Source organism: Nostoc sp. MG11, from assembly GCF_014904695.1.
In the GTDB taxonomy this organism is placed as follows: Bacteria; Cyanobacteriota; Cyanobacteriia; order Cyanobacteriales; family Nostocaceae; genus Komarekiella.
Genome location: NZ_JACXXN010000006.1, coordinates 115,344 through 230,686, shown reverse-complemented (window position 1 = coordinate 230,686; position 115,343 = coordinate 115,344). Strand labels below are relative to the sequence as shown.

Sequence of the window (115,343 nt, the reverse complement as noted above, 5' to 3'; positions counted from 1 at the left end):
TCAGGCTAGTTGAACTTTAAGTTAACTTCACTAAAAATTCAAATTCAATCGATAACTTTACTCCGGAAAATTACACTTTTCTAGGAAAATAAGAGTGTCGGGGAACTTGAATAATTAAGTATAGTCAAAATAAAAATGTTTAGACAGTACTTTACCAATAGTAGTCTCAGAGTCTCAGGTAAATATGCTTAACACAGGTTTGTTGAAATTCCTCACCCAGCCAGCTGCGGGTGTGGCCTTGTTAGCGGCTGTCAATGTCGCTGTGCCATCTGCCAGCCTAGCTCAGGGACAACCAGTATTACCCACTACGCAAATAACACCACTTACGCAAATAACACCAATAACACCCACTAGACAAACATCACCTACTACACAAACATCACCTAGTGTACCAATAGATACCAATTACTCATTGGGAGGCGGCGATCGCATCCGTGTAAATGTATTTGAAGTCCCCGAATATACAGGTGAATATCAAATTCCTCCAGGTGGAGCGATTAACCTACCTTTAATTGGTAGTGTACCTGTTCTGGGGCTAACAACCGAACAAGCTTCCGATGAAATCGCCAGAAGATACTCTCGCTTTCTCAAACGTCCTCTGATTTCAATCAACTTACTATCGCCTCGTCCCATAAATGTTTTCGTTGCCGGAGAGGTAACACGCCCAGGGGCTTACACTCTAAGTTTAAGCGGCGGCGCAGGGGACAATCCAGGCGTACAATATCCAACTGTTTTAGCTGCACTCACCACAGCACAGGGGACACTTGGTAGTGCGGATATGACTCAGGTGCAGTTGCGGCGCAAAGTAGGACGTGGCCCAGAGCAAGTAGTCACACTTAATTTGGAAGAACTCGTCCAAACAGGTAGATTAACACAGGATATTACCTTGCGGGATGGAGACACTATAGTCGTGCCAACAGCAACCACATTTGACTTGGCAAGAGCACGCAATTTATCTGCCGCTAATTTTGCCGCTAGCCAAACCACACCGCGCACGGTCGCCATCGTAGGGGAAGTCAACCGTCCTGGCTCGTATCTTGTGACTACAGGTAGCACGGAAGGAGGGAACGCCACTACTACAGGCACTAGTCAGCCAACTGGTAGCGGACAGCCAACTATAACGCGAGCAATTCAACTAGCTGGAGGAATTACGCCACAAGCAAATGTTCGTAATATTATCCTCCGCCGACCCACCAGAAGCGGCTCAGAACAAACTTTAGATATCAATCTTTGGCAACTCTTGGAGAGTGGTGATATCAATCAAGATTTGATTGTGCAAGACGGAGATACGATTTTTATTCCTACGGCAACTGAGATTAACCCAGCAGAAGCCACCCAGTTAGCTACTACTACTTTATCTCCTGGACGCATTCAAGTTGGTGTGGTAGGTGAAGTTAAAAGGCCGGGAGCTGTAGATATTCAGCCTAATAGCTCTTTAAATCAAGCACTACTCGCTGCGGGTGGATTCAACGATGCTAGAGCTAGCAGGGCTGTTGTAGATTTGGTCAGGCTCAATCCCAATGGTTCTGTGACTAAACGTCAAGTAAAAGTGGATTTCTCCCAAGGAATTAATGAGGAAACTAATCCCATACTTCGCAATAATGACGTTGTGCTAGTTAGCCGCTCTGGCATAGCCAAGACCAGTGATACCTTAAGCACCATAGCAGGGCCTCTAGGCACGATCATAAATATTCTCAGGTTTGTTACTGGTATTTAGATAGAACTGCAAACTGGGGACGCTAATCTATCCTCCTCGTCCCCAGATTTCTCTAAAAGTGCATTTGACCAACAAAGTTACACTTTATTAATAACTAATACACTAATTGCTAATTACACAGTCTCAACTTCGAGGCTGACTTATAAAAATTTGCCAAAACAAACAGGAAAATCACAGAAACTCTACATATCTATGCTTCTTATTGAAGCTTCAAAGCCTAGAACTAAAACCGCCATAATCCCACAGCGAAAAGACAACCAATGGGTGAGATAGAGGTTTTTGTAGCATTTGTGCAGCACCGAAGTTTTAACTTTCAGCAAGTCACTATAGATAACAACTGGTTGTGTAAGTAAAATTTATGACAAAAGTACTCCTTGCCAGCCTGTGATCAAGGTGCTTTAATAGCGATCGCATTGCGCCATAATGTCCTGCATGTATAAGACGTACAAGATGCACAGCGACTTGTCATCAGACATCGCTACTAGTGTTCATAAAATCACAGACTCAAAACATTAGACTGAATCCCCAGTGAGTTATTCCTGGCTGTCCCTCTTGCGTAGTACTTCTGTATTAGCAATCCCATATGCAATTAAATAAGCTTTGATTTCTTGTAACACTCGGTCTTGGTCATTGAGTTGATGCTCAACTTCATCAAAACAGTAAGTAATGTTCTTGGAAATGTCTTGCTGGTTGCGAACAAGATGGTTGAAATCACGTTCTTCATTTACCGCTTTTTCAGCGACAGCTTTCGCCTGTTGGATAGCCTGTTGCCTTTCTAAAGCAGCTTGCTGTTTTTCAAACTTTACTTTATTAATCCACCAAGCGATCCAGCCTGATGTAGCACCCACGAAAGCTAGTAAAAAGCTGGCTATATCAACATCGAATTTCATTGTATTTCTAGCGCTATTTTTATCGCCGTCACATCATCTTCTAGCGTTGTTGTGTCTATTCCTTCATATTGATAAATAGCAATGTTGGCATTAATGAACCATTTTGGAACTTGAAGTGATACGAAATAATTAATATTTAAATCGCTAAAAAATATTAAATTAAACTTACCTAAAAACAAGCTTTCAGTCTCACCCACGAAACTTGCGCCCAAGCCAGTTGTTAAGCTACGACGCAAGTACCCTGCATACTTCCAAATCTTGCCTACAGGAACAGTAGTAACGACAGACACAGCAATGATGGGTTTATCAAATACTACGGGAATATTTATTTCAGTTATCCTTTCATAAATTGGATTCCCTGCCGAGTCATTTAAATAAGTTACAGCAGGGAAAGAATTACTATATTGCAAAGCCCAATTACTTTCTATCCCTAGCTGCAAATTCCTGCTCACTTACACCCCTCGGTACATCATTAACTCAACATGATCAAAAAATTCACCCACAATTTCCAAAGGGTCTTTTACCCCATGTAATTGCAGATTGTCGCAGTAGTCAGCTAACGAGATTCGATTCTCTAACCATTAGACCTCTTGCATAAATGCTTAAATTGTCATGTTGAGCGGAGCGAAACATCTCGGATATTCTTTCCTCCACATATGTTCTGGTCAAAATGACACTAATAATTTTCGGACTTTTGCAAGAGATCTATTCTCTAGCTGCTTTGTTGCACCCAATCATCCCAGCGAATTCTTCATCACTGGCATCAACATCAATTTCCACAGCAAGTAAATCAATGTCATCGCCAGGAACCCAAAGAAACCCTTCCCTCTGAGCTATCGGGCTATACATGGATTAAATCCCTTCTGGAGTGAATTTGTAGGATTTTTTGACTGTAGAAGTGCTGGCATTTTTCCAAGCATTTGCACCATTGGCTTTGGTTTTAATATCCGCAGCAGCTGTATCAAAATCCTCCGCCATCGTCTTGCCGCCAAAAGGCATTGATACCGTATCAGTTGTTGGCTTTTGGTAAGTAGACCCAGTAATCCGGGATACTCTTTTCACAAAAGAGTCTTTGTTGGTAAAGCTAAGTTTTGCAAACTTGTATCTAGGGTTTGTGAGAATTACAGGGGTAGTTCCTGTTGCAGTAGCGAAAAATTGCCCACCCAATGCAGTACGAAGTGCGTTAGCTACGTCAGCCCCAACCGCAGAACCTTGTGTTGCGTTTAAAATCTTAGACGTTTCTATGTATGTGACAATCGTGCCTGTGGAATTAAAGGGGATAATAAAACCCGTTGCTAGGACTGGCTTTGCCCTACCAGTAGAAATACCCGGAATTGCATCGTATAAAGCTTGCTTCTGTTCTGGGGTCTTTGCTCTCCAAGCTTTGTAAGCATCATATCTAGCTTTTTGGCTTTCATACCTTTCTAACGCTCTAAAGCCCATATTGAATACCCGATTACTGAGATGTTTTTTTACAATATAGGTTGGTTTTTACCGTTATTCTTTGTGGTGAAACCTAATAGGTTTCGGCCTAATTTCCCCAACAAGTTTTACAGCCACTTTACTAGCGACTGATTTCTAAGGGTGGTATCAATCAGAAATACTGGGGATATCAAATTTCCCAATGAGATATAAGCGTATCTAAACCGGAGTACCGCTACGGGTCTGTAGCGCCTGTTATTTCGTTGTGTTCCTAAGATGGTAGTCTTGCCAGCTGTTGCAGTGGTAGTACTGGCTTTATCCGGGTCGTTAAGGACAATATGACTATCACCCCGGTAAGGTACGTCGATTGCGTTACACATTTTTGAATATATATTCACCGCATCAGTTTTGGCATTGACTAACAGATAATTTCCTTTAGCAAATCCGTTGTCTGGGTCGGTGTAGCTTGCTGATTTATTCCCAGTGGTATACGTAATTCCTTTTTTATTATCCAAGAACAAAGTTTTTATTTCATTGGCAATTGCTGTCATATCTACTTTAGTAATAGCAGGTTTTGTTCCTTCACTTGAGCATGAAAATTTCATCAGCCTGCAACTTTTTTCATGTTCAAGCAATGGCTCATTTGTTGGTTGTGCCGCTCCGTCTTGTGAGAAATATAAAAATAGCTGAGGATGTCCGGCGACGGGGGGAGCAGTATCAAATTTACTCCCATAAACAACCGCGAGATTTTTACGGCTATACCCAATCACGTCAAAAAACAAACTACGACGCATATTCATCATTGCGTCATTATCGTTATCATCAATTCTGCACGCTAATTTCAGTGACGCTCTTGGTGATGTTAAATCACCATTACCTTCTACATCTCTAAAGTACCTATCCACCCGTCGATTAAATTCAATTTTATAAGTCTGCTGAAGGTGTTCAAATGGACTAAAATTGTCTGGCAGGGGCATTGTTAGTCTTCTCCATCGAACAAGTCTAAGAAGTCAAATGGATTTGGTTGCGAATTAGTTTTACTCTGAATTTCTTTGGCTTTTAATTCATCTGGTTCAGGTACAGTTGAAGCTTTATTTGCAGGCTTATCATCTTCTTTAACTGCCTTAACAAATTCTGTTGATGCTGTTGTTAATTCAGTTGTTGCATTAATGATATCCAATGGCGCTTGTGTCACCATCTGTATGGTGCTTGCTCCATTTTGCAAGCCTTCCAGAAATTGCGTGACGCGATTAAATTTCGGCTGTGGATTCATCCAGCCGTAAGCACTTTCTAAAATTACCCCGCCCTTCTTTAAGGCATTTCCTATCTTTCCTGTATAGGCTGCTATCAATTCAGAAGCTTGTAAAATAGTTTGGGACAGGTTCAAAAAGCTATTCAGAACATTAGTTGTTGCCTGATAAATTCGATTAGCTTTGGCCCAAGCTGCTGTTAATTCTTGATAATTTTCGGCTCCGATCGCTCCTTTGATTAAATTTTCAATGCCAGTAGATATCACACTACCTATATCAAAACTAGAGCCATCTTCTTTTTTCAAGCCGATAAGTGTCAGCACATTGTTAATAATGCCTAAGAAAGTTTGTCCAATATCATTACTAAGCATTAAACCATTATGTATTGTGGCTCCAAGAATCAAAATATTTAGTACTCTATCGAGATGCATCCAATCAGCAAATCGTGATAGCTTGCCCGCCAAGCCGCCGGGTAATTGATCACCAATTTTATTATCGATAGTGGTAAGTAATGCAAGTTGTGCGGCATTACTACCAAGGTTTAATGCATCAAGTTTGCTACCAAGTTCATCAATTTTTGTAGCGTTACCTTTAGCAGCGTCTTCAGCTTTTTTAATAGGAGCGCCTAAACATCCACCTGGCTGGGCAATTTCGCATACTGCGCCCTGTATATCGTCTTTATTGGCTGCACGTATATCAGGGGACTTTGCTATATCAGAGGGTATTTTGTTTATGAGTGTGGTGATCGCGGCGATCGCTGCACCTAGCCTAGTAACTTCATCATTTAGATCTTTTATCTTTTTGTCATCGTCTGCTGATTTTGCTTGTTCTGAAGTTTTTGGCTGGAATTGAGACTGTACTTTAGGTGTGGGGCTTTGTGCATCATTGAAGGGTACAGGTTTTACGGGTTCTGGAGACGGTGATGGTGTGCGTCCTAAGTCAGTGTATATCGTGGTTGAGCCACTGCTGCGCGTCCTAGGTACAGCCACATCTTCTGGTTCAGCAAAAGGTCGTGGGTCAGGCAATAATCGCCCGGTGTCTGGTAATCCCATCCCTAATCCTTGCGGTGTGGTATTCGGATTCGGGACACGGCGTGGTTCTGGGTAGGCATGTGGTATCCATCCTGGGGTATCGCCGCGCGGTGAAGGGTTGATTGTATTGCCGCCGCCAACACCAATTGCTGGTAACGGACGTACACTGCTGCCACCTGGTACACCGCTAGCTACCCCTGATTCTTGATTAGCTGGATGTTGTACCGATGCTGGTGTCCTAGTATCAACAATAGGAGCGGGCGCGGGGTTGAGATTATTGTCTATGCCACTCAAGAGGGTAACGTTAATATTGCGTAAATCACCCACTGTGTACCTAGGAGCCCAGCCACCACCAGTAAAGATAGTATTTGGATTACCTGAGATATCCCGTGCCTTGACAAAAAGCACGGGTACTCCAGTTTCGTTGTAATTATTTGTTACGTCTATTGCCTCAATTGGGCCGTATACATTTTGATCATTGATGGCATAAATCTGATATGGTTGACCATCTAAGTATTGAGTTGCGTTCGCTTTCACCCAATATCTAGCACCTACTGCCTGTCCTCCTAAAAATGGGTACTTACCGACAACAGGATCTATTGGTGGCACTGCTGATGATATGGGTACGCGCCCGAATATGAAATCATTAATTTTAGAGGCAATAAATCCACCCACAAGCGCCCCAACAGCACCACCAACAGGCCCACCATAAAAACTACCGACAGCCCAACCCGCCGTACCAAGTCCGCTGGTAATCAATGCAGAACCAGCAGCTTGTCCTACTGGCTGGCCTTGAATTACTCTGCTGCCAAAATCGGCAACGGCGAATACACCAGGAACAGCAAGCCTTCCCGCTGCTTGCGGTAAAGAACGCGGTAGCACCGCCGCGACTGCTGCTACTCCCCCTGCTGTTGCTGTAGCCGTGGGGATTGCTTCTTTGAGCGCGGCTGGTGCTGGTGTAGCAGTAGGCTCCACAAGACTGGATGCTCTAGCAGAGGTGTTATTGAGTGTTGGTGGAGGAGAAGCAGTAGAAGGCGTTGTTGGTGTGGTGGATTTGTTCGGCTTATACAAGTAATCGTACCCTAATGCATTTTCGCCCCCTGTTGGCTGAGGTTTGTACATAGATGGATACTTCTCTGCCATCTGGTTGCGCCATGCCTGTTGGCGTTGGGCAAGGTCAGCTTCTCTTTGTGCTTGGGCTTCTCGTTGCGGCCTGCCTAATTCGCGTTGTCTTGCCAGTTCTTCCCTTGCTGTCGCGAGTTGTGCTGCTGTGGTTTTTTCCGCTGAGCCTGCTATATTGGCAAGTTCTGGTAATGGCAGATTTAAGGGAACTGCTGGCGGCGGAGTGCGATTATTCAATCCCTGATACAAATCGGCATTAGCATAATCGAGTGAGATGAATTGCCTGGGATTGATATCACTCATGATTGCTAATTGGCTTTGAAATTCGCAGGGATAGCTGTGGTACTGAGTTCTTGGACAAACGTCCAAGGCTTGCCAGAGCCATTTGTCCAGTCCGCGCTGACCGCCAGCGACAAACGAATAATTTCTCGTGTTTTAACGTCAGCCGGAATCCAGAATCTACCCCACTGGGCGGCTCTCTCCGTATAAGAAACACCTTCAATAACCATCAGAGCAGGATTAACATTTGCCAGTAAGTTACCTGTCCAGCTATGCAGTTTCTCGACTGTATTAATTTGTGAAGGGATGTCAGTCGCTAGGTTTATTGCTGTCATATCTTTGGGGATTTTTAAATAGTTACTCTCCCGTTTTATTCACTGCATAAAAATATGTAAATGTACCAGTTTTATGTAAATTCGGAACAATCACTGAGGTGCTAAAAGCATTGATACGCCTAGGATTGAGCCAAGTTTTACTAATAACTAAAATTAAAAATGTTCCGATTTTACCACTGCAATTGGTTAAACCGGAACATCCAAACTTGAAAGAGAATGAAAAATAACCGCAATGGGAAGGCGGCTATTTTATCTGACATGGACTATTCTAAAATCCGCAAGCAGATAAAAAGCCAAAAATATAAACTGCTTTTAGACTTGGCTTGGTATACCGGGGAACGCTGGGGGGCATTGGTTCAGCTGCGAACTGAGGATGTCTACCAGAGCAATGGTTTACCGCATGACTGCATTACTTTCCGCGCACGCACTCGCAAGGCCGCGCCGGATGGTACGCGCCAAACTCGCCAAGTCCCAGTACATTCTGTTCTACTGGAGTCTTTGCGGGCATACAAACCCGATTCTTTATGGCTGTTTCCCTGCCGTGAGGGGAACGAGCCAATTACTGTACGTTGGGCGGATAAAATTTTACGTGCAGCTGTGGAACGAGCTGGTTTGGATGCCTTGGGCATAAGTACCCACAGCACCCGCCGGAGCTTTATCACTAAGCTCCATCGCAAGGGAATAGACCTTTACACGATTCAATCGATTACTGGACATCGTGACCTGAAGGCACTTGGCCACTATGTGGAAATTGACGGGGACAGAATCAAAGGCGCGATCGCAACCCTATAACCTATGCCTGACCTCTACTTACGAATCGAAATCTTCTACAGAAAACTCCAAGCTGGTGACTTCGATCACCCCGCAGATTTGGCTAAGGCGCTAGAGGCATTGGCTGATCAGGCTTGGGATGAAATAGACGAGCTGTACCAACCATCGCTACGTATTCCGTGACAACGCAGCTTCTTGAGAATATCCTGAATTGAGATTGCAAGATTTCATGATGCCGCGCGATCGCACGCTCACAGGCGATCGCCTTTTTAATTGCATTGACCGCAAAAACGCTGTATCCTGCCTTGACACAGGCCTTTCAAGGTACAAGCAATGCTAAGACCAGGACAGAACAGCACCAGCTTCACGCCAGCTTGGAACCACGGTAAAACTCAAACTATTCGAGTGCCAATAACACTGGCTGCAAAAATTCTGGAATATGCCAGGGCAATAGATTCTGGTCTGGAGCTAGACCAACAGCTGATCTTACGGGCGATTGATCAGTTTGTTGAAATGAGAATTGCAGAGTTTCACCCCAATCAGTACAGCCGTACTGGAAGCACTAATAGCCGCCGTTGGGATGAGTTGCGGAAATTTAGAGACGTAGTTGCTCACGGGCCCCTTGATCACGCTGCTGACGGATTAGTTTCTCAATCTCAACAGGCGATCGCCCATCGCTGATCGCAATTTCTACCATCTCCTTCCCGTGTTGCGCTTGGCGCGATCGCACGCTTCCAAGGTAGCAGCGGTGAATTTTCCTTCCCTGCATCCAACAGTAGCGATAATACCAGTACTTATTTGAGCATCTCTCAACCCAATACTTCTCTATCCAATGGGTATCGTGTTGGGGGGCAGATTTTAAGGTATCACTTCTAACTTGCTCCCCAACACTTTTGTACGCAGACTCGGAGTCTCTAGTTTGCCCCCCAACACTATGACTTTGTTGGGGGGCATCTAACTCATCCCAAAACGGATCATAAACGGGGATTGAAGACTTAGTGAAAGCTTCTAAATCAAATAATGTGGTTTGTTTCATAATCAAACTTGGTTATTAACGTTCGCTGCTTCCACAATCTGGAAGCAGTTTTTCTATGCAGATACTTGTTAGTAATCCCTAGGTAGCTTGGTCGGGAACCAAGAAGCTAAAGAAACAAGAAACTCAGATAGTCCAAAAGTCTCATCGTCCCAGTAGTAGTTTCGTAGGCAATCAATCAACCAGGCAGGAGCATCCCGAACTTTTTGATGGCCACCACGTTTAACAAAGTGTTTTAAGGCTGATTGGATTTCGCTCTGGTCGTATTCAAATAGTTGGCGAGTTGATGGTTTTTTCGGGTCAAAGTATATTTGGTACTCAGCACAAGCATTCAGTATGTCGTGTTGCCTTTCTAACTCCTCAAATTCGGCTGTGGTTGGAGTAGATGAATTGCTGCTGCTGTTAAACCCCTGTTCGACTGAAGTATTGTTTGAGGGGTCTAAATTGTAACTTGAGTTATTGTTTTGTAAGTTTTTTTCTCGGCGTTTTTTAAGTGGATTTAACCACGCCAAGGGTCTTACAAGTAACTTGGAGATTTTCCAGGAGTAGCGTTTTATTACTTGTAAAACACGGCTTGATACCAGTATTTCAAACATTTTTTTCAGGTAGTTGTGAGTATATGCTTTACCCCTCACTTTGGCTACCCAGGTGTTGAATTCTGATAAGTCTGGCTCAATTTCTGTACTTATTTCCCCTTGCCTCATTAGCCACTGCCAAAGAGATTTCGCGGCTGGGGGTATGTGATGTTGGTAACAGTATGCTTCGTGTTCTTCCGTCCAGGGAAGATTGTTTTTTAGTAAATTTTGTGGCATGATTACTAATAGTTTGAATTACAGAGAGCCACCAATGACTGCGAAATCTTTTGGTGGCTTTTTGGTTTTTTATCGCTCGACTAATTGCGGTTGAGCTTCATCTTCCTTGGTATCTCTTGGATCTGATTGAGTAGATCGGGGTTTTTTTGAAATAGTTCTGGCAAGTTATGCAATATAAATGCTGCTAGCACTATGGCTTCCGATGCTTCTAATTCGGGTTCGATAGTGTGGATGAAGTCGATAAATTGGTGTAATTCAAGCGTGACGGCTGTTATGGCTCTGTCCTCTGGACTGGGATATTTTTGTTTGGTCATTAGTCATTAGTCATTAGTCAGTGGCGATCGCGGTCTAGATCACGAATTACTTTTTCTAAGTACCAGTTATCGGACTTGCCCGGCTGTGAGCGGCGTTGCTGTAAAAGTAGGCGTTTGGCCGCGGGGACATCGCCTTGCATCATCGACAGAAGTTGGGCTTGTAGTTCGCGGTTTCTGGGGTCAGTGCGGTATGAATGGGATACTCTGCCGTGCGGTTTGGGAAAGGATTGCTCTTTTAGTTTCTCTTCCCATAGGTAACAGCAGATAGCGAAGAGTATCGATTTTAAAATCAAGTAAGTTAAGGTAGTTTCCATAGATTGAGTTGGTGATGCTACTCAATCCACTATCTGCGGGTTCACTGAATACAAGTATCGGGAGATACCCGCATTTATCTTTAAATTTTTTGTAATATTCTCTGGTTACTTTCATAGCTTGAGTTTCTAGGTATTTAAGTTTGGCGCGATCGCAGTGGTGTAGTGAATGCGATCGCCTTCACGAAAAAGCCGTCTACCCGGAGAGGTAAACGGCTTTATTCGTTATCTGGTATGTCGTCCAAAGTCTCAGCTAAGAGTGTCTCTAAATCGTGTATCTCTGCTGTTAGTTGTTTCTTTTCATGTAGGCTGGTTTCAAGCTGCTTTTGCTGAGAGTCAATGAGATTTAAGCAAGCTTCGTGTAATTCCCTCAGCCTACGGTGAATTCCCCCAATAGTTGCTTGTCCTCTAGGAGCAACCCGTGATCTAGCTTGATTTCTCCCCTCGCTATCTGGGTAAAAAACTGTGTTCGAGTCATTCCTAACTGGGATGCTTTGTTCTTCAGCGCTTCCCAATCTTGAAGCGACATTCTCACAGTCGCATTGATCGTCTTTTTCTCTGCTGTGGTTTCTTCTGTCATTCTTTATATTTTTGCACAATACCGCCGCTCCCCCACGCCGAAACCTTGCGTGGCCCATCAGGAGCAACTCACCCGCGCCACTGCTTTATGCCCCGGCGCGGAAACACCCTGTAATCACCAAAAACGGAGCGCGGACACGAGTTGACCGGGCGGTGATTTGTTTTGCTTAAATCTGCACACTTACCCAGTAACCAAAGTGACAACTAAAGAGTTAATTGAAAAGTTGCAAGCTCATCCAGAAAACGCCCTAGTAATTCTAGAAGAGTATGAAGGGGAAGAATTCTATATCAGAGCGATCGCCCCTGTTGACGGCAAAGTGCTAATTCAAATCGAAGCGGACGACGAGAGAGGGAGACGCGACGATGAAGATGAGGAGTAGTAATTTAAACTCCTGACTCCTGAACACATAACATTTCCCTGGCGCGATAGCTTCACCACAGAGCGTCACAACTCATGCTGTCTCGTTTTGGAGGTATAAAAGACGCCAATCACACAACAAATCTACGTACTAAACCATTGATTCGCCAGTTTATAAATACTGGCGATTTCCTCCGATGACGCCCGCGCGTGTGAACGCGCTGCGCTCGCTCCCTCTCCTAAATATGGATACACCAGCGTCAGTTGGTGGAACTCTGCGCTGGTGTTTTTTTTTGAAAAACGTTGGAATTTAAATTATGACTTACCGCGATGAAATCAGACCGTGGGCAATTTTTCAATATCTGCCTTCTGGTCACAATGTCTGTGTTGCCCGATTGCGTACCCGTTCAGACGCCTATGCTTACATGAGCCTTTTGCGCCAAGGGGGAGGAACATTCCAGGTACTTTTTGAGCAACACCAGGAAATTCAAAGATAGCTCAAAATTCATGCATCGATCACCCAAAGGAGCATCATGGAAATTTACGAAAAGCTTTTAAATGCGTTGGAATCTGCCATTAAACGGGAACCACCGGAGATAGCCAAGGAGTTGCGCCGGATTATGTGTGAAGTGACTAGTCAGGTATTGGAGGAACTAAAGCAGCAAGAGGACTAATTCAAAAGCGATCGTGTAAGAGGCAACGCGATCGCTTCTGAAATCGATTCAAACACTTGAAACCTGGACAAGTAAAAAATATCACAAACTTATGCAACTTAAAACCGTCAGCTACAAAAGAGTTTTAAACCTGGGGAATTACGAAAACAAGCACCTAGAACTGTTTGCTGAAGTTCTAGAAGGAGATGATGAAGACGCTGCAATCTTGAAGTTGATGGAATTGGTTGAGCGCAACATCCGTTCTCAGATTGGTAAGGAGTTCCAGAAACAGATTCTAGATTTAGAAGCACAAAAAAACAGATTGTCTGACGAGGTGTACTACCTCAAGCAAGACCTTATAAAACTTGGAAAAATCAAGGACGAGCCACCGAAGGAGGACAATCCCGATATCCCTTTTGAAGCTGGGGAAACGTCGTCAGAGGGCGGCGCTTCCCTTGGTGGTTTTTAACTGAAATTTTTAGGCGATCGCGCTTTGTGGAAGGAGGGCGATCGCCACTCAAATACTTGTTCCCAAGGATTTAAGTAAGTATGCAAATTATATCAGTTCCTACTGTGTTCACTTGCAAAACACCTACTGCCGGATGGCTGAACTTAGCTCAAGTTCGCCAAGTGCAATTTGAGGAATTTCCTAATCCCATAGCCATTGTGATTTGGGTCAATGGCGATAAGGAAAGTTTCTTTGGCGACAATGCGATCTCGATTATGGCTACTTGGCAGGAGGCAGCCGAGGGCTATTCCAATCACCGTTTGAAAAATCGGAGAAGTTTATGACCAAACACGACACCTGGGTGAAACTCAAGCCCGGCAATCCTTACGAGCCAATTTTAGAGATATTCCCAAACGGCACTCTCCCCATGCGTGACCCATTCCCCCTGGAAAGAGGCATCGATGCAGAAGGGAAAAATGTACCACTGTGGATTATTGATATAGACCGCCTCAGCATTACACAAGCGAGGGCCCTCGCTCAACTGATTGCCAGTGCCAAGGGTGCTGGTGTTGATGAAGTAGCAACTGATGCTGCAACCAAAGGGGGGTTTGCAATGGCTGATGGGTGGGTTGAATCAATGCATTGCGATGCTGAAGGGTTCCAGAGGTCAAAGGAGCTAGCGGACTTTTTTGAAACCGCGCCCCATCCACCATCAAAAAAAGCTTGGCGTAATTTTTACAACAGCCAACACGAGCGATGGATTGAAGGTAACGAGCAGCCTAAGTCAATTTATTCCATTGAGGACGTTGACCCAAGACTCAGAACTCCAGAATTAGAACAAGCTTTCTTTAAGAGGAAAATTGAGGGTGCTCTAGCAGCTGGTAATTACTCAGTTTTAGATGTCCTCACGGGTCGGGCAATGGTGGATGTCCTCAACCAAGTTGACCCAAAAAACTCATGGTCATTAGTTGGTGATTACGATGAGGACTGGTACGAATGACAGAAAATTTAGAAAAAAGGCTTGAAAAAATAGAAAGAACTGTTGATGCTTTGAATCTTCATCTACTTTCACTTTCTGTAGACATCGAAGAAATTTTGCAAGAGATGCAACAGCCAAAGCCCGATTTTAAAACGATAGAAACACGCATTATCAGCAATAGGAAAGTCTTGCAAACTTTGAAAAATTTACGAACTACCCGATTATGACTGACAACATTCCAGAACGCGATCCAGCTTGGGATTATTACATTACTTGGCACAACTGCCAATACGCAAAAGCTTTAATTGATAAAGCTTTGTCAATTGTGACTAGCAAAGAATTCCCAAGCGCAGAACTTTATCAAAAATCACAAGAACTTATTAGAGACGCTGAAGGCATACTGCATCAAGAGTTTAGATAATCCGCCTGATGAGGCTACCTAACACAGTAGCCGAAACGTGGGTACAACTCGCCCCACGTCGCGGATTGTGTCCAAAGCAGTTCGCCCCATTGCACAAATGGAATGCGGCGTTGAGACTGAATTGCGCCTCTGTTTTGAGGCGTTTTACCTTTCAAGCGCAGCTTCCTTGATGTAATGGTTGACCCGAATGCGTTTAGGAGTGAATCGCGCCCCTCAAGTGTGGGGCGTTAGGGTGATTCGTGCGCTGGTATTTCGGGTTTAGCCACTAAGGAAATTACACCTTTGCATTGTTGAACCATGACAACTGAATTGAAAATCTTGGGCATCGATGTCTCAAAATCGAGCGTCACAGTTCACCTTTTAACATCTTATCCAAAAGGTGGATTAAAAAGTTATTGGGAAAAAACTCGGAATAAAGCATCAAGTTTTTACCCAGCTTTTTATAGTAATCCCAATCCGAAAAAGAAGCAAAAAAATGCTTTTGACTTTGCTGATTTCGTGCGGGAAATCATGCCTGATATTGCCATACTTGAGCCGACAGGCAATCATTACAGTAGATTATGGGCATCAATTCTCAACAGTATATCGGTGAAAATTCTCTGGGTTGGTCATGTGGAGTTAAGGCGATATAGAGGAGGTAAAAATTTACCAAATAAGTCAGATGCAGCTGATGCACTGGCAATGGCCGCCTACCCACTTGATCCAGATCACCAAACAGAGTCAGGCGAGTTAAATCTCAAATACTTTCTCATGCACAGGGCGGAAGGAATCGACCGACTGCGGGAACTGTGCCAACAGCTTGAACACTTGAACCGCGTACAAAGCCCAATCATCAACTACTGTCGCCAACTATTGGCGTGGCAGTTCCCAGAAGTAGCTCATACCATCTCTAAATCAACCAAAGTGGGTAATGTTCCCCCATTATGGGGTTGGTTAGCCCAAAGATATGGTGAGATTTCGCCGCGAAGTCTTACCATGCTAAACAACAAGTACAAAAACTCGGTGGCCACTGCCTACGGAATTGAGATTGACCCCACAGTTAGAACTCATGCCGATTGGTTGTGTGACATTGAGTTGGAGGAACAGCGCATCGAGGGTGAAATTTCAGCACTGGTGGCTCTTGAATGTTTTGGGACTTACAACCGCATTTTTGCTCAATTTGGCTTTGGGCTGAGAGTTCGTGCTAGGTTTCTAAGTCGAATTTACCCGTTTGAGGCGTTTCTCAATGCCAATGGTAAACCGCTGATCGAATATGAGATCAGGGAAGTTAAACGTAGCGAAAGAGAACGCCGTGATGGTCAGACTGTTGTAAAACGAAATGCAGGCGACACCAAGCGAATTAAACGCAATCGGTCACGCGATACCTTCAAAATGCGATTGGGTATGGGTACCGTTCTAGAACAGTCAGGAGATGCTTTGGTTGAGAAAACCAGTGGGTCTGCACTGTGCAGAAAGAGCATCTGGCAGTATGTACTGTGCCAAGTTGAAACCGGAAAGCTACCCCCGAACACAATCACTACAGTACTTCTAGAATACCGGGATAATTTGAAGACAACTAACAATTCCGGATCACAGCTACTCAATGGTAAGCACTTGCAAGGTAAGTTAATGGCAAAGGTATGTAACTTACTGTTTCAAGAATTAGTTGCGGACTTGGGTCAAGGGAATGACCAACCATTGACTGATGATTTATAACTAATGACTAGTGACTAATGACTAACCCCCTAAAATGGGGGTATTGTTTTAAACTCATTTAAGTTACTAGAGTGAAAGGTAAGACAAGGTAGTACCATGTCCTTTACACTAAATTCTCCCAAAAGCTGAACAGGAGCATATATGGAGCCAATCATTGCTATAGTTTTAGCGCTTATAGGTTATGCCTTAGGTTCTGCAAAACTGATTAATCAAGGTAATGAAGCCTTAGTTGAACGCTTGGGGCGGTATCATCGCAAACTTAAGTCTGGACTCAACTTTATTGTTCCTTTGATCGATCAGATTGTGATGGAGGATACCACACGAGAACAAATTTTAGACATCAAGCCTCAGAATGTAATCACCAGAGACAATATCTATTTGGAAGTTGATGCTGTTCTCTTCTGGCGCATCAGAGATATTGAGAAAAGCTTTTATGCAATTGACGATCTTCAAGGAGCGCTGACACAACTGGCAGCGACCACGCTCCGGGAAATTATAGCCCAGAACACCGTAGAGGAAACCAACATCTCCAGGTCTGAGATGGACAGAGCCATTTTAGACCAGTTGAATCGAATAACGGCAGATTGGGGAGTTGAGATTATCCGCTTAGATATTCAAAGTATTACACCGCCTGAGAGTGTACGGAGGTCAATGGAAGAACAGCGAGCAGCTGAAATTAAAAGCCGCGCTGTCATACTAGAAGCGGAAGGCGAAAGACAAGCCGCCATTAAGAAAGCAGAAGGAACTATGACTTCGGTGCAAATAATTGCTCAAGCCTTACGTTCCAATCCTGAAAGCAAGGATATTCTGCGGTATCTTGTAGCTCAAGATTATGTAGACGCCAGCCAAAAACTGGGTGAGAGCAACAATGCCAAAATTGTCTTTGTAGACCCAGCTAACTCAACTGAAATGTTTCAGGAATTAATTGCCGAGTCGGTAAATCAAGAAGGTCATATCAAAAACTCCGAAAATGGTGCTATCTAACAGTCACATTGCGCTTCATAGCGGAACAGTGCATCAGCTACCAGCGATACATCGTGCATTTCTTGAACATCATGAACTCGCAGGATATCAGCGCCATTAAAGATAGCAGCACAACATGCTGCTGCCGTTCCCCAAACTCGTGCTTTTGGATCTGGTTGATTTAAAATGCGACCAATGAAGCTTTTACGGGATGCTCCTACCAAGATAGGGCAGTTAAGTGGTTTAAGCGATCGCAACCGCCGAAAAATTTCTAAATTTTGCTGATAATTCTTAGCAAAGCCAATACCAGGATCAATGATAATTTTCTCCTGGTCAATGCCCGCAGCAGTTGCAGCCGCAATTTGATTTGCCAAAAAACTATAAATTTCTCCCAATAAATCTTGATAATCAGTATGTTGTTGCATCGTTTGCGGGTTTCCCCGGATGTGCATCAAAATAATCGGCACACCTAAACTCGCTACTGTAGGCAACATTTCTGAGTCAAATGTGCCGCCAGAAATATCATTAACTATATCTGCTCCAGCTTCCACAGCCGCCTTTGCAACAGATGCCCTGGTTGTATCAACAGAAATCGGTATTGAAATCTCTGTTCGTAGCACTTGTAACACCAATAATACCCGGTCAAGTTCCTCTCCAAGAGTTATTTGCCTTGCTCCTGGTCGAGTTGATTGACCACCCACATCTACAATGTCAGCACCAGCAGCTACTAATGCTTGTGCCTGCGCTAAAGCAGTGGAGGTAGTATTAAACTCACCACCATCACTAAAACTATCAGGCGTCACATTCAAAATACTCATCAGATAAGTCCGCTGTCCCCAGTCGAAACAGCGTCCCCGAATTATCAACTTGTTTGACATAAACTCACACTACTCGTTACCAGGCTGAGCCTGGTAACACTCTTACAGGAGGCTCCGCCTCTTTTTGCTCAAAAGTGAGGCAGAGTCTCATTGTATGCCTTCCCTGACAGAGCCAGGGAACAAGAAAATCAGAAAATAGCATATAAGCTTACTGATAATTCACAATCCGGGCGAAACTTGCAGGTTCTAAACTTGCTCCTCCCACTAGGACACCATCAATTTCTGGTTGAGCCATGATCTCATCAATATTATTCGGCTTAACTGAGCCACCATATTGAATTGATACATTAGAATTATTTAACTGGCTCCGAATTAAGCCAATCACCCGATTTGCCTCCGTTGCTTCACAAGTGTCACCAGTGCCAATCGCCCAAATCGGTTCGTAGGCAATTATCAAATTCTCCTGATTAACATCTACTAAACCTTTGTCCAATTGAGCGATAATCAGCGATTCAGTTTCTCCCGCATCTCGTTGTTGTTTAGTTTCGCCAACACAGAGAATCGGAGTTAAACCATGCTTTTGAGCAGCTTTGAGACGCAGATTAACAGTAGCGTCCGTTTCACCAAAGTATTGTCGGCGTTCGCTATGACCAACAATTACAAAGCGCACACCAATTTCTGTCAGCATGGGTGCAGAAATTTCACCCGTGTAGGCTCCATATTCTTCCCAGTGAACGTTCTGCGCCCCCAACTGTATACGGCTACCATGCAAATACTTAGACAAACTATTTAAGTCAGTGAAAGGAGGGCACAATAACACTTCTCGCGTTTCGGGCGTTTCCTCCAAGTTGGGCAAAAATCCTCGTAAAAAGTCCTCGGATTCTGCCTGGGTTTTGAACATTTTCCAGTTACCGGCAATAACTATTTTCCGCACAGTTGATTTAGTCAAGATCCTAACGCTACTAGATGCATTTTTCAGTTTATGACTTTTTGGGAGTCAGGAGTTAGGAGTCAAGGGTCAAGGGTCAAAAGTCAAAAGTTATTTGTCTTTTATAGGACTTACGCACCGAAGCCTGAAACCTAGATCCCCCCTAGCCCACGCCAGTCGCTCCACTTGGGGAGACCCCAAGACCGCGCTTGCTCCCCTTTTTAAGGGGGGAACTTCTAAAGCACCCTTTTTAAGGGGGTTGGGGGATCTGAGTGCGTAAGTCCTGTTTTATTTATTCTTCCACTGGCCCCTCTGCTCCCCTGCTTTCTCACTCCATCGCTCTCCACAATACCTTGCTAAAAATAACTACCATAAAAGATGGGGCTAATATAAATACCTAATTTCAAATTGATATGACTTCTACATTGCCCTTACCCGATCCTCATCACAACGGTTCAGCTAACACTGACGCAAATCCTCACAACTGGGAGGAAGAACTGGATAGTGCCATTTTTAGTTTTGAAGACATTCAGACGGAACTCAACTATAAACAGGCACAAACGGCGCTGCGAAACTTAGTAACCACTCTCGACCTGACTACTCAGGAAAAAGAAGGATTGGAGGCGGAAATTGCTGATTTGGAAGCCATGTTGGGGAAGTTAGACCGCATGGTGGTGCAGATCGCTGCCTTTGGTATGGTAGGACGCGGTAAATCTTCCCTACTTAATGCCTTGGTTGGGCAAACGGTGTTTGAAACTGGCCCACTGCACGGTGTTACTCGTGCTGCACAACGAGTTAATTGGAGTATTAGTGAAGAGGCTGTTGGAGAAACCGAACATGCTTTGCGAGTCACTTTACCTGGAATAGGTCAATCGCAAGTGGAATTAATTGACACTCCTGGGTTAGACGAAGTAGATGGTGCAACTCGTGCTGCATTAGCTGAGCAGGTGGCAAAACAGGCGGATTTGATTCTGTTTGTCATTGCTGGCGATATGACGAAGATAGAACACGAGGCCCTTTGCCAGTTGCGAGAAGCTGGTAAACCGATCATCCTAGTGTTTAACAAAGTAGACCAGTATCCAGAAGTAGACCGGATGGTAATTTACCAAAAAATCCGGGATGAAAGGGTGCGGGAGTTGCTCACGCCTCTAGAAATCGTCATGGCTGCTGCATCGCCATTGGTGAAGACAGCGATTCTTCGCTCCGATGGTACTAGGGGCTTGCAACTACGTACAGGTAATGCTCAAGTCGAAGAACTGAAGCTAAAAATCTTGGAGATTCTGTACCGTGAGGGCAAAGCTCTAGTTGCCCTCAACACCATGCTTTATGCCGATAACGTGAATGAGCAGTTGGTAAAGCGAAAATTGATGATTCGAGAGCAGAATGCTAATCAGTTGATTTGGAAAGCTGTGATGACCAAGGCAGTAGCGATCGCACTTAATCCGATAACTGTAGTAGATATACTTAGTAGCGTAGTTATTGATATTGCTCTAATTTTGGGTTTATCTAAGCTCTATGGCATACCCATGAATGAAAGCGGTGCTGTACAATTGCTCCAAAAAATCGCTCTAAGTATGGGCGGTATCGGTGCTAGTGAACTGCTGGCAAACTTGGGCTTGAGTGGGCTGAAAACTTTACTTGGTATCTCTGCGCCAGTCACCGGGGGCGCTTCGTTAGGCCCCTACGTAACCGTGGCACTAACGCAAGCAAGTGTAGCTGGTGTTTCCTCTTATGGCATTGGACAAGTTACTAAAGCTTATTTAGCTAATGGTGCAACTTGGGGCCCTGATGGCCCCAAAGCAGTCATCCATCGAATTTTAGCGACTCTGGATGAGACTTCAATTCTCAACCGCATTAAAGATGAATTGCAACTGAAACTAAAAGTTAAAAAAGTGAAAAATGCGGATTAGGGATGAGGCAGAATTTTCGAAATATTTTTACATTCCTAATGTTTGCAGCTGCGTTGTCCGAAATTTAAAGATAAACTGTGTCCCAATCAGCTTCTACCTTTGAAAGAATTTAGCCATTCTTGAACTTGCTCTCGTGCAATATCGCGACCGCCCAAACCAAAAGCTAGTGCAGTAGCTACAGCGATCGCACCTAGTAGAAGTCCAAAAGCTAAATTCACAATATCACTAGCAATCCCAATTTGTTGCAGTGCCATTGCTGATACTAGGGCAATAATGGCAATCCGTGCTACCTGACCCAAAATTCGGGCTTGGGGATTACCGGAACTGGTAATGATGCTAAAAGCCAGATTTGCTAAGAACAAACCAATGCCAAACACCACCAATCCCGCTAAGATGCGCCCAAATATAATCAAAATGCCAGTTACTAATGCTGTCAGCGCTGGAATATTCAAGATATTCACCGCCGCTACGGTTGCAAACAGCATAATACCAACTAAAACGATGATGCCAGCAATTTCTGATGGCGTACGGGTTGGTAGCGTCGGAGGTACTTCTCCCTCTGTTGAGTATACGGTTCGTCTAGCAGGCGTCGGCAAACCTAGGACAGAGAAAATGTTGTTAAAGCCTAAACTTGTAAGGATACTAGTAACTAAATCAGCTACAAACCGCCCCAGGAAATAAGCAATAATCAAAATTGCCAAGGCTGTAAAGATTGCAGGCAGGGCATTGAGAATCTGTTGCAGCATTGTGATTGCCGGCACAGATATCGCATCAATTCTTAAAGCATTGAGGGCCGCGATCGCTACAGGAATCAAAATCAAAACATAGACAATTGTGCCGATAATAGTTGATAAAGATTGCACCCCCGCAGATGAAGAAAGTCCAAACCGACTCCCCAAATGGTCGATTCCCGTTGTTGCCAACAAGTTCGTCACAATTCGCCGCACCACATTAGCCAAAAACCAACCGACTGCGGCAATGAGTGCCGCAGCTAGAATGTTTGGCAAAATTGAGAGAATCTCTGTAATTAGAGTTTGTACTGGAAGTAGTGCCTGCTGTAGCCCCAGAGTATCCAGTATTGGGATGAGAAACAGTAAAAAGATGAACCAATACAAGGCATTGCCAATTGTCTGACTCAAAGACAACTGATCAAGGCTGAGTGTATCCTCTTGTGTTTGTTGATTCAAACGCTCATCTAGTCTCAATGCCCGTAGTCCGCTTACCGTCAGCAGCTTAACAACAGTAGCTAATACCCAGGCAACACCGAACCAGATTGCTGCACCTACCAACTTGGGTAAGAAGCCAACAATTACATCGAGAAAATTATTTAGAGGTCGAGAAGCTACCTCCAGTTGTAGTGTCTGTAAAACGGCTACAACCGTCAACAGAATCACGATCCAAAAAACTAAGCCGGAGATTAATTTCTCCACTTGGGGAAGTTGCCCACGATCCCCACGCCCCGTAATCCCTGCGGCAATGCGGTTATCTATATCAGTGCGATTGAGGATTCCCCGCGTTACCGCCGCAGCGATCGCGGCAATCAGCCAACCAACCAACAAAATCGCTACTGCTGCCAGTAAACGGGGTAAAAACGCAACTATCTGCTGGAAAGTTCCTTGTACATAATCGATTCCTTGAGTAACTCCTGGTTGATTTAGTTGCAGGTTTGGCGATTGTGCCAAAAAGTGCTGCACCCCTGTGGATAAACTAACTCCTATCACCTGGGTTATTCCTTGCCAAGTTGCATTCATAGTTTTCTGGAATTAAGGTTAATAATTCGCCGCAAACCCCTGAGATGCTTCTGGAGTGGATTGCTCTAAACAATCTCTCATCTCCGTAAGTTCACTAGTGTTTTGCCTATCAATTTACCTTACCAGTAAAAATAAACATATATGGCGTTGATATCAAGAGTAATTTTTGACTTTGTAACAAACAAGAGCAGCAGATTTGATAGCTATCCACCATCAATCCGGCTTAGGCTTGATTAGAGCTAAAGAAGTTTGTTAAAACATCCTTCAGCAGGTAGATGAAAAAATGATCCGAGCAACATCTGATAATTTTTGTTTTGCACCACAGCTTGCTGTTGCGTTTATGTAATGCACTGACAGCGCTCAATTTTGCGTTACTCTAATTGCAGCAAAATCATAAAAGATGTAAAATGTCCCAGGTTTTGGCACAGTCAATTGAAATTAATGCTACAGCTACGGTCGTGGAGCGCTGTATTACCGATCTAGCACTCATGCACCGCTGGCTCAACCCTGTTTTACGTTGCGAGCCTGTGGGCGTCTGGAGTACCGATATAGGTAGTCAAAGTCGTTTTGTAATTCAAATTCCTCTAGTTAAACCTACCCTGAATAGCGTCGTAGTAGAGCGGAAACCGGGTTTAGTAGTTTGGGAATTTCAGGGATTTTTTCAAGGACGCGATCGCTGGGAATGTCAACCTGTAGCCAAGAAAACGCGTCTACTTAACCGCTTTGAGTTTGAGATTCCCAACCCTCTAGTGAGTTGGGGTTTTAAAACCTTTGCTGCGTCTTGGACAAAACAAGACATGCAAGCCCAGCTGCGCCGCCTCAAACGAGTCGCAGAAGAGGTAGAAGTTGGTTATTAGTCATTGCTCATTTGTCCTTTGTCTAATGCCCAATGCCGTCTTTACCTAACTTAGCAAGTAACTGCCGAATCACAGATGCATCTTCCGCATCAGGAATTTTTGCTAGATAACTTTGTAAGTCATCTACAGCTTGGGGGTAATGACCGAGTTGATAGTAGAGAAGACCGCGATCGCGTATTTCCAAAGTCACGCCAGGAAACAGCAACAAAATTCGTTCAACTGCTGCTAACGTTTTTTCTAACTCTTGCTGTCGGAGGTAAATATATTTGAGATTTGTTAGCATCCGTGCCAAAAAGTGCCGATGACTGACTACGGCTAAAAATTCTGGTTGTAGCGTCACGGGTTGCTGATAAATTTGAGACAGCTTTTCTTGGCAATCTTGTGTAAATATTATTTCACCGCCATTGAAGGCATCAACGAAAATCTCTATATCTGGAATATCTGGGCGGATCAGGAAATGCCCTGGCATCCCTACACCCACCATCGAAAAGTCAATTCTGCGGGCGACTTCTAGATAAACCAACGCCAAAGTAATGGGAATCCCCAGTCGTCGGTCAATCACATCATTCAAAAAGCTGTTGCGCGGGTCAGAGTAGTATTTTTCATTACCAGTAAATCCCAAGTCATTGTATAGATACTGATTAATAGTTTGAATTATCCGTAGAGGATATCGTGAGGAAGGCAAGCGTTCTTTTAGTTCCACTGCCATTGTATCGAGAGCGTTGGTGTATTCCTCTGGATCTAGGTTGGGATATTCTTCCTGTGCAATATACAAAGCAGCTTTTGCCAGGTCAATATGCTCGTCAGGCTGCTGAATTTCCTGGTAAAAATATTGTCGTGCTGACGAGAAAATCATAAGTAATTACTCGGTGATATATACGGATGAAGCGGGTCAACTGACACCAGTTTCCTCTAACTATCTTTATTTTAGAGATATTCAGATGATTTGGAAATGTAATTTGTACAGAGGTTGCAAAAGTTTTTCTAATTACTAATTATCTATATTTGTCAAAGGTGTTGAAAATATATTTAAGCACAATTACGTAAGTATAACTAACTGATAAATCGCATTATTTTACAGAATTTTTCCAAATACTAAATTAATGTTTCGAGTATAAACCTTATTAAATCTGGTTCTGCGGTTACTTTTATGAATAATTAATAGTAAAATGCCAGTTTAATAAACTGTGTAATCTAAACTGAAACCTTACATTTTTATAATATAAATAAATTATATTCTTGGTATTTTTAAGTTATGTTTAATATCTCTTAAATACTTATCAAATCTATATTGTAGGCATTAATATTGCTACACTATAGTCATTATAATTCAGTAAATTCTAATAGTTACCGTAAAACTACCGGAAGAACCTTAAATCTGAATTTAAGCTATTATTTGATCTCAACTAAAATATAAAAATCATGTAAATTAGAGTATAAAATATAGCTAATAAAAATTTAACTATTAATATAAATGAATATAAGAGTTACGAAAAAGTTGATTGATAACTTAGCTAATAATTAGAAGGTTAAGACGAAATTAAAAACTTAGTTATTCTCAGATTTAATGATATCTGCGCTCATAGTAAAAGACTGAAGTATAGCTATAACAAAAAAGCTCTACTGACAATTTTGTATCTGATATCTTTAAGAGGATGTCTGAGAAGTTTTGTATAGGTGATTTTAATCACGCAAGTTGCTTCAACATTAAACGAATCATTGCGATATAAATAAAAGCTTCTGTTATTTGCGGCAAAATTTCATAATCCTTACTTAACCTACGACACCAATTGAACCAACCAAAAGTTCTCTCAACTTTTCCTAGTTTGGGCAATACAACAAAACCTTTCTGTTCCTGATGGCGGGTAACCACACTCCACAGCCAGCGATAAATATCAATCACCCAATGGGCAAAATCCTGACCGCGATATCCCCCATCAACCCAAACTTTATGACTGCTGTGTCTGCCATTGCTAGACACAGCAGCTTTTTATTTTAAGTTTTATGTAGTTTTTTAATTACGTAGTTACTGTATTTGCATCTTAATACACGGAAATTTTTACCGGTAAACACGTATATAAAATTGTTTTAAGGAAGCAGCATAATTTTACAAAGTTTTATCTGTTTATTTATCAAGGTCTTTAGGTATAAGCCTTACTAGTTTTACATTATGGTTAATTTTTAATCTAAAGCGGCGTATATTTTTTATGTAAATACACTTATAAAAACTAGTCGCAAAAAAGAATCGTTAGTAAGCTATGTAAATACACAGGTGAGGCAAACACTGATACAGCCCTCAATCCTGACTTAAAGACGAAAGTTCAGTTAAATGCTGTAGTCATTTTCACCATCTCTTAAATCTGCGATCGCAGCGGAAGGCTGCACTTCACCTGTCACAAGTGAGGTGTTATTTGCTATTTCGCTGAAATGTTTACGTCTGCAATTGGGATATTTCAACATTAATATTTTTTGTAGGAGTTAGTTCAATGACCAGATTTCAAATCAGTAAAAATTTCCAGAATGCTTATAAAAAGAGTCTAAAAACATTTGCAGTTTTAAGTATTAGCGCACCCTTAAGTTTAGGATTCATTACTAGTGCCAATGCGGCATCAATTATTAGTAACGGTACTATTCAGTTAGGGATAAATGATGAAGGTCATCTCAATGTATCTGGTGGTACACCATCCTTGGGAGGAGTTACTGATGTTGGTTTGAGATTCCTGCCAACCGGTGCGGAAGCAACTGCTCCAGGCTGTCTTTGTGAGGGTTGGGGTGTGGCAGATGCTATTACAGGACTGACAGGTTACGCCAACGTCTCCACAGATGGGGTTCAAAATCTCAGTCTGATCTCTTTCATTGCCGATGCTACTAAAGCTACTTCTATCGTTCAACTTGGCGATAGTCTTAAAATAACTCACGACTATGCACCAGTAGCCGTAACGCCCTATTTGTATAAAGCCGCAGTTACTATAGAAAACATTGGCACAGCCGCTATTGGAGATCTGCGCTATCGCCGCGTCATGGATTGGGATATCGAACCAACACCTTTTAGTGAGTTTGTGACGATTAAAACAAGCGGTGCTAGCAATGTGCTGTTTACCAGTGATAATGGTTTTGCCTCGGCAAATCCCTTGAGTCTACCAACCAGCATCGACTTTACAGGAGAAGCTGTTGACTCTGGTCCCAACGACCACGGTGCTTTATTCGATTTCGGCTTCGGTTCGCTGGCTATTGGAGCCACCCGCACGTTTAATATTTTTTACGGTGCGGCTCCGACCGAAACAGAAGCGTTGGCTGCACTGGTTGCTGCCGATGCTGACAGGGTATACTCTTTAGGGCAGGCAAGTGTGCCAGATGGGCCAAGTACTGGAATGCCCAATACCTTTATCTTTGCCTTTTCAGGAGTTGGTGAACCCCCTAGCAAGTCTGTTCCCGAATCTGGTTCTATGTTAGGTGTGTTAGCAATAGGTGCTTTCGGTATGGGTTCACTCTTGAAGCGTAAGCAGCAACAGAAAGCCCCAGCAAAAGTCTAAATCATTTCTAAACTACTGCTTGAACTGCTGTGTCTTGTATTCAAAGACACAGTATTTTTTTATTTTGGTTTTTTCTCAGATGTTATTTGGGTTCAAGGGGGCAAATCCTTCATCGTTAGTCTAAGACAAATCACCGAACCTAAGTTGAGTGATAGCCATGTTAGCGATCGCCTGACACGGCTATTTTCGGTTTTCAGTCTCCCCCAGCCATTTGAGAATTTAACCTAATATTTCAAATATCTACCCCAAAGCACCTGGTCAGCAGGCTAAGCTTTTCAGGATGAGGGTTACAGCCAAAGTAGACAAGCTCTTTTTTAAGGAATTACTAAGGGAGTTATGTCCCCCTCCGGTGCTAGAGTGAAAGATGACATTGCTTAATCATTATGTCTTCTTCGACCTTATCTGAAATATAGCTTCAATCATTAGGCGCAGCATGGTCACAACCGCAGAAAAAACAAACATTGGTTACATTACCCAAATCATTGGTCCAGTTGTAGACGTTAAATTTCCCGGCGGGAAATTGCCGCAAATCTACAACGCATTGACCATCAAAGGCACTAACGAAGCTGGACAAGAAATCAACCTGACCGTTGAAGTACAGCAATTGCTGGGCGACAACCAGGTGCGGGCTGTTGCTATGAGTTCCACCGATGGCTTAGTGCGTGGTCTGGAGGTCGTCGATACTGGTGCTCCCATCAGCGTACCAGTTGGGAAAGCGACCTTGGGTCGGATTTTTAACGTCCTTGGCGAACCCGTAGATAATCAGGGGCCTGTAAATGCTGAGGCAACCTTACCCATCCACCGTTCTGCTCCCAAATTCACTGAACTGGAAACTAAACCTTCCGTGTTCGAGACTGGGATTAAAGTTGTTGACCTCCTGACTCCCTATCGACGTGGCGGTAAGATTGGTCTATTCGGCGGTGCTGGTGTCGGTAAAACCGTGATCATGATGGAGTTAATTAACAACATCGCTACTCAGCACGGTGGAGTATCTGTATTTGCTGGCGTGGGTGAACGCACCCGTGAGGGCAATGACCTCTACAATGAAATGATGGAATCTGGGGTTATCAACAAAGACAACCTCAACGAGTCGAAGATTGCTCTAGTCTATGGTCAAATGAACGAGCCACCCGGAGCTAGAATGCGGGTTGGTCTTTCTGGATTGACAGTAGCAGAGTACTTCCGCGATGTTAACAAGCAAGATGTGCTGCTGTTTATTGACAACATCTTCCGGTTCGTACAAGCAGGTTCGGAAGTGTCTGCGTTGCTGGGACGGATGCCCTCAGCGGTAGGATATCAGCCTACTCTGGGAACTGACGTGGGTGAACTCCAAGAGCGGATTACTTCGACCACGGAGGGTTCGATTACCTCGATTCAAGCAGTGTACGTACCTGCGGACGACCTCACCGATCCCGCACCTGCCACCACCTTCGCCCACTTGGACGGAACGACAGTACTATCTCGTGGTTTGGCATCTAAAGGAATTTATCCAGCGGTAGATCCCCTCGGTTCAACTTCTACCATGTTACAGCCGAGCATTGTCGGTGATGAACACTACAATACTGCTCGGGCCGTGCAGTCAACTCTGCAACGTTATAAAGAACTCCAAGACATTATCGCCATCTTGGGTCTAGATGAATTGTCTGAAGAAGACCGTCTGATCGTGGCACGGGCACGAAAAGTTGAGCGCTTCTTGTCTCAGCCGTTCTTTGTGGCAGAAGTGTTTACTGGCTCTCCTGGTAAGTATGTGAAGTTGGAAGATACTATCAAAGGGTTCCAGAAGATTCTGTCTGGTGAATTAGATGACCTGCCAGAACAGGCTTTCTACTTGGTTGGCGATATTAACGAAGCGATCGCTAAAGCCGAAAAAATCAAAGGTTAGTCATTAGTCATTGGTCATTGGTCATTAGTCATTAGTCATTAGTTCAAGTGCTAGTGACTAATGGCAAATTGCAAAAGACAAAGGACAAGTGATAAAGGACAAAGGACAAAAGACAAATGACATTAACCGTCCGTGTAATTTCCCCAGATAAGACAGTGTGGGATGCCGCAGCTGAAGAAGTAGTTCTGCCCAGCACTACCGGCCAGCTAGGTATCTTGACTGGACACGCGCCACTTTTGACCGCCTTGGATACGGGTGTGATGCGAGTCCGTGCCGCTAAAAATCAGAATTGGCAAGCGATCGCCCTTTTGGGTGGCTTTGCCGAAGTCGAAGAAAATGAAGTGACAATTCTGGTTAACGGTGCTGAACGTGGTGACAAAATTAACCTTGAGGAAGCCCGCACTGCTTACAACCAAGCAGAAGCCCGCCTAAATCAAGTGACAGCAGATGATCGGCAAGCACAAATCCAGGCAAACCAAGCCTTCAAACGTGCCCGCGCTCGATTTCAAGCCGCTGGTGGTATGGTCTAATTTAACTTTCTATTTCGCTTATTAGGTTGGGTATTGCCCAACCTAATAAAATATTTATTAATTTTTTTAAAACAATTACGCCAAGTTTAAGAAATCGAAGCCAGCCTTGGTTCAGCCACCAGCAACGCTGATGCAGACACAGACAGACCGGAAAATTGCCGAAGAAGAACGCAAAACTTACGAAGTTCAGCAAATGGCACAAACCCAACGGCAACAGCTTGTCCGAGAAACAGCGCTAGCTGATATACAGCAAGAAATGGTGAAATCAGAGCAAATTGTACAGATTGCCGACCTGAAAGCCCAAGCCTAAATTAAACAAGCAACAGTGAAGCCGAGGGTAAAAAACTCCGGGCAATTGCTGAGGCTGAAGGTATTCATGCCACAGGTAACGCCAAAGCAGAAACTTACCGGGCTGGTGTGGAAGCTTTGGGGTCACAAGGTTATATAGCAATGCAGCTAATGCAGATTATAGGCGATCGCAATGTTCGCTTGATTCCAGATGTCTTAGTTGGTAGCAATGGCAGCAATAACGGCTTGGTAGATGGGCTACTGTCGATGACTTTATGGAATCAAACTGGTAAACATGATGAGCTTAACACCAACGCCTCTACATCCACAACCAGTAACCAAAACACAACCCACCCCAGATAATGGTATTCCACCGATAGTTGTTAACTTTTCTGTAGATAAGTGATATCAAGGTCAAATGATTACTTATTCGGCATTTCCTAAAGTAAGCACAGCAGTTTTTGATAACTTGCACACTAAATTTAGGTAAAATATAATGCCATTGTTGCGGCAGTTCTCATGACTTCATCTGCGTCTTTTGACACATTAGAGTCTCTCCAGGCGGATATCGCTGAATTAATTGATCACTTACCGACGTTAAAACATCGGCAATTTATCAAACAGGCATTGGCTACAATAGTCCGTCTGGCTGATAGTGAAATTGAGCGTCTCGATTGGAAGATCTTATCAGCGGCTTTAGCAGACATGGAGCGCGGTTTCCAGCTATTTCATGCCTACCGACATGTTCGCAAAGTCACTATTTTTGGTTCTGCTCGCCTAGCCACAGATACCCCAGAGTACCAGATGGCGCTTGAGTTTGCTCAGGCTGTCTCTCGATTGGGATTTATGGTCATGACAGGCGGTGGCGGTGGCATTATGCAAGCTGGTCATGAAGGTGCTGGACGAGAAAATTCCTTTGGCTTGAATATTCAGTTGCCCTTTGAACAGCAAGCAAACCCGTTTATTGAGGGTGATCCCAAGTTAATTCACTTCAAGTATTTCTTTACGCGCAAACTATTTCTTCTCAAAGAAAGTGATGCTGTAGCTTTATTTCCTGGAGGCTTTGGCACTCAAGACGAAGCTTTTGAGTGCATGACACTGAGCCAGACTGGTAAATTTGGCCCAGTACCTCTAGTTTTAATTGATCATCCTGGTGGTGATTACTGGCGGTCTTGGAGCGAATACATTGATAAGCAATTAGTAAAAAACGGTCTTGTGAGTCCCGAAGACCCCAGTCTTTATACGGTGACAGATAACCTAGATGTAGCTTGTGATGCCATTACCCGTTTTTATCAGGTTTATCACTCATGCCGCTATGTAGGTGATAGTTTAGTCATCCGCCTTAAGACAGATTTATCTGACGCTCTTGTAGAGCAACTCAATACTGATTTCAGCGACATTATTCTTAAAGGACGGATTGAAAAAAGTCAGGCATTGCCTCAAGAAGCACAAGATGAAACTGTTGGGCTACCCCGCCTTATTTTGTACTTCAATCAACGCGACCTAGGACGCCTATATCAAATGATTGCAGCGATTAACCAGATAGGTACTCCTTCACCAGAAGATGTGGCACATCCAGAAAGGAAGTAGGTGCTAAGGGTGGATTTTGCCACCCTGGCATTTTTTTTATACTTGCCATCTTGGCATTTTTTTTTCCTAGAAGAGGTTTATTATGAAAGCCAATTCCCAGGTTTTTCGGGTTTATAAAAACATGAGCTTCAGTTATCTTTATAAAATTTATTCCTAACTGTAAATTTATTTTTGAAACTAATTACTGGCACTAATTTAGTTAGAAATTTTTCTCTTTTCCTGCGCCTGGAGTTAGCAGCTATATGGATTGTGGGATTATCAAATACCTAACAAAAGCAATATCAACTGCATTTTTGGATGAGAAAAACACTATTTATTACAACTCAATGCTGATTGCCTGCCAAAAGCTTGTATATTAGCACAGGAAACAACTTACCACATCCTAGTAGGGGAATAAAACATGCTGGTGGAATTACTGGGTTCAGGTTTAGCATCGCTCTGGCTGGAAATGGCTGGCGTACAAATCAAGCCTTTTGATGCCTTAGATGCATTGGCTTGGCAAAGTAGCCCTGGCTTAGTTCTTGCTCCTGATCCAAATCCAACTGGGGCTACTACAGTCCAGCAATATTTAAAGGGATTAATAACATCGAAATTAGTAGTGCAGAATTTAACGCAAAGTCAGGGAATTTGGATGCAGTCGGGGCCGATGCTGATGGCTAATCATCAAGGTACGACACCTCTACCTGCTGCTTCTTTAACTAAGATTGCCACTTCATTAGTTGCTTTAAAAACTTGGGGGCCAGATCATCAATTTGAGACTTTGGTAAGTGCCACAGGGCCAGTGGTAAATGGAGTTTTAAAAGGTGATTTGGTAATTACTGGCGGTGGCGATCCGATGTTTGTTTGGGAAGAAGCGATCGCCCTTGGTAATACTCTCAATAAAATGGGGATCAAGCAAGTAAAAGGGAATTTGGTAATTACTGGCAATTTCGCCATGAATTTCCAACGTCATCCGTTAATGGCAGGTCAATTCCTCAAGCAAGCGATGAATCATAAGACTTGGACTCGCCCCGCTAATTACATACACTCAATCATGCCCAAGGGTACACCCAAGCCTCAAGTCGTAATTGCAGGTGGTGTCAAATTTGAGCCGCAATTAAACCCTCAACAAACCTTGCTACTACGTCATCACTCTTTACCTTTGCAGCAACTCATCAAGGAGATGAATGTCTTCAGTAACAATGAGATGGCAGAGATGCTAGCAGAGTCAGTGGGAGGAGCAACTGTAGTAGAATCAACAGCAGCCAACCTTGCCAGAGTGCCGCAGTCAGAAATTCAGTTAATCAATGGTTCCGGTTTGGGGCCAGAAAATCGGATCTCCCCAAGAGCTGCTTGTGCCATGTTGATGACGTTACAACGAGAAGCAGTCGCTCATAAATTGACTTTAGCTGACTTGTTCCCTGTGTCTGGGTTCGATCATCGAGGTACAATGCATTCCAGACAGATCCCTGCTGCCACTGTGATTAAAACTGGTACTCTCCGGGATGTTAGTGCTTTAGCTGGAGTTATGCCTACACGCGATCGCGGTTTGGTTTGGTTTGCTATTATCAACCGTGGCCCAAATGTGTCAGCTTTCCGCACAGGACAAGACAACCTGTTGCAACGTCTTGTGAAACAATTGCAAGTAGCGCCTTCCGTTCCTGCTGCTCTCACACCTCACTCAGCTATCAACTCTCTACCTCAACTGGGTGCAGGCGATCGTAATGACATTTTGTTTAGAAGTTAAGTTAGTCTACAGTCCAAAGTCAAAAATCCCAAATAATTAATTTTGACCTTTGACCTTTGACCCTTGACTTTCGACTATTGACGTTTTACATTTTCTTGCGGAATAATCTCCGTTACTACCCTGTTGCCAGAACTACCACCTTTGACCACCATGTTTTCTGTTTGCAGATTACCGACAGCTGTTTCACCTGTAAAATTTAATGGTGGATCAACTTGCCGATAAACCACATTTCCTTTAGCTTCAATCAACTTATTATCTAAATACCAAGTTAGTGTATTAGATTTTAATGCTTGGCGACGCTGCCCAACAGCATTGACGTTACCTGTTAAATAAACCGTTTTTTGTGGGATTTTCATTTCGCCTTGATTGGCGGTTACTGTAACTTTTTCAGTTTGGTGGTAGACACGCACTGGTGAATTTGTGTTGATAGTTTCGGTATTCATATTCCAGATCATAGAGTTACTAGCTATTTGCATTGGTGGTTCTAGTAATTCCATCTGAGCATTTTGTTTGACAGTGGCAATTTTAGTTTTTAAGTTAACTTCGGCAGAATTTCCCCTGCCGCGATCAGTAATTTGATTATTTTTATAGCGGTCAATTTGTATAGGGCGATCGCCAATTAATTTCTCTTCTTTAATCTGCCAAATCAAATGCTCGGTTCTGATTTGCATTTGGGGATCAGCTGAATTTGCAACTACCCCTCCCGAAAATTCCATGCGTTGCTCGCGGGTTTTAACTCGCGCTTCCTGCGCCACTGCTTGTAGTTGTTTATGAGTGCCGTTTAGCTGGTTGCGGACAATCAATAAATCTTCTTTGGGCCGCCATTCTAATTCATTACCTCGCAACACAATACCATTGCGAGGATCTGTAGCAAGTATTTTACCTTTGAGAAATAGTTGCTTTCCATCCTGTTCAATATCTGCCACATCTGCCTTGACTTGGTAAACCACTTTGCCATCTTGGTAGAGTTCACCATAAGGACTTTCAGCCTGACCAATTTGTTTTTCTTGAGTGTATTTTGCCTGTTTAGCTCTGACTTTCCAAACTGGTCTTCCTACTTCATCTGCCTGTTCTAAAGTGACATCAAAGAAAGTTAAATTGCTGTCTCGGTCAGATGCACCTGAATCAGTTGATTTAGAGGCTATGGGGGATTTTCCCCCGCAGCCAACTAACCCAATTATCAATAAAAAGGTTAAAAACAAAAGAAAGAAGGAGGAACGCAGGTGAGGAGTGGACGAGTGAAGCAGTAGAGGAGGTGAGTGAAGAATTATTCTTATCCCTCCTTCTCCCCCTCCTCTTATCTCCCCCTCCTCTTGTCTTCCCCTCTGATTAAATTGATGCTTCATTATTCTTGAATTTCCAGGTGTCCATCACTCGCTCTTGGGTCTTCCAAAAAACCCATACTAGATAATGGTCGATATGGATAGCTTTGGCGAGGGGTTTTTTGGATATCTTCTTTGATGGCTTCTAAATCAATATAGCGATCGCTAACATTAATTAAGCTATCACTGGTCATCGAACGCAAACTCACCACCTCTACCCGCACACCCCGATAACTTACCGAATTCACCGCATAAGCCAAATCCCCATCACCACTGACTAATACAGCGGTATCATAAGAATCAACTAACGCCATCATATCTACTGCTATTTCTACATCCAGGTTAGCTTTTTTGGAGCCATCTGGTAGCTGCACTAAATCTTTAGCGATGACTCGATAGCCATTACGACGCATCCACAACAGAAATCCTTGTTGCTTCTCGTTTGTCCGATCTACACCAGTGTAGAAAAAAGCTCGCAGCAGTCTAGAACCTCCGGTTAATCGACACAACAGCTTCGTATAATCGATTTCGATCCCCAGTTGCAGTGCCGCATAAAATAGATTTGAGCCATCAATAAATATAGCGACCCGACCCCGATTTTCCAAAACTTGTTCTGGCGTAAATATTGAGTCGTTTTCCAAATTATTCAACATTGTTGTCATACCTCAGTTTTATCCCTGTTATTTTTGATACAAATTACCAGCTTTTTCATGCGAGTTAGAGCGGCTTATGATAATCTTCAAGGGCTAACTTCAGTTAAGCCCCGATAAATTTTTTGAGAGAATTTAGTAGAGATTCAACAAAATCGGAGTTTGATAAAGGATTAATCGTTTTTTGGGGGTTCTATGCGTTTAAAAACGGGTTGGGGTGTACCCAACTGTTGTTTACTGGATAGTATCCCCCATGTTGCATGAATGGCAAAAGGAGCAGCAATTGAACTTTGTATTTGATCGTTAAAATCTATTCCAAAACCCAGTTGTTGATAAATATCGCTACTGATGTTGGGAATAATGGGGGATAGGAGATAAGCTGCTAGTCTAACTGATTCTAGAACTGCATACAGTACTTTTTCTAATGCTTGTTGCTGTCCTTGCTTATATAATGACCAAGGAGCTTGTTCATCAATAAACTTATTGCTGGCTTGCACCAGTAGCAGGATAGCCTCACAGGCTTGATTGAAAGCTAGCGCCCCATAGGCTTGTTTAACCTGTTCCCCCAGACGTAAACCGATCGCTTTCAAAGGATTCTCATCAGTAATAGCTTCATTGGCAATTGATGGTACATTGCCAGGACAGTATTTCTTCACCATGTTCAAGGTGCGATTAAGCAAATTGCCTAAATCATTTGCCAAATCTGCATTCAGAACATTGATGAATCTAACTTCATTAAAATCTCCATCTTTGCCAAATTCGATTTCCTTAAGGAAGTAATAACGAACGGCGTCACTACCATAGCGCTGAACTAGATCCACGGGATCAAGGGTATTACCCATAGTCTTCCCCATCTTCTGACCATCTTTGGTCAAAAAGCCATGCCCAAAAACTCGCTCTGGCAAGGGTAAGCCAGCTGACAACAGCATTGCTGGCCAGTAAACTGCATGAAAGCGCAGGATATCTTTACCAATTAGATGCAAGTTGATTGGCCACCATGTCTCTAAAGCATTTGTTAAAGTTGGTTCTGCATCTGGTTCAAGCAATGCAGTTACATAACCCAGCAGCGCATCAAACCAAACATAAAGGGTGTGCTTGGGATTAACTGGTACTGGAAAACCCCAATCTAGATTTACTCGCGAAATTGAAAAGTCTTGCAACCCCTGGCTTACAAAGCTCAAAACTTCATTTCGCCGACTCTCTGGCTGGATAAAATCCGGTCTAGATTGGTAAAACTCTTCCAGTTGGGTTTGATATTTGGATAAGCTAAAGAAGTAGTTTTGCTCGTCTCGCCACTCGACTTCTTTATTAGTATGAATTGGGCAACGCCGTCCCTCTAACAGTTCTCGTTCTTCCTTAAATTCTTCGCAAGATACGCAGTACCAGCCTTGTTGTTGTCCCTGATAGATGTCACCAGCTTCCCAGACTCGCCCGAAGAATTCTTTAACGATCGCTTCATGACGAGTCGCAGTAGTTCTACTAAAGCGATCATATTGAATGTTCAACAACTGCCATAAACTAACAAAGCTGGGCACAATTTCATCACAAAATTCTTGAGGCGGTAGCCCTTTACTCTCAGCGGCTCGCTGAATTTTCTGCCCATGCTCATCTGTACCTGTAATTAATAGTACTCGATGCCCCAGTAGCCTTTGAAACCGTGCTATTACATCTGCTGCCATTGTTGGATAAGCACTGCCAATGTGAGGCACATCGTTTACATAATATAAGGGTGTTGTCAGTGCAAATGTCTTTTCTGTTTTATCCACTAGATTCATGCAGAATAAAAAACAACTAATTTATTAAAACGTTTTATAATATCTTATTTTTATCGGCAAAACCACGTAATTATATAACGATACTGCCTTTTTTTCAAATAACACTTTAATATTAGCAAGTTTCTAGATTTAAGAATTGTTTGATGATAGATATAAATCTAGCTTATCTATTAGCTACAAGACAGAAATTAGCTAATAATAATGCTTTTGAATGCTTTTCTTCACACATAAATTAGAAATACATAAACTATAACTCGGAAAATATAGTTTGTTTTGTAGTTCGGACATTTCTATCTTAAGGCGGTCGTGGCAGTAGTAAAGAAATGTAAAAATAAAGTTAAGATAAACTACAATAATAAATATTTTTTGGAAAATATATTGATTAGGTATGAGTCGAAATAGCCCCCTGGAGATTTCTCGCGCTTTCCTGGCGGCGCTCTCAACACAAATGTTTCGCTATTACGAGGATCGGATTCCCCAGGATGCAAGCGTGTTGGTAGTCAGCAATCACCGCAGCTTTATGGATGCACTAGTCTTAATGACGGCGTTATCGAGTCCGATTCGCTTTGCTTGCCATCATTACATGGGACAAGTGCCAATAATGCGAGAGATTGTTACCGGACAATTGGGGTGCTTTCCCTTAGAAGAAACCCGTAACCGCCAGCAAAGCTTTTTTGTGCAGTCACAGATGCTATTGCAGTCCAAGCAGATGGTAGGAGTATTTCCAGAAGGGACTGAACCAATGGTGAAATTTACTCAGCCAAACATGGTGAGTGAATTTCAGCGGGGATTTGCTCATTTGGCATTGCGATCTGATGTGCGGGATTTAGCAATTTTGCCGATCGCGATCGCCTCGTTAGACGAGGTAAACACTTCTGGCTTCCCCTTACGGCTTTTGAGTTTATTTGATCCTTCAGAACCTTTATTTAATCAGTCTGGTTGGCATCCTTTGGTACTCTATCGTCGGGTAGCCGTGCTCATTGGTCATCCTTATTGGATTACGCCCCAACATCAAAAAAAATATCACGGAAAACAAGCTAGAACGGTTGTGGCTGAACTAACGGAACATTGTCATGGCGAAATTAGCAACTTACTACGTCAAGGCTGTTATTAGGGCGTTTGGCACTGTTTATCTGTCAACCAGTTCTTCTACATCTGCACAGCTAAATATCAGACAAAGGTCAATTAACTTATTGACCGAAACTTCATATATTCTGCAAGGAGGATTTCTAAATTAACTTTTACATCTTTCTGAAAAGCTAATTGCTGTGTTGATGAATCTAGGTTTAACTATCGCTAGCAACTTCAGCTATATTCAACGTGATTTATACGCTCCACGCTATGATTTTATCAGACATTTGATTATACTGTCGCACTTCAATCTGCGTGTAATCCCAGACCTATAAGTATGGGTTTTAACAGAAAAAATTCGATAAAACCAAGAAATTCAATTTAAATTTTACAATGCCAGAAGTTGAGCTAAGCCCTTGTTTCCTTACTCCTAAACGAGTACAACCAGAGTATCCGCTGTTTGTATATTTGCCAGGAATGGATGGAACAGGTCAATTGTTGCGATCGCAAACCGCAGGATTAGAAGTTGGCTTTGATGTCCGCTGTTTAGCACTCCCACGAAAAGACCTCACCACCTGGGATGTACTAACTAAGAATGTATTGAATTTGATCCATGCAGAATTAAAAAAAAGCTCCCAGAGGCCAATTTATCTGTGTGGTGAATCCTTTGGTGGTTGTTTGGCGATGAAAGTGGCGATTCAAACGCCACAGTTATTTAAGCGAATTATTCTAATTAACCCGGCTTCTGCCTTTCACCTGCGCCCTTGGTTAAATTCCGCATCTCAACTAACTTCTTTTGTACCAGAACCACTTTATGACGTCGGCGCACTGGGGTTATTACCATTTTTAGCATCTTTGCCACGCATCTCCAGAAGTGATCGCCACGAACTGCTGAAAACTATGCGTTCTATCCCACCTGCAACCGTTCTCTGGCGGTTGTCTTTACTGCGGGAGTTTCATGTAGATGAGGAGCAGTTACGTCGCCTGACTCAACCAACGTTGCTAATTGCTGGTGCTAGCGATCGGCTTTTGCCTTCTGTGACTGAAGTGAAGCGGATAGCGAATATTTTACCCAATGCCAAAACAATGGTACTGCCCGATAGTGGACATGCCTGTCTACTGGAGAAAGATATTTATCTCTATGAGATTCTCAAGAGTCAAAACTTTTTAGAAAGTAAGTCTCAAACAATTAAATCGTCTGTGTAAAGTCTTGCTTACTGAAACGGTAATTTTTACTACTAGTCGTGAATAGCGAGTAGCTTTGCAGTTAAATAGAGATATTAAAATCAAGACATAATCAACTGAAAAACCTTTCTTTAATCAATAAACATACACTTATTGAGACTCAGAAATGGTTGTCCTTAAAGAGTTACTCGCTAAAGAATTAGAAAACCTCAACGAAGAACAACTCAGGCAAGTTGCAGATTTTTTAGCTTTTATTAAATTCCGCGATCGCGCAGCTAGTTGGAAAATAGATGAAACTCAGATGACTGCTCTCTACAGTGAATTTGCTGATGAAGATCGAAGACTTGCAGAAGAAGGATTAAACGAATATACCGATTTGCTGAGACAAGAAGATTTAAAATGACTGTGAAACGAGGTGAAGTATGGTTGGCAGACTTAAATCCAAGCAGAGGTTCAGAACAGGGAGGTACTAGACCTGTTGTTGTCTTTCAGAATGAAATAATTTCTTAATTTTCAACTACTGTCATAACCATCCCTTTAACCAGTAATTTGCGTCGTGCTTCTTTACCAACGTGTATGTTAATTCAAAGTGGTGAGGGAAGATTGGAACAAAATTCAGTTGCTCTCTGCTATCAACTGCGGGTGATTGACAAGACTAGATTACAAAGAAAGCTGGGTGAACTGACTCCAGAAACACTTATCATTTTAGAAGGTAAAATGTTATTGACATTAGGTTATCAACTATAAAATCAAAACCTTTGTCGTTCTATCGGTATGTAAACTAATGTCCAGAATAACTCTAATTTGATTTAACAAGTTGTGCTTGTTGGCAGATGTCAAACCCCTCACACTTTCGCTAAAACCTGAATAGAAAGACTTTCAGGACGGTGTTGAGCAATGACAACAAACAAATTCCAACAACAAACAAAGCTGAATCAATCAGTTAATTCACCCACAAAATCTTTAGAAGTAGAAATCAAGCCTAAACCATCAGCAGAAGCAGAACCGTCTGTATTCGAGTCTTTTGTCAAAAATGTCGCCCAAGTTGTCAATACAGCAATTGAAGTGGGACAAGCGGCGACGAAACAAACACATAACTTAATTGAGCAAACAACTCAAACCACCGGACAAGTAGTGAATCGCCTCAGCGAAAATTGGCTGATTAGAAAACTATCTGGAGTATTAAATCTTAATTGGCTAATTGGTGCTACTGATGTTGTGGATTTGGAAAAAGCAGAAGTTGCGGTGAATAAATTAAAGCAACAATATCCCAATGAATCACCCAATCAGATTGCTCACCGAATTATGGTGGAAAAAGCAACTAAAGCAGGTGGAATTGGTCTAGCAACCAGTATTTTACCAGGAGTTGCAGTAGCATTCCTGGCAATTGATTTAGCAGCAACAACAAAGTTGCAGTCAGAAATGCTTTATCAAATTGCATCTGCTTATGGCTTAAATTTAAAAGATCCGGCTCGCAAAGGCGAAGTTTTGGCAATTTTTGGTCTGGCGTTGGGTGGTGGTCGTCTTTTGAAAGCTGCGGGTTTAGGTTTGCTGCGAAATATACCCTTTGCTGGTGCAGCGATCGCCGCTAGCTCGAATGCAACGATGATCTATTCATTAGGATATGCGGCTTGTCGATTTTATGAAGCCAAGCTGGATGAATCAACTTCCCTCAACTCTCCACAGACACTAGCAAATTTAAAAACAGAGAGTGAAAAGTATCTGGAAAAAGCGATCGCCCAAGAAGCAATCATGGATCAAATCTTAGTTCACATGATCCTGGCGAGTCATCCAGAGAAAACTTGGGCAGAAATTTTGCCAGAGTTACAAGCTCTAAATCTCAGTTCTACATCGCTAGATGTCATAGCTCAAAATATCAAGTCACCCCAGCCTCTAGATACCTTAATTAGCCAACTAAACCGTGATTTTGCCATACCTTTGTTGGCACAGTGTTACAAAATTGCTCAACTTGACAGACAGACTAGACCAGCAGAAAAACAGATAATTACAGCGATCACCAACAAGTTTGACATTGACTTGAACACAATTAAATCAACACTCAAAAGTTAGCAACGAAGAAGACCGATAACCTCTGTAGAGACGTTACAATGCAACGTCTCTAATATCGTTCGTCACTACAGCTTGAGTTGATACCAGTGGTATTATTCACACACCTACACTCATATCATCCCTGTGTTCTATCTCCTGTGAGCATGAAGCAAGAATTTTGAGCAATACTGGTACTAGAAGGAATACTTACACAAAATCTCAAAATGGCAATTCAACCTAGTGATACGCCTTTGCTAGAGTGGGCAGGCGATAGTTTGGCAATTGGATTATTTGAAGATGCAGTAGAGTTAACTGGTGAACTGGCAACTTTAAATGAAAAGTTTGGCGGAATCTTAAAAGAACTGATTGCTGAAGATGAATTTACAGGGAAAGCTAACAGCACCATCTTCACCCGCGTAGGTGCTGGTAGCCCAGTTAAAAAAGTTATTCTAGTAGGTTTAGGAAAACCAGAAGCATTAAAATTAGACACCCTGCGACGCGCTGCTGCGGCTGTAGCCAGGGTAGCAAAAAAGCAAAAAAGCAAAACTCTAGGGTTTAGTTTTCCATTATGGAATAATGATCCTGCGGCAACTGCCCAAGCGATCGCCGAAGGTGTGCAATTGGCGCTTTACCAAGATATTCGCTTTAAGTCCGAGCCAGAAGATAAAGGGCCACAAGTCGAAACCGTAGATTTACTAGGATTCGGTGGACAAGAAGCAGCCATTAGCCGCGCCAATCAAATCGTATCAGGAGTAATTTTAGCGCGGCAGTTGGTAGCAGCCCCAGCCAACGCAGTTACACCAATTACTTTGGCAGAAACGGCTCAAGCGATCGCCAAAGATCACGGTTTACAAGTAGAAATTCTGGAACGAGACGACTGTGAAAAATTAGGTATGGGTGCTTTTTTAGGTGTCGCTCAAGCTTCTGATTTGCCACCTAAATTTATTCACCTGACTTACAAGCCAGAAGGTACACCCAAAAAGAAACTGGCAATTATCGGCAAAGGCTTAACCTTCGATTCCGGCGGACTCAATATTAAAGGTGCTGGTAGCGGCATCGAAACCATGAAAATTGATATGGGTGGTGCAGCTGCTACTTTCGGCGCGGCTAAAGCAATTGCTCAGATCAAGCCAGATGTTGAAGTCCACTTTATCTCAGCAGCGACCGAAAATATGATTAGCGGTCGCGCTATGCACCCTGGAGATGTTCTTAAAGCATCTAATGGCAAAACAATTGAAGTAAACAACACCGATGCTGAAGGACGTTTGACCCTAGCAGATGCCTTAGTGTATGCTGACAAACTGGGATTGGATGCGATCATTGATTTAGCCACCTTAACTGGTGCTAACGTCATAGCCTTGGGTGATGATATTGCTGGTTTATTTACTCTCAATGATGCGATCGCTGCTGAACTAGAAAAAGCTGCTGAAACATCAGGAGAAAAGATTTGGCGGATGCCAATGGAAGAAAAATATTTTGAAGGTTTAAAATCTGGCATTGCGGACATGAAAAACACTGGCCCGCGTCCAGGTGGAGCCATTACCGCCGCCCTTTTCCTCAAACAGTTTATCAAAGAAACCCCTTGGGCACACTTAGACATTGCTGGCCCAGTATGGACAGATAAAGAAAATGGCTACAACGGTTCGGGGGCAACTGGTTACGGCGTTCGTACCTTAGTTAACTGGGTACTAGGTACTGGAGACTAGGGACTCTTTACCGGGAAAAGAGGGACAAGGTTAAAGAGCAAATAGTAAAAAGATAATTTTTACCTTTCCCCTTTACCCCTTTTCCTTTCCCAATACCCCATGCCCAATCCCTCACAGTTCGTGTTATTATCTTTGGCTTGCTGCCAAAATTTGTTGCAATAGTAACAGAAATCAATTGGCAGTTAGAAATTTACGCTTTTTCAGCAAAGCCATCTGGTAAAATTTGTAAGGTTTCTAATAGCTCTGAGCAATGGGATCGACTCGCGTACGGATCGCAATTGATGCAATGGGAGGGGATCACGCACCCGGTGAAATCGTTGCTGGCGCACTGCGGGCACGAGAAGAATTGGGTGTAGAAGTCTTGTTGGTAGGTGATCCCCAACAAATTAAAGCTGCTTTGCCGCCAAAAACAAATTTCGGGCAAGTAGAGATCGTTCCTGCACAGGAGGCGATCGCGATGGACGAGGAGCCTTTAAGCGCAGTTAGACGTAAACCCCAGGCCTCTATTAATGTGGCTATGGATTTAGTCAAGCAAAAACAAGCAGATGCCGTTTTTTCTGCCGGACACTCTGGAGCAGCAATGGCAGCAGCGTTACTGCGCTTAGGACGATTACCGGGAATTGACCGTCCAGCAATAGGGACTGTTTTTCCCACAATTGTGGCTGGCAAACCAGTACTTATACTTGATGTCGGCGCAAATGTAGACTGTCGTCCTAAGTTTTTAGAGCAGTTTGCCGTAATGGGATCAGCTTACAGTCAGTATGTCATAGGTACTAGCGAACCCAAGGTAGGTTTGTTAAATATTGGAGAAGAAGATTCTAAGGGCAATGACGCAGCCGTCCGCGCCCACCAAATGTTACGCGAAAATACCCAAATTAATTTTATTGGTAATGCTGAAGGGCGTGATGTACTTTCTGGTCGCTTTGATGTAATTGTCTGCGATGGCTTTGTCGGTAATGTATTATTAAAATTCGCCGAAGCGGTCGGAGAAGTAATTCTGCAAATTTTGCGGGAAGAATTACCCCAAGGATTGCACGGTCAAATTGGCTCAGCACTTTTAAAACCAAATCTGAAGCGAATTAAGCAGCGGATGGATCATGCAGAACATGGTGGTGCTCTGCTATTAGGTGTCGCCGGAGTCTGTTTTATTGGTCATGGTAGCTCCCAAGCACCTTCAATTTTTAACGCCATTCGGATGGCAAAAGAAGCTGTTGACAACGAGGTGCTGCAACGAATTCAGTCACAATATATCTTAGAGCGCGAAAGCGGTTAGCGATTAGTCATTAGTCATTGAGTAACTTGTCATTTGTAAAAACGAAGGACGAAGGACAAATGACAAAGCGCAAAGTCTGAGCCGAGGTTTCCTCCGATGGCTCCGCCAACGCCAAAGGCGAACAGAACTTTGTAAGAGAGGACAAAGGACAAAAAGCTGATAGCTTGGGAGATTAAGAGTGCAAAACTTAGGGGTAGCAATTACTGGAAGTGGCTCAGCAGTACCAGCAACTTCCTTAGACAACCAAAGCTTGTCTAAATTAGTTGAGACATCAGACGAGTGGGTCACAACAAGAACGGGAATTCGTCAACGGCGGTTAGCACAACCATCTGAGTCATTAAGTGTACTCGCCACTGCGGCTAGTCGCCAGGCGATCGCATCTGCTGGTATCACCGCATCTGACTTAGATCTAATTTTGCTGGCGACATCCACTTCTGACGACTTGTTTGGTACTGCTTGTCAAGTACAAGCTGAATTAGGAGCCACCAAAGCAGTTGCTTTTGACTTGACAGCAGCCTGCTCTGGCTTTGTCTTTGGGCTAGTAACAGCCGCCCAATATATAAAAACAGGCGTTTTTCAAAATGTACTGTTGATAGGAGCAGATATCCTCTCTCGCTGGGTAGATTGGCAAGATAGGGGCACTTGTGTATTGTTCGGTGATGGTGCAGGAGCAGTAGTATTGCAAGCATCCAAAAGCGATCGCCTATTGGGATTTGCACTTAAAAGCGATGGTACTCAAAATCATCAGCTCAACCTTTCCTATGCAGCCTCTTCCCAAGAACTACTCCCAGGCGTAAATATTACTAAAGGCACTTACCAACCCATAACCATGAACGGTAAAGAAATTTACCGCTTCGCTGTCCAAAAAGTGCCAGAAATTATTGACAAAGCCTTGTTTCAAGCTAACCTCAATGTTGAGCAAATCGATTGGCTAATCCTGCATCAAGCCAATCAGCGGATTCTCGATGCTGTTGCCCAACGCTTAAATATTCCTCAACATAAAGTTATTAGTAATCTTGCTCAGTACGGCAATACCTCTGCCGCCTCCATCCCCCTAGCCCTAGATGAAGCAGTGCGGCAAGACAAAATTAAACCTAATGACATCATTGCTACATCCGGCTTTGGTGCCGGTCTTACTTGGGGCGCGGCAATTTTTCAATGGGGAAGATAATATTTTGTCCCCGAAGTTCTGAGCGCCGGAAGCCGGCGTTCAGACTTCTCTCTTTGTCATTAGTCATTTGTTCTTTGTAATGACAAATGACTAATGACCAATAACCAATGACCAATGACCAATGACTAAAACTGCATGGGTGTTTCCCGGACAAGGTTCTCAAGTACTGGGAATGGGAATGGATTTATTAGATATACCCTCTGCCAAAGACAAATTTGTTCAAGCTGAGGCTATTTTGGGCTGGTCTGTAAGAGAAATCTGTCAAAAGGACGAAGAAAAATTATCACAGACGCTATATACACAGCCAATTCTTTATGTGGTGGAAAGCATTCTTGCTGATCTCATCCGGGAACGGGGATATCAGCCAGATTTAGTTGCTGGTCATAGTTTGGGCGAATATGTTGCTCTTTATATTGCTGGTGTCTTTGAATGGTCGGCGGGATTACACTTGGTCAAGCGTCGTGCGGAACTTATGGATAGTGCCGCAGGTGGGATGATGGCTGCTTTGTTGAACTTTGACCGCGAACAGTTGGAAAAAGTCATTTCTCAAACGCCCGATGTAGTGCTGGCTAATGACAACAGTCCGGCTCAGGTGGTAATCTCTGGGACGCCGGACGCTGTACAAGCGGTAATTTCTCAAGTGAAAGCTAAGCGTGCTATTCCTTTAAAAGTTTCTGGAGCATTTCATTCACACTTAATAGCACCAGCGGCGGCAGAGTTCCAAGACATTCTAGAATCTGTGGAATTTCAACCAGCTGTTGTGCCAGTGTTGTCTAATGTAGAACCAGTTCCATCTATTGATGCCGAAATTTTAAAGCAGCGCTTAAACAAACAAATGACTGGTTCGGTACGATGGCGAGAAATCTCTCTAGAATTACCAGCAAACGGCATTCAGCAAGTAATAGAAATTGGCCCCAGTAACGTACTAACTGGTTTAATTAAACGTATTAGCCCTGATTTAATCTTAAAAAACGTCCGTAATGCAACTGAATTACCGGACTAAAGGCCGGGGACTGGGGACTCTTAAGAGGGGAAAAGGTTAAAGGGTAAAGGAATGGTTTTTCCTTTTCCCGCTGACCCCAACCAATGCCCAATCCTCAATGCCCAATCCCTAATCCGCAATCCTCAACCTTTTATGTCTCAAAGCCGCGAACCGTTTATTAGTCTGGCACTTTACCACGCCTTTAAATGGTCGGTCGTCAGCCCCATGCTTCATACTTACTTTCGGGGCCAAATTTATGGTGTGGAAAATGTTCCTCAATCAGGGCCACTAGTGGTAGTGAGTAATCATGCTAGTTACTTTGATCCGCCGATTGTCTCTAATTGTGTACGTCGCCCAGTGGCTTATATGGCTAAGGAAGAGTTATTTGATATTCCGATTTTGGCAAAAATGATTAAGTTGTACGGTGCTTACCCGGTAAGTCGAGGAAGTGCTGATCGCACTGCTATCCGTTCTGCCCTAGAGTACCTCAATAACGGTTGGGCTGTCGGTGTTTTTTTGCAAGGCACTCGTACCCCAGATGGTCGAATTACAGACCCCAAAAGAGGCGCAGCGCTACTAGCGGCGAAGGCCAAAGCACCAATATTGCCAGTAAGTTTGTGGGGTACTGAGGGGATTTTAAAAAAAGGCTCGGCAATACCTCAAGCTGTTCCTATTACTATTAGGATTGGCAAATTAATTGATACTCCTAGTTCCACTAATAAAGAAGAATTAGAAGCTATAACACAAAAATGTACCACAGTGATCAATGAGATGCATGATTTAGGCCGATGAGTTAAATCATACTGGGGAATATGCTTTAAGGAAGTGGCGATCGCCACTCAGTTTCTATATGTTTAAAGTTAATGCGCCATAGCAAATCAAGTAAGACTTTGTGCTTAAATGCAACAGCTAGGCTAAATCACCACTACCTTTTCTCTAGATAGTATATGAGCGGCTTTGAAGCCAAAAACTTTTGGGATCGATTGAATAATCTGGCGTTAGTCCGCTTTTTACTTTTAGTGGCTTCTGGCTGGGCAATTGTGCAGCTTTTAGCTTACTTTGAGATAGTCATAGTTATTTTTACATTCGCTGCAATTTTGGCTTTTTTGCTCAGCTATCCTGTACAATGGCTGCGGCGTTTTTTGCCCCACGGCATAGCAGTTGTTGTAGTTTTCTTGCTTAGTGTTGTGATTCTTGGCGGTATAGCTGTTACTGTGGGCTTAACGATTCTATCTCAAGGACAACAATTAATTGACAGCATAACTGGATTTTTAAATTCTTTAGTACCTCTATTAGAGCGATTAGAAGTATTTCTACGAAGCCGTAATCTTCAAATAGATTTGAGTGTAATTGAAGGACAATTACGGGATCAAGCTGTAACAACTCTTGTAACTAGCTTGGCAATTTTACAAAGTTTTATGACTAACTTTGTAACTTTTATATTGATTGCGGTTGTAGCTTTTTTCATGCTCCTAGATGGAGATAAGCTCTGGAGCTTTATCTTAAAAGTAGTACCAAAGCAGCGCCGTAACCGATTTACAAATATAATTAGGCGCTCCTTCTTAGGCTTTTTTAGAGGTCAGTTGTTATTAAGCTTATTTCTCACAACTTCGACTTTTCTGGTGTTCGTATTATTAAAAGTACCTTTTGCCTTGATATTGTCAGTGATAGTTGGAATCGTTGATATCATTCCTGGCATAGGAGCAACATTAGGAATTGGTACAATTACTCTAGTTGTGTTGTCTCAAGGTGTTTGGTTAGCATTGAAAGTATTGGCAGCTTGTATTGTTCTTCAGCAGATACAAGATAACTTAATTGCGCCCCGCATTATGCAAGGTGCGCTCAATCTTAATCCTGTAGTCGTATTCTTTGCTTTGCTTGTAGGTGCTAAAGTAGCAGGTCTATTAGGTGTTTTTATATCTATTCCGATCGCCGGAGTAATTGTATCTTTGTTTGAAATTGATGAAATGAAATCAGAAGTGTAGCCAATAGTCAAGAGTTATAAACTACGAAGTAGTGAATAATATCAACGTTAGAGAATAATGTCGGATTTAAGAGCGGAATTAACAGAAATATTAGATGAGGCAGAATGGGAGTGGCTAATTCCTCATGTGCAGCGAGACACGGTAATATTAGTGGCATCTGAGCTAAACTTGCTGGATGTTGGGGAAGCGATCGCCAGCGATAATATTCCATCAGTACAGCAGTGGATTGATGAGCAATTAATTACTAAACCATCACCAGTACAAGTAGGAGAATGGAATAGCGATCGCACCAAGCGATTTCATACCCTCATAGTCCAGCCCTACGTTCTGGTGCAAGAAATAGCTACTGCGTAAGCTAAATTTAAGTGTCACAGAACGGCTAGAATTGTTACCATAATTTCAGATTAGATGTTGAAACCTTGATCCAATCTGAAACCTTAGAACTACTAGAATGGCATCGCCTCTGCCAGCACCTTTGCACGTTTGCGGCAACTAAGCTGGGGGCGACAGCTGCGCGTCATCTGAAAATGCCTGAGTCTCAGGCAGAAAGCGAACAGTTGTTAGAGCAAACCAAAGAAGTTTACCAACTAGAAAGCCGTCTAACTACAGGACTGTCGTTTGAGGGAATTCAAGATATTGGTGATTCCTTAGAACGGGCAGAACGCAGCGGAATTTTAACTGGGGATGAACTGTTAGCGATCGCTACCACCCTCGCTGGTGCTAGAAATTTGCGCCGTGTAATTGACAACCAAGAAGATTTGCCAATCTTGACTAATTTGGTTGCCGATTTGCGGACTTATCCCGAACTAGAACAGGAAATTCACCGTTGTATAGATGAACGAGCACAGGTAACTGATCGCGCTAGCCAAAAACTGGGAGAAATTCGTACAGATTTGCGGCGATTACGCACTCAAATTACTCAAAAGCTGCAAAATATTCTACAGGCAAAAGCTGGGGCAGTTCAGGAACAGCTAATTACCCAACGGGGCGATCGCTATGTAATCCCTGTGAAAGCACCTCAAAAAGATGCCATTCCCGGCATTGTCCACGATACCTCTACTAGTGGTGCGACGCTGTATGTAGAACCTAATTCTATCGTGCCTCTAGGCAACCAACTGCGGCAGATAATTAGAAAAGAGCAAGCAGAAGAAGAAGCGATTCGCCGTGTTTTAACGGAGCAAGTAGCAGCAGTCAAACCTGATTTGGAGAGGTTATTAGCAATTGTTACCACTTTGGATCTCGCAACCGCCAGATCACGATATAGTTTCTGGCTAGGAGCTAATCCCCCGCGATTTATCAACCGGGAGGAAAGTGAAATCATTACCTTACGGCATTTGCGTCATCCATTGTTAGTGTGGCAGCAACAGCACGAACAAGGGCAACCAGTAGTTCCTGTAGATTTGTTCATCAGTCCACAAATTCGGGTAGTAACAATTACCGGGCCAAATACTGGCGGTAAAACTGTTACCTTAAAAACCCTAGGGTTAGCAGCATTGATGGCCAAGGTAGGTTTATTTGTCCCCGCCCGCGAACCAGTCGAAATCCCTTGGTTTGACCAAGTGCTGGCAGATATTGGCGATGAACAATCCCTACAGCAGAGTTTATCCACATTCTCCGGTCACATCCGCCGCATCAGTAGGATTTTAGACGCAATCAGCAATGATGGAGAGTCTCATGCCCCATGCCATAAGCCCAATTCCCTAGTATTACTTGATGAAGTCGGCGCAGGCACCGATCCAGTTGAAGGTAGTGCCTTAGCGATCGCCTTGCTGCAATATCTGTCTAACCACGCTCAGCTAACAATCGCTACCACTCACTTTGGTGAACTAAAAGCGCTGAAATATGAAGATGAGCGATTTGAAAATGCCTCGGTAGAATTTGACGAAAGTACTCTGTCGCCAACTTACCGCCTACTGTGGGGAATACCCGGACGTTCCAACGCCTTGACAATTGCTTTGCGTTTGGGGCTAAAACCAGAAGTTGTGGAACAGGCGAAATCCCAAGTGGGAGAAGCAACAGATGAAGTTAACCAAGTCATTGCTGGGTTAGAAGCGCAACGTCGCCGTCAGGAAACTAAAGCTACTGAAGCGCAAAATGTATTGCAGCAAGCGGAGCGTTTATACAAAGAAGTATCCGAAAAAGCCTCAGCTTTACAAGAAAGAGAAAGTGCTCTGCGGGCTTCACAGGAAGTAGCTGTTCAACAAGCGATCACCCAAGCAAAAGGTGAAATTGCCCAAGTAATTCGCCGCTTGCAGCAAGGTACACCCACAGCCCAAGATGCCCAGCAAGCGACTAATGCCTTGAATCAAATTGCCCAGAAATATCAGCCAGCAACACAACCAAAACCAAAACTTGGGTTTATGCCCAAAGTAGGCGATCGCCTGCGTGTTCCCAAGTTGGGGCAAACAGCAGAAGTGTTAACCACCCCCGGTAATGATGGGGAGTTAACTGTGCGCTTTGGGATCATGAAGATGACAGTCAAACTAGAAGATGTAGAATCTCTAGATGGTCAAAAAGCTGAACCAGTCGTTAAAGCAAAGCCAGTCCCAACAGTAGTTACACCACCGCAGCCAGCCCCAGCGATTCGCACTTCCCAAAATACCGTCGATTTGCGTGGTAAGCGAGTGGCTGACGCCGAATTCATTCTTGACAAAGCCATCTCGGAAGCTACAGGGCCAGTATGGATTATTCACGGGTACGGGACTGGTAAGTTACGGCAAGGTGTTCACACCTTTTTGCAACAGCACCCCAGAGTCAGCAACTATGAAGCAGCAGAACGAGCAGACGGTGGCAGTGGTGTTACTATTGTCCACATAAAATAAAGCGGCAATAAATGTAACTGGGCAGAGTTAATGATTGTTAATTGCTAATTACTAATTAGCTGATGGTGATTAGAGATTAGCAATTAGCAGTTATCAATTTTAGGTTTGTTTATTTATACTCTTGTACTTAGCTAGTAGCTAAAGTTAGGTAAATATCGACTTGGGCTGATAATTTTCTACTTTGATGAAAAGAAGTTTTCATTTAGAGTAAGACAAAGATAACTGCTGTTTACTACAGAGAAAAGCTAGTTGAAGCTTCTGGCTCATAGCTATAGGAAACCAACTTTGATGCTTGAGAGTCTGGTTTCAAAATGGGTAACAGCAACAGTCCCTATCAGCCTGATCACCTATGCTAAAAGTTATGCACACGGCCGCCAACTCAGCCACTCCAAATTCCCCGTGGGAGGATTTAATCAAGCTTCCAGCGCCAGATGCAGTTCAATGGGACAATATCAAAACCCAGTTAGACTTGGTGCTGTTGGCGCTAGAAACTTTAACTGGCATTGGTTCCGAAGCAATGCTTTCAGCGGCAACTAAGCTGAATTTAGAGTCAAGAGTGCCCGATCGCGTAGCATTGTGGCGACTACGCCAGTCCAACCCCTTACGCAAAGGTCAAGGAGGGCGAAAAAAACTAGATATAGAAGAAGCGCGATCGCTTGTTCTAATCACCTGCTACCTAGCTAAGGAGCACCAAGAATTAATTCGGCGTGCTGTCGGTTTATTAGAACAAATGGCGGAAACCAAACGGGAACCTCATCAGGCTGCTCTACTTGGAGATTACATAGATGCTTTCTGCAACACCTACCAAGAGCGGATGGAAGAGGATGACCAAATCTCGACGGATTTACTTACCAATCTGGCACTTAAACTGCTTGTAGATTTACTTTTTTATAGTGCCCCAGGTGGACACCGCCGTCTCTGGCTAGCACTTATAGACCGTTCCACAAAATTTTAGATTTGAGATTTCTCATCCAAAATCCATTTTGGAAAGTTTGCTAGGTCAGGAAACCAAAGTCAGTTCGGACATGTGATTATGTCGGAAACCTTAACTCATAATCCTTTGAGCAAGTAACTGGCTTGACTTTCCGCAAAATCTATCTTGAAAAGTTTGCTACGGAATAAACCCTCCAACGCTCAATTGTCTTGGGCGCGTAGGCAAAAATAATTAACGATATAGCAACTTTTTTCTGCGACACGCTACGCGAACGCAAAATCCCAAATAATAATAGACCTTGTAGTTCCTGCCATGCCTCTATCAAATTCTGTTATTCGTCGTTATACGCCTCCCACTTGTACGCTAGAAGTCTTAGCGCAAAGCTCACCTTTGTCCCGTTGGATGGGAAAAACTGTCCTCAAGCAATTAAGCTTTGAGTTACGTTTTGACGATCCGCGATTACCAGAAGATCGCAGAGTGCCAATTCGGGGCGATCGCGACCAACTCGAAGCTTTGTGTGATGCAGTCACAATCTACGTCCAAGAATTCCTCCAACAGTCTCCAGAAAGCTTTTGGGTTACATTTTCAGGGCCGCAAGAGTCAAACAAAGTACTTGATGAGCCAGAAGAATCAAAAGATTTACATTCCGCTTCACTGTCTGCTAAAACATTAAAGTCCTTGACCTCCCAGATCCCAGGAGCAGAGATCCGCTTAGAACCGAATAGCTATTTAACTCACAACTTATTTCTTGGTTCCCTCGCTAACCAAGCATCTGGTCGTGTTATTCAACTGAGTTTGCTGCAACTTTTTGATTTGGCGAGCGCCTTAGATGAATACTCGGCTGATGTTATGGTATTGCCAACTCTCAGCAGTTCGAGTTCGAGTTCGAGTTTTCCTACTTGGGCACCTGTTGCCGCTGTCTTGGTCTTGGCTTTGGGTTTAACACCAGTTACCTGGCAATATGCTAACAACATCAGGCAAAAGCAACAGCAGACTGCCAAAACCATAGATCCAACAGAAGCAAATATTGCCCTAGAAAGCTCACCTTCGCTAAACTTTCCCACTCCTCAATCTGGACTCATCCCTCAAGATAATTTCCAATCATCATTGCCACCTCTAGGCTCCACTCCTGCGCTACCCACTTCTAGTTTGCCCCCAAAACCCCTAATATCCCCTAATTCCAACTTCTCCACTCAGTCTCAAATATCCCCTAATTCCAGTTTGCTTACGACTCCCCAATCCCCCAATTCCAATTTCTCTTCAACACCCCTACTATCTCCAAAAGATCCACTAACTCTACCTCAAACGAAGACTCCAACCCTTCCCACCAATCCCAGAAGCACAGCACTTACCAAAATCCCAGGACAGGAAACTACCATTCAACCAAAACTTGGACAAAACCCAGCGGGCTCAATTCCCCAAGCTGGAACTGCTTTGCCTCAGAGACAGAGTTTACCATCCAGTTCCCAAAATAATGATTCTTTAGAAATTTCTCCCGCAAACAAACCTTCCCCGGAACTACCATCTTCAAATACTCCTTCTAGAACAACTGAGAGTAATCCATTTATCGATGGATTAGGAGATGGGCGCAAAGTCCCTACGCCTCCAAATGTGGCAACTGGCACATTATTTGACACTCCTCAGATAACAGAAGCTAGAGAATATATAAGTAAGCGTTGGCAGCCACCTGCAAGATTGGGACAAACATTAGAATATAGTTTATTACTAGGTGTTGATGGCAAAATTGAACGAATTTTTCCCCTTAATAAGGCAGCAAGAGAATTCGTTGACAGCGCTGGGATGCCTGACATTGGAAAACCTTTTGTCTCTGCCAATAAAACTGGGCAAAATCTCAGAATTCGAGTTGTTCTTAGCCCTGATGGCAAAGTACAAACATTTCCTGAGTCTGAATAATTAATCAAGCTGCTTGATGCCAATTGCAAAACTGGTACATAGCTTGTACCAGTTTTTATTTGATCCAAGTGCTTTGGAACTAGCATTTTTGAGTCCAGTTACCAAACTGGTAATACTATTGTGGCTGAGCAGTGTACTAATCAATAAAATCACAGTTAAATCACTCAGATGAAAGGTAGGAAATATGCAAACAATTGGCCCTCAAAAAGACAGTGCAGCTTGGGTTATCCAAACCTGGGCAGCTTTTATGATTTCTATTTCTATGACTACCTTCGGTATTGTGAACTTGCCTGTGGATAGCTGGGTGAAAGGCTTTATGGGTATGGGTTTGGCTTTCTCTGTTGGCTCAACTTTTACTTTGGCAAAAACCACTAGAGATTTGCACGAAACTAGAAGATTAACCGCTAGGCTTGACGAGGCAAAAGTAGAGAAATTACTTTCACAACACGATCCTCTAAATCTAAAATGAAAGCAGTAATTATCTTAGATGTTCGCTAAAATTCGGTTAAAGTATTTTGAATTTAGGATTTTAAATAGTTGGTTCGGCTTGTTATTGCCACATTAGAAAAAATTAACTACATAACAAAAAACAAAAGGACTGGTAAACTCAGTCCTTTTTTATATTGATTTAATTTTTTTATCTTAATAACGAGACTTTTTGGTCTTTACCTTTTGCTTCCTACGCCGCCGTTCGCTAGCAGCAACCGCATGTTCCACCGGATAGCCTACTACAGGAATTACCTGAAATTTGCGTTCTTCCTCTAACTTTTTCAGATCAGTATAATCGACCCAGTGAATGCAATCAACTGGACAAGTGTCAATTGCTTCTTGGATGATTTCCTCCGCGTCACCATCTTGGCGAACCACGCGCGATCGCCCATAATCTGGTTCAATGTAAAAGGTGTTACGTGCAACATGAGCGCAGTGCTTACAACCAATACAGGTGATTTCGTCAACATAAACACCTTTTTGGCGCAACATACCACCCAATTCTGGTTCAAAACCAGAACGTTCAGGGGCATCCCGTAAGAAACCGCCTAATTCTGGTTCTAAACCGGAACGGTTGTCTTCTTGTTCTTCCGGCGACGGTAGAAAATCAGCCATTACGCACTCCAGCGCTGTACTACCAAACGAATCGAACCATCTTCATTTTTTTGTTGTTCAGCGACTTGAAAGCCAACACGAGTAGTTTCTTTCACAACTGTTTGGTAAGCATAACGCTGGCTTACCTGGCGTAAGAAACCGTCTACAGATAAATTTTGCTGCCAATATTGTAAGTCAGCCACCAATTCATATTCTTTGCCATTCCATCTAAAGCCGATGTCATAGCCATTTTCCTGCTCAATAGTAACTTCGGCAGGATGAGTTTGACCACGATAGCCACGTACCTCACGTGGGCCTGGTTTCCAGTCTATGCCCAATTCAGTCAGAGCGTCTTTCAAAGAATCAAGGTTACGGATTTGAGTCTTAATTTGGCTAAAGTGTGACATGGTGGTTGTGAATTAATAACACTAAACTACTGTGAAAACTTACCAATCGCTGTAAGTGGTTTGCGTATTCGCCAGGCTAGATTGCTGCACCTTAGCGGCGAAATATTCTGAGGTTGGCTCATGACTAAGTACTAGCCCCAACTGTGCCTCTATTGCTGCTGTAACCTCAGCGCAAGAAGCACCCACAATGCCAGTGACTTTCTCTTGTACCCGACCATCTGGATAAATTATGAACTCTAATGTCTCCATGCTCTTGGCAAACCACTATAGTACGCTTGAACTGTACTGCTCTAGCAAAAGGCTAAAATTATAGCCGTCGGAACTTTTTTACTTAGATATAAACAAACTTGCCATTTGTTAACTAATGTTCCATCTCTCAAAATATATATCTCAGAATCTTTACAAAAATTATTATTTTATGAGCGTACACGTCAGTTACTAGTTAGTGTCTCTTAACCTAATCAATTAGTCAAGTTCACAATTGAGCCTCTAGGAGAAGTAGCAAAAGTCCTAAAAACAAGCATTAGCAGTAGTATGGCCAGCAAGTGAATTTACAAAAATATAAATTTTATTGAAAAGCTTTATCATTATCATTAACTTGACCCTATTCACCCAATGATTACTTAGAAGGTAGATAAGTAGTGTTGGATGGAGTGCAGTGTAACCCAAAAGTAAGATTTTGGGGTATGCGATCGCATTAGAATTTATATCTACATACTTAGGTGTAATCCAACCCAGGCATCGCATTAGCTCTTTGATATAGTCGCTTTACCTTGCATCTAGTGTAAACAGATTTTTGGACTGCGATCGCCACAATATAGAGATAGTAAAAGTTTTTAACCTAAGCATGTTCTAGGTTTTCTGGCGTCAACTATACAGCAAGGCGATCACTTTAGAGTTTATACGTGTGATGCGTAGGCGTAGCCAGCCGTAGGCATCGCTTTTTGCACTAACGCTTATCCTGTAACCATTTCCGATACTGAATCAGGAAAAACGGCTCAAAATATAATAATAGTATTTTGAGTCATTTGTATCACTCTAGATGTTACAGCCTCACTGAAATATTAGATAGCTCACTCTGCAAACATCTCAGCCAAGGTATCAAGAACAGCTTTTTGTTCATGGTCACTAATTTGACCAAGCTGTTTGACCAATCTAGCTCTATCTACTGTGCGAATTTGATCAAGAACAATTTGCCCATCTTTACCTTGAAAATGAGAAGGTATGCGTGTGGGATACACTTGCCCCCTTGTAGTCATTGGAGCAACAATCACGGTAGCAATATGGCGGTTCATTTCGTTTGGCGAAATCACTACACAGGGGCGCATTTTCTGAATTTCACTACCAATCGTGGGATCGAGATTAACTAAGAAAACATCAAAACGCTTGACTACCATTCCCATTCAACCTGATCCCAGTCTGTTGCGCTTACGTCATCTAGCAGAACATCATCATGTTGTTCAGCCATTGCTGCAAAAGCTTCGTCCCACCCAACCCGTAATTCTGGTGCTGCGCGAACAATTAGGTGATCACAATAAACCTCAATTTCAACCTCTGTGTGAATACCACTTTGCTCTAATAGAGGTTTGGGAATACGAACACCTTGAGAATTACCGATTTTCACAATTTTAGTTCTAATAGCTGCGCCCATATTTAGATTACTTTGGAAATAATAGTAATTACATTGTAGACACAGCTTGAGCAATGATCAAATGCAGCGAATCAATTAAACTTTAAATTTCAATCTTGGGACATCAGAACCATTTTCTATAATCCAAGCACTGCGAATAGTCGTACTTTTATTTTGCTATTTGAGCGTGAAATCTAGTATGTAACGTTGTCTAAATTCATCACACCGCCCCAATTTAACCTCATGCGTTTTGACTATTTCTAAAAGAATGTGGCGCAATTCTTTAGCGTTGTCTGCTGTTATACCCAAGATTGATGAAAAGCGACGGGCTTTATGTTTTCCTTGATCATGCTCTGAATTTAGGCAATAGTCACGCAGGTTACGAATATCAACAACTGCATTTTCTGCATTTGGGATAAGATTAGTTGAATTATTCATAATTTTATAATTTTTAAAGTAGCTATAGATTCTGGGGAATATAAACATACAAAATGCCTGTGCAAATTAAGTTTTACAGCCAAGGGGATGTTTGCGCTTAAAATAGCATCCCAAATCACCAACGAAGACTTTTCAGTAAAAAAACGCATCGGTCAGCCAAAGAACCCAGGATAATGAATCATAATTAACCTCTATAGCTTTGAGTTATCAGCCATCAGCTACCAGTTACAAGCCGGAAGCTGAGATGCTGAATGCTAAGGGCTTTTGATTCAACTTAACTAATTGACTATGAATTCAGAACAAGTCAAAGGTTCTCTAAATTTTTCGCCAGTACTACGCGTGGGAATACTAGGTTTCGGCGGACTAGGACAAGCAGCCGCTAAGCTACTTGCTGGCAAACGGGAAATGATTTTAGTTGCAGCAGCAGATCAAAAAGGCTACGCTTACGCTGCTGATGGTTTAAATACTCAAGAATGCATTGCAACCTACCAGTCTCAAGGTTCAGTGGGTTATTTAGAGCCAGTTGGTAATTTAACAAATCACAGTATTCAGGATTTAATCGAAAGTACACAAGCTGTAGATGGCTATTTTCTAGCTTTACCCAACCTACCTAATGACTTTATACCTACTGTAGCTAAGCAGTTTATCAAATCCGGCTGGCGTGGAGTGTTAGTAGATGCGATTAAGCGCACTAGTGCTGTAGAACAACTACTAGCAATGAAAGAGGAACTGCAAGCAGCCGGAATTACCTACATGACAGGATGTGGGGCCACACCTGGATTGTTAACAGCAGCAGCAGCAATAGCCGCTCAAAGCTACGCGGAGATTCATAAAGTAGAAATTACTTTTGGCGTGGGAATTGCCAACTGGGAAGCTTACCGCGCCACTGTCCGCGAAGATATTGGTCACATGCCTGGTTACACAGTAGAAACTGCTAGAGCTATGACTGACGCAGAAGTAGAGGCACTATTAGATAAAACTAATGGCGTGTTGACCTTAGAAAATATGGAACACGCCGATGATGTGATGCTAGAAGTAGCGGGAATTTGCGATCGCGATCGCGTTACTGTTGGTGGTGTAGTCGATACTCGCAATGCCAAAAAACCACTCAGCACCAACGTTAAGGTAACAGGGCGCACTTTTGAAGGGAAGATTTCCACCCATACCTTTACTCTCGGAGATGAAACCAGTATGGCAGCCAATGTCTGCGGCCCTGCCTTTGGTTATCTCAAAGCTGGTAGACAATTGCACCAGCGCGGCATCTATGGAATATTCACTGCTGCCGAAATTATGCCCCAGTTTGTCAGCTAATAGTTAGGAGTTAAGAGTTGGGCTTGGAAACTTAAACTTGTATGTAACTTCAGAGTCTTTGAATTTGCAGAAAATTTCCAACTCCTAACTCCTCACCGTTAACTCTTTTCTTCTTCTAAGCTGGTGGAATTTCTGTAGACAAAGTATCTATCGGATTATCCTCAACTAACCATTGAGGTGTTTCAATGACAAATGGTAGTTCCGCTCCTATAAGACCTCGTTGAATGCGTTCTGATGTCTCAGCAAAAACTACGAACAAAGGATATACAGTATTAGCTCCTTCACTTAAAACGTGACTGTGGCGAGGAGGCATCAACCACTCATAATCTTTATCTAGGTAGACTTGAGTTTGTCGCCAGCGTCCTAACAAGTCAGAAAAGTCTTCATGAGGACGATGAATAAAGAGCAAAATTTCTGCTCCAGTTTTAATTTTCCATTCGGGGTCGCACATTAAAATTGCTACATCACAGCATAAAAAAGTTGCCTGTGGGGCTGTCGTTCCGGTGTTGCGGAGGCGAACAATTGGTAAAGGAATAGTGATAATACTTTCATCTGGACGGCGCAAACTGGGAATCATTTCCAAGTAAGGTCGGTGTTGCTTGAGTAAAGCGATCGCAGCTAGATGATTGCTATACTCTGCCAAGCTCGCTTCATAGTGAGATTTTTGCACAGGCATGGTTTTATCAATTATGAAGTATGAAGTTTAAAGGATGAAGTATAATATTTTGCTTTCTTCATCCTTTCTCTGCTCGTCACCTATCCCAACTTTTCAAACACCGCAAACATAGGCAGATACATCGCTAACAAAATAGTTCCAACCATTCCCCCTAGAACTACAATCATCACCGGTTCCAAAATACTGGTCATTGCTTTTACTGCCTGCTCGACTTCATCTTCATAGAAATCAGCAACTTTCATCAACATTGCATCTAATTCTCCAGTTTCTTCTCCGATACTAATCATCTGAATTGCCATAACTGGAAAAACGCTATCTTTTTGTAAAGCAATGCTAATCATACCTCCTTGTTGAATCTCCATGCGGGCTGCATCTATAGCATTGGCAATTACTTGGTTTCCTGATGTATCTCGGACAATTTCTAAGCAAGTTAAAATTGGTACACCTGAACGAGTTAAAGAACCAAAAGTTCGGCTAAAGCGGGCAACCGAAGACTTTTGAATTAAGTCACCAAATAATGGCATCTTGAGAGAAAGGCGATCAATTGTTTGGCGACCAACAGGAGTTTTATAGTACTGTGAATAGGCAATTTTCAATCCTACAAGAATAGCGATAAGTACGAAAACCTTCGGACTTCTCAAAAATTGGCTACAATCCATCAGGAATTGTGTTAAAAGTGGTAATTCAGTTCCAATTTCTGTAAAAATCTTTGCAAAAATGGGAATGAGAAAAATGGTCATACCAAGAAAGATAGCAACTGCTATACAACCCACAACCACTGGATAAGACAATGCTGATTTAATTTGGTTTTGTAAGCGGGCAACATCTTCTAACAACTTAGCTAAGCGATTCAATACTTCGTCTAGAACACCACCAACTTCGCCAGCTTGAATCATACTTACATATAATCCATCAAAGCAGTCAGGATGCTTCCGCATTGACTCTGAAAGATTCATTCCACTTTGAACATCGTTGCTAATATCAACAAGCGCTTGTTTCAGTTTAGGATTACTACACTGTTCAGAAAGTACCCCCAGACTTCTAACGATCGCAACTCCCGCATTCATCAAAACGGCAAATTGACGGGAAAAAACTGCTTTGTCTTTAACAGAAACCTTAACCAAAGAAGTCTGAAATTTTTTCAAATCAAAGCTTGCCTGAAAGCCTTGAAATTGTTTGATTTCTTGGACTACAAAACCTTGATCTCTAAGATTAGTACGGGCTTGCGTCAAGGATTCGGCAACAAATTTTTCTGTTCTGGATTTTCCTTGCGAGTCTCGAACACGGGCAACATAGGTTGGCATGGATTTAAAAATTCAAAATTCAAAATAGTCAAAGGTCAAGAGGAGCCAGCGCTGTGGTGTTAGCGTAGCGGTAGCGACTTAGGAGCGTCGGAAGTCCGGTCTTCTCCCAAGGGCGATGGGGGTTCTCCTTCAATCCCCACTCCGTGGATACCCCGAGTCCCCCAGGAGGAACTGCCGTTAGCGCAGCGGTAGCGACGTAGGAGCGTCAAGGGTTTCCCGCGCCACTTGCCACAACGGGGGGAACCCCCGCAAGGCAGTGGCTTGACTTGAGGCGACTGGCATTCAAGAGTTATTATTCTTTATCTGTTCCCTCATATCCCCTATCTTCTTCATCTTTGTGGTTACTTTAATGTGCTCTAGCAGCTCCATTAGCACCTGGTTTCGCACCTGCTGCCTGCGGTGTAGCAGTACCGATAAGACGTTGGATTTCATCTGGCTTAGAAGTCTTAGACATCGCTGCTTCAAAAGAGATTGTTCCGGCTTTGTAAAAATCGGCTAAAACCTTCTCCAGCGTTTGCATTCCTAATTTGCCGCCAGTCTGGATAGCAGAGTAAATTTGAGATGTTTTGCCTTCTCGAATCAAGTTAGAAATAGCGGGGGTAACGATCAGAATTTCTTGAGCCATCACTCGACCATACTCACCAGGCTTAGGATTTTTCTTTGGCACTAAGGTTTGGCTAAATACTGCTACTAGTGAGTTAGATAACTGCACCCGCACTTGGGTTTGTCTTTCATGCGGGAAAACGTCTATAATCCGGTCAACAGTTTGTGCAGCAGAACTGGTGTGCAGCGTACCAAATACCAAGTGTCCCGTTTCCGCTGCGGAAATCGCCAAGGAAATCGTTTCCAAATCGCGCATTTCCCCCACCAGAACAATATCTGGATCTTCTCGTAGAGCCGCTTTCAAGGCATTAGCAAAGCTCTTGGTATCTTCACCCAGTTGCCGCTGGTGAACTAAGCTTTTGATTGGTTCATAGACAAATTCAATTGGGTCTTCTACCGTTAAAATGTGTTCTGCCTTAGTGCGGTTAATCAAGTCGATCATTGCCGCTAGAGTAGTTGTTTTACCGGAACCTGTAGGGCCTGTCACCAAAATTAGCCCTCTGGGCTTATCTGACATTTCCCGCACAACATCTGGTAGACCTAATTTTTCGAAGTTAGGAATTTTTGAACTTAACGCCCGTAAGCAAGCAGCATAAGCACCACGCTCTTTATAGACATTGACCCGGAAACGAGCCAAACCTTTAACACCATAAGAACAATCCAACTCCCAGGTCTGTTCTAAGGTTTTACGCTGAGTGTTGTTGAGCATACTAAAAATTAGTCTTTGACACTGATCAGCTGTCAACACCTCCTCGCCAATAGGTGTGAGTTTGCCACTGATGCGGAAATAAGGAGGCAAGCCAGCGGATAAATGCATATCCGAGCCACCCATTTCAACCAACTGCTCCATCAGGTCTTCAATCATCATTTCCATAGTTCTGCTTCCTTTTGTTATTTGTTATTCGTCTTTTGTCCTTTGTTGGTTGTAACTACTAACCAATGACTAATGACTAATCCTGAAAACGAGATGTCATACAGTAAGGGCAATCTAGCCATTCTGGTTTTAATTCAGCATGACAAGTTCGACAGGTAAGACCACTTTTACGTTTGGCTTTTAACTCTGCTTCCAAACCCGTATCAGTAAACGTCACTCGATCTACTTCTTCCAGAGTGGTAGCACCTTGTTTCACTAAGTCCAGGCTATAAGCCAGCAAGGTTTTCATACCTTCTTCAACTGCAACTTCCTTAATGCGTTCTGTTGGTGCATCTTCGTTGATTAGGGTTTGCAGATTTTCAGTCACTCGCATGACTTCATAAACACCACAACGTCCCTTGTAGCCAGCACCATTACACGCTGGGCAAAGTTGATTTTTGGTTTTAGCTTCAGCGATCGCTTCTAATGTCAAACTGTTAGCTTTATAAAAGGTGACTCCCACATCTTGGGACGCTGATAGACCATAGCGAGCTAGTTCCTCAGTTGTAGGAGTGTAGGGAATACGACAATCAGAACATACACGCCGCACCAAACGTTGAGCCAAAACGCCAATCAAGGAACTGGAAACCATGAAAGGCTCAATACCCATTTCTCCCAAACGAGCGATCGCTCCTGGGGCATCATTGGTATGTAAGGTAGTTAATACTAAGTGACCAGTTAAGGCAGCCTCAATTGCTGTTTTCGCCGTTTCCTTATCTCGCGTCTCACCCACAAGTAGCACATCTGGGTCTTGCCGCAAGAAAGCCCGCAACGCGGTAGCAAAATCCAGTCCTTTTTCCCGAATCACCTGTACTTGAGTAATCCCTGGAAGGCTATACTCAATTGGGTCTTCTACAGTACTGATATTAATTCCTGGATCGTTCTTTTCTGATAATGCGGAATACAGCGAGGTTGTTTTACCAGAACCAGTTGGCCCAGTCACCAAAATTAGACCAAAGGGACGACTGACCATATCCTGGACAATCTGCAATGTCTCAGGATCAGTGATTAACTTATTCAATCCGAGTTGAGTGGAGGAGTTATCCAAAATCCGCAGCACTACCTTTTCACCGTAGCGACTGGGCAAGGTATTTACGCGAAAGTCAACTTTACGACCCTCAAACATCCGCCGGATACGTCCATCTTGGGGTAAACGCCGTTCGGCAATATCTAGATTGGAGATGATTTTAAATCGGGCTGTCACCGCCGGAATAATTTTTTTGGGTAAGGGATCAAAAGCTTCACGCAGTACCCCATCTTTACGGAAGCGAATGCGTAAGTTTTCTTCCTGTGGTTCAATGTGAATATCAGAAACCTTCTCATGCAAAGCTTTAGCTAGAATTCTGTTAACCAGATTGATGACTGGGGCATCCTCCGCACCCTTCATTGCTGCCCCTAAATCAGCCTCCATATCATCAGGAGCATCTTCTAAGTCGAGATTTCCAAGATTTTCTAAATCCTGATTGATATCTGTAAACTTTTCTTGTTCCAGGTGCTTTTGCCGAACAGCAAGTTCATCTAAATATTGGTTGATTAGCTGCTGGTAGTCTTCCTGTGTAATCACCATCCGCTGTAATGCCAAGCCTTGTGGGCGCAAGATGCGGTTTAGGTCATCGGAAGCCTCTAAATTATCTGGAGCAACCATCGCCACTAAAACTGAGGGTGGGGTTTGGTCTTCGTGTTTTGACAGTGGTACTAAACGATGGCGACGACAGATATCCACTGGGATCAGGGTCTCAATCAGGTTCCCCACCATTGTGTTGCCAACCTGGTTGACTTCCGGATCGAGGAATTCAACACCGTATAGGATTTTAAGTTCAAATAGCTGCTGTTTCTTGTATTGCCTGAGCAACTCAGGTGATAGTTGTTGCCCAGTGATTGACTCTAGTACTTCCGTCAAGGGTCTGCCAGACTTGCGGCTTTCAATTAATGCCTGCCTCATCTGTTCGCTATTGACATAGCCAGATTGTACTAGCTTGTTGCCAAAGGGCGAAAACTCTGTTCTGGTAGTTAGAGCGGTACTGCGCCGTTGTGGTGACGAGTAAGTCATAAATGAGCAATGAGTACGGGAAACCTCTGATTAAAGTATTCCCAGCCTGTGACACAGAATTCTCATTGACACTGATTAAATTCAATACTCACTTCTCAACACAAGTATTCCCTCAAGGGGAGCCACTGCCTTGCAAAGGAAAATCGCGTAGGCGGGTTCCCACGGCAGTCCGCTCAAGTCGGTAAACCCGTCCACGCGGCTGCTTACCCGTTGTAGCAAGTTGCGTCTCACGCCCGCCGTAGGATGCCCGTAGGGCTGTAGGACGAACAGAACTTCAGTACTTTTGGCCTTGGACTGCTCGAAGGAGTTCAATGGTTAAATTTTAAGTAGTAATTCGTTAAAAAACTGACTTATGACTAATGGAGGAGCGAACAACATTAAGCACCACTCTTCCAAAAGACTTACTCCTAGAGCTACCTAACTCTTCGGCTTACCACTCTAGGGGCGTCTACGCTAATGCGTTCGTCATTTGTCACAATAAGAGGACGGTGACATTACTCCAGGAAAATATCGGCAACAAAATCAGCCTCAATTGCAAGCTTTTAATGGCAATGGTTGTAATTTGTGGTGACACACTGCCGTAAAAAGTATCTGGGAAGATTAGACAATGATGGACGAAAATAAACAGGTAAACTATACAAGCCAGCAATTGGGTGAACCAATAGAGGTAAAGCAAGCAATGATGAGCGACTCCCCAGCCCAAATCAACTCCAACGAATCTGGCAGCGAGGTTAGTGAGCAAGTGGCAGCCCAAACTAATGTACCGGGAGATACAGCTACTCTCAATCAAGAAAATGGCGTCGCTGCGACTGAGAAAACAGAAGTAGAAACGGCAGCTTTAACAGGATTGACTCAACAAATTGAAGCTCTCAAAGCACAACTAGAGGAGCGTAGTACTCAATATATGCGGATTGCCGCAGATTTTGAGAATTACCGCAAACGCACAAGTAAAGAAAAAGAAGACCTAGAGGCGCTAGTGAAGCGGAATACGATTACTGAATTGCTGCCAGTGGTCGATAATTTTGAGCGGGCCCGATCGCACCTCAAACCGCAAAGCGATGGCGAGATGACAATTCACAAAAGTTACCAAGGTGTTTATAAACAATTAGTGGATAGCCTTAAGCGCCTCGGTGTGTCACCAATGCGTCCTGAAGGTCAAGAATTTGATCCCAACCTCCACGAAGCAGTAATGCGGGAACCTACGGATGAACATCCTGAAGGAACAGTGTTAGAAGAGTTAGTGCGCGGATATTTCTTAGGCGATCGCGTGCTACGCCATGCAATGGTCAAAGTAGCTGCTCCAAAGGAAGATACACCTCCTATGGAAGAAAATCAGTCGAGTCCAGCCAACAGTTAAGCTGTAGTTGCTCGCCTCGCTGACCATAAGTGCCTTGGTTCTGGCAAGGGCGAGCATCGTAACTGAGGCATAGGAAATGATGAAGAAGATGAGGGAAATCCAGAAGACACTAGAGAGCTTGGGACGTACGGTGACGCACAGAAAAAGACTCTCTGTGTCTTCTATCTCTATTTCCCCATTTTTAAGAAATTTTATCTTTTGCCTTCAGTTCGGAGCGAAAAAAGTTAGTCCGCCACATAATTACAGCATAAAGACTCAGTAAAAATACTGGCAAGTATGGGAAAAGTTATTGGGATCGACTTAGGCACTACTAATAGTTGCGTCGCAGTATTGGAAGGTGGTCAACCACTTGTGATCTCCAATTCTGAGGGTGGACGAACTACTCCTAGTATTGTGGGATTTGGGAAAGGCGGCGATCGCTTGGTCGGTCAACTGGCAAAGCGCCAAGCTGTAACCAATGCCGAAAACACAATCTACAGTATCAAACGATTCATCGGGCGACGTTGGGAAGACACCGAAACAGAGCGCGATCGCGTACCCTACAACTGTGTCAAAGGTCGAGACGATACTGTTGATGTCCAAATTCGCGGACGAAACTACACACCACAAGAGCTATCCGCCATGATCCTCCAGAAGCTCAAACAGGATGCGGAGAACTTCTTAGGTGAATCTGTTACTCAAGCAGTGATCACCGTGCCAGCCTATTTCACAGATGCTCAAAGACAGGCAACTAAAGATGCTGGGACAATTGCCGGACTAGAAGTCCTGCGGATCATCAATGAACCAACTGCCGCCGCTTTAGCTTTTGGGTTGGATAAACAAGAGCAAGAGCAGTTAATTTTAGTATTTGATCTCGGTGGTGGTACCTTCGACGTATCCATTCTTCAACTTGGAGATGGAGTTTTTGAAGTTAAGGCTACTTGTGGCAACAACCACTTAGGTGGAGACGACTTTGATAATGCGATCGTCCGCTGGATGGGTGAACGTTTCCAAGAACAAGAGCAACTCGACCTTTCCCCAGATAAAATGGCCCTGCAACGCCTACGAGAAGCAGCGGAAAAAGCCAAGATTGAACTTTCCAGCATGGCGAGTACTTCCATTAACTTGCCATTTATCACCGCCGATGAAACCGGCCCGAAGCATTTAGAAATGGAACTTAGCCGCTCTAAATTTGAGGAGTTGGCAGGGAATTTAATTGCAGCTACTATCGAACCGATGATCCAAGCGCTCAAAGACGCAGATCTCAAACCACAAGACATAGATCGGATTATTTTGGTAGGTGGTTCCACACGCATTCCCGCAGTCCAAAACGCGCTGATCAAGTTTTTCAATGGCAAAGCTCCTGATCGCTCTGTCAACCCTGACGAAGCTGTAGCACTGGGAGCTGCTATCCAAGCTGGGGTTCTGGGTGGCGAAGTTGATAATCTCCTACTCTTGGATGTCACCCCCCTGTCTTTAGGAATTGAAACTTTGGGTGAAGTGTTCACCAAAATCATTGAACGTAATACTACAATTCCTACGAGTAAGTCACAAGTCTTTTCTACAGCAGTTGACGGGCAAACCTCGGTAGAAATTCACGTCCTTCAAGGTGAACGAGCAATGGCACGGGATAACAAGAGTCTCGGCAAGTTTCTACTGGCAGGAATTCCCCCATCTCCTCGTGGCGTGCCCCAAATTGAAGTCTCTTTTGAAATCGATGTCAACGGTATTCTCAAAGTTTCTGCCCAAGATAAAGGCACAGGTAGAGAGCAGAGTATTCGGATTACCAATACAGGTGGGTTGAGTACTAACGAAGTTGAACGGATGCGGCAAGAAGCTGAATTGTTTGCTGAAGAAGACAAAAGACGTAAAGAATTGGTGGAACTTAAAAACCAAGGTGATAACCTGTTGTTCAGTTATGAATCCACCATAAAGGACAATAGTGACTTAATCGGCGAGCAGATGAAAGCCTTGGCAAGTGAAAAAGTTGCACAACTTCAAACTGCTATGACTGATTCCAGTATTTCTATAGCAGAATTTAAGCAGCGTTTAGAAGATTTTCAACAAACTCTGTTTGCAATTGGTGCCGATGTTTATAACCGCGCTAACAACCAAAGTGATGAGGTTGACGAGGCTCCAGCTAGTCTCTTTCCCTCAGAACCAGACCAACCGATGAACGGCACGTTAATACCACAATTTAATTTTGATTTTGACGAAGAAAATACCGCTCAGGCTGATTACGAAGCGATAGATTAACATAAGCTTCTAACGAAATAATTCTTTATGCCCTAAAATTAACAGTCTAGTTTCCTAGAAGTTCGACAAACCTCTCCCTGCCTTAAACAAAAGTTCAAGTCTGTCCCTCTCAGGCTCGGAGAGGGACAGTTTTGTGTAGTAAAACATCTTAAAGGTCTTTTTACTAGGCTAATTAGGAGAAAGTACATGACCCGTGGAACTAAAGTTAAATTAGGGACTTGGGACTGAAGGAGGCAATAGAGTACAGCTTATGGGGTACAGATTATTCTCTATCACCAGTCACCTCTGCTCTAACCTCAGTACCCATTTATACTCTGACTTGACGAGCTGTTTTTTTAGCAATTGCATTAGTCATCATTGATTTGCAGAGTTTTATATAGACGCTTTAATATATCTAAATATATTGATAATCAACTGAGCGAGGTTTCACAAGACCCCAGTGGTTTGTTAGATTGTAGAAGCGAATTGCCGTCGACTAGATGGTATCCCAGTACAAAGAGAAGTCTGCTCGTCTACTTACGAGAAGTCCGAGGGTCAACTTTTCCTTTCCCCACAGGATTTGCCAAAGCATCGAAACTTCAGGCAACTGTTGGGATTTCGGATGCAATCCAATGGATATGGGGGGTTTTCCACACCTGATAGTGCGGCTAGCTCTTCTAGTTAATGGGCGGGGTTTTCTCTCCTACGTAGCACAATTGTAAAAGAGACAGCCGACTCGGCAGTGATAAGTTTGAGCAAAGTTTGCTTCTGCTCTTAACTTCCCTAGCTTTTGTCGTCTCCTACGAGGAAAGCATCTGTTGCTAAAAATTTGCTGGTAATTTTTGTAAAAGGTAAAAGGTAAAATCAATTATTAATAAAAATTAACTTTCGCCTTCTGCCTTACTGAACTTCTGATGTCTTACGACAAACCCTCCGAGTGACGCTCTTATCCCCACGGGGAAGCAAGCTACGCGCAGTGTACTGCAGGTAATACTAGCTACCACAGCGCCATCACATTTGCCTCGGTCGGGTCTCTTTGCAGCGCTGCCTCACCGCCCTACGGGCGTCTATGGCAAAAGCCGCAGATCAGAGTTCTCTCTGCTTTCTTCCTTCTAACTTTTACCTTTGCTATATGGCCCGCGACTATTATGAAATTCTGGGTGTCTCCCGTGACGCCGACAAAGAAGAACTCAAACAAGCCTACCGCCGCTTAGCCCGAAAGTATCACCCAGACGTGAACAAAGAACCAGGAGCGGAAGAGCGCTTTAAAGAAATTAATCGCGCTTATGAGGTACTCTCAGAATCAGAAACCCGCGCTCGTTATGATCGCTTTGGCCCAGAGGGTGTGTCAAGTGGAGCTGGTGCAGGCTTCCAAGATATTGGCGACATGGGTGGCTTTGCCGATATTTTTGAAAGCATCTTTAGTGGCTTCGCTGGCGGTATGGGTGGTCCAACCCAACAAAGACGACGCAGTGGGCCTGTGCGGGGTGACGATCTGCGGCTAGACCTGAAGTTAGATTTTCGGGAAGCCGTGTTTGGCGGTGAAAAAGAAATTCGGATTTCGCATTTAGAAAATTGTGAAGTATGTAGCGGTTCGGGTGCTAAGCCTGGAACGCGCCCCAGGACTTGTTCGACTTGTGGTGGATCGGGTCAAGTACGTCGTGTCACCAGAACTCCCTTTGGTAGCTTTACCCAAGTCTCAACTTGTCCCACTTGTAATGGAACAGGGATGGTAATTGAAGATAAATGTGATGCGTGTGACGGTAAGGGCGCAAACCAAGTAACGAAAAAGCTCAAAATTACCATTCCTGCTGGTGTGGATAATGGTACACGCTTGCGAATTTCTAATGAAGGAGATGCTGGTCAACGCAGTGGCCCTCCTGGTGATTTGTACGTCTACTTGTTCGTGAACGAGGACGAAGAATTCCAACGAGATGGCATCAATATTCTCTCAGAAATCAAAATTAGCTACCTCCAGGCAATTCTAGGCTGCCGTTTAGAAGTAGATACGGTAGATGGGCCAGTGGAATTGATAATTCCTGCTGGAACTCAGCCAAATACGGTGATGAAGTTGGAAAATCGTGGCGTACCTCGCCTGGGGAATCCCGTAAGTCGGGGCGACCACATGCTGACGGTGTTAATTGATATTCCCAACAAGGTGACTCCAGATGAAAGGGAACTGTTGGAGAAGCTAGCTAAAATTAAGGGAGACCGTACTGGTAAAGGTGGTCTAGAAGGATTTTTGGGAAATTTGTTTAAGTGATGAAACCCTCCTCCCTTTCTATTCCTGATGCTCAACTCGATTTGCGCGGCACTCCTTGCCCAATTAATTTTGTGCGGACAAAACTACGTCTGGAGAAAATGCAGCCAGGAGGTTTGCTAGAAGTCTGGCTAGACCTGGGAGAGCCAATTGAGCAGGTTCCTGATAGTCTGACAATGGCAGGCTATCAGGTTGAACAAATTATAGACTGCACTAGTTATTTTTCTCTATTAGTACGCCGCCCACTTACTGAGCAATGAGAGGGGAAGATATTGCCGCAAATGGACAGTTATGGGGTACGGTGCTAGCCGTGCAGGCTAATTTTTACCAGGTACAGATGGATACAGGAGTGCGAGAGTGGAACAAAGGTACAGAAGAAGAATTCTCTTTGTCCCCCCTTCCTATTGTCCCCCCCTCTCCTTATCCTTTTCTTCTCTGTACTCGTAGAACACGCCTGAAAAAAATCGGACAACAGGTGATGGTGGGCGATCGCGTCGTTGTAGAAGAACCAGATTGGGCTGGAGGACGGGGGGCGATCGCTGAGGTTTTACCCCGCCAAAGCGAATTAGATCGTCCGGCGATCGCTAATGTTAACCAAATTCTGTTGGTTTTTGCTGTTGCCGATCCGCCTTTAGAACCTTATCAATTGAGTCGGTTTTTAATTAAGGCTGAGTCTACTGGCTTAGATGTGCTTTTATGCCTGAATAAAAGTGATTTAATTTCACCGCAGATGCAGCAACAAATCAGCGATCGCTTACTTGGTTGGGGCTATCAACCTTTATTTATTAGTGTCAAAAATAGTATAAATATTGACCAAGCAGCCAGTTATCTGAGCAATAAAATTACTGTAGTTGCTGGGCCTTCTGGCGTTGGGAAATCTAGCCTGATCAATGCGCTGATTTCTTCAGTTAACCTGCGAGTGGGAGAAGTTTCGGGCAAACTAGCTCGTGGTCGCCATACTACCCGCCATATAGAATTATTTACTTTGCCTAGTGGTGGCTTGCTAGCAGATACTCCCGGCTTTAATCAGCCTGATCTGGATTGTACACCAGAAGAATTAGTACATTATTTTCCAGAAGCCAGAAAGCGCTTAGCAGTTGCTAGCTGTCGGTTTAGCGATTGTCTGCATCGAGACGAGCCTGATTGTGCCGTGCGAGGAGACTGGGAGCGGTATCAGCATTATTTAGAATTTGTGACGGAAGCGATCGCCCTTCAAACTCAGCTTCACCAACAAGCCGATCCGGAATCTAACCTCAAGTTAAAAAGCAAAGGCAAAGGGCAAAGTCAATACGAACCCAAGCTGGAAAGTAAAAAATATCGCCGTGTTTCCCGGCGGACTCAACTGCAAGCATTACAAGATTTGTATCAGGACGAGGAGTAAAAGTTTTACTTAATGTAGAGCCATGTAGGCATACCAGACAAATAGCAGTTATCTCTTTTAAAGATTTATCTATTATTTAAGTTATGAGTCAGATCTGCCGACGGCAGTTACATCAGGGAAGAAGCCAACCCTCACAATTCTCAGTGCAACGCAATAGCTCCGTAGCACTGTATTCTGGTATGAAATGGGATAAATTGTGAATAAATCACTAATCATTATAACGATCTCCATAAAGTCTTAAAATATTGTTAATTTCTGCCAAACCTCTCGACCTTCAACTTACAAGTACCACCAAATCATTATGGCTATCGGCTACGTCGCTCTTGTACTCCATGCACACCTGCCCTTCGTTCGTCACCCAGAAAGCGACTATGTGCTTGAGGAAGAATGGCTTTATGAAGCCATCACCGAAACATACATTCCTTTACTGAAAGTATTTGAAGGCTTAAAGCGAGACGGCATCGACTTTAAAATCACGATGAGCATGACACCACCTTTAGTGTCAATGCTTCGTGACCCTTTGTTGCAAGAACGCTATGACGCACATTTAGCTCAACTCGAAGAACTGATAGAACTGGAGGCCGAGCGGAATACTCACAACGGACATATTCGTTATTTAGCCGAACATTACGCTACCGAGTTTAATGAAGCGCGTCAGTTATGGGAACGCTACAACGGGGATTTGGTAACAGCTTTTAAACAGTTCCAAGACACTAATAATTTAGAAATTATCACTTGCGGTGCTACCCACGGCTATTTGCCGCTGATGAAAATGTATCCGCAAGCTGTTTGGGCGCAAATTCAAGTAGCGTGCGAACACTATGAGCAAACCTTTGGACAAGCACCCAGAGGTATTTGGTTGCCTGAATGCGCCTACTATGAAGGTGTAGAGCGGATGCTAGCAGATGCCGGATTGCGCTACTTCCTCACCGATGGGCATGGCATTCTTTACGCCCGTCCTCGTCCGCGTTTTGGTACTTATGCCCCAATTTTTACAGAGACCGGTGTTGCAGCCTTTGGTCGAGATCATGAATCTTCTCAGCAGGTATGGTCTTCTGAAGTAGGCTATCCAGGTGCCGCAGAATATCGGGAATTTTACAAAGATTTGGGCTGGGAAGCAGAATATGAGTACATCAAGCCCTATATCATGCCCAACGGACAGCGTAAAAACACTGGTATTAAGTATCACAAAATTACTGGACGTGGCTTAGGACTTGCAGATAAAGCACTCTACGATCCTTATTGGGCAAGGGAAAAGGCAGCAGAACATGCCGATAACTTTATGTATAACCGAGAGCGGCAATCTGAGCATCTTTATGGTATAATGCAGCGCCCGCCAGTGATTGTTTCGCCCTACGATGCAGAGTTATTCGGACATTGGTGGTATGAAGGGCCTTGGTTTATAGATTACCTGTTCCGTAAGTCATGGTATGACCAAAAAACCTATGCAATGACCCATTTGGCAGACTATTTACGAGCAGAACCAACTCAGCAAGTCTGCCGTCCTTCCCAATCAAGCTGGGGTTTTAAGGGATTTCATGAGTATTGGTTGAACGAAACAAATGCGTGGATTTACCCCCATTTGCATAAGGCCGCAGAACGCATGATTGAAATTTCGCACTTGGAACCGGAAGATGAATTGGGGTGGAAAGCACTGAATCAAGCAGCGCGGGAACTTTTATTGGCACAATCTTCCGACTGGGCGTTTATTATGCGGACGGGAACGATGGTACCTTATGCAGTCAGACGGACGCGATCGCACCTGATGCGGTTCAATAAACTCTATGAAGACGTTAAAATTGGCAAAATCGACAGCGGTTGGCTGGAAAAAGTCGAGTTAATGGACAATATCTTCCCTGAAATTAACTACCGCGTCTACCGTCCATTGTCGTAGTATCGCTTGTAGACGCCATAGACATGACGCCAGTTGCTTAGCGTAGGTGGGCATTGCCCACCTTATATTAGAAGTGAGGAGTATCTATTTGACCAACAACAGAGCAAGCCTTAGCCTGTGTAGGGTTTGTCAAATGTTGTCAAATCTCTACAAAGACATACGCTTATTTCGATTTGACGACAAAACCAGACAGGTTTACATCTTAGCTGGAGATAATCTCCAAATCATCGTATTAAGTAATGGGATCTGAGATTTTATCAATGAACCAGAATTATGAGCAAATGAGTTTTACAGAGTTGAGAGCTTATGTCATTGAAAACCGCGAAGACATGGAAGCTCTACGTTTTCTAATGAGCAAACGTGATCCCAATTCCAAAGGTTATCCTATGCCTATGACAGAAGCCGATATGCAGGCACAGATGGAAATCATCAGGCGTAAGATTAATGGAGAGCTTTAGTTAGGATTGTTGCTCAGTAAATGCAGGTGAGCGATCGCTATAGTTTATATTTATGCCAGTATATTGGCTTAACCTTTTCAAATGATGCAAAATGCCAGTTAAGTTCTTGGCTTATAAGGGTAGCTTGACGGTGAAAGTAGCTCCTTGTCCAACGCCTGGACTAGTGGCTTGAATAGTGCCGCCATGTAATTCTACTAAATGACGGGCGATCGCTAAACCTAGTCCTAAACCACCTTGTTTGTGAGTAGAATTTCCCTGATGATAGCGTTCAAAAACATAGGGTAGTAACTCTGCGCTGATGCCGATACCTGTATCAGTTACTTGGATGATTGCTGAGTTGGAGTTTGATTCAGAACAAGCTGATAACTGCACTTCTACCCGTCCTTCTGGCGGAGTAAACTTAACGGCATTCGAGAGTATATTTCCCAGAACTTGCAGTAAACGGTTGATATCGCCGGAAATTGCTGGAATTGACCTGTCAAGTATGGACTCTAAACGAATATTCTTAGCATTTGCGGATGGGTAAACAGTTTTGATCGCTACTCCGATAATTGCCCCCAGATTGACTTGGCTGATCTCAAGCTGTAGCTTACCCCGGATGATGCGAGACATATCCAGCAGGTCTTCCAAAAGTTTTGCTTGAGATTTGGCATTGCTTTCGATGGTTTCGAGAGCGCGGGTCATATTCTCTGGATCAAGTTGCCGAGTCCGCAGTAGTTTTGCCCAGCCAAGAATGGCATTGAGTGGCGATCGCAGATCATGGGATACCATTGCAACAAACTCATCTTTAGTGCGATTAGCAGCCTCAGCTTCAGCGCGGGCGGTTTGCTCAAGTTGCAAAAGTACATGACGTTCAGCTTCTAACTGCTTGCGATCATCTATATCTGTACTTGTACCAAACCATTTCATGACACGTCCTTGCTCATTCTTGATCGGCAAACCTCTGGTTAAATGCCAGCGATATATGCCGTCAAACCTTCGATAACGCATTTCATGTTCGTAAAGTTCTCCTGTCTGCACAGATTCTACCCATGTCTGGATAGCTGGTTGAATATCCTCTGGATGTAAAACTTTTGTCCAACCAAACCCCAACGCTTCCTTAATTGGTTGTCCAGTAAATTCACACCATCGTTGATTGACATGCTCGTATTCACCGCTAGGATTGCAAATCCAGACGAGTTGTGGCATGGCATCAGATAAGTAGCGGTAGCGTTCCTCGCTTTGGCGCAAGGCGACTTCCGCATGTTTGCGATCACTAATATCCGTTGTACTGCCAACTGCCCTTACTGGTTGCCCATTAGCATCTCGTTTAATTATTCCTTGATCCAGCACATACCGATATTGCTGATCTTTGTGACACATTCTATATTCAACAACATAGTGGTTTTGATTGGCAGACATAGCCCGGAAGTATTTACCCAAGAGCTTTCTATCTTCAGGATGGATCTGCTCTCTCCACCATTGAGGAGTTGCTTGTGTCTCTTCCAAGGAGTAGCCCAAAATTCGACTTAGTCCCTCAGTTCTGTCAACCGTATTTTTTTCAACATCCCAGTCATAAATTAAACAATTAACCGCTGCTGCTGCCAATTGGAAACGCTCGTTGCTTAAGCGTAGCTGTTCCTCCATCTGCCTGCGTTCTGTGATATCAAAGGTTGTCCCAACTATCTGGTGAGATGAACCGTCAGTATTTCTGGTGAATACAGTATCTCGACTACAAAACCAGCGCCATTCCCCATTAGCGTGTCGCATCCGATACTCATTTTCGAGAATGTCACCATCCTTAGCTGAATCAAATCGTTTGAACGCGGCAAGGAATCGAGCTAAATCATCAGGATGCATTAAATTAGCAAGGAACTCTGTTCCCATATCTTGGATTTGTTGAGGAGTATAACCAAGCAGTTTAATAACCTGACCATTGAGGTAGATATTCCGCGCTTCTAGCAGGTCGTAAACGTACAAAATCCCCGGAGTTGTTTCGGCAATGCGTTCGATGAAATGTTGGCTCTCCTGCAATCGTTCCTCTGCTTGCTTTTTTTGAGTCACATCTCGCCAGGAAGCAACAAAGCCATCTTCCATTTTGGTGATGCGAATATCAACGGCTTTGGTTAACTGCTGCTTGCTATTACAGGATGTATAGGTCAGTGATTCTTTTGTTAAAGGCTGGCCTGTTTCCACAACTCGGCAACACTCATTAAACAAGCCACTTTCTCGAAGGCTAGGTAGGATTGTGCATAGCCTTTTGCTTTGCTGTTCCTCCTGACTCATTCGATTAAATTCACAAGCAGCAGCATTCACATAATCAACCTGAAAATCTACTATTTCACCCGTTTCATTCCGAATGGCTGAGTAAATGCCAAAACAGTCCAGCATATTCTCAACCGAAGTACGGAAACGCTCCTCGCTGCATAGCAGTTCTTGACGTAGCTGAGCATTTTTGATTGCCGAGTGCATAGTAGAGCGCAAACGTTCCGCCGTCGTCTGTCCCTTAACTAAATAGTCTTGAACACCACTTTTCATCGCCTGGACAGCCACAGCTTCGTTGCCATACCCCGTTAACATGATTACAGCAGGCATGGCTCCATGTGTCTGCTGTTTTAATTCCGCCATAAATTCCAGCCCGTCCAAGTCTGGCAGCAAAAAGTCTAATAAGATGCCATCAGGCTGAAACTGCCGACATAATACCAAGGCTCCTTCTCCCGATTCTTCTTCGAGGATTGTGTAGCTGTGTTCTTGGTCTTGCAGCAGATAGCGGCGATAAGCCTGGCGGTCTTCAGGGGAATCATCGATGATTAAAACGGTTAGCGGTTGTGCCATGACTACTTGCTAGCAGCATTAGGAAGAATCGCAATATCCAACCAATAAGTAATGAAGCTTTGAATCGTTTGTACTAGTCTGTTGATATCAATTGGTTTCAAAATATAACTAGCAACGCAGTAGCGATAACATATTTCAATATCTCTGGGGTTAGAAGAAGTAGTAAATACAACCACAGGAATAATTCTCAAGTCTTGGTCTTGCTTGATTTGCTCTAAGACTTCTCGCCCATCGGTTCCCGGTAAATTCAGGTCGAGCAAAATAATTGACGGACAAGGGAATTTTTGAGCATCGCTATAGGGGCCCTTGTGGTAAAGGAAATCCAATGCCTCATCGCCATCGGTACAGCGAAAGACAGGATTGGTCACGGCTTGTCGGCGCATAACTCGACGCAGAGCTTCAAAGTCTTCGTCGCTGTCTTCAATCACTAACAAAGGTTGGGCGGTTTTGCAAATCATGGGTTCAGTCCACTTCCTGCAATGTGAAATAGAAGGTACTACCTTGGCCATAGGTTGACTCCACCCAGATTTTACCGCTATGTCGTTCCACAATTTTTTTTGCAATAGTCAGCCCCGCCCCAGTACCTCCGCCATATTTGTTTGGCCCGTGCAGTCGTTTGAAGATACGGAAAATTGCATCAAAGTGTTTTTCTCGAATACCAATGCCGTTATCTCGCACGTAGAAGATGACTGGTGCTGTGGGATGGTCAATATAACCAATTTCAATCCATTTTTCGGCTTTGTCGTTGTACTTAATGGCGTTGGCAATCAGATTGTTGAAAACTTCACCCACTTGGACGCGATCGCAATACACTGATGGTAGCGGTCTAGGAATACAGATTTTTACCTGCATTTGCTCAATGCGGGCGCTCAACAAGTCTAAACTTCGACGTACAACACTATTAATATCGGTTTGCTGCATGGAAAGATCTACCCTTCCCAAGCGGGAAAAATGCAGCAGCGAATCGATTAAATCCTCCATCCGCTGGGTGAGGCGAATTAAAGTTCTTAACTTGTCCCTTCCCTCGTCGTTGAGAATTTCGCCGTAGTCTTCAATTAGAAAATTAGAATAATTGTGAATTCCCCGTAGGGGTTCTTTCAAATCATGAGAAGCAATATAAGCAAAAGCATCCAATTCGTTGTTACTACGTTCTAGTTCGATATTCAACTGCGTTAATTCATCTGCCTTCCGCAGCACTACGCCAATAATTGCACTTCTTAACTCCAGTGCTGCATTCACCTCACAAGATTTCCAGGGAAGAGATTTTAACCTGACTGTTTCTTTCCATAATTCAAAAGACTTGCGGGGTGATAAACGCAAATCTCCATTTGTTTTCACTTCTAAAGCTTTACTCGGATCGCCTCCCCAATTTACAGTTTGCACCACCTCTCGGCGAAACCACAAAACATAGTTTTTTTGAGTTTTGGAAAAAGAAAACGCCATTAAACCACTAGCTACATCCTGAAATGTTTCTGCCTTTGGATAAACTTGTGATAAGGCATCGGTATATAAAATTTCCTCTTGCAAATTTTGATAAATCCATTCCACCAAATGTTTAATATCCGGTTTTTCTGGAGTACTACCAACAGTAAAATATTCCCCTTCAAAAGATACTGCCGCTCCTTGGGCATTCACAAGATTAAGTAAATTTGGTTGATAGTTAATCAAACCCTGAATAAAGTTTGTTTCTGCCGACATATATTCCACTAACTTGCTATGGACAGATTTCAACTGGATTTTATATTCAGAATCTTCACTATCCTCTTTAGCACCCAGTTCTAAAGATGTCATTTGCCCCAAAAATTCACAGGCATTACGAATTTCATAGGGAAGAAATTTAGGTGATTGGTGATGGCAAGCAATCAGTCCCCAAAGTTTTTTGTTTTTCATGATGGAAATTGACATTGATGCGGTTACGCCCATATTGTGCAAATACTCAATGTGGCAAGGCGAAACACTCCGCAACACCGACCTGCTTAAATTCAAAGGCTGCTCAGTCAAAGGATTATTTGCAGGTATAATTGCCGCTGGTTCGTAGTTAGCATCTGGTATCAGCCTCAACCAGTTTTGGCTGAAGAGTTCTCTTGCTTGTGGAGGAATATCTAAAGCTGGGTAATGTAAACCCAAATAGGAAGTGAGATATTCTGGCTTATCGTCAGCAATAACTATGCCATTAGAATTATCATCAAATCGATAGACCATTACCCGATCAAAGCCAGTAATTTTTTTTACTTCTTTGACAAGAACTTGGCTAATTTCTGTGACAGATGATGCAACCTGCAATTTAGATATAGCTTGTTTAACTAAGTGATAAAATTTAAAGAATGCGTTACTTTTTTCTAAAAGTGCAGGCTCTAACTCTAGAATCAAAACTTGATCAATGCGATGAATAATACCATCAAAGTGTGTAGACTTATCTCCTGATTTGATTGTAAATTCAAGAGGGTTGGCAAATTGCAAATCTTCTTGTAATAAACAATCTTGCAAAAAATGGATTTGCTCAGGTTCAAGTAATTTACTTAAAGGTTGATTTAGCAATTCTTCTGGACTTATACTCAAAAAATGGGATATATTATTGCTACTTTGCAGGATAGTTAACTCTGGCTCTTTTAATGCTAAAAGGACTCCATGAGGTTGAATCGAACCCGGAATATGAATTGGCTCTAAGTCATAGTTTTTGATGTCAACTTGGAAAGGAATGATAATATCTTTAGCGTTCACGTCTTAGTACCTATGATTACAAGTATGTCTTGATTAGATATGGTTTCTGATTTAGTTAGGAAATTTTAGGTTTGATATATCTATGGAAATACGCCTAAAGTTAGATGTAATTAGATTTAAATAAAATTTTCTCATTAGTCTGCTTTTTTTCAAAGAGAAATTTATAAATATCAATGAATATAAATATACACAAAATTCAAAATAGGAATGAATTACAAATGCTAGCAAGCAATTAGCTGCAAATAGGATTACGGCTAGATAGATTGAGTGATTCGCTAGGTAAAATTGGCGCGATCGCAGTAAAATTGCCAATGGTATGTTACTTGAGAAAAATAACCAGAACATTCGCAATTATTCTCATTTTTACAACGTCAATGGAGATGTTATGGAACCTCCTCTCTCGCTTGCTGGCTTAAATATCCTTGTAGTTGATGATGATGATGATACTCGCTTTTATATTACTACCGTATTAGAAGCAGATGGAGCCACCGTCATGGCAGTTGCATCAGCAGCAGCAGCACGGCAAGTATTACCTGAATTGCAACCCGATGTATTGATTTCTGATATTGCTATGCCTGGTGAAGATGGCTACACTCTAATCCGCAAGGTAAGGGCGCAAAAGCCAGATAATGGTGGACAAGTCTTGGCTATTGCCTTAACAGCCTATGGCGATAGTGAGGATCGTATCCGCGCTTTAGAAGCTGGTTTTCATACTCATGTTTCTAAACCCATTGATCCAGAAGAACTAGTTGCGATCATTACTGGTTTGGTTGCTTCTTGTAATTGGTAATTGTTACCCTTGGAATTTATTTTTCCCAAGAACCACTTTCGCACTTCACTAATCGCTCAAGTGTATTAATATCTTTTTGATTCCTCGAAGTGCGGATTTGCTTTTCAACAGCGATGTTAATTAGTTCCATCTCCAGACGTTTGAGATCAGCCTGTTGTTCATCGGTTTGAATTTTTTGGCTATTTACACTATTCAAGCTTTGCAAAACAGGCTTTTGCTTGTCTAACTCAAACCTATTAACTAAAGAATTAACTACGTAGCTTTGTTCTGGACGAGCAGTCTGTAAAATCTGGCTAATTGATTGACTTAAAATTGTTTTTTCTGGTTTTACAGAAAATTTGTTTTGTAACCAAGCTTCAGAGGTAGATATTGGTAAATCTATCGATTTTTCATCGACTTTAGCGAACGCATGAGCTTCAGCATAAGCAATTCGTCCATCTTTATTATAGTCGGCGGAACTAACAGCTTTACCTGTGCGATCGCGGCCACTCAAACCAGCAAAAAAACTAGAACTATAATCTCGATAATCAGCTTCGTTTACCTCTGGTGTACAGCCTACTGAAGGGAGACTTTTAATCGTAGCAAAAAAACCACAACGTGTCTGAAGTGCGACAGGACGCTTGGGATCTCCTCCCTCGTAAATAAAATTAGCAAAAGAACCAGAAAAGCACTGAGCCATCATTGCAACAACAGGTGTTTTTGCAGACATTTTGTCCAACATTTGGGAAAACTGTCTCACACTCAACTGTTGCTTATTCCACAAGTAAAAAGAATTATTATCTAAATCTTGTTCATTCAGTCCTCCGTGTCCTGTGAAATATAAAAATGAAGTTTTAGGATTTTTCTGTTGTGCTAGCTGTTGGAAATAACGCTCTAAATTACTTAAAGTAATAGCACCTTTGAGGTAGGGAATATTTGGTCGTTTAAATTGCTGTCTTCCCTGCTGGTCAATATAGCGGATAGAAGCTTGTCCATCGTTACCATTAGCAAAGAAAATGGATGCAACTTGCTTTGGGTTGTATCCCATGAATTGCAGAGTGCGCTGAAAGAAAAGCACATTTTTCTCTAAAGCAATTTCGTTGAAAGAAGGCGCACCACCACCACCCACAACTAAAAATTTTGGTGCTGAGTGATTACTTTGACAAACATGAGACTGTTGTGGACTCGCCTCGCTAGAAAGTGGAACTACCATTAGCAAGCCACAGGTAAAACTGACTAATAAGCGGCGCATTTGGGAATTATACTGTGTTATTTATTCCATTACAGCACCTCCATAGCAATCCTAAATACATAGAACAACAAGATACTCGATTTCTATTGAAGAAATCGGGTATCTGAGCCTTGAAGAGGCTATTTCGCTCCAGCCTCAAAGCTAATATATTCAGACTTATATGCAGGTGGCTCGACGTGAATTAAAATCCTCACTGGACTAAAACGCTCTGATAGTCGGCTTTCTACTTCTTCGGTGATGTGGTGAGCAGTTTCAACATCTGGTGCATCTACTATTAAATGCATTTCTATGAAAACCTGGCGACCAAGAACGCCGCGAGAGGCGATATCATGACAGTTAACCACGCCAGGAACAGAAGTAGCGATCGCGTGTATTGCTTCTGGTGCGATCGCCATTTGATCCACCAACCAAGGCAAATTCTCTTTTAAAACTGACCAACCACTCCAAAATACCAACAAAGCAACGGGAAAGGCTAAAACTATATCCATCCATTGATAACCTAGCCAAACCCCGATCAAACCGCCAATTACAGATATTGTCACCCAAATATCGCTCATGGTATGTGTAGCGTCAGCAATTAAAATTGGGCTATTTACCCGCTTACCCACGCTACGCTCGTAAAACGCCACAAAAATATTTACACCCAGCACAACTAGTAATAACCACAATTCAGGTAGTGAAATTCTCACAGGTTCGCCACCTTGGATAATTCGTTCGATGGCTCCTTGTAGAATTTCAAAGCAGGCTATTCCTAAAAAAGCAGCAATTCCTAAAGCTCCTACAGCTTCAAATTTATGGTGTCCGTAGGGATGCTCGCGATCGGGTTGTGGAGAAGAAAACTTACTAGCAACCAATCCTAAAATATTATTTGCACTATCGGTAACACTATGCAAAGCATCAGCTAACAAGCTTAAAGAACCTGTCGAGTACCCCACAACTGCTTTTAAACTCATTACAAATAGATTAAGCAGTAGAGTGATAATCAAAACCTTTCGGACTTCGGTGCGGTTATCGTAAGTCATAGATAATTTATAACATCAAGTTCTATGACTTCTAATGTAAAACCCAAAACACAAATAAATACAAATAAAATGTATCAAAGTCTTACACAATAAAGATTAAAGCTCTCTACAACCTCTAAGTTTATCTAGATTTATTGAGATTATTTTTAACTAACAGCAGCTACAAGCTTGATATAGGTTGATAATGACTTTGCTAACAACAGCATATTTTTAGTATTAATAGTAAGGTAATTTTAATTAATTTTCTCTGTCTCTAAATGCTCCAGTAAGTTCACACCACCGTGTCAAAATTAGCCCCATGTAAAGGATTTTATTGAAACCAATGCTACCCAAAGAAAAACTATCATTTTCCTTTGGAATTCGTCTGTTTTATAACTCAGTAAGCAAATTCTGTATTTCCGGTTCCATACGTCCGTTGTCGTTTTGTTAGATAAACGCTTTTTGAGTTATCTCTACCTCTGGTCTGAAAACATCAGGCTTGACCACATATTTTGGTAATATTAGTAATTATCAAGAAGCTTTAATAAAAAACTGATGTCTTCAACTCCTTTAACACTCAATCTAATTGAAGGTTCTGTCTCCTTTAGTTTTTCAGCCCAAGCAGCACGGGAATTAAAAGCAGCAACAGATAAATTGATGGAGCGTTTAAAAGCTGTCGCCGCTAAACCCACTCCTGCCGGTGGTAAAGTTACTCCCCAGCCTCCCTTAGAATATCGTTATACGGGTGAGGTATTTTTAGAAGTTTTCTGCAATCCTAATATCTGGCCGACTCCCTTCGCTGCGAAAGTTCTACTTACCGTCCGCAATGTCAATATTCGCTTGACTACAGAAGCAGAGCTTACCCGCATCATTGAAGATATTAATCAATATTTAGATCAAGTAGGATAATCCGAAAAGTATTGGGATTCAGCCTTGAGGCGACGTGGATGGAAATACTCCTAAAAAAATGACCGGAGCAGTTCCATATTGAGAACAGCCCCGGACAGGGAATCTACATACTACACTCAAGTTGTAGAAACGGATATACAAGCAACTGGTTCCGATGCATTCGCCGTTCACCATAGGCGTTGGCGAAACCCAGGCTAATTTGAAAAATTGTATAAATTCAGGCTCTAATGCTTCTGCGTTTATGGAAGATGGAAGATTGTTGATCGGGCAATGCTAATAAAAACAGAGATTATCCCTCAGATCGGGTGTTGAATCTTTTATGCTGAAATCCAGACATCGAAAATAAACTCTCAACCCAAAATCTGAAATCAAAGATTGATTAGTCGTTATCCCATTCTTCACGACCAATCAGGTCGCCAATGCGATCGCGTAACAGAAAGTCACATTTCTCTAATTCACATTCAACACAAACCCACTCTCTGGCTGGAATGTATTGGCAGAGTGTATATATTGGCTGTTGTCGGCTGACCATTCCCTTTTGCACTAGTCGGCGTGCTTCGTCCTGGATCACGTCTAGAGAGTAGTAATTGATAGAGGGCACCGTATTGACACTCATGGTTTTTACTCACAAATTTACACGTAAATAGTGTTCCCGTCATCTATTGAGAACAAACATAGCAAAGTTAGACTTGTGGCTAGGGTTTTGTAGTTTGCTATACGGAACTGTTTCCATTTTGACGCTACAGACCCTAAAATTATTTAAAGATATGTTAACAAAGTCAACGTTTCCTGACATTTTCCTAACATCTGCTTCACATTAAAAATGTCAGAGTAGTTAACTTAACCTGTCAGGCTGGCTGTGTGACTCCGATTCAACAGGTCTGAAATTGCTGTAGCTGGCTAAAAACATAATTTGGTGCGCGGCAATAATTCATCTGGCGATCGCTTAATATACCAAGTTAATCACCGTAAAACCCTATCCAGGGTTACTAGTGTTTGTTCAAAGGAAAACAAGTCAGAAATATGTGCCACGAGGTAAGGTATAAATTGTTGCAAAACATAATTTGTTGACGTAGACCACGAAAGCTTTTAGCCTAGCATCTGTTATCAATTTTTTCAATAATTACGTAACCCCTCAGTTAATTTCAACACTTTTATTACACAGAATCTCCTGGATAAACACTTATTTTGCATTATGAATTAGCGAAAATTCGCTTATATCAGGTAATATCCGAATCTTTTAGTAAAATATTTTACTACCAACTACGACAGTACTCACAGTATTTAGATATCTGTACAGAAGGGCCAGTGCGTCAACCACATAAAAAGTGCATTCCTTGGAGTAGAGAATAGACGCAAACCAAGACAAACAGTAAAGCGTATATATGCAACTACCAAAGCCTGAAATAGGTATAGTCAAATTAAAACAGACGCGATTTAATCACGTCTGTAAACTGTTTGGCGAATTTCTAGAGATTAATTGTTCTAAAGTTACATTGTTATTTAAGTTACTGATTCACGAGATTATTCATCATCTTGATTTGTACCTTCCTCTACAGCAGCCAAATCTTCTGGTGAACGCTCATGCTTGAGTTGGTTCAATAGCGATAGCACTTTATTACCCCGTTCAATGGAGCGGTCTTCGATAAAAACTACCTCTGGTGTCCGCCGTAGCCTCACCCGCGCACCAAGTTCACTGCGGACGTAACCCGTCGCCGATTTTAAGCCTGCCATTGTTTCTGCCTTGGCTTCGTCTGTACCATAGATGCTGACATAGATTTTGGCGTGTTGAAGATCACCAGAAACATCAACATCGGTAACACTCACCATTCCCGTAGCCACACGGTCATCCTTAATGCCATTGAGCAGCATTTGGCTAACTTCCCGTTTGATTAATTCAGCAACACGGGAAACTCGGCGATTTGTAGCCATAATAATTTCGCCTCCACACAGAGGTTGTGTAACATAATATAGATGCAAGTTGATTAGACAGTATTTGGCGATGCCTAGGTTGGGCAAAGACTACGCAACACTAAAAGCAACTGTCCGCGGGGCAAAGTCCTAGTCTAGATTGTACTCAAGCCCAGCATTGCACGTAAGGTGAAAGTAATGAATACCAGAGTGCTAATAAATAAACCTAAGATAGCAATCAAGGTGATGGGACGCTTTAACAGCGGCATCAATGGCTCAAAGGTGTTCAAAAACACACCTAAAAGCACAGTAATGAAGTAGCGGGGGTAGCGAAATACGTTATCCCAAAATCCATCAAACATCTGAATTTAAACTGCCTTGTTATATACTTACGTTTGTTTTCATGTGATTTATCCATTCAATTGTAATCTATGCGGCTGGAAAATTACCCAGTTAATATAAAATATGGTTCGTCAGCTATATTAGCTATATTTAGTAGCGATTATTTCAGTTAAATCGGAAGTAAATGGTAATTCAAATCCCAAAGGAGACTTGCCCGCGTCCATTTTTGAAGTGGGCAGGGGGTAAAAGTAGGTTAATTCAGCAATATATTCCTTATTTTCCCAAAAGCTATCAGACTTACTATGAGCCATTCTTAGGTGGTGGTGCTGTTTTTTTCTATCTCCAACCAACCACAGCGATTTTAACTGATATTAACGCCGAATTAATTACTACATATCGTTGTGTTAGGGATAACGTCGAGGAATTAATTTCTATTTTAAAAGAGCATAAAATCCGACATAATAGAGATTATTACTACAGTATGCGAGCTACCTTAAAGTTTACTAATTTAGAGAAAGCTGCTCGTCTAATTTATCTCAATAAAACTTGTTTTAATGGTCTTTACCGCGTCAACTCACAGGGAAAATTTAATGTGCCATTAGGTAGGTACGACAATCCCAATATCTGTCCTGAAGACTTACTGCGAGCAGCTTCCGTAGCACTTTCTGCATCTGAGATTAAACAAGCAGATTTTGCAGATATACTAAATTATGCAACAGGCAATGATGATTTTGTCTTCTGCGACCCACCTTATCATCCTATAAGTAGCACTAGTTATTTTACTGGTTATAGTCAGAATTCTTTTGATCAAAAAGACCAAGAATGTTTGAGAGATACTTGTGCTGAGCTAGCAAGTCGTGGTGTTAAAGTTATGGTGTGTAATTCTGATTGTGAATATATTAGAAAGTTGTACAAGCAAATTAATTTTAATATTTACTCTATAGTGGCAGCACGCTCAATAAATTCTAATACAAAAAAAAGGGGAATGATTTATGAGTTATTAATTACATCATATTAGAAATGCTTATTTGCCCAGGCAATAAATCTATCTAAACTATAAACTGCTAATAAATTCTGATTATATGTGACTTGTTTTCTTAACCATTTAATTGCGCCTTTTAATTGCGCCTTATCTCATTCCTTCACCTCCTATAACTACGATAGTAGGTGCTGGGTAAGAGTACTGAATATTCATACTTAAATAAGGAAATTTTTCATCAACAGAACCACCACTTTCTTGCCATTTGCACTCGATAATTAATCCCGATGGCATGATAGGTAAACCAACAATATAAAAGTCAACTTTCAGAGCAGTTTGATAAATCCCTGTTCCAATATAAACTTGCTTGGCGTAGCGTTTTGGTAACAAACTAGCAGTTAATAAAAATTCTTTTTGAATATAGTTACCTACTTGGAAATAATGATGCCCATTCAAGATTGCTTCTACATTACTTTCGAGAATTTTTCCTGCCTGATTTGCCCGTCCGCCTTGAGTCAGAGCCATCCTACTAAATCCTTCTGCCAAAAGTCCCACTTATCCTAGGATTCCACGGAAGCAGTAGCAAATGGTTAGCTGCTTAATATGAATTTTTGATTTTTGATGCGAAACGCTTGATTAATAACTATAAAATCAAAAATCTTTGGTACTCTTGTACTAAATAAATACAAATATATTAAGTATCAGGACTTAATTGAATAAAAGCTTGTAGTAAGGGCTTCAGCCTTTTAAAAGTTCACACAGAGCGATAAATCACTCACTACAAACAGAATTTTTACTTTACATTCTACTTAGTAATTTAGATAAGGAATGAGTTGTTAAACGATTGTGGATTAAATAAAGCGCGATTGATCTAATTTAGATTGACCTGGCTCGAACCGCTCTCCTGGATCAGAATCTAAAGCGGGAAATAATTAGAAAAGATTTTTTGTGGTCAAATAATGAGGAAAATCTGTAACAACTGGGATCAAGTTTAGGCAAATTCAATGATTTTGCCTTGGCTTAACCTGCTTGGACATCAGTATTACCGTTGCGAATAGCCCACGCTAGTTCTAATAGTTGAGTCCAGCGCTTTTGTAGCTGTTTGGGTGTGCATTTGATGACTTTGGCGATCGCCTGGTCATTTTGCCGGGCTGTTTTCAATTGTAAAATTTGCTGTTGCTGTTCTGTGAGTTGATTTACAAAAGCTTCCCATTGCTGAGAAGATAGACCTAACTTTTGTTCTAAACCCGCGCCTAACCATTGATGTACTAATTGCCAGTGGTGTTGCTTGGCAAACTTTTCTACATGGTATTTAAACCGCTGTTGCAGATAGTCGCGCTGACGGCTAGTTAAACCGAGAATTTGGTCAATTTCTGGTGCTGAGAGGTCTTGAAGTTTGAGGCTGAGGTAGTTCATACAGTCAGATTGACCTTGCGACTCCAGGTATTTCATTAATTCTGAGATGACGCGATCGCGTTCTGACTCTTCAGATGGATCAAAATTAGTTTGTGCAATCATTTGCGATCTCAGCTGTTGCACCGCCGAGTTACGCTGGTAAGATTCTGCTTCTTCACCCTTAGCAGACTCCACCGCCATTTCAATATCCACAGTGGTTTCTTGAGGTTGGCGACGAGCAAAACCTTGAGCACGTAAGATAATTAATTGCTGATTTGCACCACCTGGTAAATTGATGCGGCGTTTGGCATACTGCTCTGTAAATGCCATATATTCCGCCAATTGCAACTGAGTACGCGGTGTGTGATCATCAGGTAGTTCGTTTTCTCTACGGAAAGCTTTGATAGCTTCGATATAAAATGCTTGCAGAAAATCTTCAATTAGGTTGTAACGAGCCTCAAACCCCAACTCCGAGCCTGATATAGTTACGTGGCGGTAAACCATAGCACCTAAAGTGCTGTGTAACTCTACACGCCCTTGTTTTGAACCTAGTTGGTAGTAACGTAAGCACTTTTGCAGACGATGCCTTCCCAAGGTAATTTGCCAAGACTTAATTTGCCCAGATGTTTGGATACGAGAGCTTTTATCGCAAATGCGTTCTACTTCTTTGGCTATGCGCTTTGCTAAAGCTTCTACACACCTGGGTGCTGCTTTCACTTGATCTGGTATTTCCTGACACAGCAGTTCGATCAAGCTATTAGTGTTACTGGCTGATAATTCTTCGGTCGAAACGTGGTTTTCAAAAGTGGGTGTAGAGTTTGGTAGATTGACGACGTTAGCTTTCATAACTTTTGTAGGGAGTAGTATTGCACCGTAATTACAACGCAGACACAGCAAGTTTTGGCTGAAGAATCTTTTGGTATTCATCCATCAAGACTTGCTGCATGTACTGCTCACATATCAGGTTCATATATAAGACTGTAGTAAATCTGAAAAAGTTACAGGGATATCAATGTGTCGGTTTTTTCACAAGTTACTATATCGACACTGATACAGATGTATCCACGATTTTATCAAAGTTGTCAAATGCCTTGCTATGCCGACTTTTGTCGCCATTATGCTCTATACATTGCGTAGGACTAGGCGATCATAGACATCGCCTCGAAATATGACAATTTCAAAACTGGAGCCTTTTTATAAAATTTTCCGAAACTCAGGGATGCACCGATGAAGTATACTTTTTATACCCATGCTGCTGCTGCTTCCCAACCTAAACCTCGTCGTGTAATCATTGCTTCCTCTCCTGTCAAGTCCAAAATAGTAGACACTTCATAAGTAGGTTCCTCGCCAGTATCTACAATTACATCTACCAAGTTGTCCAAACGGTCAAATAGCTCCACCCGCGACAGAATAGGTTCTGGATCTACTCGATCTATCCCATCATCTGCCTCATCTGGTGGCAGGTGTGCTGAAGTCGAAATAATCGGATTGCCTAACGCTGCCAACAAAGCTAAACACGCATTATGATTTGGCACTCGAATCCCAGTAGTTTTTCGCTTGGGATTTTGCGCTAATCGCGGTACTAACTTGGTCGCTGGTAGCAAAAATGTGTATGGGCCAGGTATTAGGCGCTTCATAATCCGATAGGCTGTGTCACTTACGAAGGCATAAGTTGCCACATTTGAAAGCGAGGGACATAAAAATGTCAGTGGTTTATCATTCGCTAGCTGCTTAATTTGCCGCACTCGTTCTACCGCCGACTTAGCATTCAAATCACAACCAATCGCATAAACTGTATCAGTAGGATAAAGCATGACTGCGCCACTAGAGAGCGCCGACTTTATTTCCTCTATTCGACGAATTTGAGGATTGTCCGGATGAACGGGGAAAATTTTTGCCATAGAACGAGGATTGGGGAATTGGGCAAGGGGGAATGGAGAATGGGGAATGGGGGGAAGTAATTTAATGACTAATGACTAATGACTAATGACCATTGACAAATAACTATGAATAAAATAGCTTATCTTCAATGTCCGACTGGAATTTCTGGTGATATGTGCCTGGGAGCCTTGGTAAGTCTAGGGGTTCCTGTAGAGTATTTGGTTGAAAAAATTAATGGGTTGGGAATTGAACAGGAGTACCATTTAAGAACGGAACTTGTTCAACGTAATGGTCAGGAGGCGACTAAAGTTCATGTGGATTTAGCTCATCACCACGACCACGATCATGAACACAGTCACTATCATGGACGCCACCTGCCAGAAATAGAGCGGATGATTCTCCAAGCAGGGTTGCCATCACGGGCAGAAGCTTGGAGTTTGGCAGTATTCCGACAGCTAGCAGCAGCAGAAGGGGCAGTACATGGTATTGCCCCAGAAAAAGTTCATTTCCATGAAGTGGGTGCAGTAGATGCGATCGCGGATATCGTTGGTACTTGCCTAGGGTTGGATTGGTTGGGTATCGAAAGTAATAATGAAGGATTGCCCTTACTATACTGCTCAGCATTCCCGACAGGTGGCGGCACTGTTCGGGCAGCACATGGTCAGATGGCAGTACCAGTACCAGCTGTATTGAAGTTGTGGGAAATGCGGGGTTGTCCGGTTTATAGCAACGGCATTGAACGAGAACTGGTGACACCAACAGGAGCCGCGATCGCCACTACTTTGGCAAGAGATTTTGGTGCGCCACCGGCGATTACTATTAAACAAGTAGGACTGGGAGCAGGTTCCCTAAATTTAACCATCCCCAACATACTACGCCTTTGGTTGGGTGAAAGCACCAGTCTACAGTTTAATGTTACCGATTCTGAAGCTACTAGCCCTACTTTAGAAAGTATATCGGTTCTAGAAACTCAGATTGATGACTTAAATCCGCAGGCGATCGGTTATGTGTTTGAGGCATTGTTTACCGCTGGTGCGGTGGATGTTTTTACCCAACCGATAGGGATGAAAAAATCTCGTCCAGGGATTTTACTAACTGTAATTTGTCATCCAGAAAATTTAGTAAGTTGTGAAGCTGTTTTATTCCGCGAAACCACTACTTTAGGTATTCGGCGAACAACTGGTCAACGTGCCATCTTGCAACGAGAAATTCAACAAGTCGAAACTAAATATGGCAAAGTGCGTGTCAAAGTGGCGTGGAGGGGAAAATTACAAGAAAAACTGATTAATAATGTGCAGCCAGAGTATGAAGATTGTGCAGAATTAGCACTAAAACATAATATTCCCTGGCGAGAAATTCAGCGGTTGGCGCTGCATAGTTGGTATTTAGAAAATCAAAAATAGACTTTAGAAACACCTCTTTGGAAAAAACGTTATGCGGTTGTGAACTGAAGGTATTTCACAAAATCCTCATAACGTAGAATTTAGAATTTGTAGCAGCCTGAATAAGTTAAAAGAAAGAAACGATAAAGATTAGCTATTGAAAATTCATTGCTAGCAAGCAGTTTTCTTAAATAAGACCGCGCACACCGCGCACTGCTGTTGCCCAGCATTGGCTAGCAGATGGGAAAAGCATTAAGCCAATGCTGGATAAGAGTGATGCTAAGAAGTGGCTGCCTGAAACCTTTGTCAGCAGATTTTGGAGCAACTAAGAAAATGTTATTGCTTAATTTTTTCTTATTCGTGCTTACTTTTATAAGTAAAGTCCCGACAAGTATTTGAAGGACATTGCTGCAATTTTATCTTATCCGTTTGCTTCTCTCGTCCATTACAGAGAAGTCATCAGAAGTAAGACATAATTTTGAAATATCTTACGGCTGCGATTATATCTTACTCAGTCGTAGGCGATCGCACCCCTCGGCAAAATTAGTGATGTATTGGAATTTTAGGGTATTTTAACGAATATTTTGAAATAAAAACTCATAATACACAGCTTTACTGTAAATTTATCGATTATTTTCTCAAAAGCTGTGAGGATCAGTCATGTCTTGGGCAATCTAAAGATAACCTAGAATTTCTTGGTAGCGAACTATGTGATTAAGGAGCTAGCCCTTGATACAAGCCAACTCCAGCCTATCGGCATCTGACAGAGGAAATCATCCCTCGCGAAATTTACTGATTCGATTTATTATTGGCGGCACTACCCTTGTAGTCAGTATTTCTGCTTATTTCAGCTATCAAGCCGCTCGAAATATGATGCTCAAAGATTTGAGGCAGAGCGCTTTTTTAGAGGTACAGAGAGGAGGTGCTGAAATTGAGGAGTGGTTACACCTTCGCCAAGTGGAAGTACAAACCCTGGCGAATACTTCAACTGTACGCTCCTTAAACTGGTCTGTGGCAGAACCCTATTTAAAAGCAGAAGTCAAGCGGATTAATGAATTTTTCTTTTTCCAAATAGTTAACCCAGATGGTTCATTTTCTAATACGAAAGTTGGTCGATCAAATAAAAATATTCAGGATCGAGACTTCTTTCAAAAAGCAATTGCAGGAAAGAGCAACATTTCTGATCCCTTCATTAGCCGTTCTACAGGAATTCCTTTAATTGCGATCGCCACCCCGATATCGTCAAATTCTGCTAGCAGTAGTTCACCGATCGGAGTCTTTCACGGCAATGTGAGAGTCGATCACATTGCAGAGGTTGTCAACTCTCTGCGCTACGGCACGAACAGCTATGCTTTTGCCCTCAATTCTCAAGGACAAGCGATCGTCCACCCTAACTCGGCGTTAATGTCAACCGTAGAAAAACCTGCACCCAGCCTGCTGAAAATAGGCGATCGCAATTTAAATGCGATCGCCCAGAGGATGGTAAACAAACAACAGGGAATTGAGTTAATGGAAATTGACGGCACTAAAAAGTATGTAGCTTATCTGCCGTTGCAAGCCGCTAATTGGTCTGTGGCCTTGGTGATTCCCCGCCAAAATATCGAATCTCGATTGCAATTTCTCGATTTGATCGCCTTAATTGTCGGTGGACTGGCTATCACCATGATTACTGTCTTGTGGCAAGTGCAAGCATTTGAACAAGCTGAACTGAAAAAATCTAAAGCTGCGGCTGATACAGCCAACCATGCTAAAAGTGAATTTTTAGCCAACATGAGTCATGAACTGCGAACGCCCTTGAATGGCATTCTCGGTTGTGCTCAAATTTTGCTGCGTTCCCCAGCTTTACCTAATCAAGAGCAATATCACGTCAATATTATTGAACAATGCGGTTCTCATCTGCTGACTTTAATTAATGACATTTTGGATCTATCCAAAATTGAAGCGAAAAAGTTAGAACTGCATCCTTATGATGTGCATTTCCCTTCATTTATCCAAGGAATTGTCGAAATATGCCACATTCGGGCAAAACAAAAGGGCATTTTGTTTGTCTATAAACCCGCGATCAACTTGCCTACAGGGGTTCATGTTGATGTCAAAAGATTACGTCAGGTGCTATTGAATCTGCTAGGAAATGCCATCAAATTTACAGATGAAGGTCAGGTTACTTTCAATATTGAAGTAATCGATCAACCTCCCAGTGATGGGCAAACAGTGAAACATCGCCTTCGCTGTACCGTAGAAGACACCGGAATTGGCATAACTCCCGCAGAATTGAGCAAAATTTTCTTGCCATTTGAACAAGTAGGTGAGAAAAAGCGCCAAGCTGAAGGCACAGGGCTGGGTTTAGCTATTACTCGGCAGTTAGTACAGATGATGGGTAGCGATATTCATGTTAAGAGTCAGATCGGTCAGGGGAGTAGCTTTTGGTTTGAATTGGAGATTCCTGAAGCGACTGACTGGGTACAATCTGCGATGGCTGCATCAGAGAAACAAATCATTGGCTTTGAAGGTAGCCCCTACACCATCTTGATGGTTGACGATCGCTGGGAGAATCGCACAGTGATTACAAACTTACTACAACCACTGGGTTTTAATGTAGTTGAAGCCAGCAACGGTAAAGAAGGTTTAGAAAAAGCGATCACCCTCAAGCCAGACTTAATCATCACAGATTTGCTGATGCCAGAAATGGATGGGTTTGAATTAATTGAACACCTGCGTCACACTCCAGAAATTCAGAATGTCAAAATTATTGTCTCTTCCGCTAGTGTCTTTGAAGCTGATCAACACCGTAGTCTGCAAGCTGGAGGTAACGCCTTCTTGACCAAACCTATACAGGTAGATGAATTATTCCATCAACTAGAACAATACTTAAATTTGGTATGGATTTACAAGCAATCTCAGTCTGATGGAGAAAAGCCCAAAGAAGCAACAACAGCAAATAGCCAATCTGCTCAATTAACCCCTCCTTCCCCCCAAGTCTTACAGGAACTAGTCACCTTAGCCAGTAAAGGTAACTTCAATGCCATTATCAAATGGGCCGATCAACTGGAGGAAACAGACACAACCTTCGCACCATTTGCTAATGAACTACGGCAACTAGCAAGGCAATTTGATGAAGATTTAATTCTCAGTTTCTTGACTCAATATGCGGTGGAAACAGTATGAAAACGACTATTGGAGACCAAAAAAATTCTATCAATTACGCTCCTTCTAGGGGAATTGTTTTAGTCGTTGACGATAACCCTGCCAATTTACAAGTTTTATCCAGCTTTCTGGATCAGTCTAGCTTTGAAGTTTGGGCAGCACGCAGCGGTGAGAAAGCCCTTCAGCGATTGGAAAATGATAATTTACCTGATTTAATCTTGCTGGATGTAATGATGCCCGGTATAGATGGTTTTGAAACCTGTAAACACCTAAAAAGCAATCCTCGTGTCCAAGATATTCCGGTCATTTTTATGACAGCTCTCTCAGAAACCGCTGATAAAGTCAAAGGTTTACAATTGGGAGCCGTAGACTATATTACCAAACCTTTTCAGCATGAAGAAGTTTTAGTGCGGATAGAAAATCACCTAAAACTGAGAAATTTGACAAAAACCTTGATTGCTAAAAACGCCGAATTACAACAGACTCAAACTCAACTGATTCAAGTAGAAAAGGTAGCAGCTTTAGGTCAACTGACAGCAGGAATTGCTCATGAAGTTAATAATCCCATCAATTTTATAGCTGGCAACTTAAATTTTGTTGAACAGTATGTAAAGGAGGTAGTTAGTTTACTCTCTCTCTATCAACAATATCTGCCTGATCCACCAGATGAAATTCAAACCGCGATTCAAAAAAGCGATCTCAGCTTTTTGCTAAATGATTTATCTAAAATTATTCAATCCATGCAAGTCGGTACAAGTCGTGTTACAGAAATTGTGTCATCTTTGAACAATTTCTCGCGACATAGAGAAGCAGGCAAGAAATTAGCTAACTTGCATGAAGGGTTAGAAAGTACATTACCCATTCTTGGACATCGGTTTAAACCAAATGCTCATCGCCCAGATATACAACTAATCAAAGAATATGGAAATTTGCCACTCATTGAATGTTATCCTGGCGAAATGAATCAGGTTTTTATGAATTTAATTTGTAATGCGATCGATGCAATTGAAGAAACATATAAAAATAAAGACCTTGATACAATTTATCAACATCCTGGTGTGATTAAAATTAAAACTGAGGCAATTGGAGAGCAAGTTATTTTAAGAATTGCCGACAATGGCTCAGGTATAAATAAAGCAGAACAAACAAAAACATTTGATGCATTTTACACAATAAAACCTGTCGGTAAAGGAACAGGGCTTGGTCTATCTATTGCTTACCAAATTGTGGTTAATAATCATCACGGCAAACTCACATACCATTCCAAACCAGGTGAAGGCATAGAGTTTATCATTGAGCTACCCATTCGATAAATTAGAATTTGTAGTTCTTCAGTACTTTTTATGCCAAATTATTAATTACAACTATAAAATAATATTAAAAAGGGTATCAAAAAATTACTAAAAGTACTGCGAAGATCAGGGTAAGCGTGTCTCAAATGCTATTGATAAGCTAAGTGAGCACAAGTTCTTGGTACACGCGGATCTTTTATCTGGCTAAAAAAGGATTGCATCTGTTCTGTTAGCTCAGTCCATTGGTTATACTCAAAGCTCAAAGGTTTTGAGTTTGTATACGAGGAGATTTAAATCCTGATGTCATGAGACTAACCCTGCTCGCTCAATAGATGTTTTTAGAAGCCATCATACTACTTTATACTTGTCAACTCCAATTGAGATGCGCTTACCCTGGTTCCTTACCTACGCAAGCCAGTTCAAAAATCAAAGCGGATTGCTATAGATAATTTATCTGCGTTCATCTGTGGTTTAATTCTGTTATATATTGCTATACCAAAGGCAAAAGTATTTCAAATTCAGTGCCTAAACCCAACTGGGAACGAAAATTTAATTTACCACCATGTTTTGCCAGAATAATCCGATAGCTTACTGCTAAACTAGTCTCTTTACCAGCCTTTTTTTCCATAGAAAAAGACTCAATAATTTGTTGTTGTAACTCCTGAGACATTCCAGGGCCATTGTCAGCAATGTGAATTAACACCCATCGAGAATCTGGTGCATTTGGGTTACTTGCTGCCTGCGAAATAACTTCTGTAGTGATTTCAATTCGAGGTTTTGGGGCAGTTTTTGTATCTTCAAAATGCAATTGCTGGCGTACTGCTTCATTTAGTAAAGTATCTACAGCTTCACTTAAAATATTCATCAAAACCTGGTTTAGCTGACCCATAAAGCAATACACTGGAGGCAATTGACCATAATGTTTGACGATTTCGATTTCTCCTTGGAGACGGCTATTAATTAATAAAATAATACTATCTATACAGGCGTGTAAATCTACTGGTTTGGGATAAATTTCATCGATATGGCAGAAATTTTGTAAGCTGGTAACGAGCTTTTTTAATCTTTCTGCTCCAGTGCGGATACTAGCAAGCGATCGCGATAAATCTTGTTCGAGAAAATCAAATTCAATTTCTTCTTTAATCCCAAGAATTTCTGCGGAAGTTGATGATAACTCTTTGTCGTAAGCTGCTATTAGTTTGAGTAAGTCTTGGCTGTAGTTTGAAACATAAGTTAAGTTACCCCAAATAAAACCCACAGGGTCTAAAATTTCGTGTGCAACTCCATCAACTAAACGCCCCAAATTAGCCATTTTATCATTTTGAATTATTTGAACTTGGCTGCGTTCATACCGCACTAGATTTTCGATTCCTTGAATTTGCCAAGAGGTAATATTCAATTCCTGTACATCTAATAATCTGTAGACACCAGATGCCGTCTTGACTACAATTGGTTCTGCTAACATTTCTGGCGATCGCTTGAGGCTAAGTTGCATCGCAGTCAAAATCGGCGTTGTATCAGGAAGCAGCAAAATCGTTGTCCGCGTATAGCTATAGAGAACGCTTAACGATTCCTGAACAAACACTTCTTGTCCATGAGGGCGAATCAAAAATTCTAGTAGTCGTCGCCGCGAAATCATCCCCGTGAACTTTCCTTGTTCTACTAAGATTGCTCCTGGTAGCAGGGGATATCTTTCAAAAAAATTAGCGACTTCTGCACCAGTACAGTTGATTTCCACTTGGAAATTGTACATTGGCAGTTCTTCGAGGGTTGACTCTAAACCGAGATCGCGATCGTTACCCTCAGACAAAAATGGTGGTGAGATTTTGCAACTGAATTCTTCTGACACTAGACACCCTGATTTTTACAAAGACAGGTAAACAATAAATTAACACTTTAGCCTTTGCTAGTCTCTGCTCAATTGTAAAAAAGAGGGTTAACAGTCCTCACAAAGAAAGGAAAGTTGTGAAGAGAGCAGTAGTATGGGGCGTATACAACAATACCTGTGTAATTAAAAATTGTGACTATACAAACTAAGTCTGCTCCGAAGTCAAAACTCTAATTTCGCACTAGTAGGCTTTCTTCGCTTCATGAAATCATCGTAGCTTTGCACTTTTGCTTGCAACGACTATCCAAACACTCTTTCTTAGGTACAGCTATATACTAAACAGCCAAGTAGCAAAGCTGCTAAGGTAACTTTCCAGCAGTTCCCTTATAGAGACGAGAGTTATAAAACTAGGAAGAAATATTGTGTCTGTACATAAGTTGAGCGATTTTTGGACAAAATACTTATTAACAAGTATCGTATCTACTAAACTCCGTTCTTGCAGTTTTAGAGTTTTTGTAGTAGAACAACCAAAGCTCAAATCAGATTGTGCCAGAAATAAGCAGAATCGAGGATGGTAGTACCAACGATCCCCAAATATTGAATAACTGTGAATCCTTGATGAAAATACGGCTCGGTTAACATACTATCAAACAAATTACGGTAAGTATAAACATAGGTGATTAAACATTGTATAAGTAGCTAGCTACTTGCCGTCTACAATCGGAACTATTTCGGAAGTTAGACAATCTTATGAATAGTCATCGACAGTAAATATACTAGGTTAAATCCCTATTTAGGACGATGAAAGATTTATAACGCTTAAGCGTTACTTAAAAATAAACAGCAATTAGCTGTTCAAATGTTGTTTAATTATCCCTACCTGCTTTTGATCCCCATTTCGATAGAATGACTAGGCAGAACCCTAAAACTCAAAACCGCTTTTGACTGCGACGCCCATGAATCAACTGAACAATGGTTTTACGCTATTTTTAAGTCTGCTAGTCGAGGCGATGCCGTTTTTGCTGCTTGGGGTTTTATTCTCCAGTTTGCTGCTATTTTTTGTCGATGAGCGCAAATTGGTGGAAAAAATGCCCAAAAATCCACTGCTGGGTGCTTTATTCGGCAGCATGATCGGTATGTTATTTCCGGTGTGTGAGTGCGGCAATGTGCCAGTGGCGCGGCGGTTTTTGATGCAGGGAGTACCCACACCAGTGGCAATTGGCTTTTTATTAGCAGCACCGACAATTAACCCAATTGTGATTTGGTCAACTTGGACGGCGTTTCGAGATCAACCCGAAATAGTGGTGTTACGAGTCATATTTTCCCTATTAATCGCCACAACTATCGGTTTTGTTTTCAGTTTTCAAAAAGACTTAAGTCCTATCGTTCAACCTGCGATCGCTCGTTATCTGAAGTTTAATCCACCCTCAAAACCTCAACTCAAACACCGCAAGGGACGTTATCAAGTAGAACGTGAAGCAACAGCACCCAGTTTATTACAATCGGGGACTTATTTAATTGGAGAAAAAGCGGGTATACCTACGCGAATAGATAATGATTTAATACAGGCAACTGCTTCAGCTTATAGCCCCAATAAACCACTTGCAGATAAACTGCGTCTATTAGTAGATAATAGCATCCAAGAATTGCGGGAATTAGGCGCAGTAATGATTATAGGTAGTGCGATCGCTGCAGCTATTCAAGTGCTAGCTCCCCGCGAATTGATTCTCAGTCTGGGTGCTGGCCCCATTAGCTCAATTGTAGCAATGCTGATCTTAGCAGCAGTAGTGTCAATTTGTTCTACAGTCGATTCATTTTTTGCTCTGTCTTTCGCTTCGACTTTTAGCAGTGGTTCTTTATTAGCATTTCTGGTATTTGGGCCAATGATTGATATCAAATCTGTGGGCTTGATGTTATCAATTTTTAAGCCTAGAGCTATATTTTACCTATTTGCTTTAGCCGCTCAATTGACATTTTTGCTCACACTTTTTATTAACTTACATGTCATTTAAAAAATTAGTCATTTGTCCTTTGTTCGTAACTAACGACTAATGACCAATGACTGATGACCAATGACCAATGACCAATGACTAACCAAAACCGCAAATCTAAAATACCCAATAAATTACTCCCTTGGCTGGATGTGCTAGCAATTACAGCTTGGGGAATTTTGATGTTGAAATACTGGCTAACTGGCAAGCTGAATTTGTTGATTCACCCGAATTATTTTGGGTTGACAATAGTGGGTAGTGTCGGCTTAATCATTATTGGTTTCTTTAAAGCACAGGAACTTTGGCGGCGGCGCCGCCGTGATTTACCGCCAAGCGCTCAGCATACTACTTTATTTCCTCCTGGTTGGGGTAGTACTTTGCTGTTGACAACAGCGATTTTGGGTTTCATTATTACACCGCAAGTCTTTGCCAGTGACAAGGCACTCCAGCGCGATGTGACTGATTTATTAGGAACGGCACGCATCAAACCCCAAGCATTTCGGGCTACTGTTCGTCCAGAGGAGCGATCGCTAGTAGACTGGGTACGCACTGTCAACGTCTATCCTGAACCAGATGCATACACAGGGCAAAAAGTCAAAGTCCAAGGATTTGTAATGCATCCGCCAGATATAGGAAAAGAATATTTATTCTTGGCACGATTTGTCCTAACTTGCTGTGCAGCAGACGCTTACCCCATAGGATTGCCAGTCAAACTACAAACTAATCAAGAGCGTTACTCTCCTGATAATTGGCTAGAAGTAGAAGGTCAAATGGTGACAGAAAATCTGGCAGGAAAACGCCAACTGACCATTGCTGCTACCTCTTTAAAAAAGATACCTCAACCGAAAAATCCTTATAGTTATTAGTCATTTGTCCCTTGTCCCTTGTCCTTTGTTTATAACCAATGACCAATGACCAATGACCAATGACCAAATCCAAAACATTTATCCAACCACTAGATCGCATGGCGATCGCACTAATGCTACTGCTGAGTCTGCTGATTGGGTTCATGATCTTGCAAGGTGATGCAGTCACAGCTCGTGTCCGAAATTTTAGCTGGCAAAACCAACAAATTGGGGCAGAAGATATTTCCTTCAGCCTTAACTTTAGCCGCCCAATGGACACAAAAAGCGTAGAGGACAACTTGAAGATTGATCCGCCTCTAGCAGGTAAAGTAAGTTGGGCAGGGCGGCGGATGGTGTATACGTTGTTGACCCCAGCACCCTATGGCACAAATTATCAAGTGAAGTTGCAGGGGGCGAAAGATAAGTTTGTCCAACAAGAAGGTAAAAATAGGGTAATACAGCCTTTTACAGGTAGCTTCCGTACACGCGATCGCGTCATCCTTTACATCGGAGCCAATCAAGAAGAACAGGGGCAGTTAGTTCTCTACAACTTGACTCAAGAGCAAAAAAGAGTACTCACACCCAAAGACCTAGTTGTAATGGACTTCGAGCCATTTCCAAATGGTGAGAAAATTTTATTCTCAGCTCGCACCACAAATAACCAAGACTTACTTTCAGCTCAGTTGTACACAGTGACAACAGGCATTTCTGCAAAATCTGGAGAACAAGCAGAACCAGCCGCTAGAGTTGACCTGATTTTAGACAGTAAAGAATATCAAAACCTCAAATTTGATTTATCACCTGATGGAGAAACTATTGTCGTCCAGCGAGGAAACAGAGCTAATCCCGGTGACTTTGGGCTATGGTTCATGTCAGCAACTAGCAACAATTCTGGAGAAAAACCTACCCTAAAACGCCTGCAAAGCCAACCAGGGGGAGACTTTATGATCACGCCAGATAGTAAAGCTGTAGCAGTAGCCCAAGGACAGGGAGCGGCAATTTTACCGCTGCAAGGTGATGCAAACAAACCTCTGGATTTTCTGCCGCAGTTTGGCTTGGTACAGGCTTTCTCCAAAGATGGCTCTCAAGCTGCAATGGTAAAGTTTAATACAGATTACACGCGAGATTTGTTTTTAGTAACAAACCAAGGCGTGCAGAAACAATTATTAAAAACTACAGGCTCAATTATCAACTGTCAATTTGATACGGCTTCACCCACCCTCTATTGTTTGCTAACACAGCTAGTGTCAAAGGAACAATACATAGAACAGCCCTATGTAGTAGCGATTGACCTGAAAACCGCACAACAGAAGCCGCTACTAGTTCTGCCCCCCGAACAACGAAATGTGCAAATGAGTTTATCTCCTGACGGTTTGGGCTTGTTAGTTGATCAAGTAGTACCACAGCCAAACCCCACAGGAGCATTACCTGAAAACATGTTGAAAACAGATGATGGAGATGCGATCGCTACCAGTAGCTTGTGGTTAATGCCTCTATTACCCATCGCCGACGCCGCAACTGTAGAAATTAGGCCAGAACAATTGCCTTTAGTTGGATTTCGTCCTCGCTGGCTGTCCTGAAATAGTGCTGAGTTAAGAGTCAAGAGTCAATTGTAATTTTTCTTCCCCTCCGCTCCTTTGCCCCCAGATTTATTACTAGTGATGTAAGACGGTTTGCTAAATTTATGTACACGCTAAAGTTTATCTAGCGTGTAAATTTTTGTCTGACAATTGCATATCATGATTATTTACTAAAGTCAAGCAGGATCAGACCCCGCATTAGTATTTGAACTAGAAGCCCCTGTCATACCGAAGCTTGACGGGGTAGAGCCTCATAGTGTTATAACGGCATCAGTTCTAGATGCAAAATGGGGAACTCTAAATTAATGACTAATTACTCATGCTTGGGGAGAGTTAAACTTGGCATCTAGAGTAAACCCTCAACGGACACAGTTGATCAGCAATGCTAACGCCAGCACTGCTGAATATTTTTAAGCAGGTGGGTCAAGAGTGATGAATGAAGCTGACACCTCAAACCAAGGGGCTGTGATGGAATCCCTAAATTCTGCTAACTTGCCACAATCGGAGCAGGCGAGTTGTCCTTTTTACTCTGTTGTGCCTAATGAAAATATGGCGATTACAAAATTGCCACTCCTCAAGCCGGCCGAAGATACACATTACGAGACTGAAGTTCCACAGTTCTCACAAGATACCACTCAGCAAGACTGGGTTGCAGAGCCGGAAAAAGACAAACAAGTACTTATTGACTTGGAATTTCAAAAGCTGCTGGCGTTGAATGAAGAATTACGTACTGCTAACAATGGCTTGTATGAACAGGTGGAGCAGCTAAAAGACGATTTAGCTGAGTCTGAAAAGGTTTTGCAGTGGCAAAAAACCCGCTCCAGTGTCACTGAGTCGATGCTCAACCAACACACTCAGGAACTAGCCGCCGCCCAAGAACAAATAAAGTCCCTTTTCCAACAGTTAGAAACTGCTGTACAAACTGTTCAACACCAAGAGATTTTCGTTGAAACCTATAAAGCACAGTTACAAATTAGCCAACAACGTCTTGCTCAATTAGAGCGAGAATGTGCTTTGCTGCAAACTAACTACAGCGAACAGTCTCAGCAACTATTGCTAGCAGAAAATACTGGTCGAGAGCTACGTACTAGACTGATGCGACAGCAACGCCAGACCTTGCAATTTAAAGCAGCTCTGGAAAAATGTCTAGATACACCTGTCCCCAGTTATGACTCCCTAGACGATACGGCAAAACATCCTAAAGACATAACCAGCGGACAAGGCAGATTTTCGAGAAAAGCTCGGTCTTTGTTTCCCGACGCACAGCCAATTAAACCTTGGTCAGGAGAATCAGACTTGACTGCAAATCCAGATAGTCCTTGGAGTGAATCGTCAACACCAGCCTCATACCAAAGAAATAAACCCGCTCCAACTCCTCCCCCATCACCTTGGAACTGGTCAGTCAAGAAAGACACGCCGACACCAGCACAACCAGACCCTTCACCAAAACTTGATGATTCCCCAAATACATCAGAAGTTTCACCTTTAGGGTCATCAAACCTAGATGAGCAATTAGATAGTCTAATTCAAATGTTTTTCGCCTCTGGGACTGCATCTGCCTCACCGCCACCAGACAGCAATCAGGCTGGTACGCCTACCTGGGAATCCTTGGCAACAATTTTAGATGATGAGGATGAAGAACTAGAAACTACATCAAGACAGGAATTTCAGGAGCCAGTTGAGGAAGAAATAAATCCTCCTGCAACTACCTCTACTTCTTGGACAACAGATGTTGTAATTTCACCAGCCAATAACTTACCAGTTTCTTGCACTTCACCTCACACTGAGACGACTGCTGAAGAAACTGAAGACTACTGGTCACAGTTGGAATTATCGGCAATTAATTTATCCGAAAATTCATCAGATGACAACATCAATGATGGCAATTCGCCCTCACCGGTAGTTTATCCCCAACGTCCACCCAAGGGGCGCAAGTCATTAGCATCTGTGGAACTGCCGAATTTTCACCCAAATAGTCAATAGTCATTTGTCATTTGTCATTTGAATAGCTAATGACCAATTACTAATGACTCTGGACTAATTCATAATTCTCGCTTCTGATTTCTGAATTATTTCTGGAGTAACTTTTGCTACCTGATGAGGCGATCGCGGTTTACCACTAGCGATCGCATAATTAATAGTCAGCAGCCGCAACCACAATGCTGGATAGCGGGGTTGCAGCCAAGGATTGATCCGGTTCAGGAAGTGCGGGAACCATGCACTCAGCAAAGCACTGACGAGGGCATGACGACCGAAGTTAAAATAATTACCTAGCCACCTGAGCAAATCTCTTGGCCCAGCAAGTTCCCAAATCCACAGCAGCAAGGTAGGATTTTTACGAGCTGCCTTAAGTGCTAGGCGATTAAAAGTTAACCAATCACACCTATCTTTGATAAAATTATCTGCCACTTCTGGGGGTTCGTCTACTAACAACCCAAAGAAGGTATTGAGCATAGCATTAATCCGCTGGGGTGGTAAAAATTTTCCTGTCGGAACCATCATGCCTTTGGAAAATAGCCAAGTCACAGAAACATTGCTTTGATAAGCGCGAATTTGATTCAAGTGTCGGAAACTCAACAGGTCATGCTTGAGGGCAGTGTCCAACAGTGTTGTTAGGCGCTCTAAGTTGCGAACTAGGGAACCAAACCCAGTAAAAACCAGGGGAGACTGGAGTGATGCAGCATCACCGATCGCAATCAATCTATCAAAGGCAACTGTGCGATCGCTACTGTCTATACTAAAATGTCCCGGTATATAGCCAAATGTCGGCTTTTTCCACACCAATTTGTCCATATCGCATCTACGATACTCTGGCAAAATAGTGAAGAAGTCTTCGTACATCTCCAACAATGAACCGGGATTTTGCGGATTTACTTCGTGGTAATGAAATAAATAAATTGTCAGTTCTTCATCTGCTCCAGGAAACAATTCCCAAATCAACTGTCTTCCCCGCGAGATATCCCCGTGACTATAAAGAACATCTCCATACTGAGAATCCCACACTTCCGGCTCAAATCCGCCCTCAATTACTGCTCCTACTGTCGGACATACACTGTCAAAGGCACGACCACCGTTTAATTGCCAGGCAATTGGAGACGCAGATCCCATTGCATCTACTAACAGTCGTCCACTTAGTTGCTTCTCAGTTTGACTGGGTAAATGCTTAACTGTAACGATTACTTGTGATTTGTCAATATCTGCGCGGATAAACTCTGTTTCATCGGAGATTTCACCGCCTGCTGCTTGTAATTTTTGACCACACATCCGTAGCCACTTCTCGGAATCTAAGCCTAAATTTAGCACTGTGGGTGTGTGTAAGACAGGCGATCGCAGTTTGGATGGATTATTGGCATCAAAAAATTTATTGAATCCGTCTTTGTACTCTCTAGCAATGATAGTTTCTAACTCAGCGGGCGTTGCCAAACCCAGGTTAACTAAGCTTTGAATCTCATCGCGTGAAATATTCCATTCCCGATTCATCCGTCCAAAAGGCATTCGCTCCAGTAGCAAGACTCTATATCCCAGTTTTGCCATCACTGCCGCATGAATCACACCTAACGCGCCACCAATATAGATGATGTCGTAGGTGCAAGATGAGGAGGATGTTATTTTCCTATCCCCCCCCCGTTCGCGTAGCGTCTCCGACAGGAGAAGTTCTGAGCGGCGGAAGCCGCCGCTCAGACTTCTCTCTGCTCCCCCTGCTTCCCCTGCTCCCCCTGCTTCCCCTGCTCCCCCTGCTCCCCCTGCTCCCCCTGCTCCCCCTGCTCCCCCTGCTCCCCCTGCTCTTGTTCCTACTGATTGGGAAAACACAACTTGACGCGGCTCCTGGGGATTGCGTACCCCTTCACGCCATCTTTGTTCCCACCAATAGGCACGCTTTAGGTCATATTCACCATTGGGCATTTTCTGAAAATACTTAACTGTGAGGGGATAGACAGAGCTTAGTGCTGCAAAAATTGATTGTTGGGATAGATCAATCGCAGGCGGTTCTGGGTAGTGATGCGGAAAACGGCTTCTGATTTCTGTGGTCAGACGTTGCAGGATTTGCCCCTCTCCAGGAAAGTGTTGATCTGCCCAACGGAAGATTTTCAGATAGGTAGTTCGTTGCACTGACCAGACAAATACAGAAAGTTCACTAGGTAATTTTTTGGGAATAGCCTCACTAGCATTTGTAGTTCCAGCAGGTGTTCTCAGGCGAAAGCCTTCCGGGGTCAGCACCTTTTCCCCATTTCCTGGTTTAAAATCTGTTTGCAACCAGTTACGTACAGACGCCGTATCCGGAGTCGGAATTTCTAAATAAAGGATTTCTCTCATCTTTCCCTGACATCTCCGATCAATCTACTCACTAAGACAGATTTTACAAAGGCAGAAAGTACGCTAAACTCCGCCCTATTAGTTGCATAAAGATTCAGTGAAGAAATTTTAAGAGTTTGTCAAATTTATTGTTCATTTTTTATTTCTGTTAACCCACGCCATGAATTATCCCATTCCAGACAGCCCCCAAGAAATTGTTGCCCTGCGACAAAAGCCTATTGATGAAGAATTAGTTGCCGCTGCGATCGCTGGAGTCGTTAAAATTGTCCGCGCTCAGGGTCAATCCTTAGAAGAATTAACCGCTCAGGTGTTAGCGGATGACTCAATGCTGGATCGGCAACAACGACGCTGGCTGAGCAAATTGCTTGCCCAAGCCTGGGAAAATTTCTCTTAGAACATTGTGTAGAATGAAGTCCTTGTCGCAGGCATCGGCCATGTCTTTGCAGCATTAGCTTTTTATATCTGTGCCTATATTGTCGGTGGCGTGTTAGGTGTGGGAGTAACAATTATTATTTGTCTGGAATTGGCAATTGAGCCACTATCTTTGGATTCACGGTAAATAAGCCACTAATTTAACAATATCAGTACTGGGCACTAGTCACGAAAAAAGCAAAACGTAAAAGTAATTCCTTTTACCTTTTTTAACGTAAGTTCGACGAGTTAAAAATGGCACAACAAAAGCTTAGGCTGAAATTATAGCGTTTCTCGGTTACCTGCAACACGCTATTTTTCCCATACTACTGAATAACGCCACAACAGATGCTTTCTGACGATTGCTTCCGTTAACACTTCTGTATAAATTTGCTGTGCTTGAGATTGAGTTAAGTACTTGTCTGTACGACCGTGCTCTCTCCATGCTTCCACTGCTTCCAGTGTCGGTCTGATACGCCTATTTCTAAACACTTGGAATATCCAGCTAAGTGGGACAGCAATCACATCACTCAAGCTATCCCGTACAATCTCATGTTCTAGCAAGTCCAAAACTATTAACTTGCCACCCAGTTTCAATGTAGTTTTCAAATTGGGCAGTAAGCTCTCCAGTGGCAAATGGTGGAAGGTCGCAATAGAGGCGATCGCATCAAAATGATCAACTGGAAACTCCCACTGTAAGATGTCAGCTACTTGAAAATCGATATTCGTATAACACTCACACTGGCGCTTAGCACTTCTATCATTTTGGGAGATAAGTCTATCGCAATAACCCTGTTAGAGCGTTGAGCCAACAAACGAGAAAATGCCCCAGTACCGCAACCGATTTCAAGAATGTTTGCACAGTGGGTTGGTAGTTGTTTCAGCAGGAAACTATGATAATGACTGTTGTGATTCCATGTTGGCTGCTTCAGTAATGCAATTAGGTCAAAGTCAGTCTGTATCTTTTGAGTTAGCGTTTCCCTCATATTCCTGCCTCGTTTTCAGCAACATAACTACATTTATTCGATAAATTATTTCTACCTAGCTCCTCCTACATAGGTTGATTGAGCAGAAAATAGGAAAGATCGCACATAAACTGTTGCGCGATCGCTTCCCAATTCTCTTAGGTAAAAGAACTTAGATACCATCGATAGCTATGTGGTGTCTTTTGTCAACTTCAAGCTTTCACCGCAGCCTCCGCTTGGGAGTGCAACAACAAACCGTATTCCAAACCCTCAACCACAGCTTGATAGGAAGCCTCCAAAATATTGGTCGAAACCCCTACCGTAGTCCAGCGTTGATGACCATTACCTGATTCTACCAACACGCGGGTTTTTGCCGCCGTGCCCGTATGTCCGTTGAGAATCCGCACTTTGTAATCTGTCAATTCAAAAGTCGCTATTTGAGGGTAAAAGTTTACTAAAGCCTTACGTAAAGCTGCATCCAAAGCTGCCACCGGGCCGTTGCCTTCTGCCGCCTCCAGAATATTTTTACCGTCAACAGCTACTTTAACTGTGGCTAAGGCGTTGCTAGTTGCTTTTCCCTCAATCAAATCACAGTGGACTTGAAACCCTTTGATTTCAAAGAATTGCTGGCGACCCCCCAAAGCTTCGTGCATCAATAGTACAAAACTTGCCTCTGCTGCTTCAAATTGGAATCCTTCACTCTCCAAATCTTTGAGACGTTGAAGAATTTGCCTAGCCTCTGCCTTTTGCTGATCGAGTTCAATCCCAAAAGTGCGGGCTTTGGCTAGAACATTGCTGAGTCCAGACTGTTCAGAAATCACAATGCGGCGACGATTTCCGACTTGTTCTGGCTGAATATGTTCGTAAGTCAGGGGATTGCGTTCCACGGCTGATACATGAATACCACCTTTGTGAGCAAAAGCCGAACGTCCTACAAAGGGGGCGTGTTCATCAGGGGCAAGGTTCACTACTTCGCTGACAAAACGACTAGCTTCTGTAAGTTGCGTTAGCTGGTCTTCTGTGATACAACTGTAACCCAACTTCAGTTGTAAATTAGGAATTAACGAACAGAGGTTGGCATTACCGCAACGTTCACCGTAACCGTTGATTGTGCCTTGTACCATGTTTGCCCCTGCCATAACGGCGGCTATTGCGTTAGCAACTGCCATTTCCGAATCGTTATGAGTGTGAATTCCAATTTTGGGAATTGTCCTTTGTCCTTTGTCCTTGGTCATTAGTTCTTGACAAATGACACCAGTTGCTTCAACGGAGGGAACCTCCGCAACGCACTGGCTCACAAATGACAAATGACCATTGACATCTTGAACGATTTGGCTAATTTCATGAGGCAAAGTGCTGCCATTGGTATCACAGAGGACTAGCCATTCAGCACCAGATGCGATCGCCGCCTCTAATGTCTGTAAAGCATAATCTGGATTATGCTTGTAGCCATCAAACCAATGTTCGGCATCGTAGATAACGCGACGCCCTTGAGAACGGAGATACTCAATCGTGTCACGAATCATTGCCAAATTTTCTTCTAATGTCGTCTTGAGGCCTGTTGTGACATGTAAATCCCAAGACTTACCAAAAATCGTCACCCAGCGAGTTCCCGCAGCCAGAATAGCTTGTAGCATCGGTTCATCTGCGGCAGTCATGTTAGGGCGTCGAGTTGAACAAAAAGCAACAATTTCTGCTTGTTTGAGCGGATCTTCTTGGAGTTGCCAGAAAAATTGTACATCTTTAGGATTAGCGCCAGGCCAACCACCTTCAATGAAGGGAATTCCCAGTTGGTCGAGTCTCCGGGCAATGCGTAACTTATCTTCTATCGATACTGATAGCCCCTCGCGCTGAGTGCCATCCCGTAGTGTAGTGTCATAGAGCCAAAGTTGAGGTGAGGGATTTGTGGTCATAAAACTGGACCGACGAGACAACTTTCCAGGCAATGTGTCAATATACAACAAAAACCCAGTTTGGCAATCTAAAAATGCCTAAGGTTCTAGCTGAAGGTAAAACAATTGAATGCGAGGGCGTAATGCTTCCACTCGGACGCACTTGCTTTAAGCAAGTATCTAGCCGTCTTGCCTTCAGTTTGCACTTGAGCGAAAGACAGATTAGGTCATATACGGACGATATCGGAGCCAATTTACGAAACATTTTGCAGCAAAATGGTATTGACCTCTACAATAGCGGTGCTAAGGTAATAAACTGTCACATAATCGGCAGTTATGCTACCTGTGCGGTTAAGGTAGAAAGCGAAGTATCAGCCGCGAATTGGCGTGGCAAAGCGCGACAATGGTCTGTGGTTAAGCCACAAGACCTGATGAATGCGATTGCTTCGAGCACGCCAAGGGCGATCGCTTCTTTCTCATTCTCCTACAGCAGACCTGCGTTTAGCCTGTCAAATTCAGGTTTAGGCAATGTGAAAGTGACAAAATTTGATGGATTTTCCGGTTAAGGTTCTCAAATAGTGTGGACACCAGAAGGTTAAAAAGGAGCAAAACAAGATGGGTAGATGGACACCCTTAATTCTCATGGCTGGCGGCTTGGCGATTTTGCTTGGTACATTACTAGGCATCAATTTTCCTATGGGCGGACAACAAAGCGCTAACGCTCCCACTGACAAAAAAGCCAGAGTTCTTCCAGCTAATATCAATGTTAATAGTACTGCTGGCAGCAGGAATGAAGATACATCTCAAACAAATGAAAGTAGGGGCAGTGTTGCATCTGACAGAGATGAAAGCAGAACTAGCGTTGCTCAGAATAACGCGACCGATGAAACCGATACAACAGACACCCAATTCACAGATACTCAATCAACTGATGGAAATCAAAGCAACGAACCAATTCGAGCTTTATGGTAGCGGTTGCTAGGACAAAAAGCGGCTAGACAGAATATAGAAGTCTATAATGCTCATGAAATCTGTTTTTTTGTTTGTTTTTAACTGTCTAGCTTATTTTTACTGTACTGTACTAGTACAGCATGGTGGACACAAACCACTCATTCCAAATCAATGAACCGCTTGCGGTACAGGAATTATGAATTCCGCGTAGCGGTACTAGTCATTAGTTACAAGTTATGAGTTATCAGTCGTAAGTTATTAGTTATTGAGTTATTAGTTATGTACTAATAAGAAATGGCTAATGATAAATGACTAATGACTAATGACTAGTGAGATTGTAATTATTGGTGGTGGCGTTATTGGTTTAGCGATCGCCATTGAGCTAAAACTGCGCGGGACATATGTCACCGTGCTTTGTCGTGATTTCTCTGCCGCAGCTAGCCACGCCGCCGCTGGGATGTTAGCACCAGATGCGGAAAACATCCCGAATGGGGCAATGCATTCCTTGTGTTGGCGATCGCGTGCTTTATATCCCGACTGGACACATAAACTAGAAGAACTGACTGGCTTAAATACTGGCTACTGGCCCTGCGGTATCCTAGCACCCATCTTTGAAGAGAGCAGGGCAGCAGGGGAAGCTGGGGAAGAAAATACTCCCTTATCTGCCACTTCGCCCCTCTCTCCAGCTTACTGGTTAGACAAAGAAGCAATTCATCAATATCAGCCAGGATTGGGAGCAGAGGTAGCTGGTGGCTGGTGGTATCCTGAAGATGCACAAGTTAATAATCGAGCTTTAGCACATGTACTGTGGACAGCGGCCGAGTCCCTTGGTGTTGAACTCAAAGAAGGTATTACAGTAGAAGCAATTAGGCAACAACAGGGACAAGTTCTTGGTGTTCAAACCAATGCTGGACTAATCCGCGCTGCACACTATGTTTTAGCCACGGGTGCTTGGTCAAATGAATTATTACCACTACCTGTGCGTCCTAGAAAAGGACAAATGTTGAGTGTGCAAGTACCAGAATTTGTGCCGGAATTGCCCTTGCAGCGGGTTTTGTTTGGGCAGGATATTTACATTGTACCGAGACGCGATCGCGCAGCGTCTTTAAAAGAGAAGCGATCGCTCATCATTGGGGCAACGGTTGAAGATGTTGGCTTTACCCCCCACAATACCCCAGATGGTATTCAAACATTACTACAGGCAGCTATCCGCTTATATCCTCAATTACAGCATTATCCTATCCAGGAATTCTGGTGGGGATTTCGCCCAGCCACCCCCGATGAATTACCTATTATTGGTGCTAGCCATTGTAAAAATTTAACCTTTGCTACTGGTCATTACCGCAATGGAATTCTGCTTGCGCCCATAACAGCGGCATTAATAGCCGATTTAATCTGTCAGCAGAAGTCTGACCCTTTACTTTCTGATTTCCACTATTCGCGCTTTCACGCTCAGCCATCTACTCACACTTCCATGCTCACTCACTCTGCCAATTTCTCCAACGGGCATCGCCCTACCGTATCCTCGCAAAACTCGGAACTCAGTACTCAACAAGGGCTAGACGCCCCGCTACCGCTAACAAAAATCAGCACTCAGGACTCAGCACTAATTATTGCTGGCAAAACCTTCCAATCTCGCTTACTAACGGGAACAGGCAAATATCGCAGCATTGAGGAAATGCAACAAAGTGTCGTCGCTAGCGACTGCCAGATTGTCACTGTGGCTGTGCGACGGGTACAAACCAAAGCACCCGGACATGAAGGTTTAGCTGAAGCCCTAGATTGGACAAAAATCTGGATGTTACCTAATACCGCAGGTTGTCAAACAGCCGAAGAGGCGATTCGGGTTGCCCGTTTGGGGCGAGAAATGGCGAAATTGTTGGGGCAAGAAGATAATAACTTCGTCAAGTTAGAAGTGATACCTGATCTTAAGTATTTGCTCCCAGATCCGATTGGGACACTACAAGCAGCAGAACAACTAGTTAAAGAAGGCTTTGCGGTATTACCTTATATTAATGCTGACCCCATGCTAGCCAAGCGTTTAGAAGATGTAGGCTGTGCCACGGTAATGCCTTTAGCTTCGCCGATTGGTTCTGGACAAGGGCTGAAAACAACTGCCAACATCCAAATAATTATCGAAAATGCAACTGTGCCAGTGGTGGTAGATGCTGGTATTGCCTCGCCCTCCCAAGCCGCAGAGGCGATGGAATTGGGGGCAGATGCTTTGTTGATTAATAGTGCGATCGCCCTTGCCCAAAACCCAGCAGCAATGGCTCGCGCCATGAATTTGGCAACAGTCGCCGGCCGTCTAGCATACCTTGCCGGCAGAATGCCCATCAAAGACTACGCCAGCCCTAGTTCACCTCTAACTGGGACAATTACTAGTTAGGGATTGGGGAATGAGGATTGGGAGGAATTATTAGACTTCTTGCAAAAGTCAGGGTAAAGGTTGAGGGGTAAAGGGTAAAGGGACTTACAACCCTTCCCCTTTAACCTTTACCCTTTACCCGAAGGTGCAAAAATATATTTTTGCAAGAGGTCTATTGAAGAAGTCTCTACCTTGTCTCCTTTCAATGCCTAATGACCAATGTAACGATTTATCTCCTACTTAGAAGGCAAAATATAAAGTTTATGTAACATTAAATGAAGGATAAGACAGGATAAAGGACTTAATTCATGCCCTATACAAATGAAGAAGGCGGTCTTCTGAATAATTTTGCCCGCGAACCGAAGATTTATCAAGCAGAACCTCCCACTGATGGACAAAAGCGAACCTACATTTTCCTTGGTGTCGCTGCTACAGTTTTGGTTGGTAGTTTGATTGTGGTAGCCTTCTTTGTTTCTAACAGTTGAGCATAAACTATTTTAATAAAACTTCATCGTTTTGGTTTTTCAGGTTCCGATTTTAGTAGGAGCCTGCTTTTTTATTTTTTGTTAAAATTGAATTAGACGTTAAGTATAATTATATACTTTTTAATTCTACCAAATCTTAAAAGCTTGATTTATCCTGAGCAGAACCTACATTCACTTTTAGTCTGCTTGGATGCGCCCAGAAGAGGGATATACATTGTGTCTTGGCTCTTTAGCCGCCATGAGCGTGAATGATACTGCACACAACGATAATTTTGCTTGGAATCGGCAAGTATACCACCGCCTAAAGCTTGCTCTAAGTCTTGGCTTGCGGCGACAACTCTTTTTAGCAGTGTGTGATGATTTACACTTGAGAAATCAAGTTGCGGCTCGTTTGCACTCTACATTGGCTTATCCTGTTGGACAAGTGCTATATCAGCCATCAGATACACAAGAAAATAGCACTCCAGCCTATCCGCGATTAGTCACGTTGCGTTTAAATCTAAACGATCCTAATCCGATAGTTCAGATAAATCAATGGTTGGCTAATTATCCACCACCAATTGTTGGGGCATCAAAAGATAGTCCAGGGAAGTCCTTGCCAATACCAGGATTTCAGATTGTAGGGGTAGAGCAGCTAACCAAGCAGCCAGTGGCAATACAGCGTTTATTTTTGCACTATCTCCGCTTAAGCCAACAATATTTCTCTACCCAAGAGTCCAGCCGATTTTTAGACTCTAATCTGCTGTTGTGGATACCGCGTCCTTGGTTGTCAGCTATTCAGCAATCAGCGCCACAGTTTTGGCGTTGCCGTACTGGCGTATTTACGTTTGCTGGAGAACCGACACCAACGACGCACAATTCAGGTTATCCAGAACGTTTTTCTAATTCGAGAAGTTTGGATTTAGGAAATCTTGAGCAACCGATTCCAGATGAATCAGTCACCCCAGTAGAACTCAGAACAGCAACTACTGAGATGAAGTTTGAGGAAAATTACGATTTGCAGACAGAGGCACAAGCAAATCACCCACACAAAACCCAAGAAACTGCGTCGCCAATAGTAGATTTATTGAACACTGTGCCACAGCCACAGGAATTTACTACTAGATCTGCCAGTGGGAGTAATGAGCAATCGCTGTCGTCTTTATCTTACATTAGCAGTGAGTTAACGGAGTTAGTAATAGCAACAATTAATACGAAGATTACTCAAGACACAGAAGATTACTGGCAACCGCAGCAAATTTTGTTAGAGATTGAAGCATTACACTCACAGCAAGCTTCGGGAGAGTTACTGGCAGAAGCTTATCATCGTTTGGGTAGCTTATATCGCCTTCGCATTGAGCAAGGACAGTCAACTCTCGAAAATCTCATGGTGGCAATTATTGCCTATCAGGAGGCAATTAGCTACGACGAAACTTCAAGTCAACTACCAGATATCTTGAATGACTTGGGTACACTCTACTGGATGCTATACCGCACACCACCCAATTTGGAAGAGGGACAAACTTATATAGAGCAGGCAATAGAATTTTATCAGTTGGCATTAAAGCTGATCTCGCCAGAGACACATCCAGAAACTTACGCTCGTGTGCAAAATAATCTAGGGACAGCTTATGGTGATTTAGCGCGTTTTTCTAACCAATCTGAAAATTGGCAGCAAGCAGTTTCAGCTTACAGCGAAGCACTCCGCTATCGGACAGCTGACATGGATTCATTAAAGTATGCGGCTTGTCAGAATAATTTGGGTACTGCTTACTGGCATTTAGGGCAATATAATCAGCCGATTGTGCATTTAAAGAAAGCGATCGCAGCTTACAATCAGGCACTCATACACTACAGCCCTGAACAAGAACCACTTAAGTATGGCATGATTCAAAATAACATCGGTACTGCTTGCTGGAATCTGGCAC

107 protein-coding genes and 7 pseudogenes (1 of these 114 only partly in view) are annotated in these 115,343 nt (G+C 42.8%); 65 read left to right on the top strand and 49 right to left on the bottom strand.

Annotated elements, in window-relative coordinates:
* The first annotated feature begins 184 nt into the window (after positions 1 to 184).
* Positions 185 to 1,717, top strand: a complete 1,533-nt coding sequence (locus HCR01_RS12065) for an SLBB domain-containing protein (protein WP_193196417.1) — start codon at positions 185 to 187, stop codon at positions 1,715 to 1,717.
* A gap of 533 nt (positions 1,718 to 2,250) precedes the next feature.
* Here the strand turns inward: HCR01_RS12065 and HCR01_RS12060 are convergent.
* From HCR01_RS12060 to HCR01_RS12030, 7 genes are all read right to left on the bottom strand, one after another.
* Positions 2,251 to 2,607 (bottom strand): hypothetical protein, encoded by a 357-nt coding sequence (locus HCR01_RS12060; protein ID WP_193196416.1) that lies wholly within the window; start codon positions 2,605 to 2,607, stop codon positions 2,251 to 2,253.
* Positions 2,604 to 3,059 (bottom strand): hypothetical protein, encoded by a 456-nt coding sequence (locus tag HCR01_RS12055; RefSeq protein WP_193196415.1) that lies wholly within the window; start codon positions 3,057 to 3,059, stop codon positions 2,604 to 2,606. The genes HCR01_RS12060 and HCR01_RS12055 overlap by 4 nt, the downstream gene beginning before the upstream one ends.
* Before the next feature lie 253 nt (positions 3,060 to 3,312).
* Positions 3,313 to 3,456: a hypothetical protein gene (locus HCR01_RS12050; RefSeq protein ID WP_193196414.1), complete on the bottom strand. Its 144-nt coding sequence runs from the start codon at positions 3,454 to 3,456 to the stop codon at positions 3,313 to 3,315.
* 3 nt (positions 3,457 to 3,459) lie between these two features.
* On the bottom strand, positions 3,460 to 4,050 hold the full coding sequence (locus tag HCR01_RS12045) for a hypothetical protein (RefSeq protein WP_193196413.1): 591 nt from the start codon (positions 4,048 to 4,050) through the stop codon (positions 3,460 to 3,462).
* A 107-nt stretch (positions 4,051 to 4,157) separates the two neighbouring features.
* Positions 4,158 to 5,006: a hypothetical protein gene (locus tag HCR01_RS12040; RefSeq protein WP_193196412.1), complete on the bottom strand. Its 849-nt coding sequence runs from the start codon at positions 5,004 to 5,006 to the stop codon at positions 4,158 to 4,160.
* Between the two features lie 2 nt (positions 5,007 to 5,008).
* Positions 5,009 to 7,735, bottom strand: coding sequence for a hypothetical protein (locus tag HCR01_RS12035; RefSeq protein WP_193196411.1), 2,727 nt, complete (start codon positions 7,733 to 7,735; stop codon positions 5,009 to 5,011).
* A 5-nt stretch (positions 7,736 to 7,740) separates the two neighbouring features.
* Positions 7,741 to 8,046, bottom strand: coding sequence for a glucose-6-phosphate dehydrogenase (locus tag HCR01_RS12030; RefSeq protein ID WP_193196410.1), 306 nt, complete (start codon positions 8,044 to 8,046; stop codon positions 7,741 to 7,743).
* 216 nt (positions 8,047 to 8,262) lie between these two features.
* Between HCR01_RS12030 and HCR01_RS12025 the strand changes: the two genes are divergently transcribed.
* The 3 genes from HCR01_RS12025 (at position 8,263) to HCR01_RS12015 (ending at position 9,498) form a co-directional block, all read left to right on the top strand.
* Positions 8,263 to 8,838: a tyrosine-type recombinase/integrase gene (locus HCR01_RS12025; RefSeq protein ID WP_193196409.1), complete on the top strand. Its 576-nt coding sequence runs from the start codon at positions 8,263 to 8,265 to the stop codon at positions 8,836 to 8,838.
* A gap of 3 nt (positions 8,839 to 8,841) precedes the next feature.
* A complete protein-coding gene (locus HCR01_RS12020; RefSeq protein ID WP_193196408.1) occupies positions 8,842 to 9,000 on the top strand; it encodes a hypothetical protein in 159 nt (52 codons plus the stop codon).
* A gap of 150 nt (positions 9,001 to 9,150) precedes the next feature.
* Positions 9,151 to 9,498, top strand: coding sequence for a hypothetical protein (locus HCR01_RS12015; RefSeq protein ID WP_193196407.1), 348 nt, complete (start codon positions 9,151 to 9,153; stop codon positions 9,496 to 9,498).
* Here the strand turns inward: HCR01_RS12015 and HCR01_RS12010 are convergent.
* The 4 genes from HCR01_RS12010 to HCR01_RS11995 form a co-directional block, all read right to left on the bottom strand.
* On the bottom strand, positions 9,413 to 9,853 hold the full coding sequence (locus HCR01_RS12010; protein WP_193196406.1) for a DUF4102 domain-containing protein: 441 nt from the start codon (positions 9,851 to 9,853) through the stop codon (positions 9,413 to 9,415). The genes HCR01_RS12015 and HCR01_RS12010 overlap by 86 nt on opposite strands.
* A 68-nt stretch (positions 9,854 to 9,921) precedes the next feature.
* Complete coding sequence (locus tag HCR01_RS12005; RefSeq protein ID WP_193196405.1) at positions 9,922 to 10,662, bottom strand: hypothetical protein; 741 nt, start codon at positions 10,660 to 10,662, stop codon at positions 9,922 to 9,924.
* Between the two features lie 80 nt (positions 10,663 to 10,742).
* Positions 10,743 to 10,976, bottom strand: coding sequence for a hypothetical protein (locus HCR01_RS12000; RefSeq protein ID WP_193196404.1), 234 nt, complete (start codon positions 10,974 to 10,976; stop codon positions 10,743 to 10,745).
* Positions 10,977 to 10,993: 17 nt separating this feature from the next.
* Positions 10,994 to 11,290 carry a hypothetical protein gene (locus HCR01_RS11995; protein ID WP_193196403.1) on the bottom strand — a complete coding sequence of 99 codons (297 nt, stop codon included), beginning with the start codon at positions 11,288 to 11,290 and terminating at the stop codon, positions 10,994 to 10,996.
* Between the two features lie 166 nt (positions 11,291 to 11,456).
* Here HCR01_RS11995 and HCR01_RS40760 point away from each other — a divergent pair, with 166 nt between their 5' ends.
* Entirely contained in the window at positions 11,457 to 11,630 is a 174-nt protein-coding gene (locus HCR01_RS40760; RefSeq protein WP_413773938.1) for a hypothetical protein, read from the top strand.
* A 27-nt stretch (positions 11,631 to 11,657) separates the two neighbouring features.
* Here HCR01_RS40760 and HCR01_RS40755 read toward each other — a convergent pair whose 3' ends face one another.
* Positions 11,658 to 11,816: a hypothetical protein gene (locus tag HCR01_RS40755; RefSeq protein ID WP_413773942.1), complete on the bottom strand. Its 159-nt coding sequence runs from the start codon at positions 11,814 to 11,816 to the stop codon at positions 11,658 to 11,660.
* A gap of 247 nt (positions 11,817 to 12,063) precedes the next feature.
* Between HCR01_RS40755 and HCR01_RS11985 the strand changes: the two genes are divergently transcribed.
* The 10 genes from HCR01_RS11985 (at position 12,064) to HCR01_RS11940 (ending at position 17,404) form a co-directional block, all read left to right on the top strand.
* Positions 12,064 to 12,246, top strand: a complete 183-nt coding sequence (locus HCR01_RS11985; protein ID WP_193196401.1) for a hypothetical protein — start codon at positions 12,064 to 12,066, stop codon at positions 12,244 to 12,246.
* Between the two features lie 295 nt (positions 12,247 to 12,541).
* Positions 12,542 to 12,721 (top strand): hypothetical protein, encoded by a 180-nt coding sequence (locus tag HCR01_RS11980; protein WP_193196400.1) that lies wholly within the window; start codon positions 12,542 to 12,544, stop codon positions 12,719 to 12,721.
* A gap of 36 nt (positions 12,722 to 12,757) precedes the next feature.
* The gene (locus HCR01_RS11975; RefSeq protein WP_193196399.1) at positions 12,758 to 12,898 is read left to right on the top strand and encodes a hypothetical protein; all 141 of its coding nucleotides are present in this window, start codon (positions 12,758 to 12,760) and stop codon (positions 12,896 to 12,898) included.
* A 91-nt stretch (positions 12,899 to 12,989) separates the two neighbouring features.
* A complete protein-coding gene (locus tag HCR01_RS11970) occupies positions 12,990 to 13,346 on the top strand; it encodes a hypothetical protein (RefSeq protein WP_193196398.1) in 357 nt (118 codons plus the stop codon).
* Positions 13,347 to 13,426: 80 nt separating this feature from the next.
* Positions 13,427 to 13,669: a hypothetical protein gene (locus HCR01_RS11965; protein ID WP_193196397.1), complete on the top strand. Its 243-nt coding sequence runs from the start codon at positions 13,427 to 13,429 to the stop codon at positions 13,667 to 13,669.
* The gene (locus HCR01_RS11960) at positions 13,666 to 14,325 is read left to right on the top strand and encodes a hypothetical protein (protein ID WP_193196396.1); all 660 of its coding nucleotides are present in this window, start codon (positions 13,666 to 13,668) and stop codon (positions 14,323 to 14,325) included. The genes HCR01_RS11965 and HCR01_RS11960 overlap by 4 nt, the downstream gene beginning before the upstream one ends.
* Positions 14,322 to 14,531, top strand: coding sequence for a hypothetical protein (locus HCR01_RS11955; protein ID WP_193196395.1), 210 nt, complete (start codon positions 14,322 to 14,324; stop codon positions 14,529 to 14,531). Before HCR01_RS11960 ends, HCR01_RS11955 begins: the two co-directional genes overlap by 4 nt.
* The gene (locus HCR01_RS11950; protein WP_193196394.1) at positions 14,528 to 14,725 is read left to right on the top strand and encodes a hypothetical protein; all 198 of its coding nucleotides are present in this window, start codon (positions 14,528 to 14,530) and stop codon (positions 14,723 to 14,725) included. The genes HCR01_RS11955 and HCR01_RS11950 overlap by 4 nt, the downstream gene beginning before the upstream one ends.
* A gap of 297 nt (positions 14,726 to 15,022) precedes the next feature.
* The gene (locus HCR01_RS11945) at positions 15,023 to 16,420 is read left to right on the top strand and encodes a transposase (protein WP_193196393.1); all 1,398 of its coding nucleotides are present in this window, start codon (positions 15,023 to 15,025) and stop codon (positions 16,418 to 16,420) included.
* 141 nt (positions 16,421 to 16,561) lie between these two features.
* The gene (locus HCR01_RS11940; RefSeq protein ID WP_193196392.1) at positions 16,562 to 17,404 is read left to right on the top strand and encodes an SPFH domain-containing protein; all 843 of its coding nucleotides are present in this window, start codon (positions 16,562 to 16,564) and stop codon (positions 17,402 to 17,404) included.
* On the opposite strand, the gene folP is transcribed toward HCR01_RS11940, so the two are convergent.
* Both folP and tpiA read right to left on the bottom strand, forming a co-directional pair.
* The gene (gene folP, locus HCR01_RS11935; RefSeq protein WP_193196391.1) at positions 17,401 to 18,261 is read right to left on the bottom strand and encodes a dihydropteroate synthase; all 861 of its coding nucleotides are present in this window, start codon (positions 18,259 to 18,261) and stop codon (positions 17,401 to 17,403) included. The genes HCR01_RS11940 and folP overlap by 4 nt on opposite strands.
* Before the next feature lie 148 nt (positions 18,262 to 18,409).
* A complete protein-coding gene (gene tpiA / locus HCR01_RS11930) occupies positions 18,410 to 19,135 on the bottom strand; it encodes a triose-phosphate isomerase (RefSeq protein WP_193196521.1) in 726 nt (241 codons plus the stop codon).
* A 407-nt stretch (positions 19,136 to 19,542) separates the two neighbouring features.
* Between tpiA and HCR01_RS11925 the strand changes: the two genes are divergently transcribed.
* Complete coding sequence (locus HCR01_RS11925; RefSeq protein ID WP_193196390.1) at positions 19,543 to 21,039, top strand: GTP-binding protein; 1,497 nt, start codon at positions 19,543 to 19,545, stop codon at positions 21,037 to 21,039.
* 86 nt (positions 21,040 to 21,125) lie between these two features.
* Here the strand turns inward: HCR01_RS11925 and HCR01_RS11920 are convergent, their stop codons facing one another.
* Positions 21,126 to 22,790, bottom strand: coding sequence for a mechanosensitive ion channel (locus tag HCR01_RS11920; protein WP_193196389.1), 1,665 nt, complete (start codon positions 22,788 to 22,790; stop codon positions 21,126 to 21,128).
* A gap of 407 nt (positions 22,791 to 23,197) precedes the next feature.
* Here HCR01_RS11920 and HCR01_RS11915 point away from each other — a divergent pair, with 407 nt between their 5' ends.
* Positions 23,198 to 23,647, top strand: a complete 450-nt coding sequence (locus HCR01_RS11915; RefSeq protein WP_193196388.1) for an SRPBCC family protein — start codon at positions 23,198 to 23,200, stop codon at positions 23,645 to 23,647.
* A 22-nt stretch (positions 23,648 to 23,669) separates the two neighbouring features.
* Here HCR01_RS11915 and HCR01_RS11910 read toward each other — a convergent pair whose 3' ends face one another.
* The 3 genes and pseudogenes from HCR01_RS11910 to HCR01_RS39940 form a co-directional block, all read right to left on the bottom strand.
* Positions 23,670 to 24,503: a SirB1 family protein gene (locus HCR01_RS11910; RefSeq protein ID WP_193196387.1), complete on the bottom strand. Its 834-nt coding sequence runs from the start codon at positions 24,501 to 24,503 to the stop codon at positions 23,670 to 23,672.
* 831 nt (positions 24,504 to 25,334) lie between these two features.
* Positions 25,335 to 25,595 (bottom strand): annotated as a pseudogene (locus tag HCR01_RS11905) (transposase); the annotation flags it as partial.
* Between the two features lie 377 nt (positions 25,596 to 25,972).
* Positions 25,973 to 26,107 carry a hypothetical protein gene (locus tag HCR01_RS39940; RefSeq protein WP_264299901.1) on the bottom strand — a complete coding sequence of 45 codons (135 nt, stop codon included), beginning with the start codon at positions 26,105 to 26,107 and terminating at the stop codon, positions 25,973 to 25,975.
* A gap of 26 nt (positions 26,108 to 26,133) precedes the next feature.
* Between HCR01_RS39940 and HCR01_RS38590 the strand changes: the two genes are divergently transcribed.
* From HCR01_RS38590 to HCR01_RS11875, 6 genes and pseudogenes are all read left to right on the top strand, one after another.
* A complete protein-coding gene (locus HCR01_RS38590; RefSeq protein ID WP_226889276.1) occupies positions 26,134 to 27,180 on the top strand; it encodes a PEP-CTERM sorting domain-containing protein in 1,047 nt (348 codons plus the stop codon).
* A gap of 433 nt (positions 27,181 to 27,613) precedes the next feature.
* Positions 27,614 to 29,062, top strand: a complete 1,449-nt coding sequence (atpD, locus tag HCR01_RS11895) for a F0F1 ATP synthase subunit beta (protein WP_193196385.1) — start codon at positions 27,614 to 27,616, stop codon at positions 29,060 to 29,062.
* A gap of 116 nt (positions 29,063 to 29,178) precedes the next feature.
* Positions 29,179 to 29,592, top strand: a complete 414-nt coding sequence (atpC, locus tag HCR01_RS11890; RefSeq protein ID WP_193196384.1) for an ATP synthase F1 subunit epsilon — start codon at positions 29,179 to 29,181, stop codon at positions 29,590 to 29,592.
* Between the two features lie 109 nt (positions 29,593 to 29,701).
* A pseudogene (locus HCR01_RS11885) lies at positions 29,702 to 30,286 on the top strand (flotillin family protein); the annotation flags it as partial.
* A gap of 113 nt (positions 30,287 to 30,399) precedes the next feature.
* The gene (locus HCR01_RS11880) at positions 30,400 to 31,470 is read left to right on the top strand and encodes an LOG family protein (RefSeq protein WP_193196383.1); all 1,071 of its coding nucleotides are present in this window, start codon (positions 30,400 to 30,402) and stop codon (positions 31,468 to 31,470) included.
* A 403-nt stretch (positions 31,471 to 31,873) separates the two neighbouring features.
* On the top strand, positions 31,874 to 33,196 hold the full coding sequence (locus HCR01_RS11875) for a D-alanyl-D-alanine carboxypeptidase (protein WP_193196519.1): 1,323 nt from the start codon (positions 31,874 to 31,876) through the stop codon (positions 33,194 to 33,196).
* 74 nt (positions 33,197 to 33,270) lie between these two features.
* On the opposite strand, the gene lptC is transcribed toward HCR01_RS11875, so the two are convergent.
* From lptC to metG, 3 genes are all read right to left on the bottom strand, one after another.
* Entirely contained in the window at positions 33,271 to 34,542 is a 1,272-nt protein-coding gene (gene lptC / locus HCR01_RS11870; RefSeq protein WP_193196382.1) for an LPS export ABC transporter periplasmic protein LptC, read from the bottom strand.
* Positions 34,542 to 35,171 (bottom strand): NYN domain-containing protein, encoded by a 630-nt coding sequence (locus tag HCR01_RS11865; protein WP_162395541.1) that lies wholly within the window; start codon positions 35,169 to 35,171, stop codon positions 34,542 to 34,544. The genes lptC and HCR01_RS11865 overlap by 1 nt, the downstream gene beginning before the upstream one ends.
* A 170-nt stretch (positions 35,172 to 35,341) precedes the next feature.
* Positions 35,342 to 36,943, bottom strand: a complete 1,602-nt coding sequence (metG, locus tag HCR01_RS11860; protein ID WP_193196381.1) for a methionine--tRNA ligase — start codon at positions 36,941 to 36,943, stop codon at positions 35,342 to 35,344.
* Positions 36,944 to 37,331: 388 nt separating this feature from the next.
* On the opposite strand from metG, the gene HCR01_RS11855 reads away from it, so the two are divergent.
* The 16 genes and pseudogenes from HCR01_RS11855 (at position 37,332) to HCR01_RS11780 (ending at position 54,504) form a co-directional block, all read left to right on the top strand.
* On the top strand, positions 37,332 to 38,057 hold the full coding sequence (locus HCR01_RS11855; protein ID WP_193196380.1) for a lysophospholipid acyltransferase family protein: 726 nt from the start codon (positions 37,332 to 37,334) through the stop codon (positions 38,055 to 38,057).
* 350 nt (positions 38,058 to 38,407) lie between these two features.
* Positions 38,408 to 39,220, top strand: a complete 813-nt coding sequence (locus HCR01_RS11850; RefSeq protein WP_193196379.1) for an alpha/beta fold hydrolase — start codon at positions 38,408 to 38,410, stop codon at positions 39,218 to 39,220.
* 145 nt (positions 39,221 to 39,365) lie between these two features.
* The gene (locus tag HCR01_RS11845) at positions 39,366 to 39,602 is read left to right on the top strand and encodes a hypothetical protein (RefSeq protein WP_193196378.1); all 237 of its coding nucleotides are present in this window, start codon (positions 39,366 to 39,368) and stop codon (positions 39,600 to 39,602) included.
* Positions 39,599 to 39,946 (top strand): annotated as a pseudogene (locus HCR01_RS11840) (type II toxin-antitoxin system PemK/MazF family toxin). The gene HCR01_RS11845 and the pseudogene HCR01_RS11840 overlap by 4 nt, the downstream one beginning before the upstream one ends.
* Before the next feature lie 150 nt (positions 39,947 to 40,096).
* Positions 40,097 to 41,269, top strand: coding sequence for an EcsC family protein (locus tag HCR01_RS11835; protein ID WP_193196377.1), 1,173 nt, complete (start codon positions 40,097 to 40,099; stop codon positions 41,267 to 41,269).
* A gap of 203 nt (positions 41,270 to 41,472) precedes the next feature.
* Positions 41,473 to 42,954: a leucyl aminopeptidase gene (locus HCR01_RS11830; protein ID WP_193196376.1), complete on the top strand. Its 1,482-nt coding sequence runs from the start codon at positions 41,473 to 41,475 to the stop codon at positions 42,952 to 42,954.
* Positions 42,955 to 43,204: 250 nt separating this feature from the next.
* The gene (gene plsX / locus HCR01_RS11825; protein WP_193196375.1) at positions 43,205 to 44,227 is read left to right on the top strand and encodes a phosphate acyltransferase PlsX; all 1,023 of its coding nucleotides are present in this window, start codon (positions 43,205 to 43,207) and stop codon (positions 44,225 to 44,227) included.
* 178 nt (positions 44,228 to 44,405) lie between these two features.
* Positions 44,406 to 45,398 carry a beta-ketoacyl-ACP synthase III gene (locus tag HCR01_RS11820; RefSeq protein ID WP_193196374.1) on the top strand — a complete coding sequence of 331 codons (993 nt, stop codon included), beginning with the start codon at positions 44,406 to 44,408 and terminating at the stop codon, positions 45,396 to 45,398.
* Between the two features lie 121 nt (positions 45,399 to 45,519).
* Positions 45,520 to 46,401: an ACP S-malonyltransferase gene (fabD, locus tag HCR01_RS11815; protein WP_193196373.1), complete on the top strand. Its 882-nt coding sequence runs from the start codon at positions 45,520 to 45,522 to the stop codon at positions 46,399 to 46,401.
* Between the two features lie 132 nt (positions 46,402 to 46,533).
* Positions 46,534 to 47,172 (top strand): lysophospholipid acyltransferase family protein, encoded by a 639-nt coding sequence (locus HCR01_RS11810; protein WP_193196518.1) that lies wholly within the window; start codon positions 46,534 to 46,536, stop codon positions 47,170 to 47,172.
* Positions 47,173 to 47,327: 155 nt separating this feature from the next.
* Positions 47,328 to 48,365 (top strand): AI-2E family transporter, encoded by a 1,038-nt coding sequence (locus HCR01_RS11805; protein ID WP_193196372.1) that lies wholly within the window; start codon positions 47,328 to 47,330, stop codon positions 48,363 to 48,365.
* Between the two features lie 57 nt (positions 48,366 to 48,422).
* Positions 48,423 to 48,719, top strand: a complete 297-nt coding sequence (locus tag HCR01_RS11800; RefSeq protein WP_193196371.1) for a DUF2288 domain-containing protein — start codon at positions 48,423 to 48,425, stop codon at positions 48,717 to 48,719.
* Between the two features lie 65 nt (positions 48,720 to 48,784).
* Complete coding sequence (locus HCR01_RS11795; protein ID WP_193196370.1) at positions 48,785 to 51,187, top strand: endonuclease MutS2; 2,403 nt, start codon at positions 48,785 to 48,787, stop codon at positions 51,185 to 51,187.
* A 349-nt stretch (positions 51,188 to 51,536) separates the two neighbouring features.
* Positions 51,537 to 52,142, top strand: coding sequence for a DUF3038 domain-containing protein (locus tag HCR01_RS11790; protein ID WP_193196369.1), 606 nt, complete (start codon positions 51,537 to 51,539; stop codon positions 52,140 to 52,142).
* Between the two features lie 291 nt (positions 52,143 to 52,433).
* Positions 52,434 to 54,035, top strand: coding sequence for a DUF4335 domain-containing protein (locus HCR01_RS11785; RefSeq protein ID WP_193196368.1), 1,602 nt, complete (start codon positions 52,434 to 52,436; stop codon positions 54,033 to 54,035).
* Between the two features lie 184 nt (positions 54,036 to 54,219).
* Positions 54,220 to 54,504: a YiaA/YiaB family inner membrane protein gene (locus tag HCR01_RS11780; protein ID WP_193196367.1), complete on the top strand. Its 285-nt coding sequence runs from the start codon at positions 54,220 to 54,222 to the stop codon at positions 54,502 to 54,504.
* A gap of 173 nt (positions 54,505 to 54,677) precedes the next feature.
* Here the strand turns inward: HCR01_RS11780 and HCR01_RS11775 are convergent, their stop codons facing one another.
* The 6 genes from HCR01_RS11775 to HCR01_RS11750 all read right to left on the bottom strand — a co-directional run bounded on the left by HCR01_RS11775 (position 54,678) and on the right by HCR01_RS11750 (position 57,593).
* Positions 54,678 to 55,139: a ferredoxin gene (locus tag HCR01_RS11775; RefSeq protein ID WP_193196366.1), complete on the bottom strand. Its 462-nt coding sequence runs from the start codon at positions 55,137 to 55,139 to the stop codon at positions 54,678 to 54,680.
* Complete coding sequence (locus HCR01_RS11770; RefSeq protein ID WP_162395403.1) at positions 55,139 to 55,525, bottom strand: DUF1257 domain-containing protein; 387 nt, start codon at positions 55,523 to 55,525, stop codon at positions 55,139 to 55,141. Before HCR01_RS11770 ends, HCR01_RS11775 begins: the two co-directional genes overlap by 1 nt.
* 39 nt (positions 55,526 to 55,564) lie before the next feature.
* Entirely contained in the window at positions 55,565 to 55,774 is a 210-nt protein-coding gene (locus HCR01_RS11765; RefSeq protein ID WP_162395404.1) for a DUF2997 domain-containing protein, read from the bottom strand.
* A gap of 824 nt (positions 55,775 to 56,598) precedes the next feature.
* A complete protein-coding gene (locus HCR01_RS11760) occupies positions 56,599 to 56,922 on the bottom strand; it encodes a type II toxin-antitoxin system PemK/MazF family toxin (protein WP_226889275.1) in 324 nt (107 codons plus the stop codon).
* On the bottom strand, positions 56,916 to 57,176 hold the full coding sequence (locus HCR01_RS11755; RefSeq protein ID WP_193196364.1) for an AbrB/MazE/SpoVT family DNA-binding domain-containing protein: 261 nt from the start codon (positions 57,174 to 57,176) through the stop codon (positions 56,916 to 56,918). The genes HCR01_RS11760 and HCR01_RS11755 overlap by 7 nt, the downstream gene beginning before the upstream one ends.
* 156 nt (positions 57,177 to 57,332) lie before the next feature.
* Positions 57,333 to 57,593: a DUF6883 domain-containing protein gene (locus HCR01_RS11750; RefSeq protein ID WP_226889274.1), complete on the bottom strand. Its 261-nt coding sequence runs from the start codon at positions 57,591 to 57,593 to the stop codon at positions 57,333 to 57,335.
* Positions 57,594 to 57,881: 288 nt separating this feature from the next.
* Here HCR01_RS11750 and bioU point away from each other — a divergent pair, with 288 nt between their 5' ends.
* Entirely contained in the window at positions 57,882 to 58,904 is a 1,023-nt protein-coding gene (bioU, locus tag HCR01_RS11745) for a (S)-8-amino-7-oxononanoate synthase BioU (protein ID WP_193196363.1), read from the top strand.
* A gap of 115 nt (positions 58,905 to 59,019) precedes the next feature.
* On the opposite strand, the gene HCR01_RS11740 is transcribed toward bioU, so the two are convergent.
* The 5 genes from HCR01_RS11740 to HCR01_RS11720 form a co-directional block, all read right to left on the bottom strand.
* A complete protein-coding gene (locus tag HCR01_RS11740; RefSeq protein ID WP_193196362.1) occupies positions 59,020 to 59,580 on the bottom strand; it encodes a hypothetical protein in 561 nt (186 codons plus the stop codon).
* An 80-nt stretch (positions 59,581 to 59,660) separates the two neighbouring features.
* The gene (locus HCR01_RS11735; RefSeq protein WP_193196361.1) at positions 59,661 to 60,884 is read right to left on the bottom strand and encodes a type II secretion system F family protein; all 1,224 of its coding nucleotides are present in this window, start codon (positions 60,882 to 60,884) and stop codon (positions 59,661 to 59,663) included.
* 59 nt (positions 60,885 to 60,943) lie between these two features.
* The gene (locus HCR01_RS11730; RefSeq protein WP_193196360.1) at positions 60,944 to 61,093 is read right to left on the bottom strand and encodes a hypothetical protein; all 150 of its coding nucleotides are present in this window, start codon (positions 61,091 to 61,093) and stop codon (positions 60,944 to 60,946) included.
* A 137-nt stretch (positions 61,094 to 61,230) separates the two neighbouring features.
* A complete protein-coding gene (locus HCR01_RS11725; RefSeq protein ID WP_193196359.1) occupies positions 61,231 to 62,361 on the bottom strand; it encodes a type IV pilus twitching motility protein PilT in 1,131 nt (376 codons plus the stop codon).
* Positions 62,362 to 62,437: 76 nt separating this feature from the next.
* On the bottom strand, positions 62,438 to 64,450 hold the full coding sequence (locus HCR01_RS11720; protein WP_193196358.1) for a GspE/PulE family protein: 2,013 nt from the start codon (positions 64,448 to 64,450) through the stop codon (positions 62,438 to 62,440).
* A gap of 359 nt (positions 64,451 to 64,809) precedes the next feature.
* Between HCR01_RS11720 and HCR01_RS11715 the strand changes: the two genes are divergently transcribed.
* The 9 genes from HCR01_RS11715 (at position 64,810) to HCR01_RS11680 (ending at position 74,014) form a co-directional block, all read left to right on the top strand.
* Positions 64,810 to 65,034 (top strand): hypothetical protein, encoded by a 225-nt coding sequence (locus tag HCR01_RS11715; RefSeq protein ID WP_193196357.1) that lies wholly within the window; start codon positions 64,810 to 64,812, stop codon positions 65,032 to 65,034.
* Between the two features lie 23 nt (positions 65,035 to 65,057).
* Positions 65,058 to 65,807 carry a nucleotide exchange factor GrpE gene (grpE, locus tag HCR01_RS11710; protein WP_162395414.1) on the top strand — a complete coding sequence of 250 codons (750 nt, stop codon included), beginning with the start codon at positions 65,058 to 65,060 and terminating at the stop codon, positions 65,805 to 65,807.
* A 276-nt stretch (positions 65,808 to 66,083) separates the two neighbouring features.
* Positions 66,084 to 68,042 carry a molecular chaperone DnaK gene (dnaK, locus tag HCR01_RS11705; protein ID WP_193196356.1) on the top strand — a complete coding sequence of 653 codons (1,959 nt, stop codon included), beginning with the start codon at positions 66,084 to 66,086 and terminating at the stop codon, positions 68,040 to 68,042.
* Positions 68,043 to 69,153: 1,111 nt separating this feature from the next.
* Positions 69,154 to 70,284 carry a molecular chaperone DnaJ gene (gene dnaJ / locus HCR01_RS11700; RefSeq protein WP_162395417.1) on the top strand — a complete coding sequence of 377 codons (1,131 nt, stop codon included), beginning with the start codon at positions 69,154 to 69,156 and terminating at the stop codon, positions 70,282 to 70,284.
* Positions 70,284 to 70,541 (top strand): sulfurtransferase TusA family protein, encoded by a 258-nt coding sequence (locus HCR01_RS11695; protein WP_193196355.1) that lies wholly within the window; start codon positions 70,284 to 70,286, stop codon positions 70,539 to 70,541. The genes dnaJ and HCR01_RS11695 overlap by 1 nt, the downstream gene beginning before the upstream one ends.
* Positions 70,538 to 71,662 (top strand): small ribosomal subunit biogenesis GTPase RsgA, encoded by a 1,125-nt coding sequence (gene rsgA / locus HCR01_RS11690; protein WP_193196354.1) that lies wholly within the window; start codon positions 70,538 to 70,540, stop codon positions 71,660 to 71,662. Before HCR01_RS11695 ends, rsgA begins: the two co-directional genes overlap by 4 nt.
* Before the next feature lie 301 nt (positions 71,663 to 71,963).
* A complete protein-coding gene (locus HCR01_RS11685) occupies positions 71,964 to 73,556 on the top strand; it encodes a glycoside hydrolase family 57 protein (protein WP_193196353.1) in 1,593 nt (530 codons plus the stop codon).
* Positions 73,557 to 73,689: 133 nt separating this feature from the next.
* Complete coding sequence (locus tag HCR01_RS40750; protein WP_413773941.1) at positions 73,690 to 73,806, top strand: DUF6888 family protein; 117 nt, start codon at positions 73,690 to 73,692, stop codon at positions 73,804 to 73,806.
* Entirely contained in the window at positions 73,796 to 74,014 is a 219-nt protein-coding gene (locus tag HCR01_RS11680) for a DUF6887 family protein (RefSeq protein WP_226889273.1), read from the top strand. Before HCR01_RS40750 ends, HCR01_RS11680 begins: the two co-directional genes overlap by 11 nt.
* Positions 74,015 to 74,125: 111 nt before the next feature.
* Here the strand turns inward: HCR01_RS11680 and HCR01_RS11675 are convergent, their stop codons facing one another.
* From HCR01_RS11675 to HCR01_RS11665, 4 genes and pseudogenes are all read right to left on the bottom strand, one after another.
* Entirely contained in the window at positions 74,126 to 76,090 is a 1,965-nt protein-coding gene (locus HCR01_RS11675) for a PAS domain-containing protein (protein ID WP_413773940.1), read from the bottom strand.
* A gap of 408 nt (positions 76,091 to 76,498) precedes the next feature.
* Positions 76,499 to 76,828 (bottom strand): annotated as a pseudogene (locus HCR01_RS40745) (response regulator); the annotation flags it as partial.
* Between the two features lie 2 nt (positions 76,829 to 76,830).
* Positions 76,831 to 77,286 carry a response regulator gene (locus HCR01_RS11670; protein WP_193196351.1) on the bottom strand — a complete coding sequence of 152 codons (456 nt, stop codon included), beginning with the start codon at positions 77,284 to 77,286 and terminating at the stop codon, positions 76,831 to 76,833.
* 4 nt (positions 77,287 to 77,290) lie between these two features.
* The gene (locus HCR01_RS11665) at positions 77,291 to 79,549 is read right to left on the bottom strand and encodes an ATP-binding protein (protein WP_193196350.1); all 2,259 of its coding nucleotides are present in this window, start codon (positions 79,547 to 79,549) and stop codon (positions 77,291 to 77,293) included.
* Between the two features lie 385 nt (positions 79,550 to 79,934).
* Here HCR01_RS11665 and HCR01_RS11660 point away from each other — a divergent pair, with 385 nt between their 5' ends.
* The gene (locus tag HCR01_RS11660) at positions 79,935 to 80,339 is read left to right on the top strand and encodes a response regulator (RefSeq protein ID WP_193196349.1); all 405 of its coding nucleotides are present in this window, start codon (positions 79,935 to 79,937) and stop codon (positions 80,337 to 80,339) included.
* A 16-nt stretch (positions 80,340 to 80,355) separates the two neighbouring features.
* On the opposite strand, the gene HCR01_RS11655 is transcribed toward HCR01_RS11660, so the two are convergent.
* Together HCR01_RS11655 and HCR01_RS11650 are read right to left on the bottom strand one after the other, a co-directional pair.
* Complete coding sequence (locus tag HCR01_RS11655) at positions 80,356 to 81,570, bottom strand: caspase family protein (RefSeq protein ID WP_193196348.1); 1,215 nt, start codon at positions 81,568 to 81,570, stop codon at positions 80,356 to 80,358.
* A 119-nt stretch (positions 81,571 to 81,689) separates the two neighbouring features.
* Entirely contained in the window at positions 81,690 to 82,592 is a 903-nt protein-coding gene (locus tag HCR01_RS11650; RefSeq protein WP_193196347.1) for a cation diffusion facilitator family transporter, read from the bottom strand.
* 534 nt (positions 82,593 to 83,126) lie between these two features.
* Here HCR01_RS11650 and HCR01_RS11645 point away from each other — a divergent pair.
* Positions 83,127 to 83,480: a hypothetical protein gene (locus tag HCR01_RS11645; protein WP_193196346.1), complete on the top strand. Its 354-nt coding sequence runs from the start codon at positions 83,127 to 83,129 to the stop codon at positions 83,478 to 83,480.
* Between the two features lie 379 nt (positions 83,481 to 83,859).
* Here HCR01_RS11645 and HCR01_RS11640 read toward each other — a convergent pair whose 3' ends face one another.
* The 3 genes from HCR01_RS11640 to HCR01_RS11630 all read right to left on the bottom strand — a co-directional run bounded on the left by HCR01_RS11640 (position 83,860) and on the right by HCR01_RS11630 (position 85,753).
* Positions 83,860 to 84,096: a DUF4327 family protein gene (locus HCR01_RS11640; RefSeq protein WP_096537447.1), complete on the bottom strand. Its 237-nt coding sequence runs from the start codon at positions 84,094 to 84,096 to the stop codon at positions 83,860 to 83,862.
* Positions 84,097 to 85,004: 908 nt separating this feature from the next.
* Complete coding sequence (gene rbfA / locus HCR01_RS11635) at positions 85,005 to 85,412, bottom strand: 30S ribosome-binding factor RbfA (RefSeq protein WP_193196345.1); 408 nt, start codon at positions 85,410 to 85,412, stop codon at positions 85,005 to 85,007.
* A 134-nt stretch (positions 85,413 to 85,546) separates the two neighbouring features.
* A complete protein-coding gene (locus HCR01_RS11630) occupies positions 85,547 to 85,753 on the bottom strand; it encodes a DUF751 family protein (RefSeq protein ID WP_191756328.1) in 207 nt (68 codons plus the stop codon).
* 164 nt (positions 85,754 to 85,917) lie between these two features.
* Between HCR01_RS11630 and HCR01_RS11625 the strand changes: the two genes are divergently transcribed.
* On the top strand, positions 85,918 to 86,751 hold the full coding sequence (locus HCR01_RS11625) for a DNA adenine methylase (protein WP_193196344.1): 834 nt from the start codon (positions 85,918 to 85,920) through the stop codon (positions 86,749 to 86,751).
* Here the strand turns inward: HCR01_RS11625 and HCR01_RS11620 are convergent.
* From HCR01_RS11620 to HCR01_RS11610, 3 genes and pseudogenes are all read right to left on the bottom strand, one after another.
* Positions 86,748 to 87,237, bottom strand: a pseudogene (locus HCR01_RS11620) (PD-(D/E)XK nuclease superfamily protein). The gene HCR01_RS11625 and the pseudogene HCR01_RS11620 overlap by 4 nt on opposite strands.
* A gap of 495 nt (positions 87,238 to 87,732) precedes the next feature.
* Entirely contained in the window at positions 87,733 to 88,953 is a 1,221-nt protein-coding gene (locus HCR01_RS11615) for a HetZ-related protein (RefSeq protein WP_193196516.1), read from the bottom strand.
* Positions 88,954 to 89,348: 395 nt separating this feature from the next.
* On the bottom strand, positions 89,349 to 90,008 hold the full coding sequence (locus HCR01_RS11610; RefSeq protein ID WP_193196343.1) for an L-threonylcarbamoyladenylate synthase: 660 nt from the start codon (positions 90,006 to 90,008) through the stop codon (positions 89,349 to 89,351).
* A gap of 105 nt (positions 90,009 to 90,113) precedes the next feature.
* On the opposite strand from HCR01_RS11610, the gene larC reads away from it, so the two are divergent.
* From larC to HCR01_RS11595, 3 genes are all read left to right on the top strand, one after another.
* Positions 90,114 to 91,391, top strand: a complete 1,278-nt coding sequence (gene larC, locus HCR01_RS11605; RefSeq protein WP_193196342.1) for a nickel pincer cofactor biosynthesis protein LarC — start codon at positions 90,114 to 90,116, stop codon at positions 91,389 to 91,391.
* Positions 91,392 to 92,099: 708 nt separating this feature from the next.
* On the top strand, positions 92,100 to 94,535 hold the full coding sequence (locus HCR01_RS11600) for a hybrid sensor histidine kinase/response regulator (RefSeq protein WP_193196341.1): 2,436 nt from the start codon (positions 92,100 to 92,102) through the stop codon (positions 94,533 to 94,535).
* Complete coding sequence (locus tag HCR01_RS11595; protein ID WP_193196340.1) at positions 94,532 to 95,827, top strand: response regulator; 1,296 nt, start codon at positions 94,532 to 94,534, stop codon at positions 95,825 to 95,827. The genes HCR01_RS11600 and HCR01_RS11595 overlap by 4 nt, the downstream gene beginning before the upstream one ends.
* 469 nt (positions 95,828 to 96,296) lie before the next feature.
* On the opposite strand, the gene HCR01_RS11590 is transcribed toward HCR01_RS11595, so the two are convergent.
* Positions 96,297 to 97,655: a sensor histidine kinase gene (locus HCR01_RS11590; protein ID WP_193196339.1), complete on the bottom strand. Its 1,359-nt coding sequence runs from the start codon at positions 97,653 to 97,655 to the stop codon at positions 96,297 to 96,299.
* Positions 97,656 to 98,590: 935 nt separating this feature from the next.
* Between HCR01_RS11590 and HCR01_RS11585 the strand changes: the two genes are divergently transcribed.
* The 4 genes from HCR01_RS11585 to HCR01_RS11570 all read left to right on the top strand — a co-directional run bounded on the left by HCR01_RS11585 (position 98,591) and on the right by HCR01_RS11570 (position 104,033).
* Positions 98,591 to 99,646: a permease gene (locus HCR01_RS11585; RefSeq protein WP_193196338.1), complete on the top strand. Its 1,056-nt coding sequence runs from the start codon at positions 98,591 to 98,593 to the stop codon at positions 99,644 to 99,646.
* A gap of 74 nt (positions 99,647 to 99,720) precedes the next feature.
* The gene (locus HCR01_RS11580) at positions 99,721 to 100,491 is read left to right on the top strand and encodes a TIGR03943 family putative permease subunit (RefSeq protein WP_193196337.1); all 771 of its coding nucleotides are present in this window, start codon (positions 99,721 to 99,723) and stop codon (positions 100,489 to 100,491) included.
* Between the two features lie 59 nt (positions 100,492 to 100,550).
* Positions 100,551 to 102,050 (top strand): hypothetical protein, encoded by a 1,500-nt coding sequence (locus HCR01_RS11575; RefSeq protein ID WP_193196336.1) that lies wholly within the window; start codon positions 100,551 to 100,553, stop codon positions 102,048 to 102,050.
* A 432-nt stretch (positions 102,051 to 102,482) separates the two neighbouring features.
* Positions 102,483 to 104,033, top strand: coding sequence for a hypothetical protein (locus HCR01_RS11570; RefSeq protein ID WP_193196515.1), 1,551 nt, complete (start codon positions 102,483 to 102,485; stop codon positions 104,031 to 104,033).
* Positions 104,034 to 104,087: 54 nt separating this feature from the next.
* Here HCR01_RS11570 and HCR01_RS11565 read toward each other — a convergent pair whose 3' ends face one another.
* Positions 104,088 to 106,364, bottom strand: a complete 2,277-nt coding sequence (locus HCR01_RS11565) for an NAD(P)/FAD-dependent oxidoreductase (protein ID WP_226889272.1) — start codon at positions 106,362 to 106,364, stop codon at positions 104,088 to 104,090.
* A gap of 160 nt (positions 106,365 to 106,524) precedes the next feature.
* Between HCR01_RS11565 and HCR01_RS11550 the strand changes: the two genes are divergently transcribed.
* Complete coding sequence (locus tag HCR01_RS11550) at positions 106,525 to 106,758, top strand: hypothetical protein (protein WP_191757869.1); 234 nt, start codon at positions 106,525 to 106,527, stop codon at positions 106,756 to 106,758.
* Between the two features lie 329 nt (positions 106,759 to 107,087).
* On the opposite strand, the gene HCR01_RS39935 is transcribed toward HCR01_RS11550, so the two are convergent.
* From HCR01_RS39935 to cimA, 3 genes and pseudogenes are all read right to left on the bottom strand, one after another.
* The gene (locus HCR01_RS39935; RefSeq protein ID WP_264299902.1) at positions 107,088 to 107,384 is read right to left on the bottom strand and encodes a hypothetical protein; all 297 of its coding nucleotides are present in this window, start codon (positions 107,382 to 107,384) and stop codon (positions 107,088 to 107,090) included.
* Positions 107,385 to 107,405: 21 nt separating this feature from the next.
* Positions 107,406 to 107,761: pseudogene (locus tag HCR01_RS39930) on the bottom strand (class I SAM-dependent methyltransferase); the annotation flags it as partial.
* Positions 107,762 to 107,952: 191 nt separating this feature from the next.
* Positions 107,953 to 109,653 carry a citramalate synthase gene (gene cimA, locus HCR01_RS11540; protein WP_193196335.1) on the bottom strand — a complete coding sequence of 567 codons (1,701 nt, stop codon included), beginning with the start codon at positions 109,651 to 109,653 and terminating at the stop codon, positions 107,953 to 107,955.
* A gap of 179 nt (positions 109,654 to 109,832) precedes the next feature.
* On the opposite strand from cimA, the pseudogene HCR01_RS11535 reads away from it, so the two are divergent.
* The 5 genes and pseudogenes from HCR01_RS11535 to HCR01_RS11515 form a co-directional block, all read left to right on the top strand.
* A pseudogene (locus HCR01_RS11535) lies at positions 109,833 to 110,198 on the top strand ((2Fe-2S)-binding protein).
* Between the two features lie 49 nt (positions 110,199 to 110,247).
* Positions 110,248 to 110,604 (top strand): hypothetical protein, encoded by a 357-nt coding sequence (locus HCR01_RS11530; protein WP_193196334.1) that lies wholly within the window; start codon positions 110,248 to 110,250, stop codon positions 110,602 to 110,604.
* 301 nt (positions 110,605 to 110,905) lie between these two features.
* Positions 110,906 to 112,972 (top strand): glycine oxidase ThiO, encoded by a 2,067-nt coding sequence (gene thiO / locus HCR01_RS11525; RefSeq protein WP_193196333.1) that lies wholly within the window; start codon positions 110,906 to 110,908, stop codon positions 112,970 to 112,972.
* Positions 112,973 to 113,259: 287 nt separating this feature from the next.
* Positions 113,260 to 113,436, top strand: a complete 177-nt coding sequence (gene psb34, locus HCR01_RS11520; protein WP_162399188.1) for a photosystem II assembly protein Psb34 — start codon at positions 113,260 to 113,262, stop codon at positions 113,434 to 113,436.
* Positions 113,437 to 113,674: 238 nt separating this feature from the next.
* On the top strand, positions 113,675 to 115,343 hold the 5' portion of the coding sequence (locus HCR01_RS11515) for a tetratricopeptide repeat protein (protein ID WP_193196513.1). It continues 545 nt past the right edge of the window; the window shows 1,669 of its 2,214 coding nt (coding positions 1-1,669); its start codon is at positions 113,675 to 113,677; its stop codon lies off the right edge, out of view.

Excerpts from the sequence above, each read along its gene's own strand:
- HCR01_RS12065 (WP_193196417.1), top strand. The coding sequence starts at position 185 with ATGCTTAACACAGGTTTGTTGAAATTCCTCACCCAGCCAGCTGCGGGT.
- HCR01_RS12060 (WP_193196416.1), bottom strand. The coding sequence starts at position 2,607 with ATGAAATTCGATGTTGATATAGCCAGCTTTTTACTAGCTTTCGTGGGT.
- HCR01_RS12050 (WP_193196414.1), bottom strand. The coding sequence starts at position 3,456 with ATGTATAGCCCGATAGCTCAGAGGGAAGGGTTTCTTTGGGTTCCTGGC.
- HCR01_RS12045 (WP_193196413.1), bottom strand. The coding sequence starts at position 4,050 with ATGGGCTTTAGAGCGTTAGAAAGGTATGAAAGCCAAAAAGCTAGATAT.
- HCR01_RS12040 (WP_193196412.1), bottom strand. The coding sequence starts at position 5,006 with ATGCCCCTGCCAGACAATTTTAGTCCATTTGAACACCTTCAGCAGACT.
- HCR01_RS12035 (WP_193196411.1), bottom strand. The coding sequence starts at position 7,735 with ATGAGTGATATCAATCCCAGGCAATTCATCTCACTCGATTATGCTAAT.
- HCR01_RS12030 (WP_193196410.1), bottom strand. The coding sequence starts at position 8,046 with ATGACAGCAATAAACCTAGCGACTGACATCCCTTCACAAATTAATACA.
- HCR01_RS12025 (WP_193196409.1), top strand. The coding sequence starts at position 8,263 with ATGAAAAATAACCGCAATGGGAAGGCGGCTATTTTATCTGACATGGAC.
- HCR01_RS12020 (WP_193196408.1), top strand. The coding sequence starts at position 8,842 with ATGCCTGACCTCTACTTACGAATCGAAATCTTCTACAGAAAACTCCAA.
- HCR01_RS12015 (WP_193196407.1), top strand. The coding sequence starts at position 9,151 with ATGCTAAGACCAGGACAGAACAGCACCAGCTTCACGCCAGCTTGGAAC.
- HCR01_RS12010 (WP_193196406.1), bottom strand. The coding sequence starts at position 9,853 with ATGAAACAAACCACATTATTTGATTTAGAAGCTTTCACTAAGTCTTCA.
- HCR01_RS12005 (WP_193196405.1), bottom strand. The coding sequence starts at position 10,662 with ATGCCACAAAATTTACTAAAAAACAATCTTCCCTGGACGGAAGAACAC.
- HCR01_RS12000 (WP_193196404.1), bottom strand. The coding sequence starts at position 10,976 with ATGACCAAACAAAAATATCCCAGTCCAGAGGACAGAGCCATAACAGCC.
- HCR01_RS11995 (WP_193196403.1), bottom strand. The coding sequence starts at position 11,290 with ATGGAAACTACCTTAACTTACTTGATTTTAAAATCGATACTCTTCGCT.
- HCR01_RS40760 (WP_413773938.1), top strand. The coding sequence starts at position 11,457 with ATGCGATCGCCTTCACGAAAAAGCCGTCTACCCGGAGAGGTAAACGGC.
- HCR01_RS40755 (WP_413773942.1), bottom strand. The coding sequence starts at position 11,816 with ATGTCGCTTCAAGATTGGGAAGCGCTGAAGAACAAAGCATCCCAGTTA.
- HCR01_RS11980 (WP_193196400.1), top strand. The coding sequence starts at position 12,542 with ATGACTTACCGCGATGAAATCAGACCGTGGGCAATTTTTCAATATCTG.
- HCR01_RS11975 (WP_193196399.1), top strand. The coding sequence starts at position 12,758 with ATGGAAATTTACGAAAAGCTTTTAAATGCGTTGGAATCTGCCATTAAA.
- HCR01_RS11970 (WP_193196398.1), top strand. The coding sequence starts at position 12,990 with ATGCAACTTAAAACCGTCAGCTACAAAAGAGTTTTAAACCTGGGGAAT.
- HCR01_RS11965 (WP_193196397.1), top strand. The coding sequence starts at position 13,427 with ATGCAAATTATATCAGTTCCTACTGTGTTCACTTGCAAAACACCTACT.
- HCR01_RS11960 (WP_193196396.1), top strand. The coding sequence starts at position 13,666 with ATGACCAAACACGACACCTGGGTGAAACTCAAGCCCGGCAATCCTTAC.
- HCR01_RS11955 (WP_193196395.1), top strand. The coding sequence starts at position 14,322 with ATGACAGAAAATTTAGAAAAAAGGCTTGAAAAAATAGAAAGAACTGTT.
- HCR01_RS11950 (WP_193196394.1), top strand. The coding sequence starts at position 14,528 with ATGACTGACAACATTCCAGAACGCGATCCAGCTTGGGATTATTACATT.
- HCR01_RS11945 (WP_193196393.1), top strand. The coding sequence starts at position 15,023 with ATGACAACTGAATTGAAAATCTTGGGCATCGATGTCTCAAAATCGAGC.
- HCR01_RS11940 (WP_193196392.1), top strand. The coding sequence starts at position 16,562 with ATGGAGCCAATCATTGCTATAGTTTTAGCGCTTATAGGTTATGCCTTA.
- folP (WP_193196391.1), bottom strand. The coding sequence starts at position 18,261 with ATGTCAAACAAGTTGATAATTCGGGGACGCTGTTTCGACTGGGGACAG.
- HCR01_RS11925 (WP_193196390.1), top strand. The coding sequence starts at position 19,543 with ATGACTTCTACATTGCCCTTACCCGATCCTCATCACAACGGTTCAGCT.
- HCR01_RS11920 (WP_193196389.1), bottom strand. The coding sequence starts at position 22,790 with ATGAATGCAACTTGGCAAGGAATAACCCAGGTGATAGGAGTTAGTTTA.
- HCR01_RS11915 (WP_193196388.1), top strand. The coding sequence starts at position 23,198 with ATGTCCCAGGTTTTGGCACAGTCAATTGAAATTAATGCTACAGCTACG.
- HCR01_RS11910 (WP_193196387.1), bottom strand. The coding sequence starts at position 24,503 with ATGATTTTCTCGTCAGCACGACAATATTTTTACCAGGAAATTCAGCAG.
- HCR01_RS39940 (WP_264299901.1), bottom strand. The coding sequence starts at position 26,107 with ATGTTGAAATATCCCAATTGCAGACGTAAACATTTCAGCGAAATAGCA.
- HCR01_RS38590 (WP_226889276.1), top strand. The coding sequence starts at position 26,134 with ATGACCAGATTTCAAATCAGTAAAAATTTCCAGAATGCTTATAAAAAG.
- atpD (WP_193196385.1), top strand. The coding sequence starts at position 27,614 with ATGGTCACAACCGCAGAAAAAACAAACATTGGTTACATTACCCAAATC.
- atpC (WP_193196384.1), top strand. The coding sequence starts at position 29,179 with ATGACATTAACCGTCCGTGTAATTTCCCCAGATAAGACAGTGTGGGAT.
- HCR01_RS11880 (WP_193196383.1), top strand. The coding sequence starts at position 30,400 with ATGACTTCATCTGCGTCTTTTGACACATTAGAGTCTCTCCAGGCGGAT.
- lptC (WP_193196382.1), bottom strand. The coding sequence starts at position 34,542 with ATGAAGCATCAATTTAATCAGAGGGGAAGACAAGAGGAGGGGGAGATA.
- HCR01_RS11865 (WP_162395541.1), bottom strand. The coding sequence starts at position 35,171 with ATGTTGAATAATTTGGAAAACGACTCAATATTTACGCCAGAACAAGTT.
- metG (WP_193196381.1), bottom strand. The coding sequence starts at position 36,943 with ATGAATCTAGTGGATAAAACAGAAAAGACATTTGCACTGACAACACCC.
- HCR01_RS11855 (WP_193196380.1), top strand. The coding sequence starts at position 37,332 with ATGAGTCGAAATAGCCCCCTGGAGATTTCTCGCGCTTTCCTGGCGGCG.
- HCR01_RS11850 (WP_193196379.1), top strand. The coding sequence starts at position 38,408 with ATGCCAGAAGTTGAGCTAAGCCCTTGTTTCCTTACTCCTAAACGAGTA.
- HCR01_RS11845 (WP_193196378.1), top strand. The coding sequence starts at position 39,366 with ATGGTTGTCCTTAAAGAGTTACTCGCTAAAGAATTAGAAAACCTCAAC.
- HCR01_RS11835 (WP_193196377.1), top strand. The coding sequence starts at position 40,097 with ATGACAACAAACAAATTCCAACAACAAACAAAGCTGAATCAATCAGTT.
- HCR01_RS11830 (WP_193196376.1), top strand. The coding sequence starts at position 41,473 with ATGGCAATTCAACCTAGTGATACGCCTTTGCTAGAGTGGGCAGGCGAT.
- plsX (WP_193196375.1), top strand. The coding sequence starts at position 43,205 with ATGGGATCGACTCGCGTACGGATCGCAATTGATGCAATGGGAGGGGAT.
- fabD (WP_193196373.1), top strand. The coding sequence starts at position 45,520 with ATGACTAAAACTGCATGGGTGTTTCCCGGACAAGGTTCTCAAGTACTG.
- HCR01_RS11810 (WP_193196518.1), top strand. The coding sequence starts at position 46,534 with ATGTCTCAAAGCCGCGAACCGTTTATTAGTCTGGCACTTTACCACGCC.
- HCR01_RS11805 (WP_193196372.1), top strand. The coding sequence starts at position 47,328 with ATGAGCGGCTTTGAAGCCAAAAACTTTTGGGATCGATTGAATAATCTG.
- HCR01_RS11800 (WP_193196371.1), top strand. The coding sequence starts at position 48,423 with ATGTCGGATTTAAGAGCGGAATTAACAGAAATATTAGATGAGGCAGAA.
- HCR01_RS11790 (WP_193196369.1), top strand. The coding sequence starts at position 51,537 with ATGCTAAAAGTTATGCACACGGCCGCCAACTCAGCCACTCCAAATTCC.
- HCR01_RS11785 (WP_193196368.1), top strand. The coding sequence starts at position 52,434 with ATGCCTCTATCAAATTCTGTTATTCGTCGTTATACGCCTCCCACTTGT.
- HCR01_RS11780 (WP_193196367.1), top strand. The coding sequence starts at position 54,220 with ATGCAAACAATTGGCCCTCAAAAAGACAGTGCAGCTTGGGTTATCCAA.
- HCR01_RS11775 (WP_193196366.1), bottom strand. The coding sequence starts at position 55,139 with ATGGCTGATTTTCTACCGTCGCCGGAAGAACAAGAAGACAACCGTTCC.
- HCR01_RS11770 (WP_162395403.1), bottom strand. The coding sequence starts at position 55,525 with ATGTCACACTTTAGCCAAATTAAGACTCAAATCCGTAACCTTGATTCT.
- HCR01_RS11765 (WP_162395404.1), bottom strand. The coding sequence starts at position 55,774 with ATGGAGACATTAGAGTTCATAATTTATCCAGATGGTCGGGTACAAGAG.
- HCR01_RS11760 (WP_226889275.1), bottom strand. The coding sequence starts at position 56,922 with ATGGTAGTCAAGCGTTTTGATGTTTTCTTAGTTAATCTCGATCCCACG.
- HCR01_RS11755 (WP_193196364.1), bottom strand. The coding sequence starts at position 57,176 with ATGGGCGCAGCTATTAGAACTAAAATTGTGAAAATCGGTAATTCTCAA.
- HCR01_RS11750 (WP_226889274.1), bottom strand. The coding sequence starts at position 57,593 with ATGAATAATTCAACTAATCTTATCCCAAATGCAGAAAATGCAGTTGTT.
- bioU (WP_193196363.1), top strand. The coding sequence starts at position 57,882 with ATGAATTCAGAACAAGTCAAAGGTTCTCTAAATTTTTCGCCAGTACTA.
- HCR01_RS11740 (WP_193196362.1), bottom strand. The coding sequence starts at position 59,580 with ATGCCTGTGCAAAAATCTCACTATGAAGCGAGCTTGGCAGAGTATAGC.
- HCR01_RS11735 (WP_193196361.1), bottom strand. The coding sequence starts at position 60,884 with ATGCCAACCTATGTTGCCCGTGTTCGAGACTCGCAAGGAAAATCCAGA.
- HCR01_RS11725 (WP_193196359.1), bottom strand. The coding sequence starts at position 62,361 with ATGGAAATGATGATTGAAGACCTGATGGAGCAGTTGGTTGAAATGGGT.
- HCR01_RS11720 (WP_193196358.1), bottom strand. The coding sequence starts at position 64,450 with ATGACTTACTCGTCACCACAACGGCGCAGTACCGCTCTAACTACCAGA.
- HCR01_RS11715 (WP_193196357.1), top strand. The coding sequence starts at position 64,810 with ATGGAGGAGCGAACAACATTAAGCACCACTCTTCCAAAAGACTTACTC.
- grpE (WP_162395414.1), top strand. The coding sequence starts at position 65,058 with ATGATGGACGAAAATAAACAGGTAAACTATACAAGCCAGCAATTGGGT.
- dnaK (WP_193196356.1), top strand. The coding sequence starts at position 66,084 with ATGGGAAAAGTTATTGGGATCGACTTAGGCACTACTAATAGTTGCGTC.
- dnaJ (WP_162395417.1), top strand. The coding sequence starts at position 69,154 with ATGGCCCGCGACTATTATGAAATTCTGGGTGTCTCCCGTGACGCCGAC.
- HCR01_RS11695 (WP_193196355.1), top strand. The coding sequence starts at position 70,284 with ATGAAACCCTCCTCCCTTTCTATTCCTGATGCTCAACTCGATTTGCGC.
- rsgA (WP_193196354.1), top strand. The coding sequence starts at position 70,538 with ATGAGAGGGGAAGATATTGCCGCAAATGGACAGTTATGGGGTACGGTG.
- HCR01_RS11685 (WP_193196353.1), top strand. The coding sequence starts at position 71,964 with ATGGCTATCGGCTACGTCGCTCTTGTACTCCATGCACACCTGCCCTTC.
- HCR01_RS40750 (WP_413773941.1), top strand. The coding sequence starts at position 73,690 with ATGTTGTCAAATCTCTACAAAGACATACGCTTATTTCGATTTGACGAC.
- HCR01_RS11680 (WP_226889273.1), top strand. The coding sequence starts at position 73,796 with ATGGGATCTGAGATTTTATCAATGAACCAGAATTATGAGCAAATGAGT.
- HCR01_RS11675 (WP_413773940.1), bottom strand. The coding sequence starts at position 76,090 with ATGGAAGATGGCTTTGTTGCTTCCTGGCGAGATGTGACTCAAAAAAAG.
- HCR01_RS11670 (WP_193196351.1), bottom strand. The coding sequence starts at position 77,286 with ATGATTTGCAAAACCGCCCAACCTTTGTTAGTGATTGAAGACAGCGAC.
- HCR01_RS11660 (WP_193196349.1), top strand. The coding sequence starts at position 79,935 with ATGGAACCTCCTCTCTCGCTTGCTGGCTTAAATATCCTTGTAGTTGAT.
- HCR01_RS11655 (WP_193196348.1), bottom strand. The coding sequence starts at position 81,570 with ATGCGCCGCTTATTAGTCAGTTTTACCTGTGGCTTGCTAATGGTAGTT.
- HCR01_RS11650 (WP_193196347.1), bottom strand. The coding sequence starts at position 82,592 with ATGACTTACGATAACCGCACCGAAGTCCGAAAGGTTTTGATTATCACT.
- HCR01_RS11645 (WP_193196346.1), top strand. The coding sequence starts at position 83,127 with ATGTCTTCAACTCCTTTAACACTCAATCTAATTGAAGGTTCTGTCTCC.
- HCR01_RS11640 (WP_096537447.1), bottom strand. The coding sequence starts at position 84,096 with ATGAGTGTCAATACGGTGCCCTCTATCAATTACTACTCTCTAGACGTG.
- rbfA (WP_193196345.1), bottom strand. The coding sequence starts at position 85,412 with ATGGCTACAAATCGCCGAGTTTCCCGTGTTGCTGAATTAATCAAACGG.
- HCR01_RS11630 (WP_191756328.1), bottom strand. The coding sequence starts at position 85,753 with ATGTTTGATGGATTTTGGGATAACGTATTTCGCTACCCCCGCTACTTC.
- HCR01_RS11625 (WP_193196344.1), top strand. The coding sequence starts at position 85,918 with ATGGTAATTCAAATCCCAAAGGAGACTTGCCCGCGTCCATTTTTGAAG.
- HCR01_RS11615 (WP_193196516.1), bottom strand. The coding sequence starts at position 88,953 with ATGAAAGCTAACGTCGTCAATCTACCAAACTCTACACCCACTTTTGAA.
- HCR01_RS11610 (WP_193196343.1), bottom strand. The coding sequence starts at position 90,008 with ATGGCAAAAATTTTCCCCGTTCATCCGGACAATCCTCAAATTCGTCGA.
- larC (WP_193196342.1), top strand. The coding sequence starts at position 90,114 with ATGAATAAAATAGCTTATCTTCAATGTCCGACTGGAATTTCTGGTGAT.
- HCR01_RS11595 (WP_193196340.1), top strand. The coding sequence starts at position 94,532 with ATGAAAACGACTATTGGAGACCAAAAAAATTCTATCAATTACGCTCCT.
- HCR01_RS11585 (WP_193196338.1), top strand. The coding sequence starts at position 98,591 with ATGAATCAACTGAACAATGGTTTTACGCTATTTTTAAGTCTGCTAGTC.
- HCR01_RS11580 (WP_193196337.1), top strand. The coding sequence starts at position 99,721 with ATGACTAACCAAAACCGCAAATCTAAAATACCCAATAAATTACTCCCT.
- HCR01_RS11575 (WP_193196336.1), top strand. The coding sequence starts at position 100,551 with ATGACCAAATCCAAAACATTTATCCAACCACTAGATCGCATGGCGATC.
- HCR01_RS11570 (WP_193196515.1), top strand. The coding sequence starts at position 102,483 with ATGAATGAAGCTGACACCTCAAACCAAGGGGCTGTGATGGAATCCCTA.
- HCR01_RS11565 (WP_226889272.1), bottom strand. The coding sequence starts at position 106,364 with ATGAGAGAAATCCTTTATTTAGAAATTCCGACTCCGGATACGGCGTCT.
- HCR01_RS11550 (WP_191757869.1), top strand. The coding sequence starts at position 106,525 with ATGAATTATCCCATTCCAGACAGCCCCCAAGAAATTGTTGCCCTGCGA.
- cimA (WP_193196335.1), bottom strand. The coding sequence starts at position 109,653 with ATGACCACAAATCCCTCACCTCAACTTTGGCTCTATGACACTACACTA.
- HCR01_RS11530 (WP_193196334.1), top strand. The coding sequence starts at position 110,248 with ATGGGTAGATGGACACCCTTAATTCTCATGGCTGGCGGCTTGGCGATT.
- thiO (WP_193196333.1), top strand. The coding sequence starts at position 110,906 with ATGACTAGTGAGATTGTAATTATTGGTGGTGGCGTTATTGGTTTAGCG.
- psb34 (WP_162399188.1), top strand. The coding sequence starts at position 113,260 with ATGCCCTATACAAATGAAGAAGGCGGTCTTCTGAATAATTTTGCCCGC.